At 70.8% G+C, this 115,343-nt stretch carries 92 protein-coding genes, 1 tRNA gene and 2 pseudogenes (2 of these 95 cut by a window edge); 51 read left to right on the top strand and 44 right to left on the bottom strand.

Annotated features, from left to right (window positions below; translation table 11 throughout):
* Together LQ326_RS05355 and cseB are read right to left on the bottom strand one after the other, a co-directional pair.
* On the bottom strand, positions 1-1,008 hold the 5' portion of the coding sequence (locus tag LQ326_RS05355) for a sensor histidine kinase (RefSeq protein WP_234533168.1). It extends 210 nt beyond the left edge of the window; only the first 1,008 of its 1,218 coding nucleotides appear in the window; its start codon is at positions 1,006-1,008; its stop codon lies off the left edge, out of view.
* A gap of 1 nt (position 1,009) precedes the next feature.
* The gene (gene cseB, locus LQ326_RS05350) at positions 1,010-1,696 is read right to left on the bottom strand and encodes a two-component system response regulator CseB (protein ID WP_234533166.1); all 687 of its coding nucleotides are present in this window, start codon (positions 1,694-1,696) and stop codon (positions 1,010-1,012) included.
* 544 nt (positions 1,697-2,240) lie between these two features.
* Between cseB and LQ326_RS05345 the strand changes: the two genes are divergently transcribed.
* From LQ326_RS05345 to LQ326_RS05335, 3 genes are all read left to right on the top strand, one after another.
* The gene (locus tag LQ326_RS05345; protein ID WP_234533163.1) at positions 2,241-3,878 is read left to right on the top strand and encodes a trypsin-like serine protease; all 1,638 of its coding nucleotides are present in this window, start codon (positions 2,241-2,243) and stop codon (positions 3,876-3,878) included.
* A 214-nt stretch (positions 3,879-4,092) separates the two neighbouring features.
* Complete coding sequence (locus LQ326_RS05340; protein ID WP_234533162.1) at positions 4,093-4,659, top strand: Uma2 family endonuclease; 567 nt, start codon at positions 4,093-4,095, stop codon at positions 4,657-4,659.
* 64 nt (positions 4,660-4,723) lie between these two features.
* Positions 4,724-4,865 (top strand) — tRNA-Ser (locus tag LQ326_RS05335).
* Between the two features lie 68 nt (positions 4,866-4,933).
* Here the strand turns inward: LQ326_RS05335 and LQ326_RS05330 are convergent.
* Together LQ326_RS05330 and LQ326_RS05325 are read right to left on the bottom strand one after the other, a co-directional pair.
* Positions 4,934-5,244: pseudogene (locus LQ326_RS05330) on the bottom strand (tyrosine-type recombinase/integrase); the annotation flags it as partial.
* 680 nt (positions 5,245-5,924) lie between these two features.
* Positions 5,925-6,149 (bottom strand): hypothetical protein, encoded by a 225-nt coding sequence (locus LQ326_RS05325; protein ID WP_234533160.1) that lies wholly within the window; start codon positions 6,147-6,149, stop codon positions 5,925-5,927.
* A 392-nt stretch (positions 6,150-6,541) separates the two neighbouring features.
* Here LQ326_RS05325 and LQ326_RS05320 point away from each other — a divergent pair, with 392 nt between their 5' ends.
* A complete protein-coding gene (locus LQ326_RS05320; RefSeq protein ID WP_234533157.1) occupies positions 6,542-7,108 on the top strand; it encodes a DinB family protein in 567 nt (188 codons plus the stop codon).
* Between the two features lie 198 nt (positions 7,109-7,306).
* On the opposite strand, the gene LQ326_RS05315 is transcribed toward LQ326_RS05320, so the two are convergent.
* The 11 genes from LQ326_RS05315 to LQ326_RS05265 all read right to left on the bottom strand — a co-directional run bounded on the left by LQ326_RS05315 (position 7,307) and on the right by LQ326_RS05265 (position 20,030).
* Complete coding sequence (locus tag LQ326_RS05315) at positions 7,307-7,513, bottom strand: hypothetical protein (RefSeq protein ID WP_234533155.1); 207 nt, start codon at positions 7,511-7,513, stop codon at positions 7,307-7,309.
* A gap of 640 nt (positions 7,514-8,153) precedes the next feature.
* Complete coding sequence (locus LQ326_RS05310) at positions 8,154-9,581, bottom strand: glucoamylase family protein (protein ID WP_234533154.1); 1,428 nt, start codon at positions 9,579-9,581, stop codon at positions 8,154-8,156.
* A 113-nt stretch (positions 9,582-9,694) separates the two neighbouring features.
* Entirely contained in the window at positions 9,695-10,897 is a 1,203-nt protein-coding gene (locus tag LQ326_RS05305; protein WP_234533142.1) for a glycoside hydrolase family 1 protein, read from the bottom strand.
* A gap of 148 nt (positions 10,898-11,045) precedes the next feature.
* Positions 11,046-11,930 (bottom strand): carbohydrate ABC transporter permease, encoded by an 885-nt coding sequence (locus tag LQ326_RS05300; protein ID WP_234533140.1) that lies wholly within the window; start codon positions 11,928-11,930, stop codon positions 11,046-11,048.
* Complete coding sequence (locus LQ326_RS05295; RefSeq protein WP_234533137.1) at positions 11,927-12,919, bottom strand: carbohydrate ABC transporter permease; 993 nt, start codon at positions 12,917-12,919, stop codon at positions 11,927-11,929. Before LQ326_RS05295 ends, LQ326_RS05300 begins: the two co-directional genes overlap by 4 nt.
* A 5-nt stretch (positions 12,920-12,924) precedes the next feature.
* Positions 12,925-14,169, bottom strand: a complete 1,245-nt coding sequence (locus tag LQ326_RS05290) for a sugar ABC transporter substrate-binding protein (RefSeq protein WP_234533135.1) — start codon at positions 14,167-14,169, stop codon at positions 12,925-12,927.
* Positions 14,170-14,558: 389 nt separating this feature from the next.
* The gene (locus LQ326_RS05285) at positions 14,559-15,614 is read right to left on the bottom strand and encodes a LacI family DNA-binding transcriptional regulator (RefSeq protein WP_234533134.1); all 1,056 of its coding nucleotides are present in this window, start codon (positions 15,612-15,614) and stop codon (positions 14,559-14,561) included.
* 284 nt (positions 15,615-15,898) lie between these two features.
* Positions 15,899-17,278, bottom strand: a complete 1,380-nt coding sequence (locus LQ326_RS48250; RefSeq protein ID WP_234533132.1) for an RICIN domain-containing protein — start codon at positions 17,276-17,278, stop codon at positions 15,899-15,901.
* A 618-nt stretch (positions 17,279-17,896) separates the two neighbouring features.
* Positions 17,897-18,307 carry a hypothetical protein gene (locus LQ326_RS05275; protein WP_234533122.1) on the bottom strand — a complete coding sequence of 137 codons (411 nt, stop codon included), beginning with the start codon at positions 18,305-18,307 and terminating at the stop codon, positions 17,897-17,899.
* 183 nt (positions 18,308-18,490) lie between these two features.
* A complete protein-coding gene (locus LQ326_RS05270) occupies positions 18,491-19,237 on the bottom strand; it encodes an SDR family NAD(P)-dependent oxidoreductase (RefSeq protein ID WP_234533120.1) in 747 nt (248 codons plus the stop codon).
* 31 nt (positions 19,238-19,268) lie between these two features.
* Entirely contained in the window at positions 19,269-20,030 is a 762-nt protein-coding gene (locus LQ326_RS05265) for a VOC family protein (protein ID WP_234533119.1), read from the bottom strand.
* 188 nt (positions 20,031-20,218) lie between these two features.
* Between LQ326_RS05265 and LQ326_RS05260 the strand changes: the two genes are divergently transcribed.
* Positions 20,219-20,791, top strand: a complete 573-nt coding sequence (locus tag LQ326_RS05260) for a TetR/AcrR family transcriptional regulator (RefSeq protein WP_234533117.1) — start codon at positions 20,219-20,221, stop codon at positions 20,789-20,791.
* A 141-nt stretch (positions 20,792-20,932) separates the two neighbouring features.
* Here LQ326_RS05260 and LQ326_RS05255 read toward each other — a convergent pair whose 3' ends face one another.
* From LQ326_RS05255 to LQ326_RS05235, 5 genes are read right to left on the bottom strand one after another with little or no spacing between them, the layout of a single operon-like run.
* The gene (locus tag LQ326_RS05255; RefSeq protein ID WP_234533115.1) at positions 20,933-21,688 is read right to left on the bottom strand and encodes an ABC transporter ATP-binding protein; all 756 of its coding nucleotides are present in this window, start codon (positions 21,686-21,688) and stop codon (positions 20,933-20,935) included.
* Positions 21,689-21,692: 4 nt separating this feature from the next.
* A complete protein-coding gene (mdlC, locus tag LQ326_RS05250) occupies positions 21,693-23,303 on the bottom strand; it encodes a benzoylformate decarboxylase (RefSeq protein WP_234533114.1) in 1,611 nt (536 codons plus the stop codon).
* Positions 23,300-24,514, bottom strand: coding sequence for an ABC transporter permease (locus tag LQ326_RS48245; RefSeq protein WP_308401852.1), 1,215 nt, complete (start codon positions 24,512-24,514; stop codon positions 23,300-23,302). The genes mdlC and LQ326_RS48245 overlap by 4 nt, the downstream gene beginning before the upstream one ends.
* Positions 24,511-25,314 (bottom strand): ABC transporter permease, encoded by an 804-nt coding sequence (locus LQ326_RS05240; RefSeq protein WP_234533104.1) that lies wholly within the window; start codon positions 25,312-25,314, stop codon positions 24,511-24,513. Before LQ326_RS05240 ends, LQ326_RS48245 begins: the two co-directional genes overlap by 4 nt.
* Positions 25,311-26,219 carry an ABC transporter substrate-binding protein gene (locus LQ326_RS05235; protein WP_234533103.1) on the bottom strand — a complete coding sequence of 303 codons (909 nt, stop codon included), beginning with the start codon at positions 26,217-26,219 and terminating at the stop codon, positions 25,311-25,313. Before LQ326_RS05235 ends, LQ326_RS05240 begins: the two co-directional genes overlap by 4 nt.
* Before the next feature lie 513 nt (positions 26,220-26,732).
* Between LQ326_RS05235 and LQ326_RS05230 the strand changes: the two genes are divergently transcribed.
* On the top strand, positions 26,733-27,317 hold the full coding sequence (locus LQ326_RS05230; RefSeq protein WP_234533101.1) for a fasciclin domain-containing protein: 585 nt from the start codon (positions 26,733-26,735) through the stop codon (positions 27,315-27,317).
* A 344-nt stretch (positions 27,318-27,661) separates the two neighbouring features.
* On the opposite strand, the gene LQ326_RS05225 is transcribed toward LQ326_RS05230, so the two are convergent.
* Positions 27,662-28,324: a hypothetical protein gene (locus tag LQ326_RS05225; RefSeq protein ID WP_234533099.1), complete on the bottom strand. Its 663-nt coding sequence runs from the start codon at positions 28,322-28,324 to the stop codon at positions 27,662-27,664.
* A 633-nt stretch (positions 28,325-28,957) separates the two neighbouring features.
* Here LQ326_RS05225 and LQ326_RS05220 point away from each other — a divergent pair.
* The 3 genes from LQ326_RS05220 to LQ326_RS05210 are packed head-to-tail and all read left to right on the top strand — an operon-like array spanning position 28,958 to position 32,038.
* A complete protein-coding gene (locus LQ326_RS05220; protein WP_234533096.1) occupies positions 28,958-29,677 on the top strand; it encodes a hypothetical protein in 720 nt (239 codons plus the stop codon).
* 55 nt (positions 29,678-29,732) lie between these two features.
* On the top strand, positions 29,733-31,343 hold the full coding sequence (locus LQ326_RS05215) for an AbeC-like domain-containing protein (RefSeq protein WP_234533094.1): 1,611 nt from the start codon (positions 29,733-29,735) through the stop codon (positions 31,341-31,343).
* A 2-nt stretch (positions 31,344-31,345) separates the two neighbouring features.
* On the top strand, positions 31,346-32,038 hold the full coding sequence (locus tag LQ326_RS05210) for a TIR domain-containing protein (RefSeq protein ID WP_234533604.1): 693 nt from the start codon (positions 31,346-31,348) through the stop codon (positions 32,036-32,038).
* Positions 32,039-32,107: 69 nt separating this feature from the next.
* On the opposite strand, the gene LQ326_RS05205 is transcribed toward LQ326_RS05210, so the two are convergent.
* Positions 32,108-32,929, bottom strand: coding sequence for a macro domain-containing protein (locus tag LQ326_RS05205; protein ID WP_234533092.1), 822 nt, complete (start codon positions 32,927-32,929; stop codon positions 32,108-32,110).
* A 258-nt stretch (positions 32,930-33,187) separates the two neighbouring features.
* Between LQ326_RS05205 and LQ326_RS05200 the strand changes: the two genes are divergently transcribed.
* The 11 genes from LQ326_RS05200 to LQ326_RS05150 all read left to right on the top strand — a co-directional run bounded on the left by LQ326_RS05200 (position 33,188) and on the right by LQ326_RS05150 (position 42,961).
* Positions 33,188-34,570: an AfsR/SARP family transcriptional regulator gene (locus LQ326_RS05200; protein ID WP_234533090.1), complete on the top strand. Its 1,383-nt coding sequence runs from the start codon at positions 33,188-33,190 to the stop codon at positions 34,568-34,570.
* Positions 34,571-35,367: 797 nt separating this feature from the next.
* Positions 35,368-35,616 (top strand): NfeD C-terminal domain-containing protein, encoded by a 249-nt coding sequence (locus LQ326_RS05195; RefSeq protein WP_234533088.1) that lies wholly within the window; start codon positions 35,368-35,370, stop codon positions 35,614-35,616.
* A gap of 12 nt (positions 35,617-35,628) precedes the next feature.
* Positions 35,629-36,819, top strand: coding sequence for an SPFH domain-containing protein (locus tag LQ326_RS05190; RefSeq protein ID WP_234533087.1), 1,191 nt, complete (start codon positions 35,629-35,631; stop codon positions 36,817-36,819).
* Positions 36,820-37,104: 285 nt separating this feature from the next.
* A complete protein-coding gene (locus LQ326_RS05185) occupies positions 37,105-38,061 on the top strand; it encodes a sigma-70 family RNA polymerase sigma factor (protein WP_308401851.1) in 957 nt (318 codons plus the stop codon).
* A 57-nt stretch (positions 38,062-38,118) separates the two neighbouring features.
* Positions 38,119-38,682: a dihydrofolate reductase family protein gene (locus tag LQ326_RS05180; protein WP_234533074.1), complete on the top strand. Its 564-nt coding sequence runs from the start codon at positions 38,119-38,121 to the stop codon at positions 38,680-38,682.
* Positions 38,679-38,996 (top strand): EthD family reductase, encoded by a 318-nt coding sequence (locus tag LQ326_RS05175; protein ID WP_234533072.1) that lies wholly within the window; start codon positions 38,679-38,681, stop codon positions 38,994-38,996. Before LQ326_RS05180 ends, LQ326_RS05175 begins: the two co-directional genes overlap by 4 nt.
* A gap of 359 nt (positions 38,997-39,355) precedes the next feature.
* Complete coding sequence (locus LQ326_RS05170; protein WP_234533070.1) at positions 39,356-39,577, top strand: DUF8825 domain-containing protein; 222 nt, start codon at positions 39,356-39,358, stop codon at positions 39,575-39,577.
* A 58-nt stretch (positions 39,578-39,635) separates the two neighbouring features.
* Positions 39,636-39,854 (top strand): hypothetical protein, encoded by a 219-nt coding sequence (locus LQ326_RS05165; RefSeq protein ID WP_234533069.1) that lies wholly within the window; start codon positions 39,636-39,638, stop codon positions 39,852-39,854.
* A gap of 433 nt (positions 39,855-40,287) precedes the next feature.
* Positions 40,288-41,223, top strand: coding sequence for a slipin family protein (locus LQ326_RS05160; RefSeq protein WP_234533066.1), 936 nt, complete (start codon positions 40,288-40,290; stop codon positions 41,221-41,223).
* Positions 41,224-41,426: 203 nt separating this feature from the next.
* The gene (locus LQ326_RS05155; protein ID WP_234533064.1) at positions 41,427-41,933 is read left to right on the top strand and encodes a glutathione peroxidase; all 507 of its coding nucleotides are present in this window, start codon (positions 41,427-41,429) and stop codon (positions 41,931-41,933) included.
* A 152-nt stretch (positions 41,934-42,085) separates the two neighbouring features.
* Complete coding sequence (locus LQ326_RS05150; protein ID WP_372496733.1) at positions 42,086-42,961, top strand: MerR family transcriptional regulator; 876 nt, start codon at positions 42,086-42,088, stop codon at positions 42,959-42,961.
* 195 nt (positions 42,962-43,156) lie between these two features.
* Here LQ326_RS05150 and LQ326_RS05145 read toward each other — a convergent pair whose 3' ends face one another.
* From LQ326_RS05145 to LQ326_RS05135, 3 genes are all read right to left on the bottom strand, one after another.
* Positions 43,157-43,348: a DUF397 domain-containing protein gene (locus LQ326_RS05145; protein WP_181808939.1), complete on the bottom strand. Its 192-nt coding sequence runs from the start codon at positions 43,346-43,348 to the stop codon at positions 43,157-43,159.
* A 213-nt stretch (positions 43,349-43,561) separates the two neighbouring features.
* Complete coding sequence (locus LQ326_RS05140) at positions 43,562-44,419, bottom strand: helix-turn-helix domain-containing protein (RefSeq protein ID WP_093501737.1); 858 nt, start codon at positions 44,417-44,419, stop codon at positions 43,562-43,564.
* 295 nt (positions 44,420-44,714) lie between these two features.
* A complete protein-coding gene (locus LQ326_RS05135; RefSeq protein WP_234533063.1) occupies positions 44,715-45,482 on the bottom strand; it encodes a GOLPH3/VPS74 family protein in 768 nt (255 codons plus the stop codon).
* 177 nt (positions 45,483-45,659) lie between these two features.
* On the opposite strand from LQ326_RS05135, the gene LQ326_RS05130 reads away from it, so the two are divergent.
* The 7 genes from LQ326_RS05130 to LQ326_RS05100 all read left to right on the top strand — a co-directional run bounded on the left by LQ326_RS05130 (position 45,660) and on the right by LQ326_RS05100 (position 58,421).
* Positions 45,660-48,356, top strand: a complete 2,697-nt coding sequence (locus tag LQ326_RS05130) for a D-alanyl-D-alanine carboxypeptidase (protein WP_234533061.1) — start codon at positions 45,660-45,662, stop codon at positions 48,354-48,356.
* Between the two features lie 197 nt (positions 48,357-48,553).
* Positions 48,554-50,398 (top strand): DUF8823 domain-containing protein, encoded by a 1,845-nt coding sequence (locus tag LQ326_RS05125; RefSeq protein ID WP_234533059.1) that lies wholly within the window; start codon positions 48,554-48,556, stop codon positions 50,396-50,398.
* 235 nt (positions 50,399-50,633) lie between these two features.
* Positions 50,634-51,968: a nucleotidyltransferase family protein gene (locus tag LQ326_RS05120; RefSeq protein WP_234533057.1), complete on the top strand. Its 1,335-nt coding sequence runs from the start codon at positions 50,634-50,636 to the stop codon at positions 51,966-51,968.
* Between the two features lie 88 nt (positions 51,969-52,056).
* Entirely contained in the window at positions 52,057-52,767 is a 711-nt protein-coding gene (locus LQ326_RS05115; RefSeq protein WP_234533055.1) for an SDR family oxidoreductase, read from the top strand.
* Positions 52,764-55,046, top strand: a complete 2,283-nt coding sequence (gene glgX, locus LQ326_RS05110) for a glycogen debranching protein GlgX (RefSeq protein WP_234533053.1) — start codon at positions 52,764-52,766, stop codon at positions 55,044-55,046. Before LQ326_RS05115 ends, glgX begins: the two co-directional genes overlap by 4 nt.
* Positions 55,043-57,202 carry an AGE family epimerase/isomerase gene (locus LQ326_RS05105; RefSeq protein WP_234533051.1) on the top strand — a complete coding sequence of 720 codons (2,160 nt, stop codon included), beginning with the start codon at positions 55,043-55,045 and terminating at the stop codon, positions 57,200-57,202. Before glgX ends, LQ326_RS05105 begins: the two co-directional genes overlap by 4 nt.
* The gene (locus LQ326_RS05100; protein ID WP_234533042.1) at positions 57,195-58,421 is read left to right on the top strand and encodes an IS701 family transposase; all 1,227 of its coding nucleotides are present in this window, start codon (positions 57,195-57,197) and stop codon (positions 58,419-58,421) included. Before LQ326_RS05105 ends, LQ326_RS05100 begins: the two co-directional genes overlap by 8 nt.
* A 289-nt stretch (positions 58,422-58,710) precedes the next feature.
* On the opposite strand, the gene LQ326_RS05095 is transcribed toward LQ326_RS05100, so the two are convergent.
* Positions 58,711-60,405, bottom strand: a complete 1,695-nt coding sequence (locus tag LQ326_RS05095) for an ABC transporter family substrate-binding protein (RefSeq protein WP_234533040.1) — start codon at positions 60,403-60,405, stop codon at positions 58,711-58,713.
* Between the two features lie 175 nt (positions 60,406-60,580).
* Here LQ326_RS05095 and LQ326_RS05090 point away from each other — a divergent pair, with 175 nt between their 5' ends.
* The 4 genes from LQ326_RS05090 (at position 60,581) to LQ326_RS05075 (ending at position 66,546) form a co-directional block, all read left to right on the top strand.
* Positions 60,581-61,564 (top strand): ABC transporter permease, encoded by a 984-nt coding sequence (locus tag LQ326_RS05090; protein WP_234533038.1) that lies wholly within the window; start codon positions 60,581-60,583, stop codon positions 61,562-61,564.
* Positions 61,561-62,451 (top strand): ABC transporter permease, encoded by an 891-nt coding sequence (locus LQ326_RS05085; protein ID WP_234533036.1) that lies wholly within the window; start codon positions 61,561-61,563, stop codon positions 62,449-62,451. The genes LQ326_RS05090 and LQ326_RS05085 overlap by 4 nt, the downstream gene beginning before the upstream one ends.
* The gene (locus tag LQ326_RS05080; protein ID WP_234533034.1) at positions 62,451-64,694 is read left to right on the top strand and encodes a dipeptide ABC transporter ATP-binding protein; all 2,244 of its coding nucleotides are present in this window, start codon (positions 62,451-62,453) and stop codon (positions 64,692-64,694) included. Before LQ326_RS05085 ends, LQ326_RS05080 begins: the two co-directional genes overlap by 1 nt.
* Before the next feature lie 493 nt (positions 64,695-65,187).
* A complete protein-coding gene (locus LQ326_RS05075) occupies positions 65,188-66,546 on the top strand; it encodes a helix-turn-helix domain-containing protein (RefSeq protein ID WP_234533032.1) in 1,359 nt (452 codons plus the stop codon).
* Between the two features lie 409 nt (positions 66,547-66,955).
* Here the strand turns inward: LQ326_RS05075 and LQ326_RS05065 are convergent, their stop codons facing one another.
* Genes LQ326_RS05065 through LQ326_RS05045 form a run of 5 tightly spaced genes read right to left on the bottom strand, consistent with a single transcriptional unit; the run spans position 66,956 to position 73,582 of the window.
* On the bottom strand, positions 66,956-68,377 hold the full coding sequence (locus LQ326_RS05065; RefSeq protein ID WP_234533030.1) for a maltokinase N-terminal cap-like domain-containing protein: 1,422 nt from the start codon (positions 68,375-68,377) through the stop codon (positions 66,956-66,958).
* Positions 68,374-70,377: an alpha-1,4-glucan--maltose-1-phosphate maltosyltransferase gene (locus LQ326_RS05060; protein WP_268206680.1), complete on the bottom strand. Its 2,004-nt coding sequence runs from the start codon at positions 70,375-70,377 to the stop codon at positions 68,374-68,376. Before LQ326_RS05060 ends, LQ326_RS05065 begins: the two co-directional genes overlap by 4 nt.
* 31 nt (positions 70,378-70,408) lie before the next feature.
* Complete coding sequence (locus LQ326_RS05055; protein WP_234533029.1) at positions 70,409-71,029, bottom strand: DJ-1/PfpI family protein; 621 nt, start codon at positions 71,027-71,029, stop codon at positions 70,409-70,411.
* 5 nt (positions 71,030-71,034) lie between these two features.
* Positions 71,035-72,711: a thiamine pyrophosphate-binding protein gene (locus LQ326_RS05050; protein WP_234533018.1), complete on the bottom strand. Its 1,677-nt coding sequence runs from the start codon at positions 72,709-72,711 to the stop codon at positions 71,035-71,037.
* 34 nt (positions 72,712-72,745) lie between these two features.
* A complete protein-coding gene (locus tag LQ326_RS05045) occupies positions 72,746-73,582 on the bottom strand; it encodes a type 1 glutamine amidotransferase domain-containing protein (RefSeq protein WP_181806438.1) in 837 nt (278 codons plus the stop codon).
* Between the two features lie 332 nt (positions 73,583-73,914).
* Between LQ326_RS05045 and LQ326_RS05040 the strand changes: the two genes are divergently transcribed.
* From LQ326_RS05040 to LQ326_RS05015, 6 genes are read left to right on the top strand one after another with little or no spacing between them, the layout of a single operon-like run.
* On the top strand, positions 73,915-74,328 hold the full coding sequence (locus LQ326_RS05040; RefSeq protein WP_234533016.1) for a hypothetical protein: 414 nt from the start codon (positions 73,915-73,917) through the stop codon (positions 74,326-74,328).
* 24 nt (positions 74,329-74,352) lie between these two features.
* On the top strand, positions 74,353-75,990 hold the full coding sequence (locus LQ326_RS05035; protein ID WP_234533013.1) for a GMC family oxidoreductase: 1,638 nt from the start codon (positions 74,353-74,355) through the stop codon (positions 75,988-75,990).
* Entirely contained in the window at positions 75,977-76,789 is an 813-nt protein-coding gene (locus LQ326_RS05030; protein WP_234533011.1) for an ester cyclase, read from the top strand. The genes LQ326_RS05035 and LQ326_RS05030 overlap by 14 nt, the downstream gene beginning before the upstream one ends.
* 60 nt (positions 76,790-76,849) lie before the next feature.
* A complete protein-coding gene (locus LQ326_RS05025; protein ID WP_234533009.1) occupies positions 76,850-77,221 on the top strand; it encodes a nuclear transport factor 2 family protein in 372 nt (123 codons plus the stop codon).
* 5 nt (positions 77,222-77,226) lie between these two features.
* Positions 77,227-77,676: a VOC family protein gene (locus tag LQ326_RS05020; RefSeq protein ID WP_234533007.1), complete on the top strand. Its 450-nt coding sequence runs from the start codon at positions 77,227-77,229 to the stop codon at positions 77,674-77,676.
* A 17-nt stretch (positions 77,677-77,693) separates the two neighbouring features.
* Entirely contained in the window at positions 77,694-78,527 is an 834-nt protein-coding gene (locus tag LQ326_RS05015; RefSeq protein WP_234533006.1) for an SDR family NAD(P)-dependent oxidoreductase, read from the top strand.
* 96 nt (positions 78,528-78,623) lie between these two features.
* Here LQ326_RS05015 and LQ326_RS05010 read toward each other — a convergent pair whose 3' ends face one another.
* From LQ326_RS05010 to LQ326_RS04990, 5 genes and pseudogenes are all read right to left on the bottom strand, one after another.
* Positions 78,624-80,264, bottom strand: a complete 1,641-nt coding sequence (locus tag LQ326_RS05010; protein ID WP_234533003.1) for an FAD-binding oxidoreductase — start codon at positions 80,262-80,264, stop codon at positions 78,624-78,626.
* Positions 80,265-80,363: 99 nt separating this feature from the next.
* Positions 80,364-80,738 (bottom strand): nuclear transport factor 2 family protein, encoded by a 375-nt coding sequence (locus LQ326_RS05005; protein ID WP_234532992.1) that lies wholly within the window; start codon positions 80,736-80,738, stop codon positions 80,364-80,366.
* Between the two features lie 119 nt (positions 80,739-80,857).
* On the bottom strand, positions 80,858-82,057 hold the full coding sequence (locus LQ326_RS05000) for an MFS transporter (protein WP_234532991.1): 1,200 nt from the start codon (positions 82,055-82,057) through the stop codon (positions 80,858-80,860).
* 183 nt (positions 82,058-82,240) lie between these two features.
* The gene (locus tag LQ326_RS04995) at positions 82,241-83,410 is read right to left on the bottom strand and encodes a low temperature requirement protein A (RefSeq protein WP_234532988.1); all 1,170 of its coding nucleotides are present in this window, start codon (positions 83,408-83,410) and stop codon (positions 82,241-82,243) included.
* Positions 83,411-83,527: 117 nt separating this feature from the next.
* Positions 83,528-83,830, bottom strand: a pseudogene (locus LQ326_RS04990) (hypothetical protein); the annotation flags it as partial.
* A gap of 382 nt (positions 83,831-84,212) precedes the next feature.
* On the opposite strand from LQ326_RS04990, the gene LQ326_RS48240 reads away from it, so the two are divergent.
* The 8 genes from LQ326_RS48240 (at position 84,213) to LQ326_RS04950 (ending at position 93,020) form a co-directional block, all read left to right on the top strand.
* The gene (locus LQ326_RS48240; RefSeq protein ID WP_234532987.1) at positions 84,213-86,165 is read left to right on the top strand and encodes a 5'-methylthioadenosine/S-adenosylhomocysteine nucleosidase family protein; all 1,953 of its coding nucleotides are present in this window, start codon (positions 84,213-84,215) and stop codon (positions 86,163-86,165) included.
* A 70-nt stretch (positions 86,166-86,235) separates the two neighbouring features.
* Positions 86,236-87,129, top strand: coding sequence for an HAD family hydrolase (locus LQ326_RS04980; RefSeq protein WP_234532985.1), 894 nt, complete (start codon positions 86,236-86,238; stop codon positions 87,127-87,129).
* A complete protein-coding gene (locus tag LQ326_RS04975) occupies positions 87,126-88,328 on the top strand; it encodes a YqcI/YcgG family protein (protein WP_234532982.1) in 1,203 nt (400 codons plus the stop codon). Before LQ326_RS04980 ends, LQ326_RS04975 begins: the two co-directional genes overlap by 4 nt.
* Positions 88,329-88,387: 59 nt before the next feature.
* Complete coding sequence (locus LQ326_RS04970; RefSeq protein ID WP_234532980.1) at positions 88,388-89,335, top strand: PfkB family carbohydrate kinase; 948 nt, start codon at positions 88,388-88,390, stop codon at positions 89,333-89,335.
* Positions 89,332-89,997 (top strand): class I SAM-dependent methyltransferase, encoded by a 666-nt coding sequence (locus tag LQ326_RS04965; RefSeq protein ID WP_234532971.1) that lies wholly within the window; start codon positions 89,332-89,334, stop codon positions 89,995-89,997. The genes LQ326_RS04970 and LQ326_RS04965 overlap by 4 nt, the downstream gene beginning before the upstream one ends.
* 5 nt (positions 89,998-90,002) lie before the next feature.
* Positions 90,003-90,221, top strand: a complete 219-nt coding sequence (locus LQ326_RS04960) for a hypothetical protein (RefSeq protein WP_234532969.1) — start codon at positions 90,003-90,005, stop codon at positions 90,219-90,221.
* A 64-nt stretch (positions 90,222-90,285) separates the two neighbouring features.
* On the top strand, positions 90,286-91,143 hold the full coding sequence (locus LQ326_RS04955; protein ID WP_234532968.1) for a hypothetical protein: 858 nt from the start codon (positions 90,286-90,288) through the stop codon (positions 91,141-91,143).
* Positions 91,144-91,358: 215 nt separating this feature from the next.
* Positions 91,359-93,020: an N-6 DNA methylase gene (locus LQ326_RS04950; RefSeq protein WP_234532966.1), complete on the top strand. Its 1,662-nt coding sequence runs from the start codon at positions 91,359-91,361 to the stop codon at positions 93,018-93,020.
* Positions 93,021-93,049: 29 nt separating this feature from the next.
* Here LQ326_RS04950 and LQ326_RS04945 read toward each other — a convergent pair whose 3' ends face one another.
* The 5 genes from LQ326_RS04945 to LQ326_RS04925 all read right to left on the bottom strand — a co-directional run bounded on the left by LQ326_RS04945 (position 93,050) and on the right by LQ326_RS04925 (position 99,290).
* Positions 93,050-95,185 carry a UvrD-helicase domain-containing protein gene (locus tag LQ326_RS04945; protein WP_234532963.1) on the bottom strand — a complete coding sequence of 712 codons (2,136 nt, stop codon included), beginning with the start codon at positions 95,183-95,185 and terminating at the stop codon, positions 93,050-93,052.
* 40 nt (positions 95,186-95,225) lie between these two features.
* Positions 95,226-96,437, bottom strand: a complete 1,212-nt coding sequence (locus LQ326_RS04940) for an McrC family protein (protein WP_234532962.1) — start codon at positions 96,435-96,437, stop codon at positions 95,226-95,228.
* Positions 96,434-98,260, bottom strand: a complete 1,827-nt coding sequence (locus tag LQ326_RS04935; RefSeq protein ID WP_234533597.1) for a DUF4357 domain-containing protein — start codon at positions 98,258-98,260, stop codon at positions 96,434-96,436. The genes LQ326_RS04940 and LQ326_RS04935 overlap by 4 nt, the downstream gene beginning before the upstream one ends.
* Before the next feature lie 194 nt (positions 98,261-98,454).
* Entirely contained in the window at positions 98,455-98,814 is a 360-nt protein-coding gene (locus tag LQ326_RS04930) for a hypothetical protein (RefSeq protein WP_234532960.1), read from the bottom strand.
* The gene (locus LQ326_RS04925; protein ID WP_234532958.1) at positions 98,811-99,290 is read right to left on the bottom strand and encodes a hypothetical protein; all 480 of its coding nucleotides are present in this window, start codon (positions 99,288-99,290) and stop codon (positions 98,811-98,813) included. The genes LQ326_RS04930 and LQ326_RS04925 overlap by 4 nt, the downstream gene beginning before the upstream one ends.
* A gap of 233 nt (positions 99,291-99,523) precedes the next feature.
* Here LQ326_RS04925 and LQ326_RS04920 point away from each other — a divergent pair, with 233 nt between their 5' ends.
* Complete coding sequence (locus tag LQ326_RS04920) at positions 99,524-99,751, top strand: hypothetical protein (protein WP_234532956.1); 228 nt, start codon at positions 99,524-99,526, stop codon at positions 99,749-99,751.
* Between the two features lie 30 nt (positions 99,752-99,781).
* Here LQ326_RS04920 and LQ326_RS04915 read toward each other — a convergent pair whose 3' ends face one another.
* The 3 genes from LQ326_RS04915 to LQ326_RS04905 all read right to left on the bottom strand — a co-directional run bounded on the left by LQ326_RS04915 (position 99,782) and on the right by LQ326_RS04905 (position 101,987).
* A complete protein-coding gene (locus LQ326_RS04915) occupies positions 99,782-100,045 on the bottom strand; it encodes a hypothetical protein (RefSeq protein ID WP_234532954.1) in 264 nt (87 codons plus the stop codon).
* Between the two features lie 64 nt (positions 100,046-100,109).
* On the bottom strand, positions 100,110-101,402 hold the full coding sequence (locus tag LQ326_RS04910) for a PIN-like domain-containing protein (RefSeq protein WP_234532951.1): 1,293 nt from the start codon (positions 101,400-101,402) through the stop codon (positions 100,110-100,112).
* 147 nt (positions 101,403-101,549) lie between these two features.
* Positions 101,550-101,987 carry an ATP-binding protein gene (locus LQ326_RS04905; protein ID WP_234532950.1) on the bottom strand — a complete coding sequence of 146 codons (438 nt, stop codon included), beginning with the start codon at positions 101,985-101,987 and terminating at the stop codon, positions 101,550-101,552.
* A gap of 587 nt (positions 101,988-102,574) precedes the next feature.
* Between LQ326_RS04905 and LQ326_RS04900 the strand changes: the two genes are divergently transcribed.
* The 5 genes from LQ326_RS04900 to LQ326_RS04880 form a co-directional block, all read left to right on the top strand.
* The gene (locus tag LQ326_RS04900; RefSeq protein ID WP_234532948.1) at positions 102,575-109,363 is read left to right on the top strand and encodes a DUF3320 domain-containing protein; all 6,789 of its coding nucleotides are present in this window, start codon (positions 102,575-102,577) and stop codon (positions 109,361-109,363) included.
* A 1,576-nt stretch (positions 109,364-110,939) separates the two neighbouring features.
* Positions 110,940-111,455 carry a hypothetical protein gene (locus LQ326_RS04895; RefSeq protein ID WP_234532945.1) on the top strand — a complete coding sequence of 172 codons (516 nt, stop codon included), beginning with the start codon at positions 110,940-110,942 and terminating at the stop codon, positions 111,453-111,455.
* Positions 111,448-112,059 carry a hypothetical protein gene (locus LQ326_RS04890; protein ID WP_234532944.1) on the top strand — a complete coding sequence of 204 codons (612 nt, stop codon included), beginning with the start codon at positions 111,448-111,450 and terminating at the stop codon, positions 112,057-112,059. Before LQ326_RS04895 ends, LQ326_RS04890 begins: the two co-directional genes overlap by 8 nt.
* Before the next feature lie 521 nt (positions 112,060-112,580).
* Positions 112,581-112,886: a hypothetical protein gene (locus LQ326_RS48235; protein WP_234532943.1), complete on the top strand. Its 306-nt coding sequence runs from the start codon at positions 112,581-112,583 to the stop codon at positions 112,884-112,886.
* Positions 112,887-112,929: 43 nt separating this feature from the next.
* Positions 112,930-115,343, top strand: the 5' portion of a protein-coding gene (locus LQ326_RS04880) for a NucA/NucB deoxyribonuclease domain-containing protein (protein ID WP_234532941.1). Its footprint extends 1,840 nt past the window's final position; only the first 2,414 of its 4,254 coding nucleotides appear in the window; its start codon is at positions 112,930-112,932; its stop codon lies beyond the right edge, outside the window.

Here is a 115,343-nt window from a genome sequence, read left to right as displayed (position 1 = left end):
TACGGTGGCGCCGTCCACCGTCACTGTGACCGGTGCCCGCCCGTGCCGGTGGGCGTTGCCGACCAGGTTCGCGAGGATCCGGTCCAGCCGCCGCGGATCGGTGCGTACTGTCCCGGCACCCGCCGCCGACACCCGCACCGTCAGCCCCGTGCGCCGTACCGAATCCTCCACCAACTCGCCGAGCGGAACGGGCACCGGCTCAGCCTGTTCCGCGCCCGCATCCAGCCTCGACACCTCCAGCAGCTCCTCAACCAGCGTGCGCAGCACCCGGACCCGGTCCCGCACCAGATCGGTCGCCTCGCTCCCGGGCAGCAGTTCCGCCGAGGTGACCAGTCCCATCAGCGGCGTCCGCAGTTCGTGCGCCACGTCGGCGGTGAACCGCTGCTCGCTGCGCAGTCGCCGCTCCAAGCTGCCCGCCATCTGGTCGACGGCCGCCGAGATGTCCGCAATCTCGTCCCTGCCCCACCCTGGGCCGCCGGTCCGTGCATCGAGTTCACCGTCGCTGATGCGGCGCGCGGTGGCGGCGACCCGGCGCAGCCTCCGGACCAGGAACCCGGTAGCCAGCGCCGACAGCGGCAATACCACGGCCAGCGCCGCGATCGCCGCATACACGATGTGCCGGTCGAGTGCCTTACGGCTGAGCCAGTCGAGGTCCATGGCGACGCGGACGCCCGTCCATCGGCCCTTGGACTCCTGGGCGGCCCACATCCAGGGCACATGAGCCACACGTGTGTCGTACCAGGTCTGGGGCCTGCCGTCGGCCTTGCGTACCTTGTCGCGGAGGGTACGGGGCAGTTCGTCGGGGCTCCTGATGACGGGTTCGTACGCGCCGGGCTCTCGCTGCACCGCGTCGGCGAGCTGGGCGAGGGCCTTGGCCCCACCCTCCGCGATCGAGCGCTCGTACGTCGCCGTGTGCACGAGGACACCGATGACCAGGGCGACCACGCAGCAGGCGGTGGCCACCAGAGCGGTGATCTTCCAGCGCAGCGAGGCGAAGGGGGGTGTCATGTCAGCGCACCAGCTTGTAGCCGAAGCCGCGGACCGTCTCGATCCGCTCGGCGCCTATCTTCTTTCGCAGCCGTTGCACGCACAGGTCCACGACCCTGCTGTCGCCGTCCCAGCCGTAGTCCCACACGTTGCGCAGCAACCTCTGCCGCTCCAGCACGATCCCCGGATGCGCGGCAAACTCGAGTAACAGCCGCAGCTCGGTCGGTGTGAGGACCACGGGCTCGCCGGCCACGCGCGCCTCCAGCCCCTCCGTGTCGAGCGTCAGGTTCCCGAAGGTGAGTACCGGGTGGCCGTCGACGATCGGCTCGTCGCGGATGAAGGTGGCTCTGCGCAGCAGCGCGCGTATTCGCGCCACCAGGACCGGGGGCTCGACGGGCTTGACGACGTAGTCGTCCGCGCCTGCCTCCAGTCCCCCGACCACGTCGATCGAGTCGCCGCGCGCAGACATCATCAGGATCGGTACCAAGCTGGACTCCCGCACCCGTCGGCACAGTCCGATGCCGTCAAGGCCCGGCAGCATCACATCCAAGAGAAGCAGATCGTGTCCGCCCGTGCGGAACAGGTCCAGCCCCGCCAGCCCGTCCTCCGCGGATGCCACCGTGTAGCCGTAGCGCTCCAGCACGAGCCCCACGGCCCTGCGGATCACGGTGTCGTCCTCGACGAGGAGCACGTTCACGGACTCGGACACCTGCCTCACCTGCCCTGCTTGTCACCCATTCACGATTCAGCGGAACCAGCAGCCACAAGAGTAAGAAAGTCAACCATCAGAAGCTGACCGAAGCGGGGACCGGGCGGTGATCGCTCCCGGTGCGCGGTAGCGTGCATGCCGCCACGGGCTCGACCCCTTGCGTGAACAACTGGTCCAATCCGCACCACCGGCAGCGCCGCCGGTCAGGTGGAACCGAAGCCCGCGCCGGCCACCTGCTGCGCCGACCGCGTCACCGGGGTCACCGGGGTCAATGTGTCGGGATCGCGGTGACCGTGTATCAGCCACCGCGGAGCCGTGTATCCGTTGCGCATGCCTGCATCCGGCCGCGGCCGCGACCATTCCACGCCGCTCGCCCCAGCGCTGATACACAACTGAGCGGCTGCCCTGACGCGCCTGATACGCGGGCGAGACCGGCCCGAAGACCGCTGGGCCCAGGATCGAGCCGGACGGAACGGCCGGATGCTGTTCCTCCGTACAAGCCCGCCGGAGCGGTGCTCGGCGGGCAACGAAAGGGGAGTCACTCATGCGCAAGTGGATAGGCCCAAGGGCGGCCGCCGTCCTGACGACTGGGGTCGCGGTGACCGCGACCGTGATGGCCGCCCCACCGGCACAGGCCATCGTGGGTGGCACCGAGTCAACCCACGCCTACTCGTTCATGGGCTCGTTCCAGCCGTCCTATCCCGCGCCACCGCGCCCGGACGGACATGGCTGTGGGGTGGAGGTCCTTGCGCCGCAATGGGTACTGACAGCCAGCCACTGTGCCGGCCGGAACCCGACCAACGCGAAGGCGGGTGTCCCAAAGGGCTGGAAGGTCCGGGTCGGGTCGCTGGACACCACGTCCGGAGGCGAGGTCGCCGAGGTCGACCATTACTACCGGCTGGCGACCAGTAAGGACGAGGGGGGCTTCTGGGGCCGCGACATGGCGTTGATGCACCTGCGGACCCCGGTTCGGGCCAAGCCCGTGCGGATCGCCTCGGCCACGCCGGCGGACAACACGCCCGTCCGCATCATGGGCTGGGGCATGACCTGCGACGACAGCACCAACCCGGCGTGTTTCCCCGAGCGGCTGCGGCAGGCTGACACCGTGGTGCAGCCGATCTCGACGTGTCCGTCTCACGCGGCCAGCGGAGAGCTGTGCATCGGTAGCGCCGACGGCAGCGTCGCCGCGTCGAACATGGACTCCGGTGGGCCTGCGCTGGTCCGCGAGAACGGCCAGTGGGCGGTAGCCGGTGTCGTCAGCGGCCCCGACGAAAGCGGCAAGACGCTGTACACCGATGTCACCAGGCACGCCGACTGGATCAACGGCATCATCAGCGGCGCCAACGTGCCCCGCGATGACCAGGTCCCGAACGTGGAAGGCGCGGCGGACCTGGGCGACTGCGTAGGCTCAGTGGTCAGCACCCCGGCCTCCCGGCCGCGGGACCCGGCGTTGTTGCTGACCAACGGTCACTGCGTGCAGGGACAGCGGCCCGCGCCCGGAGTCGCGCTGGTCGACCAGCCGGCCGACCGCGTGGCGCCGATCGCCGACCGTCAGGGCTACCCGCAGACCACCGTCCGTGCGGAACGGCTGCTGTACGCGACGATGACCGGCACCGACATCGCGCTCTACCGCCTGGACAAGACCTACGCGCAGTTGAAGGCCGAGGGCGCGAAAGTCTTCCACCTCGCCTCCACTCCCGTGCGCGCAGGTGACCCGCTGACCATGGCCTACACCGGCGGCCGCCTCAACTGCACCGCCGAGGCCGTGGTCCCGCACCTGCGGGAGGGCGGATACCAGGAGGACGACTCGATCCGCTACGCCACGACCGGCGACTGCGCCCCCTGGCACGGCACATCAGGTTCGGCGCTGCTGGCCCCCGGCGGCGCCACGGTCGTGGGCATCCACAACACCCACAACGACGCGGGCGAGCAGTGCACCGACGACAACCCCTGCGAGGTGGGCTCGGACGGAGCCGTTACCTCCGTGCAGGGCCGTGCCTACGGCCAGCAGGTTTACGTGCTGACAGCCTGCCTGACCGAGGGATCAGAACTGGACCTGTCCCACCAGGGCTGCACCCTCACCAGTGCCACGCCCCGCCCTGATCGCCACGGCAGCCACTCTGGTGACCACAACGGTAACGGCCCTGGTGCCCACAAGCGCTCACCCGATCAACACCACTGAGGTGGACGCCCCGTACGGTCCCTCGACGAAGGCTCGGCTGCCGACCGGGACATTCCGCGGGCCGGCGCTGGTTCCTCCCTTGTCGTGTGCACGCTGGTCGGATGCCGGCCGACGGGGAGGGGGGTGAGCGAGATCAGCATGCCGGGCAGATGGCAGTCAGTATGCTGAATCAAGCGGGATCGGGCCCGCCGCACAGTGGCCAGGAGGCGCTTTCATGACGGCCGAGATGGTGGCCCCGGCGTGGATGCATGAGCAGATCACGGCGGAGGAGTACGACTCCTGGTCCGAGGAGCAGTGCGCCGGCATCGAGATCATGGACGGGATGGTCGTCGTGCGTCCGAGTGCGTCCAAGCGGCACAACCGGCTGGCCCGGAATCTGGCGAACGCCCTGGACACCGCCGCGGGCCCCGAATGGAACGCGGACACGGACCTCGACGTCCGACTCCAGGACGTCCCGCTCACCAATCGGCGACCGGACGTCGTCGTGTACCGCGCAGACACGATCGACATCACCCCCACCCGCCCTGAGCACGTGCTGCTGGTCGCAGAGGTCGTGTCGCCGGGCTCGGAGACCACCGACCGGATCGTAAAAGTCGACCAGTACGCCAAGGCAGGCATCGGCTTCTACTGGCGGATCGAGCAGGCCGCGACAGGTGTCCCTCTCGTGTACACCTACGTTCTCGACCCCGCGACGAAGACCTACCGGGACGGAGACGTGTTCACCGGCGTCCTCAAGGTAGTGGCCCCGTTCCCGGTGGAGATCGACCTCGTTCAGGTCTGACCACGTGCTGCTTAGCAGTCGGCGGCGCGTGAGCGATGCGTGAGCGGACTGCCCGACACAGGGCGGCCCGAGCTGGTTCAAGTGGCTCGCCGCGTGGCTCTGACCAGGGGAAACAGTACCGCGCGGCAGCGCCAGGCACCCCCCGGCAAGGATTAGATCCCGCTCCTGAAGCGGGTGTCGCAGGTTCGAATCCTGCCGGGGCACCAGGCAAAAGGCCACCTACGGAGATCCGTAGGTGGCCTTTGACATCCGCTTCTGACATCAACGCGGGCGGTCACCCGCGATCGGGGCGTCTCTTCCTGAGCAGCCGGTCCATGTGGCTCATGGCCTCGCCCCGCGTGTCCTGGACGACGTGGGTGTAGACGTCCATGGTGATGCTGATCTGAGAGTGGCCGAGGATCTCCATCACGACGCGGGGCGCGACTCCGGCCGCGGTGAGGAGGGTGGCGGTGCCGTGTCGGGCGTCGCGCAGGCGGATCACGCGGAGGCCGGCGGACTCGGCGACGCGGGTGAAGGAGCGGTAGGGGTTGCGCGGCCCGACGGGGCGGCCGGTCCGGGTGGCGAAGACGTAGTCCGCCCCTGCCACCTCTCCCCCGATGCGCGCCCACGTGGCCAGAGCCGGGTCATGAGTCGATCACCGCAGAGAGCGGCCACGGCGAGAACGAGCCTCCGGCGGGGGCGCGGTTCGCGAGTGCCGGCGAGTCGGTGGCGTGCGCGGGGTGCTCCCATCCCGCCTGCCGTCGACCCAGGCAGAGCCGAGCAGACGCGGCCCATGGGCGTCCAGGTCGTTCGTACAGTGGCGCGCTCCACCTGGACGCCATGAACCACGCCCGCTCCACGGTGTGTGGGCCGAGGCAGACGGGATGAGAGCTGGGGTGGATGGTGGGTCGAGGAGGGAAGCGGGTGCGGCTTGGCACGGGCTGTACCAGTGCTTTACGGCACGACCAGGCCGCAGATCACGCCCGTGCAGTAGCCTCCCTTTGGAGGGGTGCCATGTCTGCATGGATCATGTTGGGCTCCGGCTGCTTTGTCGTAGTCCTGGGCGTGTTGACCTTGACCGGCAGCCGAGGAATCGCAGAGTACGCGCGGTCGCCTAGGGCTGGTTGGGGTCGGATAGCGATGGGTGGCGGTTTCGTCCTGGACGGCGGAGCTAAACTTCTCCGTTTCTCTTCCGGAGCGGGGATGGTTGTTTCCACCATTGCCCTGGGGGTCATCGTGCTCGGTGCGGTGCTTCAGCTCCGGGCTGGAATGTTCGCCAAGGCTCGTCATGCTGGCGACGTAGATTGAGCAGTCCCTCTGCTCCCCGGCCAGGCGACCGTCAAGTGAGCCACTGATGGCGGCTGAGTCCACCCCGGGTAGCCGCCGACCTTGCTCTGCTGCGTGGTGGCCACCTCGAAGTAGTCGTAGCCCTGTTCCACCTCCATCACCTCGAACCGCTCCGCGAGCAGCTCGCTGAGATCATCCGGCAGGTCCCAGTTCGGGTACTCCACGGCCGGTGTGGGGGACACCGTGCACGGGCGGGGCAGGTAGTCCTCCTCGACGGTGTGCGGGCGGGGCGGGTCCCCGGCGACGGCGCCTTCGGCTGTCAGCGCTGTGCTGCGCCAGTGCCGCCGGGGGCTGGCAGCGTACTGACCGTCGTGATGGACGAGCGGGCACCACAGAATCTGCAACAGATCGGTGCCAGCGGGAAAGACAGGGCCAGGCCCAAGTTGCTTCGGGACGAAGAGGTCGTGGGTTCAGATCCCGCCACCCCGACAGGTGAATCACCAGGTCAAGCCTCAGCATCCTCATCCCTCCGGTCATTTAGGTCAGGATCTGGCCTCCATGCCTCCTAGCGTCCTTCTGACCCGGCTGAACACGAACCACGGAAGGCAGAGCGACCATGAGCGAGACCACTGTCAACCAACTGGCCACGCACGACTCGGCCCATGAGCCCACCGCCACCGGCGAGCGCGCCGACTTGCTGGAGGCCCTGGCCAAGCATCGGCACTTCTTGCGGTTCACCACCCGTGACCTCACCGATGAGCAGGCCGGGCGCCGGACCACTGTCAGCCAGTTGTGCCTGGGCGGCCTGATCAAACATGTCACTGCGGTCGAGCGGGCCTGGGCGCCGTTCATCCTGGAGGGCCCGTCGGTGATGCCCGACTTCACCACCATGACCGAGGCCGACTGGGCCCGACGGGCCGACGAGTTCCGGATGCTCCCCGGCGAGACGCTGACCGGCGTGCTCGCCGACTACGCCGAGGTGGCCCGCCGAACCGACGAACTGGTCGCCACCCTCCCCGACCTGGACGCCACCCAACCACTACCGAAGGCCCCGTGGTCAGAGCCGGGCGCCCGATGGTCGGCCCGCCGGGTGCTGATGCACATCATCACCGAGACCGCCCAGCACGCCGGCCACGCCGACATCATCCGCGAGTCCCTGGACGGCGCCAAGACCATGGGTTAGTCAGCGGCGTGGCAGGGCGTATCGCCCCCCTGCAAGAGGGCGATACGCCCTGTGACCCCGCGAACATCTTTGCCTCACGATCCGCGGGTCAGGGACGTCAGCGAGGCAGCTGATATCTAGTCCTGACATCGGCGGGCGTGAACGTCGGCGTATGAGAGCAGCTGAGGGCGTACCCACGAAGACTGCGGGCAAGCCCGGTCAGTCCGTGGCGTTGTGGAAGTAGACCGTAAGGCTCGGCCAAAGGCCGTCCCCGGTGACCTCCGTGTGCATGACGAGATCCTGGACCTCGACCGGGCCAAGACCCTCGATGGAGTCTGCGACCCTGCGGAGAAGCGCAGGCACGTCATTCTGACCAACTCCTGCCGGATTGGCCTGGGAGAAGTGCTTGATCGTCCACGATTCCATGGGCCCATGATCGCGTAAGAGCCGGACCGGCGCCGCCGTTACACCGCCTTGCCCAGGCGGACGGGCCCGGAGTGCGGTACAGCAAACGAACTGCGGCAACCCGGGCTTCCGAAGCTCAGGGCTCCGCTCCGGTCTGGTCCGGTCCGCTCCGCTCCGGTCCGGTCCGGTCCGGTCCGGCAGAATGCGCGGGATCGCGGTAGTCCTGGGCGGAGGACGGTTATCGCCAACGGTTCCGCGAGCAGGAGATCACCACGGTCGGCGGGCCGAGCCCGGCGAGCTGGTCAGGGTCCCGCCCCCGGTGCGCGGGCATGCCCTCGCCCGGGTGGCGGCGGACGGCGGTTGTGCCGATCAGTTGTCAGTTCCCCGGCCGCCGGCACGACAGGCCGGCCTGGACGTGCGGCGCGGCCTGACCGGCCCATGGTGGTCGTGCCCTCCCCACGTCGCCCGGTGAAGCCGCGTTGGCCGAGCCGGGCCAAGCCGTCGGCCCGCCAGGAAGACGTGCACGGCATCAACGCGGCTCCCTCTGCCCACGCGGGCGACGGCCCGGCACCCGGCGCTCCGTTCGCGGTGTGCCTGACGCGCCGCGGCGGTGAGCTTCCCCATCCGGCTGACGCACAGCTCAGCACGTCGGCCGGCGGGTTCAGATGCTGAAGCGTTCCTTGCCCAGCAGGGGCCTCACTCGGGAGTGGAAGCCGCCGGTTCGGAAAGGGCGTTGGAGCAGGCCGGGGCGCAGGTGCTGGGCGAGGGCCGCGGTGATCATGCCTTGGTCGAGGGCAAGGGTGAAGTCGCTGACGCGGCCGGTGGTGACGTCGACGGAGTCACGGAAGCCGTATCGGTCGTCGTAGGCGCCGAGGTCCCGGGCCAGGGCGGTGAGGTTGGCGACGGCCTCGGCCGGCGCCTGGGGCAGGGCGAGGAAGGAGGCGTGCGGGGTGACCACTCCGAGGCTGTAGTAACCGTCCTGCTGCATGCCGATCTCGTCGACGCCGTACGCGCTGTAGCCGCCTTCGGGGATGCTGGCGGGCGAGAAGCCCCAGTAGCCGTACTCTGCCTCGATCAGGCCGTATTCGATCTGGCTGCGGACGTACCGCTGGTGGGTGGTGCCCCAGGAGCCGGGGGACCACTCGGGTTCCGGTACGAACAGCGGGACCATCAGCGCCTCGAACATGGAGCCGCCCCAGGTGGGCACGAACTTGCGGTCCCGGTAGGTGTAGTGGCCCTCCCAGACCCGCACGCCGTCGATCACGGCGTACTCGCCCTCTGGCGTCTGTTCCTGCCCCCATTCGGGCAGCATGGTGCGGTAGAGGTGCCAGTAGTGGTCGGTGGGCAGTGAGCCGTCGGCGATGCCGAGGTAACTGGCCATCCGGGGTTCGGTGTTGAGGGCTCCGTAGTGGAAGCCGGTGGCTTCGCCCTTGCCGGGCTTGTCGGGCCAGTATCCGCCGAGCAGCTGGCCGGGGCTGGAGGACGGGCTGGCGGGGTCGTAGGGGGTGTAGAAGTACGACCAGTCGGCGCCGTCGAGCAGTGCGGCGATGCGTGGGCGCAGCCGCGGGTCGGCGTCGGCGGCGATCCGCAGGCCGGTGACCAGCCATGCGTTGTCGACCGTGGACAGGAACGGGCGGACGGTGTCTCCGCTGTCCGGCCAGGTGGTGAGAACCGAGCCGTCGTGGGCGTCGTACCAGTTGAACCAGAAGCCGTGCGCGCGTTCCAGCCGCTCCACGGCGGCGACCGTGCGGGTGAGACGGTCGTGCATGAGGGACGGGGAGATGACACCGAGACCGGCTGCGGCCACCGTGGACCACAGTCCGCAGCCGATGTTGGTCGGCGAGGTCTGGGTGGAGAGGACGGGGTTGCCTGGGCCGCTGACGTCGATCTTGTCGGTGGTCAGGCCGAAGTCCGTGGTCATGGCTGTGATCGAGCGGTAGGTCGCTTCGAACCAGGTGCGCAGCAGCGCGGTGTGCGGGGCAGTTCCCGCACGGGTGGCGGTGGCGGTGGTGGCGAAGGCTGTGGGTCCGGTGGTGAGGGCGGCCGCCGTTCCTGTGGCAGCCGCGGTGAGGAACCGACGTCGGTTCATGGGTGCTCAACTCCTCGCAAGGGTGGTGGGCGGGAGCCGGTGGGTGTCAGGGGCCCACCGGCTCCCGGGCACACGGCCGGACTTGGCGGGGCGGGGGCGCCCGGCCGCGTGTGTCAGGTGGTGGTGCGCGGCAGTTCGCGGACGCGGCCGAGGTTGCCGAGCCAGACGGCGGAGGGCTTGGGGGTGCGCTCGAAGGTGACCGGGTCGACCGCGATGAGGCCGAAGGTGGGCTTGTAGGAGCCCCATTCGTAGTTGTCGAGGGCGCTCCAGGCCAGGTAGCCCTGGATGTTGAGGCCGTCGTCGATCGCCGCGGCGACCGCTGCCAGGGAGCCGGTGTAGTAGTCGACGCGGCGGGTGTCGTCGCTGGTGGCGATGCCGACCTCGGTGACGATCAGCGGCATGCCGCGGCCGATGACGTCGGCGGTGTGGCGCAGGGCGTGGCCCACGGCGGGGGGGTAGTACTCCCACTGGGTCAGGGTGCGCTCGGCGTCCTGGGGGGCGGGGATGGGGCCGTCGGGGCCGATCTTGGTGCGGGTGTAGGACTGGACGCCGATGTAGTCGTCGCCGCGGGCGGCTTCGATGAAGACGTCCTCGCGGGGGTAGCGGTAGGCGGCGGTGACGTCCTCGGCGCCGGGCAGGGCCTGGTAGACCTGGTTGGCGATGCTCCAGCCGACCTGGATGCCGGGGTTGATGGCCCGTACCGCCTTGACGGCGGCGTGGTGGGCGGCGATGACCGCGTGGGTGGTGTCCTCGTCGGGGGTGGGCAGGCCCGCCGGCGGGAAGCCGTGGTCGCCGGCCTTGGCGGCACCCGCCATCACGGCGATCATGTTGGGTTCGTTGATGGTGCACACGTGGCGCACGCCCCCGGCGATGATCGGCGCGCAGTTCTCGACGTAGCGGGCGAACAGGTCCACGGCCCCGTCGGCGGTCCAGCCGCCGCGGTCTTCGAACCACTGCGGCAGGGTGAAGTGGTGCAGGGTGACCAGCGGCCGCAGGCCGCGGGAGAGGGCGCCGTCCACCATGCGGCGGTAGTGCGCGATCTCGGCCCGGGAGAAGGTGCCGGCGACCGGTTCGACGCGGGCCCACTCGACGCTGAAGCGGTAGTCGGTGAAGCCGAGCCCGGCGAGCAGGTCCATGTCCTGCTCCCAGCGGTGGTAGCTGTCGCAGGCGTCCAGGCTGGGTTCCGGGATCTTCGCCGCCGGATCGTGTTCCTTGCGCCACCAGTCGCTGTTGACGTTGTTCCCCTCGATCTGGTGGGCCGCGGTGGAGGCGCCCCACAGGAAGCCGTCGGGAAAATGGAGGGAAGTGTCGGTCATCGTCCGTTTCTGTCTCTGTGAGGGAAGAAGGCGAGGGGAGAAGGTGCAAGCCCTCCGCCGTCTGGCAGGGCAGGTGGTGCGGGGAGCGCAGGCGAAACGCAGGGCGCGCGGGCGGAGGTGGAGCGGGCCGTCGGGTGATGGCGGCGGTCTACTTGAGGCCGGCGGTGGCGATGCCCTGGGTGAAGTGGCGCTGCAGGACGGCGAAGACGACCAGGACGGGCAGCACCACCAGCAGGGAGCCGGCCATCAGCATTCCGTTGCCGCCGACGACGGTGCGGTTGGGGTCGTTGGCGAAGGTCGCGAGGGCCACCGGCAGCGTGTACTTGCCCGGGTCGTTGGTGGCGATCAGCGGCCAGACGAAGTTGTTCCACGAGCCGAGGAACGTGAAGATCGTCAGCGTGGCCAGCGCGGGTCTCACCAGCGGAAGCACGATGCGGAAGAAGATGTACCACTCGCCGGCGCCGTCGATCCGGGCCGCTTCGATCAGCTCGTCCGGCACCGACTGCATGAACTGCCGCATCAGGAAGACCCCGAAGGCGCTCGCGGCGAAGGGCAGCACCAGGCCGGCATAGGTGTCGATGAGATCGAGCCCGCTCATCAGCACGTACAACGGCAGGATCAACAGGTTGCCCGGCACCATCAGGGCCGCGAGCACGACACCGAAGACCTTGGAGCGGCCGGCGAAGTCGAGTTTCGCGAGCGCGTAGCCCAGCATCGAGCAGAACAGCAGGTTGCAGACGGTCACGAGGACCGCCACGACCAGCGAGTTCACGAAGTAGCGGGGCAGGTCCAGCTGGGCGAAGAGCTCATGGAAGCTGCCCAGCGTCCACCGCGAAGGGATCCACACCGGCGGACTGGCCGTCAGGTCACGCTTCGTCTTGAACGCGGACAGCGCCATCCACACGAACGGTGCCGCCATCACCAGCAGGCCCAGCGAGGCGACCGTGTACAGCACGGGCCTGCGGACCATGCCCGCACGGCGCCGGCCGGTCGCAGTGGAGGCGGTCGGGGCGGATGCCGTCGGGGCGCTCATCGGGTGTTGTCCTTCAGCAGTCGGAGCTGGAGCGCCGTGATGCCCGTGATCACCACGAACAGGACGTACGCCATCGCGCTCGCGTAGCCCATGTGGAAGAAGTTGAAGCCCTGCCGGTACATGTCCAGGGACACCGTCAGGGTGGCGTCGGAGGGCCCGCCCTGGGTCATCACGAACGGCTCCTCGAAGACGTTGAGGTAGCCGATGGTGGTGATGACCGTGGCGTAGAGCATGGTCGGCCGCAGCAGCGGCAGGGTGATACGCCGCAGTTCCTGCCAGCCGCCGGCGCCGTCCAGCCGCGCTGCCTCCCGCACCTCGGCGGGGATCGCCTGCAGGCCGGCGATGAACAGCACCATGACCGTGCCCAGGTTGCGCCACACCGCCAGCAGGATCAGTGACGGCATGGCCCAGGTCTCGGAGCCGAGGAGGTCCGGCGCCTTCGTGCCGGCTTCGGCGGCGAGGCCGGCGACGAGGCCGTCCGACGGGTCGAGCACGAAGCGCCAGACGACAGCGACCGCGACGATGGAGGTGACCACCGGAGCGTAGAAGCCGACCCGGAAGAAGGTGCGGGCCCGGTCGATGCCGTTGTTCAGCAACAGCGCGACCAGCAGGCCGAGTGCGATGGTCAGAGGCACGCCGACGATCACGAAGTAGGCGGTGTTGAACAGGGCCGTGCGGAACGTGTCGTCGCCGAACAGTTTCGCGTAGTTGTCCAGGCCGACGAACCGCGCCGACAGGGGCTGCCTGACGTTGCGTACCCCGAACTCGGTGAAGCTCATCCAGAGCGTGGCCACGATCGGGAAAAGCATGAAGACGCCGAAAAGCACCAGGAAGGGCGTCGAGAACAGCCAGCCGTGCAGATTGCGCCGGCCCAGCGAACGGCGCCGGTCGCGCCGCGGCGGCCCCGCGGCCGGCAGCTTCGCGCTGTCGGCCCGCCGGGACTTCGACACGGCCGTGCCCCCGCCGGTCGATCCGGTCACGAGAGACATCCCGGTTACCTCACCAGGCTCTTGATCGCGGACTGCGCCTTGTCCAGCGCTGCCCTGGCCGAGGACTTGCCCTGGGTGTACGAGCCGATGGCGTCGTCGACCTCGGAGGTGATCTCGGTCAGCCTGGGCTGGGCGGGCACCGCCTCGGCGGTCTCCATCTGCGTGCGGAACACCTTCAGGCTCGTGTCGGTGGCAAGCTCACCCGACTGCCACGCCTCGGAGTTGGCCGGCAGGTCCTTGGTGCGCTCGTACCAGTCGGCCTGGCCCTTGGCGTCGGTGAGGTAGGTGATGAATTCCGTCGCGGCGGCCTTGTGCGTGCTGTCCGCGGAGATCGTGAGGCTGGACCCGCCGGCCTCGGACACCGACGCCTTGTCGGCCGGTACCGCGGCCACGGCCCACTTGCCCTTCAGACCCGGGTAGTTGGCGTCCAGCAGGCCGACCATCCAGGGACCGCCGAAGAACATCGGCACGGCTCCGGTGTTGAAGTCCTTCGTGACGTCGTAGCCCGGCCGGAACGTCTTGTCGCTGAGTCCCTTCTGGTAGTAACTGCCGTAGTACTCCAGCACCTTGACAGCCGCAGGGCTGTTGACGACGGGCTTGCCGCCGCTGTCGAGGACCGCTCCGCCCGCCGAGTACAGGAACGGATAGAAGCTCTGCACGGCGTCCAGGCCGCTCGGCTGGATCTGCAGCCCCCACTTGGAGCCGGCCTTGTCCTGGTACGCCTCGGCCGCCTTCTGGAGGTCGGCCATCGTGGCCGGGGCGCCCGTGAGGCCGGCCTTCTTCGCCAGGTCGGTGCGGTAGAAGAGGACCCGGGTGTCGACGTACCAGGGCACACCGTAGGACTTGCCGTCGTAGACGCCCTGGTCCCAGGCGGACGGGAAGAAGTCGCCCTTCTTGAAGACCTTGGCGTCGACCTGCTCCAGAGCACCCATGTCGGCGAACTCGCCCAGGTAGGTCGAGCCCATCTGCATCACGTCGGGGAGCTTGCCCGCGGCGGCCGCGGCGACCAGCTTCTGGTGGGCCACGTCCCAGCCGACCGGGGTCACCTTGACCGTGATGTTGGGGTGCGCCTTCTCGTACACCTTGGCGACGTCGGCGAGCTTCTCCCCTTCCGTTCCCATGGCCCAGACGGTCAGGGTCTGCTTGGAGCCTGCGCTCACATCCCCGCCACCGGAGCCACCGCATGCGGTCAGGGTGAGAGCGGACGCCGCGACGAGGGCGAGCGAGGCGGTTCTGGCGGCGCGATGCATGGGCTGTTCCTCCACGAGCGTGGCCGATGTATGCGCTTTTTGTAAGCGCATACATTACTCTGGATCAGGCGCTCGAAGACTGACAAGAGGGTCGTTGGTCACGCTCTCGTAACGCCTACGACATGAATCAAGGCATACATTGCCCGCATTTGCCCTAGCTGTGACTGACAGGCGAAGGAACGGGCTCACGGCTCGCGCCCCCTGCATCCGCGCCACCGCTCCCGGCGGACGTGGACCACATCCAGCCATACGCCGGGGCAACGGTCCTGCGGGCCGGGCCCGGGCCGCTGGCCGCGGTGGGGCCGGCCGCCGGGCCGCAGAGCCTGCCGGGACGGCACCCGCTCCACTCGCCGCGCCGGGAGCGCGGCTCACCTGCGCGCGGACCGCACCTACCGTCCTTCGCCGCACCCGCAACTGGCGCGGCGCACGACCGCCACGGGAAGCATCAACGACACGGGATCCCCCGCGCGTGTGCCGTTCAGGCGCTCCACGAGCAGTTCCGCGGCCGCCTCCCCCATGCGCAGCATCGGCTGATGCACGGTGGTCAACGAGGGCCGTACCAGACGGCTGAGAGGGATCCCGTCAAAGCCCGTCACCAACACGTCGGCCGGCACCCTGACGCCGCGCCGCTCCAGGGCGTGCAGGGCCCCCACGGCCATCTGGTCATTGGCGAAGACGAAGGCATCGGGCCGCTCACCGGCGCGCTCGCAGAGCACCTCAGCGGCATGCGCGCCCTCCGCCTGCGTCATCATCCCCACGCGCAGAACGGGCCGGTCGCCGACCTCCACTCCCGCGTCGCGGCAGGCTGCCAGGAAACCCTGGAAGCGCGCCTGCACATCAGGAGACTCCTCCGACGAGCCGACGTAGGCCGGGCGGCGCACACCGTGGTCCTCGATGAGGTGACGGGTCAGCTCGCGCTGGCCGTCGAAGTTGGCGACCTCGATGTGGTCCAGGTGATCCGCCGTGTCCGCGCCCTCCCGGGGCCCGGCCAGCATCACCACCGGCTGGCGCTGGGAGATGACGTCCAGCTCCGACGTCGGCACGGTCCGCGCGAGCACCGCGAACCCGTCCACCCGCCCGGCCACCTTGGCCACCAGGCTCTCCGGTCCGCCCTTCAGCGAGGCCGCGATCAACAGCGCGTAGCCATGGCGGCGCGCGGCCCGTTCCATGCCGCGGATGATCTGGTCGGAATACAGCATCGCCGCATCGTCGTCCTCGGTCTCCGCGGCCTCCGCGTCCGAATCGGAGTAGTCGGGAAAGCACAGCCCCAGGACGCCGGTGGAGCGGCTGGCAAGCCCCCGCGCGTTACCGCTGGGCACGTAGCCCAGCTCGCGGGCCGCCGCGAGAACACGCTCCCGGGTGTCTGCCCGTACGGACTCGGCGTTGCGGTAGACCCGGGACACCGTGGCGATGGACACACCGGAGCGTTCGGCCACGTCGTACACCGTGGGTGTGGCGTTCACGATGCGACGCCGTTCATGAGCCGAGGCCCCCGTTCCTGATGCATCAGTGCAGATGAAAGCGCATTCACATTAAGCGTGCGCAGGTCCGTGAGGCAACCGAGGGGACGACGCGGGAAATGTTTCGAACCTTGTACGCCTCGGGCCGGCGCGATCCGGCCGGGAGGGACGGCATCGGGAACGCCCACCGCCTCGACCAGCCGGAGATCACCTCGGCTGCCGCGTGGCGTTGACGGGGCAGCCGAGGTGGGGAAGGGGCGGGGAGGCGGTCAGCTCTTGCCGGCGTAGGTCCACAACTGCGCGGGGTTGGCGGCGTCGCAGCCGGTCACCCTCGCGGAGCCGGCGGGCACCACCTCCATGCACTGCGAGTAGGTGGTGCTCTCCAGCGTGCTGCCCGAGGACTTCGTGCTGCCGATCCGCCAGTACTGGGCGGAGTTCGAGCCACACGCGTCCATGTTGATCCAGCCACTCGCGTTGAAGGCGGTGAGGCAGCTGCCGCTGCCCTTGTTGATCACCTTGAACGTGCCGTTCGGCCCGGCCGAGAAGGTCCACTCGGAGTAGGAGCCGTTCGTCGAGGAACAAGAGCTGCTCACGGCGTACGCGCTGGGGGCGCCACTACTGGTGTCCTGTTCGAGACAGGCGCCGTCGGACGCGTCCTTGATGCGGTACGTACCCGGGGAACCGACCTTGATCGTGCCTCCGCTCGCGCCACTGGACCCGCCGGAGGACGAACCGCCCGAAGACGAACCGCCCGAGGACGTCCCCCCGCCCCCGGAGGTGCCCCCGCTCTTCGTGCCTGAACCGCTGGACCCGCTGGAGCCGCTGGAGGACGAACCGCCGCTCTCGACCGCCGTTCCCGCACCCGACTTCTTCGAGCCCGAGCCCGAGCCCGGCTTCGCGCCCTTCCCGGAGGAGTGCGCCGACGCAGACGCGGACGCCGGACGGCTCGACCGCGCCGGTGACCCGTCGGCGGACGGCGAGGCGGACAGGACGACCGAGGGCGTGTCGGACGACTTCCCGTCGGCGTGCGAGGACGCGTACGGCAGGAGGACGAAGCCGGTGATCCCGCCCACCACCAGGACGACCGGCACGATGACCGGAGGCCTGAGGGCGCGCCGCATGCGCTCCCCCGGCCGGCGCCGGCTCTTCGCTGACTCGCCCCCGGCCGCCGCGGCTTCGGCGGGAGACGGCCCCGCGGCCCCGCCTGCCTGCCCGGCCACCGCCCCGCCTGCCGCGCCCCCGCCCGCCGCGGCAGGCGGGGGAGGGCTCAAGGCCACGGTGGTGTCATCGAGCTCGTCGAGCGCGGGCACATCCGCGGCGAACGCGGCGCGTCGTTCGAGCCGGTCGGCGACCGCCGCGGGCCAGACCGCGCCACCGGGCTCGGGGCCTGCCGCGGCGCGTTCGAGCAGATCCGCCGCGGTGGGCCGGGCGGAAGGGGACTTGTGGAGGCAGGCGGCGACCATGGCCGCCAGGGCCGGATCGAGCTCGTTCAGCAAGGTGAAATCGGGCTCGCTGTGCACGATGCGATAGAGCACGTCGAGGCCGGAGCCCTGACCGAAGGGTGACGCGCCGGTCGCCGCGAAGAAGAGCAGGCTGCCGAGCGCGAACACGTCGGCTGCGGGGGTCAGCCTCGCGCTGCCGGCCGGCACGCTACTGGCATCGGTGTCCCGCTCCCATACCCGATCACGTGGTGAACCCCGTTCGGACGCCGTCACCAGCGAGACCCGCCGCCGCTTCGCCGGGCGGCCGTACGACCATGTCAGCACGTGTTTCCGGGCACCCGAGCCGCCGTGATCACCAGGCTGTTGGCCTGCCGTCGGCCTTCCTCGGCCGAACCGGCCCGATCGGCTGTGCATATGGCGACCGACCCCGGCGAGTACGAGAAGGACATGCCGACCGGGGGGAAGCGGAAATGAGTGGTGGGAGGAGCGTGCCGTTGACAGGCCAGGACCGCGAGGGGGGATGATCCGCTCATGCGCGTACGACGAGAGGTCCGCTGGGGCTTGTGGGGTCTGTGGCTTGCGTGCCTGGTGTTCTCCGTCTGGTTCTTCGCGGAGGTGATCGCGCTGTTCGTGCAAGCCGAGTCCTGGTGACGCCGCGAGGTGTCGTGCCACTCCTGTGCCGGAACGGACGGGGACTCGCGGGGGATCAGGGTTCGCCGGGTACGTGCGGCCCCACGCCTCCACGCCGCCCCAGGGCAGGCAGTGGTCAGGTGACGCCTGTGATCGCCCGGCCCCGCTCCTGAAGCGGTGCTTTCAGCCTCTCGTTCATGTCGGGGGGCGGGAAGCCGGCGGACCGGTCGAGACGGAGGGGGTCGACGTTGCCGGCTGCGGTTCCGCGGAGACCGGCTGTCCCTGCTCCGTGCCGGTTGCCGGCGGGACCGTCCGGAGCTTCGCCTCAAGCCGCACCCAGGACAGGTCCGGGCCCTCGATCTCGACGACAGCACTCCAGACAGGGGGCAACTCGGTGAACTCCCCGACCGGCTGCCGGTGCATGCGGACCACCCGGGCCGGGGCCGTCACGGCTCCCGGCGGGCTGTCCACCGGGAGCACCGAATCGCCGAGGAAGACCCCCCGATCCAGGCTGACGCTGCGGGCGTGGCAGACCACCCGGTGCGCCGAAGGGCGCTCGTAGACGATCACCACGTGCAGCAGGCCCACGGGTCCGGTGCCCATCATCGTGCGGATGCCTCCGTCTGGGGTCTGATGCGGATGCGGCGGCAATGCCGGCTGCGCCGAGGGCCGGGAGCCCTGGCCTCAGCGCCGTCGTCACCCAACCCCGCTCCCGGGGCGGTTGTCCAGCGCACTCACTGACTCCACCCTCGCCAGAACTCCTCGGCGGGCGCTTCGGCGGTGGGGCGGTCACAACTGGGTCTGGCCGCCGTTGACCTCGTAGACAGAGCCGGTGACGAAGGACGCCTCGTCCGACAGCAGGAAGGCCGCGACGGCCGCGACCTCCTCCACGGTGCCGGGGCGCTTCATCGCGGTCTTGTCGGCGATGACCTCGCGCACCTCCGGAGGCAGGGCCCGCGCCGACGGGGCGTCGACCGGGCCGGGCGCGATCGCGTTGACCCGGATGCCCCGCCGGGCGTACTCGACGGCGGCACTGCGGGTCAGACCGATGATCCCGTGTTTGGAGGCCGCGTAGGCGGGGCGTCCCGCATGGGCCATGACACCGGCGGTGGAGGCCATGTTGAGGATGGCGCCGCCGCCGCTCTGGACGAAGTGGGCCAGTTCGGCCTTCATGCAGAAGAACGTGCCGGTCAGGTTGATCCCGATGACGTCCAGCCAGTCCTGCGGGTCGACCTCGTGCGTGTCGGTCAGCGCGGGAGTGATGCCCGCGTTGTTGAAGGCGAGGTCCAGGCGGCCGTAGGTGCGCACCGCGAACGCGACGAGTTCCTCGGCTGCCTGGAAGCTGGAGATGTCCGCCGTGAACGCGGTGGCCTGCCCGCCCGCGGCGGCGATCTCCTTGGTGACTCGTTCGGCGGCGGCGGTGTCGCGGTCCACGACGATGATCTGCGCGCCCTCGCGGGCCAGCCGCTTGGCTCCCGCCTCGCCCAGGCCGGAACCGGCACCGGTGACGATGCCGGCCTTGCCGTTGACGGACATGACGTCCTCCTTGGTGGTGGGTGCCGCCGGGTCAGTGGGGCGCGGGGGCCAGGACGGTGAACACCGCTCCGGTGGGGTCGGCGAGGACGGCGATGACGCCGTGGTCGGTCGCGGTGGCCGGCATCAGCGCGGTGGCACCGAGGCGGACGGCGGCGTCGGCCGTCCGCGCGGCGTCGGCCACCGTGAAGTACGCGTCCCAGTACGGCGGTATCCCGGCCGGCATGGCCGCCGGCCGCGGCAGCAGCACCGAGACGCTCCGGCCGCCGAGCCGCCAGTCCCGGCGGTTCAAGGGGCCGTAGGGCTCGCCGAGCGTCCAGCCGAAGACCTGACCGTAGAACGCCGCGGAAGCGTCGACACCGTCGGTGATCAGCTCACCGCCGTGGAAGGCGCCGGGCTCGTCCGCGACACCGAACCCGTGATGCCCGCCGGCCTCCCACAGCCCGAACCGGGTCCCGGCGTGGTCGGCCACCTCGGCCGATCGCCCCGCCGCCCCCAGTGCCAGGGGCCCGGTCAGCACGCTTCCGCCGGCCGCGGCGATCCTCTCGACGGCCTTTGCGGCGTCGGCCACCTTGACGAACGTGGTCCAGGAACCGAGCTGGGCACCCGGCGTCGCGGTGACGGCGGCGGCCGGTCGCCCAGCCAGCTCGGCCAACTGCGACTGCGGTCGCGCGCCGAGGCCGCCGGCGAAGGTCCAGCCGAACAGCTGCCCGTAGAAACGCGTGCTCACCTCGGGGTCGGGCGTGTTCAGTTCCACCCACGCCGGGGCGTCGTCCTCGTGGAAGTCGATGTCCATCCGAGTCTCCTCTCGTCGCCTGGCAACCATAGGCATAGTTGTCATCGGGTGACAAGCATGTCATTCGGAGGCGATGGAGTGGGGATCAGGGCCCGTCCGGTCGGGCGAGGGCATGGCAGCGACTGACAAACGTGGCGCGTTACGCTGCTGGGATGGCGGACACGGCGGCAACGACGGAACCCGGTGGCATGCGCGACGTCGCACGGCGAGCGGTCCGCGCCGAGATCGCGGCCAAGGCGATGCAGCTGTTCCTTGCTCAGGGTTTCGAGGCGACGACGGTCAAACAGGTCGCGGCCGCGGTCGGCATGTCCGGCCGGAGCCTGTTCCGGTACTTCGACACCAAGGAAGACATGGTGATCGGCGGGCTCGTCGAACTCGGCCACGATGTCGCGGCGGCGTTGGAACTCCGACCGGCCGACGAGGACCCGTGGACCGCGCTACGGCACGCGCTCGAGGTGTGCGTCGACTCGCTGGAAGAGGACGAACTCGGCTTGCGGCGAGCGAAGATGCTCGCCACCACCGCCTCGCTGCGCACGGCCATGCTCGACAAGCATCTGCGCTGGCAGCAGATACTGGTTCCGCACGTCGAGAAGCGCCTACGAGACTCCGGACAGCCGCAGGCCGAGGCCCTGGCGGCGCGCGCGCTGGTCTCGGCAGCCCTGAGCTGTCTCGACGTCGCGGCGGTGGCGTGGACCGAGGCCGAGGGCGCCCGCCCGTTGACGAACCTCGTCGACCAGGCGTTCGCCGCCGTACGTTCGTAGGTCCCGCGCACAGCGAACACCCCGGCCGTGGGGCACCGCCACGGCGGGCACCCTGCGCCGGGCGGCCGTCCGGGGTCGGCCGTGCGGGGTCGGCGCGCGGCGCTTCGCCCTGGTGGCTGCGGCCCTCCCCGCGAAGCGCTCTCACCGCGGAGCGCCTCGCACCGCCCGGCCCACCTCCGTGCGCAGTGACACGAACGTGGCAGAGCCGCGCGTGGTGAGCTGGTCGCGGTCGCGGGGCAGGGGGACCGGGAGGTCACGGATGATGCGGGAGCCCGGGCCCGGGGAGAGGACGACGACGCGGTCGCCGACGTACACGCTCTCGTCGATGTCGTGGGTGACGAAGACGATGGTCGTGTCGTCGGTGCGGTGGACTTCCAGGAGAAGGTCCTCGAGGTCCTCACGGGTGCCCGCGTCCAGAGAACCGAAGGGCTCGTCCATGAGGAGGAGGGACGGCCGGCAGACCAGGGCGCGGGCGATGGCGACGCGTTGCTGCATGCCGCCCGAGAGTTCCCGGGGGTGACGGCGGGCGGCGCCGGGCAGGCCGACCCGTTCGAGGATCGTCTCGGCCTCGGCGCGGCGGGCGGCGCGGGGCAGGCCACGGCGGCGCAGCGGCAGGGCCACGTTGTCGCAGACGGTGAGCCAGGGCAGGAGGGAGCGGCCGTACTCCTGGAAGACGACCGCGAGCCGTTCCGGGACGCCGGTGACCGGGGTGCCGTCGACCGTGACGGCGCCCTGCTGTGCGGGCAGCAGGCCGGCGATGGTGCGCAGCAGGGTGGACTTGCCGCACCCGGAGGGGCCGACCACGCTGAGGAGCTGGCCGTCGGGCACGGTCAGGGTGATGTCGTCCAGGACGTGCTGGTCGCCGAAGTGCCGGCTGACGGAGTCGAGACGCAGCATCTCCTCACCGGGCCCAGGGCTCGTAGAGGGTGTCCGCGCCGTCGGTCATCGCGAGGTGCAGGAGGAAGGGGCCGGCGTCGTCACCGCGGTCCAGGGCGTGGTCCAGGGCGGCAGGCAGTTCCCCGGGGTGCTCCGCGCGGGCCGCGGGGCAGCCGAGGGATTCGGCGAGGGCCGGGAAGTCGATGCCCGCGATGTGCGTGCCGGGGACGGGTGCGACGCCGATGCGGCGGCCCAGCGCGCGGACGGCCGCGTAACCGCCGTTGTCCAGCAGGACGTAGGTGACCGGTGCGGTATGGCGGGCCGCGGTCCACAGCGCCTGCACCGCGTACAGCGCCGAGCCGTCCCCGACCACGCACACCACCCGGCGCCGGTCGGCGAGGGCCCGCCCCACCGCGAGGGGCAGGCCCCAGCCGAGTGCCCCGCTGCCCGTCGTGAGGAAGCCGCCGCTCGACGCGATGGGCACGCGCGCGTGCAGCGTGTCGCGGTGGCTCGGGGCCTCCTCGACGAGGACGCGGTCACGTGGCAGCCGGGTGTGCAGGAGGTCGAAGACCAGTTCCGGGGTGATGTGTCCCGCGGCGCCGGCCGGGGGCGGGGCCGGACGCGGCGGTGGCGGGGCGCGGTGGGGTTCCCGCAGCAGTCCGAGGAGCTGGGTCAGCGCGGGCCGCAGGGTGGTGACGATGCTGGTGCCGGTGGGCAGCCAGGCGGCCTGGGCGGGGTCGCAGTCCAGGTGGAACAGCTCGGTGCCGGGCGCGAGCGGCGGGCCGCCGTCCGCCACGTGGTAGGTGAACAGCGGGGCGCCGAGGGCGACGACCAGGTCGTACGGGGCGAGGCGCTCGGCGAGTTGACGGGCGACCGGTGGCAGGAAGCCCTGGAAGAGGGGGTGCGGCTCGGGGAAGCCGGAACGGCCGGAGAGCGGGCTGATCCACACCCCGGCCCGGATCCGCTCGGCCAGCGCGCGGACCGGTTCCTGGGCGTCCTCGTCGGCCACGCCCGGACCGACGACGAGCGCCGGGCGTGCGCAGTTCTCCAGCCGGGCGGCGAGCGCGGCCAGAGCCGCCGGGGCGGCCGTGAACTCCGAGTACAGCGTGCGGGGCGCGACGGGCTCGGCGGGCCGGTCCCAGTCGTCCTCGGGCACCGACACGAACGCCGGTCCGCGTGGCGGCGTCATCGCCAGCCGGTACGCCTCGGCGAGCACGGCCGGCACGTCCTCGGCCCGCTCCGGCTGGCGCGCGTACTTCACGTACGGGCGCGGGAACAGGGCCGGTTCGTCAGCGCCCAGGAACGGCCGCAGCTGGATCAGCGAGCGTGCCTGCTGACCCGCCACGATCACCAACGGGACCCGGTCGCGGAAGGCGTTGAACACCGCGCCGAGCGCGTGCCCCACGCCGCCGGCCGAGTGCAGGGAGACGAACGCGGCCCGCCGGGTGCCGAGCGCGTGTCCGGCCGCCATGCCGACGGCGACGGACTCCTGCAGACCCAGCACGTAGGTGAAGTCGTCCGGCCAGTCACGGAACATCCGCAGCTCCGTGGAGCCCGGATTGCCGAAGACCGTGGTCATGCCGGTGTCGCGCAGGAATCGTACGACCGCCTCGCGTACCGTCGTGGCGTTCGTCATGCGGTCCTCCCTTTGGTCGACGCCGCGGGCGTTCCCGGGCCGAGGAGCCGTTTCTCGACCGCCAGCAGGCCGGTGTTGAGGAGCCAGCCGAGTACGCCGAGCAGCAGCAGCGCCGACCACACCGTGAGCAGGTCGGAGCGCGTCTGGGCGTCGGTGAGCGTGAACCCGATGCCGTCGGCACTGCCCGGCAGCAGTTCCGAGAACACCATCAGGATCAGGCACAGCGACAGGCTGAGCCTCAGCCCCGCGAAGATCCGCGGCAGCGCCGACGGCAGGATCAGGAACCACAGCCGCTCGGGTGCGGTGAGCCGCAGCACGGCCGCCACCTGGAGCCGGAGCGGGTCGGTGGCACGGGCGCCCTCGGCCGAGTTGACCAGCACCGGCCACACGGCGCCGAACACGATCGACGCCACCTGCATGGGCGTACCGACGTCGAAGACGACGACGAACACCGGCACCAGCGCGGGCGGCGGCACGGCCCGCGCGAATTGGAGCACCGGGTTGCACAGCGCGTACGCCCGGCGTGAACGGCCCACCGCGATTCCGAGGGCGATCCCGGCGACGGCGGCGAGCGTGAACCCGGCCGCCATCCGCCCCAGGCTCGGCAGGATGGTGCCGACGGCGTCCGAGGTGAGGAACAGACGGGTGGCGGGGCCGGAGAACCAGAGGTCGCGGGCGTGCCGGACGATCCGCAGCGGCGGCGGGAAGTACACGCTGTGCCGGGTCCGGGCCCCCAACTCCCAGCAGACGACGGCACCGAGGAACACCACCCAGCGCAGCAGGAAGGGCACGGCCGTGGGGTGGGGCGGGGTGGGGGCGGCGGCTCCGGGATGTCGGCCGGGCGGCTGTGGTTGCGGTTGCTGGTCCGGCTGCGGCTGCGGGGCCGACTGCGGCTGCGGCGGCTGGTCCGGGTCCGGCTGCGGGTCCGGGTCCGGCTGCGGGTCCGGGTCCGGCTGTGTGGCCGACTGCGGCTGGTCCGGGTCCGGCTGCGGGTCCGGGTCCGGGTCCGGCTGTGTGGCCGACTGCGGCTGCGGCGGCTGGTCCGGGTCCGGCTGCGGCTCCGGCTCCGGCTGCAGCTCCGGGGCCGAGTCCGGCTGCGGCTGCGGCTGCGGCTGCGGCTGCGTGGCCGACTGCGGTTGCGGGGCCGGGGCCGGCTGCGGCGGCTTGTTCGGGTGCGGCTCCGGTGGCTGGTTCGGCTGCGGCTGTGTCATGGGCGGCGGCTCCGCTCCGGCTTACCCGCCTGCGCGCGGGGTTCGTGGGCCCAGGCGAACAACCGGCGTTCGGCGCCGACCAGTGCGGCGTTGATCACCAGTCCGAGGCCGCCCGCCCACACCACCCCGGCCAGCACGTCCCGCGTGCCGTCCGTCTCGAACTGGGCCTGGGCGATGAAGATGCCGAGGCCCTGGCCGAAGCCGGCGAGGATCTCCGTCGCGACGGCGAGGATCAGGGCGACCGCGGCCGAGATCCGCACGCCGGCGGCGATGAACGGGGCGGTGGCCGGGAGGTCCACCCGCAGCAGCACCGCGAGCCGGCCGAACCCGAAGGCGCGCAGGGTGTCCCTGGCCAGCGGGTCGGTCTCGCCGAGGCCGTAGACGGTGTTGAACAGCACCGGCCACAGCGAGGCGTACGCGATCAGGGTCACCTCCGTCCGGGTGCCGGACCCGAGCAGCAGGGACACCAGCGGGATCAGCGCGACGGACGGCAGGGGCCGCAGGAACTCGATCACGGCCCGTACGGCGGCCTCCACCACCGGCACCGTGCCCAGCAGCAGCCCCAGCGGCACGGCGAGCGCGCAGGCGAGCCCGAGGCCGAGCGCCCACGCCCGCAGGGTCACCCCGATCCCGTCGAGGAAGGCCGGGTCCCCCGCCAACCGCACGGCGCGGAAGACGACTTCGGACGCGGGCGGCAGATAGCTGCGCCGGACGATCCCGGCCCGGGCCACCCCCTCACAGATCCCGAAGGCCGCCGCCGCGCCGAGCAGCCCCAGCAGCAGCTCCTGACGCCGGGTCATCTCACCAGCAGGGGCGCGGGGTCGAAGTCCTTCGTCAGCAGTCCCTGGGTGCGCATGAGCCGGACGAGCCGGCGCAGGGCGGCCGGATCGGCGGTCGGCGGATAGGCCGGCAGGTGGATCGACGCGGCCTGGTCCGCGGTCACCTTGGCGTACTTGGGCAGTTCGGCGCGTACCGCCGCCGGGTTCCCGGCGGCCAGCTTGGACGCCGCCTCGACGGCACGCCGGAAGCCCGCCGCCGCCTTCGGGTTCTTCTTCACGAAGGCGGCCGTGGTGACGTACCCGCTGGCGGGCAGGCCGTTGGCGGGTCCGGAACCGCCGTCGAGCAGCACCCTCGCGCCCAGTTCGCCCTGGATGGCCGTGTCGAAGGGCTCGACCGCGTGGACGGCGTCCACCTGGCTCCGCTGCAGGGCGGCGCCCATCTGCGGAAACAGGATCTGCCGGTAGACGGGCCGGCCGGCGTGCCGGGCGTCGAGGATCGCGTTCAGGGTCAGGGACTGGACGTTGTTCAGGACGGCGACGGCGACCTTCTTGCCTGCGAGGTCGGCGGGCGACTTCAGGGCGGAGTCCTTGGGCACGAGGACATCCATCATGTGCGGGGCGATCCGCACGCCCTCGGCGAGAATGCGCAGGTCCAGGGTGCCCTTCGCGTACGCCTGGAGGTAGGTGACGTAGTTCGCGCTCGCGATGACGTCCACCTGGCCCTTGAGCAGCGCGGGCAGCGCCTGGATGCTCTGCTGCACGGGCTGGATGCGCACGTCCAGGCCCTCTTTGGCGAACAGCCCGCGGTCCCGGGCGAGATAGAGGGCGGCGGAGTCGGTGAGCGGCAGCGCCGCCACGGTCAGCTGCTGCCGGCCGTCGGCCGGGTGCGGGGTGCCGCCGCTGTCACAGCCCGCCAGCACCAGCACCGCGACGGCGACGATCGCGGTGAGGCGTCCGGTGAGGCGTCGGGCGCCCGGACGTGATCGACGGCTTCCCGAACGTGATCGGCGTAATCGGCGTGGAGGCATGTCGGCATGCTTACCCGGAATTGTCATGATCGCTACACTTTCGAAGTGGGTTTCGGGGTCGTCGGAGAAAGACGGACCGAGCGCGGGGCGCCGCGCGAGCCGGCGGAGGGGCGGACAGCGGGGGCGTGCGGGCGCGTCGGCGTCGCGGCGGCGTGATGGTTCGCCCGCGGGGCACCGCCGAGTGGACAGCGGCAGCACACAGCAGCTCGGGCCGCCACCCGGCAGCCGGCGTTCGCCGCGGCCGGGCTCCCGGATGCGGGTATCGGCTACCGCTGGGTACGCTCGTTGAGTGGCCGGGTGACGATGCCCCGAGACCATGGCGCTGCAGCCGCCCCGTCCTCGTCCCGGAAACGAAGAATTCCGCAGTCCAGACCCCCGCAGTGTTCATACCTCCACGGGAGGAAGGTTGCGATGAACTTCACTCGCATGCGCACGCGCACAGCAAAGGCCACGGCGGCAGCCCTGGTCGCCGTCCCCCTGGCGCTGGGTGGTACAGCGCCGCAGAGCCAGGCACAGGACGCGTCTCCCAGTCCGTCGGGCACCTTCGGTCCCGGCTGTGCGGGGCTCGCCCAGAAGGCCAGCACGATCAGGGACAAGGTCGTGGAGGCCGCGGCCGCGTATCCGCAGCTCAGCAACCTGGTCTCCGCCGCGGTCAGGGCGCAGCTGAACGGCACCCTCGACGGGAAGCGAAACATCACCGTCTTCGCCCCCAACAACAAGGCGTTCCAGGGGATGACCGCGTCGCAGCTGTCGTCGCTCCTCGCCAACCAGGGGCAGTTGAAGAAGGTGCTGACCTACCACGTCGTGGACCAGCGGATCACTCCGAACCAGCTCTCCCACGGCTCCTTCACGACGCTGGAAGGCAGCAAGCTGACCACGTCGGGCTCGGGCACCGACTTCAAGGTCAACGGCAAGGCGAACATCGTCTGCGGCAACATCGAGGCCGCGAACGCCACCGTCTACGTCATCGACGCGGTACTCCAGCCGCCGTCCTGACACTTGGCGCAGCGCGCTCCGGCGGACGGCGGGTCCGCCCCCCCTGCCGGCATCGGCGGCGACGACCGGGCGGTCGTCGCCGCCCCGCCGCGAGATGGCCGGGACGATCCGGAGCGCGCCGCTCGCAGCGCGGCCGCGGGCGGTGGCGGGGCGGGGGACTGCGGTCGGCCGGGCGACGCAGTCACTGCCCGCCGCAAGCACCACCCGCCGCAGACACCGTCCGCCGCAGGCACCGTCCGCCCGCCGCAGGCACCGCCCCGCACAGTCCCTGCCCGTCGGCTGTACCGCCTTCGTCGGTGCTCCGGCGGAGGCGGTACCCGCTCCCGGCGCCCGCGCGGCGGCGGTCAGTCGAGGCCGAGGCGGGTGAGGGCGGTGGTCCAGTCGGTGACGATGGCCTGCTGTGCGGCGGCGAGGGTGACCTTGCCGGCGCAGACCGCGGTGTGCAGCTTCGTCTCCACCGGGTCCTTCTTGTTGTTCACCCCGGCTCCCTTCTTGTGGCCCGGGTCGGCCGGCTCCACCCACAGGTTGCGCGGGTCGTTGGGGTCACCGCCCAGCTGAAGGCTTATCAGGTGGTCGTACTCGGCGTCCGACATGGAGCCGGTGTAGCCGTACGACGCGGCGTCGAGCTTCTTCTCCTTGCCCGTCACGTACGCGGAGGGACGCACGCCGGAGGTGTAGCCGCCCTTGCGGCATATCGTCGACTTCAGGTTCGCCTGCGTCACCGCGGGCGATATCGCGCCCGGCGTGCAGGCGGGGTCCTCCAGCGGCTCCCCGTGCTCGTAGCGGTAGTGGCAGCTGCCCGCGGCCGGCTGCTGCTGTACCACGTAGTGCCGCTGCGGACCCGCGCCCACCGCGATCGCCTTCCCGGAGGCGGGCGCCGCCGATCGCGGCGCCCCCGCCGCCGGGCTCCGGGTCGTGGTGGACGTCGGGGTTCCGAGCGAGGAACAGCCCGACAGCAGCAGGCAGGCGAGCAGGACGGGCGGCACGGCACGATCGACAGAACGCATGATGAACCCTCACAAGGCAGGCGGCGACTGAGCAGATGCTGCCCCACGGCCGCCCGGCCCTACCGCGCGGGGCCCCGCATCCGCCGGCCGCGGCCGGTGCGCGGACGTCGTCGCGGAGCTCTCGACCAGCTGCCCGCCGTCGCCGCACTCCCCCACCGCACCGGAGCCGCTCGCGCACCACCCCCGGTGCCCCGGAGCTCCGGCCGCTCGGGGCCGCCTGGAAACAGCAACGCCGCTCCGGCCGCTCGGGGCCGCCTGGAAACAGCAACGCCGCTCCTGCCGGAAGGACCGGGCCGGCGGACCGGCATCGGCCGGTTCCTGAGCCCTCCCCCTCCCCCGGCCCTCACCGCCCGATGTCCCTGACCTGTCTGTGGTTGCCGTGGCCGGATCCGGTGTTGCCACGGGGGCGGGCGGGGAGTTCTCTCATGTCTGGGGCGCAGGCGGCGGATCCGGCGGCCGGGAGGGCCCTGGAGCGGGCCGGAAGCGGATCGGAAGCAGCTCGGTTCTGGTCACGGAAGCGACGGCGCTGGTCGCATCGGAGGCATCAACCTCACTGCCGCGCCCCGTTGTTCACCGTCCGGCCCCGCGGCCGGGGGCGGGTGCGGTGCACTGCCGTGACCGCTGGAGAACCCCATGACCGACCCAGGGCTGACGCCGCACGCCGAGCGTCCCGACCCGCTGTCCGCCCACCGCGCACCACCCTCCTACCGGGCCCCGGGACTGATACCGCCGAACGGCCCCGCCCGCACCTGGGGGCTCGTGGTCATCGCCACGCCCCTGCTGTTGGCCGTGCTCCTGACCCTGATCGGCGGCCTGACCGGTGGGTCGTCCGGGTCGTCGGGATCGTCGGACTCGTCGGGGTCGGGGTTGTCCGGCTCGGGCCTCTTCGGCTCGGGCAGCACGGGCTCGGACAGCGACGGCACGGCCGACCAGCCGGCGTCCCCGGACCCGACGACCGACTCCGCATGGCCGTACGACAACACCGGCACCCCCGAGGCGACCGCGACCGACGACTACACCTACCCGACGGACACCGCCACCGGCACCCCGGACGCGAGCGCGAGCGGCGGACCGGGCGACGTCGTCACCGCCTACTTCGCGGCGATCTCCGCCCACGACTACCAGACCGCCTGGGACCTCGGCGGCAAGAACCTGGACTCCAGCTACGACAGCTTCGTCTCAGGTTACGCCACCACCGCGCAGGACACCGTCGACATCGTGTCCGTGACCGGCACCGAGGTGCAGGTGACCCTCGATGCCCTGCAGACGGACGGCACGACGCGGACGTACGACGCCACCTACACCGTCCAGGACGGCGTGATCACCAGCGGCACGGCGACCCAGACCGGCTGACACCCACCGGGGCGTGCCGCAGGGTGCGCCCGCACGAGCGGAGCGCTGAACCACCATGGCCACACACGTACTCGACCCCCGTCCGCCCGGCCCGGCACCGCAGGAGCCGCCGGGACAGCGTGCCTACGCGCGGACCAGGGCCACCCGGCTGCTGTCCGCGGGCACCTACCTCGATCCCGGCTACCGGCGCGCCGTCATCCGGGAACTGCTCCACCGGCGTTTCCGGGTCGTCGCGCCCTCCTACGGCTACGACGCCGTGTCGGTCCTCGCCCACGCCCTCGCCGCCCGCCGGCTGCGCCGCATCCAGTGGGGGGCCGCGGCCGGCGTGGACTTCGCGGTCTTCCTGCTTCTCACCAACGGGGTGCTCAATCCGTTCCTCGGTGTCGTCCTGCTGTGCTGGGTGCCGTGGGCGGCGGCGTACCTGCGCCGGATCGCCACCCTGCACATCCTGATGACCCGGGTGCGGGAGACCGGCCCGGACGGTGGCTTCGACGGTGCCTGCCCGTCGCACGCGAAGCTGACCGCCGCACTCGCCCGGAAGATCGACCACGAGCAGGCCGGCCGCAGCGGGCTGGTCTTCTACGGCGGCTACCGGCCCTTCGTCGGCGCGGGCCTGCCGCTGCGCGACTGGTCCAACGCGCAGTTGCTGCTCGGCGCCCCGAAGACCCAGATCATGGCACGCAAGAGCGCGGACGGTTCACCGCCCGACCTCGACACCGTCGAGCGCAGGCAGGTCGTCCCGTTCACCGTGCGCGAGATCACCAGCCAGGTCGCCGCCCGGCTCACCGCCGACCTGCGCGACGAGGCCCGCACCGACGAGCGGATCGAGGGGCTGACCGTCGAGCAGCGCCGCTACACCACCGCGATCCGCACCGACGACCGCTCCAAGGGCGCCGGCTGGTCCCAGCTGCCCAGCGTGGACGACCTGCCCGCCATCCACTGGCGGGAGGACTACGACGCGGCCCGCGAATACCTGTGCGTGCGCGTCGGGTCCTGGAACGAGGAGCTGGTGACCTCGGTCTTCGTGGGGTTCGACATCAAGGGCAACACCCTGCACACCGAGTTCTACACCTATGTGCTCGGGCCGCTCGTGGAGGACTACCACCTCGTGGACCAGCTGCCCGCCGCCGTCGACCGGCGGCTGGCGGTGCGGGTGGCGTGGGACATGGGCACGGCCCTGCTGCGCTGGTGGGTGGCGCTGTGGCTGTGGCCGCTGTGGCTGGTCCCGGAGCGGTTCCTGCCGTCGTGGGCGGTCCGGTGGATCCAGCCCTGGCGGGTCTGGAGGGCCAGGCGGGCCACCGCCGCGGTGCTGAAGTCGGACCGGGCGGCGGACACCAGCGAGTTCCGGCTGGGCCGTTACGTCAACCGCTGGCTCAACTGCGGCGCGCTGGCGAGCGTCAGGGAACTGGCCACCAGCGACACGTACCACCACTTCTTCCAGCAGTCCGACGCGGTGAAGTACATGCAGGTCGTCGAGCGCCGGCTGCTGCACAACATCCGCGCGTTCCTCGACGAGCACGACGTGGACCTCGTCGAGCACGACCGCGCGCAGACCAACATCCTGCTGGGCGACAACAGCCAGAACATCCTCGGCGGCGTGAACAGCGGTTTCGGGTACAACTTCCAGCCGCCAGAGGGCGGTTCCTCAGGAAAGGCGGGACAGTGACCATGAGCCAGGGCCACACCTTCGGCGAGAACAGCCAGAACATCCTCGGCGGCCGGAACAGCGGCTTCGGCTACAACGTCCACAACACCCCGCAGCAGGACCAGCGGTCCGCCGAGCAGGAGGCGGCGCGAGCGGCCCAGGCGCGCGCGGAACACGCCCGCGGGCGCAGCGTCTTCGTGGTGCACGGCCGCGACGAGGAGGTCCGCACGGCCATGTTCGGGCTGCTGCGCCGGCTCGACCTGCGCCCGCTGGAATGGGAGCGGCTGGTACGGGCCACCGGGGGGACCGCGCCGTTCCTCGGCGAGGTCATCGAGAAGGCGCTGTCCCAGGCACAGGCGGCGCTCGTGCTGCTCACCCCGGACGACGTCGCCAAGCTCCATCCGCACCTGCTGGGCGACAACGAACCCTCGTACGAGACCCGGCTGACCGGCCAGCCCCGCCAGAACGTGCTGATCGAGCTCGGCATGGCGCTGATGGCCTATCCGGAGCGGACGATCATCGTGGAGGTCGGCCAGGTGCGGCCGGCCGCGGACCTCGGGGGCCGCAACGTGATCCGCTTCGACGGCTCCGAGACCGCCATCTCGAAGATCGTCGAACGGCTCAAGGGCGCCGAGTGCGACCTCGACGACACCCGGCCGGACTGGCGGGACACCTCGCACTTCGAGAATCTGGCGGCCTACCGCCGACTGGCCTGACGCACATCGAGCAAAGGGCGGAGGCCGAGGGACGGGGCGGTGGCCGACATGTGCATGCATACACATGAGCTACCGCTCCGGGCCCGACGCCAACGCGGCCAGGAACGCGGCCAGTTCGCGCATGTCGACGCCGTCCAGTTCCTCGGGCCTTATGATCACGCGCAGTTCACGGCAGATCGCACCCTCCCGGGAGCGGGCCACGAAGGACATCAGGATCAGCCGGAGCAGGCTGTCCCGGTCGAGGTGGCCGAGCCGTGCCAGCCCCGAGCCGACCAAAGGCATGGCCACCGCCTCCAGTTGGGCGTGCGCGCGCAGCGCGTCCCACAGTCCGCCCAGGCCCCGCCACAGATCCTCCACGCCGGAGGCGGCCACGTAGTCGTTGCCGATCCGGCTGTAGGCCACGCCGAACACCAGCCGCGGCCGGGTGCCCAGCACGGCCACCGTGCCGACCGGGTAACGGTCGAGCTTCCCGAGCGGCTTGTCCGCCCGCTCCTCCCGCGCGACCGGCCCGGCCGCGGCGAGCGCCGCGACCAGCTCCGCGTCCAGCCGGCGCACGTCGCCGCCGTAGCGGCGGTCCAGCAGTTGCGCCTGCACGCTGCCGGCGTTGATGAGCCGGCCGCCGGCCGAGAGGGTGTCGAAGGTGTCGCAGAACCCGACGACGAGATGGGCCGGCTGGTCGAACACGTCGCCCGCCTCGACGACCACCGTCATGTCGGGCCGCCGGAACACCTGCCGTACCCGGGTCACCGGACGGGACCGCAGCAGCCCCCAGCCCAGGCAGGCCCCCACCGACAGCCCGACGACGGCGCCCGAGGCGCTGTGCGGCACGAAGGGGCCGACGACCTGGGAGACGGCGGACAGCCCGCCGAACGCCACCATCGTGTCCCGCACGAAGGCCTGCCGGGCGCGCCGCGCGCCCCGCGGCAGCCGCGGGCGCGGAAGAGGGCACGGAAGACCGCGCTGAAGGGCGCGCAGGACGGGGCGGCGCGGAAGGGGGCGGATGATACCGGGCCGGAAGGTGTCCGGAGGCCGTATCGGGTCCAGACCGGCGGGATCACCCGAACTCATGGACTCCCCAGGGCATCATGATAACCTTTCGGTCACTGGATCTGACGCAGAGTGACGTGGAACCGCCGGGGGGCGACGCGGATGGCCGGTGGGAGAGCACGTATCCGGGTGAAGGTGCTGGGCCCGGTCCAGCTCGAAGTCGACGGGGTTCCGGTCCGGCTGACGCCTCTGACGACACGGCTGCTGGTCCGCCTGGTGGCGGCCGCGGGCGAGGCGGTGCCGGTACGGCAGCTGCGCCGCGACGTGTGGGGACTCGCGGACGAGCCCCGCCACCTGGACCAGCGCAACCGCAACGAGGTCCAGAAACGGGTCCTGGAGCTGCGGCGGGCACTGGCCCCCGGCCAGGACAGCGTGGGCACGCAGGTCCTGTGCACCGAGCAGCAGGTCACCGTGCAGGGCCCGGAGACCGCCTACCGTCTGGTGCTGCGGCCCGAGGAACTGGACAGCGCGAGGTTCACCGCCATCGTCGGCGAGGCCCTGCTCGCACCGCCGGCCACCGCCGCGCACCGGCTGGCCGAGGCGCTGTCCCTGGTGCGCGGCCGACCGCTGGCCGAGGTCAACGGCGAGGGGTTCGCGGTGCCTTTCGTACGCCGCCTGACCACCCTCCTGGACACCGCCCGTCGTGAACTGGTCCGCGCGCAGACCGATCTGGGGCGTCCCGAACTCGCCCTGCCGATCGCCGAGTCGATCGTCCACGAGCATCCGGACGACGCCGAGGCCGCGCGTGTCCTCGACGAGCTGCGCGCGGAGCTGCGCGCCCGGCACGGGGCCGAACTGCTCCGGCACCGGGTGCCGTTGCCCGGCCAGCGGGCGGATGTGGTGCTGGTGCGCGGTGACTTGTTCGACCAGGTGGACGCCAACCTGGTGATCGGGTTCTCCGACACCTTCGACACGGAGTCCGCCGAGGATCTGGTGATCAGCCGCGAGAGCCTGCAGAGCCAGCTCGTCGACCGGCTGTTCGCCGGGCGGCGCCGCCTGCTGGACGACCGGCTGCGGGCGGGGCTGCGCACGGTGAAGGCGGTGGGCACCGAGACCGTACGGACCAAGCCGCTGGGCCGGCGGGTCCGTTACCCGGTGGGCACGACCGTGATGGTGCCGGTCGACGGCCGGCGGGTGTTCGCCACGGCCTATTCGCGACTCGGCAACGACCTGGTGGCCAGGTCCAACCACGCCGACCTGCGGCTGAGCCTGGAGAACCTGTGGGCCTCGGTGGCGGTGCACGGCCTGTTCAAGCCGGTCGCCGTCCCGCTGATCGGCTCCGGGCTGGCCCGGATCACCGACCTGGACCGGGGCCAGCTGGCCGCCCTGATCGTGGACTCGTTCATCGAGGCCTGCCGCCGCCACCCCGCCCTGACCCCCGAGCTCCGGATCGTCATCCTGCCCCAGGAACTGGCCCGGACCGACCTGGCCCCGGTCGAGCAGCGCTTCGCCGACCTGGTGCTCGGGCTGCGCGCGGCGGACTGACGACGGACCGGCCCCCGAACCCGACCAGGAACCCGACGACGGACCGGGCCCCGGACCACCCCCCGGACCCGACCACGGACCGAACCCCAGACCAGCCCCCGAACCCGACCACGGACCGAACCCCAGACCAGACCCCAGACCCCACCGCGAACCCGACGACGGACCGAACCCCGGACCCGACCGCGAACCCGACCACGGACCGAACCCCGAACCCGACCACGAACCCGACGACGAAGGCGAGGCCGGGCGGAGGCCCGGACGTGTCCCCCGGGCCGGCGGGCTGCTCCGCATCTGACTGTTCCCCCTTCGCGGCACCACCCCGCCGACCGCGTCTCGCGCCGCGTCGCCCGGCCTCACCGCCGTCCACGACACCACCCCGCCCGCTTCCGCGGGCACCCGCCAACCGCTTCCGATCCGATTCCGACCTGCTCCCGCAGATGCCCGCAGATGCCCGCCGATACCCCGCCGCCGGCCGCCGATACCGCCGATACCCGCAGGTGAGACGTGACGGCTCCGCCACGTCTCACCTGCGGGTCACTCCATACGGGCAGTGCACCGCGCCCCTCGTGCGAGCAATTACGCATAGCCTGGAGGCATTTACGCCGTATCTGCCTTCATGTCGCCCGGCATCTCGCGGATCGGAGCGGCGCGCCGGGGGACTCCCGCACCGACCGCCTCCCGCGTGGCTCTTTCCGGAACCTCCCGCTCCGCAGGACGGTCCTCCCCGGCCGTTGGGTCCCGCGCGGAACAGGTCTATCGTCGGAATCGTGAGGCCAGGATGAGGAGGACGGCCGGTGATGCCGCAGGACGAGGCCGTGATCGGCCGCACGGGGAAGGTGCTCATCGGAACGCGCGGTGCCCTCGGCCCCGGCGAAGTCCTCGTACGGGTCAGAGGCGGCTCGGAGACGTTCCTCGCCTGGTCGGAGGAGCCCCTGCCCGTCGGCGCGACGGTGCTCGTGATCGAATCACGGGGATGCCGTGAGGTAAGCGTCATCGAGTGGGTGGATCCATTGGACGCGCTCGGCGACAGCGCCGAGGCCGGCTGAGGAGTAACAGGAATGTTCGGATACCGCGTACCCGCTCCCGACGAGGCGATGCTGATCTCGGGGGGCAGGCGGGGACTGGGGGGCGCGCCGTTCCGAGTGGTCACGGGGCACGGGAAGTTCGTGGTGCCGGTCTTCCGGAAGGTCCGGTTCCTCACACTGTCCATGTGTGAGTCCGAGGTCACCGAGACCTGTGTGACCAGGCAGGGCATCGCGCTGCACGTGCGCGCGGTCATCGCCTTCAAGGTCGGCAACGACCAGGAAAGCATCATCAACGCGGGCCAGCGGTTCCTCTCCGACCAGGAGCAGATGTCGGTGCTCACCGGCCGGATCTTCGCCGGGCACCTGCGGGCCATCATCGGCTCGATGACGGTCGAGGAGATCGTCACCGAGCGGCAGAAGCTCGCCGCCGAGGTGCTGGACACCTCAAAGACGGAGATGGCGAAGATCGGCCTGATCGTCGACTCACTGCAGATTCAGTCCATCGACGACGGCGACACCGGCTACATCGACGCGATGTCCGCCCCGCACAAGGCTGCCATCCAGCGGCAGGCCCAGATCGCCCAGGCCCAGGCCACGCAGGCCTCGGTCGAGGCGGAGCAGGCGGCGGCCCGCAAGCAGGCCGAGTACGCCCGCCAGACCGCCATCGTCAAGGCCGAGTACTCGGCCGAGGTGGACCGTGCCCAGGCACAGGCGGCGCAGGCCGGACCGCTGGCACAGGCGCACGCCCAGCAGGAGGTGCTCGACGCCCAGACGGAGCTGGCCCAGCGCCAGGCCAAGCTGCGCCAGCAGCAGCTGGTCGCCGAGGTCGTGAAGCCCGCCGAGGCCGAGGCCGAGCGGGTCAGGATCCTCGCCGCCGCCGAGGCGCAGCGGATGAAGATCCAGGCGGAGGCGGCCGCGTCGTACGACCGGGTGGCGCTCGACCGGATGCTGATCGACCAGCTCCCGCAGATCGTCAAGGAGGCCGCCGGCGGCCTCGCCGGGGCCAACGTCAACGTGCTCAACGGCGCGGACGGACTCGGCGAGATCGCCGCCGGCCTGGTCTCCCAGGGCCTGACGATCCTCGACTCGGTCCGGCAGAACCTGGGCGGCCAGGACTCCGACGGCCGCCGCTCCGGGGAGAGCGAGAGCAACGGCAGCGGCCTGCTCCAGCTGCCCGCCAACAAGGGCCGGAAGTCGGACGACGGTCCGGTGGACGTCGACTAGTCCGGCGCCCCTGAGCACCACCGTCGCCGACCGGCGCGTTCGCCCTTGCGGGGTGGGCGCGCCGGTCGCGTTGTGGCAGGGGTGTGGCCCCCGGTGCCACCGGTGACCTCGGTCGTCAGGTGGCCCCGCGCCCGGCGGAGTGGACGAGGCCGGCGGGCAGCGAGGATGTGCAGTCGGCCCGTCCGGGGATCGATGGACGGCCCAAGCCGGGCCTGTCCTCTGGTGCGGGGTGCTCAGGCCTGGCGGATTCTGTCGAAGCTCCGTCCCGGGTCGCGCGAGGCCGGTGTGCGGCATGATGATCCGGTGGATTTCGAGCCGTACCGGAGTGAGTTGGTGGCGTACTGCTACCGGATGCTGGGCTCGTTCCACGAGGCCGAGGATCTGGTGCAGGAGACTCTGCTGCGCGCCTGGAAAGCCCGCGACCGGTACGACCCGGCGCGCGCCTCGGTGCGGACCTGGCTGTACCGGATCGCGGCCAACGTGTGTCTGACCGCGCTGGAGGGACGCGGACGGCGTCCGCTGCCGTCCGGGCTGGGGGCGCCGAGCGACGATCCCGGAGCGCCGCTGGTACCCGCGCTCGACGTGCCCTGGCTGGAGCCGTTCCCCGACGCGCGGTTCGACGTGGAGGTCAGGGCCGATCTGCGGCTCGCGTGGGTGGCGGCGGTGCAGGTCCTGCCGGCGCGGCAGCGGGCGGTGCTGGTGCTGCGCGAGGTGCTGGCATTCACCGCCGCCGAGGTGGCCGAGCAGTTGGGGACCACGGTCGCGGCGGTCAACAGTGCGCTGCAGCGCGCCCGTGCCGCTCTGGCCGGCGTGGGCGACGCCGGTGCGGTCACCGAGCCGGACGATCCCGAGGTGCGGGCGGTCGTCCAACGGTACATGCAGGCGTTCGAGGCGGCGGACGTACCCGCTTTGGTGCGGCTGCTGGCCGACGACGCGGTGCTGGAGATGCCGCCGGTGCCGCTGTGGTACCGGGGCGGCCGGGACTACGGACGGTTCATGGAGCGGGTGTTCACGATGCGTGGCACGGGCTGGCGCGTGCGGGAGCTGACCGCCAACGGGCAGCCCGCGCTCGCCGCGTACGCGCCGGAACCCGGCGGCGGGCACCGGTTGCACACTCTGCAGGTCTTCACCGTCGCCGACGGCCGTATCGCGCACAACGTGGTGTTCGCCGATCCGCGCGTCTTCGACGCCTTCGAGCTGCCGCGCGGGATTCCCGCAGGCGAGTTCCGCCGGGAGCGATGAGCCGGGGCGGTGCGGCCGGTACGTACCGGTGAGCACCCGACCGAAGGGAATCTCATCGTGAGTGTCATCGTCATCGAGTTCATCACCCTGGACGGGATCGTGTCCGACCCGGACGGATCCGCCGGCACGCCGCTGGGCGGCTGGGCCTTCCGGCACGGCCCGGAGGCCGTCGCCGGGGACAAGTTCCGGCTCGGCCGCGCGCTGGACGACGGCGTGCTGCTGCTCGGGCGTGCCACCTGGCAGCTGTTCTCCCGCCTGTGGCCCGGTCGCGACGACCCGTTCGCCGCACGGATGAACACCGTGCCGAAGCTGGTCGCCTCCCGCACCCTGACACACCCCGACACGCTGGTATGGGGGAACTCCCAGGTCCTTGACGGCGACCTGGTCGATGCCGTCAAGCGTGAGCGGCGGGACGTGGTGGTCACCGGGAGCCTGAGCGTCGTGGACCGGCTGAGGGCCGCGGACCTGGTCGACGAGTACCGGCTGCTGGCCTTCCCCACCGTCCTCGGCACCGGTCGGCGGCTCTTCCCGACCGACGGCCCCCGCGCCGAGCTGGAGTACCTGGCCGTCGAGCAGGTCGGTGCCGCCGTCCTCACCCGCTACCGGAAGGCGGCTCGATGACCGCCCGCTTCATCGCCCTGTACGAGACACCCGCGGACTCCGCGGCATTCGACCGGCACTACCACGACGTCCACATCCCGCTCGTACGCCGCCTGCCGGGGCTGCGCCGCTACACGATCGGCCGCGACCTGGTCGCCGTCCGCGGCGGCGCGCCCTACCACCTGGTCGCCGAGCTGGAGTGGGACACGATGGACGGCCTGCGCGCCGCGTTCGCCTCACCCCAGGGACGCGCCACCGCGGCCGATGCGGCGCACCTGCAGGAACTCGCCCCGGTCCGCAGCATGACCTTCACCGTGGGCGAGAGCGTGCTGTAGGCGACCGCCACCCGTATACGCAACGAACTCGCCGGGCTCAGCCCGCTCGGATCGTCCGCGTCGGCGCCGGCGAAGACGCCCGCTCCCCCGAGCGGTGCGAAGTGACCAGCTACCCGTACTCGGACGAGTCGACGCACCCCGTCAGCTTCGGGGACGAGCCGAGTCCGTATGTGCCGTGGTCACCTCGTGGCCTCGGCCACGGTCTGCTCGGGGAGGAGGGCGAGGAGCTGTTTCGTCTGGCCGGGCAGTGGGGGTGGTTCTGCGCTCACAGACCACCTCGGGGCCGACTGCCGATCGCCGTCACACCATCGCCCCGGCTCGGATGGACTCAAAAATCGAACACATGATTGAATTCGGCCATGCGATCGTTTCCCGCGGACCTGGCCCGGGCGCAGCAGGAGTGGAGCGCCACCTACCGGGAGCTCGCCGAGCGGCCCGGGCGTACCGAGTTGCGCCGGCGGCTGTACCGGCTGTCGGCTGAGGTGTTCTTCCATGCCTACTGGCAGGAACGCCGCCCGGCCCCGGCCGCGTGGTGGGAGCTGCGGGGCCTGGGGCGGCGGTCGGACGGGGCAGGAAGCTGAGGGGGCTCGGATGGCGGGCTGGAGTGCGGGACCGTACGTCCAGGATGATCCTGAAGGCATGTCCGGACCGATACGGGTGATCGTGCATCCGCCGTCGCCGACAGGCGGCCGTCGTGTGCGCGTGGACGGGGAGATCCTCGGGCTCGCGCACAACGTGACCGACGTCGCCGAGTTCCTTCGCCGGGCCGGGTTGGAGATCGACCCGGCGGATGTCGCGGCGGCGCCGTGGATCGACTGGCGGGGCGGCGGGCCGGAGCGGTGGGGGCCGGACGCGTGACGGGAAACGCGCGAGGCCCGTCCGGTGTGGACGGGCCTCGGGATGGAGCGCCGGGCAGGCCTTGCACCTGCATTTCCCCGCAGGAAGCGGGGCGTCTTTCCTTGGACCACCAACGCAGCACCAGCCACCGTCAGTTACGGCGACCAGCTCTGGAATGATCATATCCCATACGGGCGGGGCGGCGCAGCCCGCGCCGGGGCCGGCACCACGGTCGCGCTGCCAGGAACCTCGTCCGGGCGCCACGTCCAGGCGCCGCGTCCAGCGCCACGGTCCCCCGCGTCCGGCGCCGTCCGGCGACCCTGTCCCGGCTCCCCGGGTACTGGTTTTCTTTACGCACTCCTAACGCGGTATCCGCATCCCCGGAGGGCCGGAAAGTGTCCTCATCCTTGTCCGGCTTCTTGTCCGGATCACGTCGAGAATGGAGTGTGTGCCCATGGACGGCGCCGTTGTAGGGGTCGTACTGGCGGTCGTGCTGGTCCTGCTCGTGCTGCGCAGCGGGATGCGGGTGGTCAACCAGGTCGAACGTGGGGTCGTGTTCCGCCTGGGCAAGGCGCTGCCGGACTTCCGGCGGCCGGGGATCACCTTCCTCATCCCCTTCGCCGACCGGATGCGCAAGGTGAACGTCCAGGTGGTCACCATGCCGGTGCCCACGCAGGAGGGCATCACCAAGGACAACGTGTCGGTGAAGGTGGACGCCGTCGTCTACTTCCGGGTCACCGACCCGGTCCGCGCGGCCATCGAGGTGCAGGACTACATCTTCGCCGTCGGCCAGGTCGCCCAGTCCTCGCTCCGTTCCATCATCGGCAAGAGCGACCTGGACGACCTGCTGACCGACCGGGAGCGGCTGCACGAGGGGCTCGCCCTGATGATCGACAGCCCGGCCGCGGAGTGGGGCATCCACATCGACCGCGTCGAGATCAAGGACGTACAGCTCCCGGAGTCGCTGAAGCGGTCCATGTCCCGGCAGGCGGAGGCCGAGCGGGAGCGGCGGGCCCGGGTCATCACGGCAGACGGTGAGTTCCAGGCCGCGCAGCAGCTCGCCAACGCGTCCCGGATCATGGCGGAGACCCCGGAGGCGATGCAGCTGCGCCTCCTGCAGACGGTCGTGGAGGTCGCCGCCGAGAAGAACTCCACCCTCGTCATGCCCTTCCCGGTGGAGCTGCTGCGCTACTTCGAGCGGGCGACCAAGCGGCTCGACCAGGAGGTCGAGAAGAACGAGCGGGAGCTGGACGGGCCGGCCGGGCCGGACGCGCTCAGGGCCGGGATCGAGCAGATCGCCGCCGTCGCCGACAAGTTCGGGCCGACGGCGGAGCTCACGGCGCCGAGGGAACCGGCAGCGGAGCCGTCCGCTCCCGTCGAGCAGCAGTAGCCGGCGTCGGCGTCACGGCGAGTGACGCGAACGCCAGGAGCGTCAGCACGGCGGCGGGCGAGGCGAGTTGGGACACCGAGCCCGCCGGCGTGGCACCCACCCCCTGCGCGACCCTGCCGGTGGCGTGCCACAGGGCCTGGCCTGTGAGGTCGTCGGGGGTGTGGGACACCCGGGCCGCCACCTGACGGAGTTAGCATCCGTCCATGACGACTGCTGAGAACAACAGGTCCGTGCTCGACGTGGAGATCGGTGCGCTGCAGGGCGGCCCGGCCGGCCTGCCGGGCTACGACGGCAAGGCCGTGCTCATTGTCAACGTGGCCTCCAAGTGCGGTCTGACGCCGCAGTACACGGGCCTGGAGAAGCTCCAGGAGCGGTACGCGGCGCAGGGCTTCACCGTGCTCGGGGTGCCGTGCAACCAGTTCATGGGCCAGGAGCCCGGCAGCGCCGAGGAGATCGCCGAGTTCTGCTCGGCGACCTACGGCGTGACCTTCCCGATGACCGAGAAGGTCGAGGTGAACGGGGAGGGGCGGCATCCGCTCTACGACCGTCTGGTCGGATTCGCCGACGGCGAGGGGCACACCGGGGACATCCGCTGGAACTTCGAGAAGTTCCTGATCGGCCGCGACGGGCAGGTCGTCGCCCGGTTCGCGCCGCAGACCGAGCCGGAGTCGGCGGAGGTCGTGGCGGCGGTCGAGGCCGCCCTCGCCTGAGCCGGAGCCCTGAGCCTGAGCCTGAGCCAGGACCGGGCCTGAGCCAGGCCCCGGGCTGCGGCCCCGGGCCCGCTTGACCTTGCCCCTGGGGCAGGGACGAGCCTCCTCGTCGCCGGGTGGAACGGATCCGCCCGGCGACGGAGGATGTGGCCGTGGAGGACGCCGTGGACGAGGAACTGCTCACGATCGGCGCGTTCGCCGCGCGGTCCCGGCTCTCGGCGAAGGCCCTGCGCCGCTACGACCGGCTCGGGCTGCTGGCCCCGGCGCACGTCGACGAGGTGACCGGCTACCGCTACTACCGCGCCGGTCAGACCGAGCGCGCCCGGCTGGTGGCGCTGCTGCGCCAGCTGGACATGCCGCTGGCCCGTATCGCCGAGGTGGTCGAGGCGTCGGAGGCGGCGGACGGTGACACCGCCGCCGGGCTGCTGGCCGCCTACTGGGCGGACGTCGAGGCGCGGGTCGCCGGGCAGCGGACGCTCGCCGCATACCTCCGTGGACGGCTGTCCGGAGGGAGTTCGCAGATGTACGAGACGTTCACGGTGGAGACGGTCGAGGTGCCGGCGCAGGTGGTGATCACCGAGACGCGGCACACGCTGGCGAACGAGCTGCCGGCCTGGATCGGCGCCGCGCTGGGCCGTCTGGAGGCGGCGGCCCGGGAGTGCGGGGGTGTGGCCGGGGCGCCGTTCGTCGTGTACCACGCCGAGGTGTCCGCGGAGAGCGACGGACCGGCCGAGGCCTGTGTGCCGGTGACGGACGAGGCCGCGGCCCGGGCCTGGGCCGAGCGGCACGGGCGGGCCTGGGAGACGGCGGTGCGTGTCGAGCCGGCGCGCACGCTGGCGTACACACGGATCAGCAAGGCGCAGGTGGCGCATCCGCAGATTCTGGCGGCCTTCGAGGCGGTGGAGCGGTGGATCGCCGGGCGGGCGGACCTGGCGTACGACGGGCCGTGCCGTGAGGTCTACTTCGCGGACTGGGACGCGGCCGGGCCGGGGGACCCGGTGTGCGATGTCGCGTTCCCCGTGCGGTGAGGTGCGTCGGGAGTGCGATACGCGTCGGCCGGGGCATGGGCCGGCCAGCCATGGACCGGTGGGCCATGGGCCGGTGGGACGGGCACAAGCCGAGCCCCCTCGGCAAGGACGGCGAGCTGGTCGAGAGGGCTCCGGGTGATGCTTGTGCAGATGTTTTCGTCGGGAGCGTGAAGCGGTGGGTCAGCGAATGCCCCCCTACGCCTTGACGGAGTTCACGAAGGTGTTCCAGGCCTCGGCCGGGAACGCGAGGACCGGGCCCTCCTCGACCTTGGAGTCGCGTACGGCGAGTCCCGCGGTCGTCGGCGACTTGACCTCGACGCACGCCCCGTTCCCTGCGGAATAGGAGGACTTCGTCCACGTCTCCGTGGCGCCCTGAAGCAGTGCCATGTCCACTCCTGTAGCGAGTTGCTGTGGTGCTTGCTGTCGTGCGGATCACGCCAACCTTTCTGACCGGTTGGCGTGATCGACGCTACTAGCCAACTTCCTCGCCTGGAGCACCCGTTCACTCGTCCGGATGGCATATTCCAAAGGTGACTTCCATGGGAGCGCTACGCCGGTGTACGATCTCGCGCTCTCCGTCCGGGAGGGCACCCGGCGGGCTCAGCGGGCGTACTCCTTCGCCGCGTCGGCGATGAACTGCCGGGACTGCTCGACGTTCAGCGACTGGGCGCGCAGGTGCTCGTACATCACGGCGTACTTCTGGACGTCGTGGGCCTTCTCCAGGTAGAGGTCGCTGGTCACGCCCTCCAGGTAGACGACGCTGGAGTCGGCCGCGTCGGCGAACTCCAGGATGGCGTACTGGCCGTTGAGGCCGGGATGGGCGCCGCACTCGAAGGGCAGCACCTGGACGGTGATGTGCGGCTGCTGGGACATCTCGATGAGGTATTCCAGCTGCTCGCGCATGACGAGCCTGCTGCCGACGAGCCGGCGCAGCGCGGCCTCGTCGAGCACCACCCACAGCCGAAGGGGGTTGTGTTCGGCGGTGATGCGTTCCTGTCGCCGCATCCGGACCTGCACCCGCTTCTCGATGTCGGCGGCGGAGGTCTCCGGCAACGCGCCCTGCACCAGGGCCTCGGCGTACGCCCGGGTCTGCAGCAGTCCGGTGACCAGCTGGGGCTCGTACACCCGCAGCGACTCGGCGTCCGTCTCCAGGCCGATGTAGACGCTGTACGGAATGTCGCCGAACGCATGCCACCAGCCTTGCTGACGCGAATCCCTGGCCATCTCCATCAGGGACTCGACGACCCGCTGGTCCTCGACCTCGTACACCCCGCACAGGTCGCGGACATCGCGCTGGCTGATGCTCCGGCGCCCGTTCTCCAGCCGGCTGATCTTCGACTGGGAAACGAGCAACCGCTCCGCCACCTCCTCCGCTGTCATGCCCTTGAGCTCGCGGAGCCTGCGCAGCTCCTGGCCCAGCCGGCGTCGCCTGACGGTGGGATTGACATTGGACGCCACGGGACGTGCACCTCCGGCTGCCTGCGTACAACTACCACTTTGCGTATCTGCTGTTGAGCAGATTGCCACCAAGGGGCTTTCTACCGCTGGAAAACAGCGGATATGCAGCGCGTACGCGCCAGTTCGGGCGCGTTCCGGATGCGGCGGGGCGCAGGGGGACGAACACAGCCGAGCGGGGTGGCGAGGCGCGTACCGTGCGCCTCGCCACCCCGCTCGGACCAGCGGCTCCCGAACCGGGTCTCAGAGGTCCTGCGTTGCCGGCTGCCGCCGGCTCCCGCCGCCGTGGAACTGCGGCTCAGTGCACGACGGCACGCGCCATCGCGCCCGCGCCTCGGCGCGGTTGCATCGGAACACCGCGAGCGGGTTCCGGTGCGGCGGCCCTGGCGCCTGGTCCGGCCTGCCGGCCGGCCGGGGCGGCCGGGTTGCGGCGTGGCTGTGCGGCCGCGCCGTTCTGCACGTCCATGACGGCGTGGGCCACGAGCCCGCCCATCGGGTCGTGCCGGATCAGGTCCCGCAGCCGGGAACGCGAGGAGCGGCCCTCGTTCCCCGGGTACAGATGCTTGCCGAGACCGACCGCGTGGGCCAGGGCGGCGAGCGCCGCGGTCCGCGGGTCCGGCGGTACGCCGGTGCGGATCGCCGAGTCCAGCCGGCCACGGATCTCCCGGGTGACGGAGTTGTCCGTCGCCTGGTAGCGAGTGGTCGGCAGCACCCCGCACATCTGACCGGCGACGGCGGCGACCATGCCGCACCGTTCCAGATGCGCGAGATAGATCTGGCGAAGGCCGAGACGCGGCCCGCCGATCCAGTGAACAGCCCGTACGGGAGCGCCGCGCCTTCGCAGCAACTCCAACGCACAGTCCAAAGTCGGATCTCCAGTCGGCCGTGGCTGCACCACGGCGATACGATCCCCGTCTGGGGCTATCCGTCCGGCCAGCGCCAGCTCTACTAGCTGTGCTCCGGCCAGACCGAGGTCGAGCGACTGCGGCTGTGCAGTGGTACCCGTGGCCGGGTCCAGTGCCAGCAGCAGAAGCTCCTCCGGAAGTGTTCTGCGGCTCCTGCCCATCCATGCCTCCCCGCGTGGATGAATGACAGGGTGACCCCTCTCACATTGGTCTGTCGAGGGTGCGTGACCGGTTCGTAAGGGAACCGGTAGGTATGTCGTTCTCGTCTACCGCAGGGGCTAAGCCCGCACACAGGACACTGGTACATGGTTCGGACAGCGCACGGCAACGTGCGAAGCGTGGAGGAGGCATCGGTGGCGGGCGAGTCCCCCGACAGGTCGAAGCAGCGCGAGTCGTCGGCAGAACCGACGTCGGGGAAAGCGGGAACGGTTCCCGAAACACGCGACCCGCGACTGGCGGTGGCCGCCGACAAGGAGACCGCCGGCGGCGTGGACACCGCGACCCGGGTCTTCTCGGTACGGGACCTGAACACGGCCGACGAGCCCGACAAGGGCGACGAGACCGACAAGGACGGCAAGGGTGACACGGGGCTCCGCGACGCGGCGGCGACGTGGGTCCGCACGGGTGACGACGCCGGGGAGGCCGCCCAGGCGGCCTCCGACGCGGCCACGGAGGCCGAGGAGGGCCCTGAGGCGCCCGCGGACGCCAAGGACCGCCAGGAGGCCCCGGAGAAGCCCGCCAAGCCCGTTACGACGCCTGAGGCAACGACCGGGACCGAGGACACCCCGGCGGCCCCCAAGGCCCCTGCCGAGCCCGAAGGCGTCGCCCCCCAGGGCGAGTCGGCGACCGCCGACGAACCCCAGGACGCCAAGCCGAAGGCGACGGCCGAACCCGAGGACGCCAAGCCCGCGGCCAAGCCGGCCACCACCGACGAACCCGAGGAAGCCAGGCCCGGCAGCGAGTCGAAGGCCGCCGCCAAGAGTCAAGGCGCCGCGCCCGACAGCGAATCGGCGACCGCCGACGAACCCGAGGACGCCAAGCCGGAGACGGCGGGTGAGCCCGAGGACGCCAAGCCCGGCAGCGAGTCGAAGGCCGCCACCGAGGCTCAAGGCGCCGCACCCGAGGGCGAATCGGCGACCGCCGACGAACCCGAGGACGCCAAGCCGGAGGCGGCTGATCCCGAAGATGCCAAGCCGGAGACGGCAGCCGAACCCGAAGACGCCAAACCCAACCCGGCAGCCACGCCCGAGGACGCCAAGCCGGAGACGGCGGGTGAGCCCGAGGACGCCAAGCCCGGTGGTAAGCCGAAGTGGGCGGTCGCGGGGCGGGACGCCAAGTCGGGGGCGGACGGCGGGGGTTCTGGATCCGGCGACGACGGTGGCGCGGACGCCGACGGCGAGGAGGCACCGAAGGGGCCACCCGCGGCTGACAACGATGGCCGCACGGGTGGTGCGGGTGGGAAACCGGACGGCGGCGAAGGCGAAGCCGAGGCGGCCGTCGACCAGCCCACCACCATGCTCAAGGCCCCCCGCCCCCCACAGGTCGACCAGCCCACCACCACGCTCAAGCTGGGCCCGAAGACCCCGAAGTCCCCGAAGACCCCGGCGGCCGACGCCGAGCGCACCAGCAGGTTCGTCGCGCTCAAGTCGGACATAAAGCAGGGTCCGAAGCCCGAAACCGCCTCCACCACCCGCACCACCGTCCTCCCGCAGGTCGGCCCCGAGCGCACCACCCAGCAGCCGCTTCCCCCGAAGCCCCCGCTGGACCTGCTCGCCGAGCTGACCAACACGCCCCCGCCGCCGGAGACCCCGGTCAGGACCCTCTTCCGCCGGGTCAAGATCTGGACGCCGCTCGTCATCGTCCTGCTGATCGTCTTTGCGGTCGTACAGACTCTGCGCCCGCTCCCCCAGCCCACCCTCGACCTCACCGCGAAGGACACGTACACCTTCGGCGGCGGCAAGGTGGACATCCCCTGGCCGGCCGACGGCCAGGCCGCCCTCGACGTGCAGGGCATCGGCACGTTCGGCTCCTCCGGTGCCCGGAAGGCGGTGCCGATCGCGAGCGTCGCCAAGGTGATGACCGCGTACATCATCCTGCGCGACCATCCCCTGAAGAGCGGCGCCGCCGGTCCGAAGATCAAGATCGACCAGGCGGCCCAGGACCAGGCGAACGCCGGCCAGGAGTCGACCGTCGACGTGACGGCCGGTGACTCGATCACCCAGCGCGAGGCCCTGGAGTCCATCCTGATCGCCTCGGCCAACAACGTGGCCCGCCTGCTGGCCCGGTGGGACGCCGGCTCCGAGAAGTCGTTCGTGGCGAAGATGAACGCCACCGCGAAGAAGCTCGGCATGACCGACACGACGTACACGGACCCGTCGGGGCTCACGAACTCCACGGTGTCCACCGCCGTGGACCAGGTGAAGCTGGCGAAGGCCGCCATGGCGAGCGAGCCGGCCTTCCGCGAGGTCGCCGCGATGATGTCGTACGACGACTACAAGGGCGTCAACCACGGCAACTGGAACCAGCTGGTCGGTCACAACAACGTCGTCGGCATCAAGACCGGCACCACCACCTCCGCCCTGGGCAACCTGGTCTTCGCCGCGAAGAAGACGGTCGGCGGCCAGACCCGCACGATCATCGGCGCGGTGCTGCGGCAGCCGGCCAGCGCCGCCTCGGACAACAGCATCCTCACCGCCGCCCTCAACGGCGGCGACAAGCTGATCCGGGCCGCCCAGGGCGCGCTGGTGTCGGCGACGATCTACAAGAAGGGCGACGTCGTCGGGTACGTGGACGACGGGCTCGGCGGCCGTACCCCGGTGGTGGCGACCGAGGACGTCACCGCCGCCGGCTGGTCCGGGCTGAAGGTGAAGCTGTCCTTCCAGGCGGACGACGTGCCGCACACCGCGAAGGCGGGCACCAAGGTCGGCACCCTCACCGTGGGTGACGGTTCCGGTTCCGCCGTCCGGGTTCCGGTCGCCCTGCAGAAGGACCTGGCCGAGCCCGGGTTCACGAGCAGGCTGACCCGCCTCGGCTGACCCATAACCGGCATTCCGTCACCGCACCCCGCTGATGGCGCCCCACCCAGGGGCCCCGCGGCGGGGTGCGTGCTAGCGTCACGAATCGGGGCAGGTCGCCGGTCGCCGGGACACGGCCGCGAACTGGACGGAAAGCGGCCGCCAACACCGTGGAACACGGCCGAGAACAGAAGACGGGACACGGGGAGTGCCTTCAGGTGGCCACAGCGGAGCCGACACGCGCCGACGACGCCGAACCGGGGCCGGTAGCCGGCCCGCGAATAGCCGTGCCGCCGGCGGACGCGGACCATACGGAGGGTAAGGCCGGCAGCAGGCTGCTGCGGGCCGCCGAGCCGTTGCGCCGGCGGCTGCTGCGCCACCCGGTGCTGTCGGTCACCGCCCTCGCCGGCATCCTGCACGTCATCTGGTTCTTCACGTTCGCGAACAGCGGCGGCGATCTGGCGGCGCAGGACGCCTGGGCGGAGTTCGTCGGCCGGCACCCGGACTCGGCGTACAACCTCGCCTGGTACGGCGGTATGCACCCGGTGTCGTACAGCGTGGTGTCGCCGTATCTGATGTCGCTGATCGGCGTCCGTACCACGCTGATGCTGGCCGGCACCGTCTCGGCCGGCCTGCTGACCCTGCTCCTCATCCGCAGCCGGGCGGTGCGGAACCCCCTGTGGGCCGCGCTCGCCGGGGTGTTCGCACTGCTGTGCAACGCCATCTCCGGGCGGGTCACCTTCGCGCTCGGCACGATGTTCGCGCTGGCCGCGGTCGGGGCGGTGTTCTGCTGGCCGTACCGATGGCGGCACAAACGGTGGGCGAAGGCGCTGGTCGCGGCCCCGCTCGCGGCACTGGCCACCATGTCGTCCCCGGTCGCCGGGCTCTTCGTCGGTCTGGTCGCGGTCGCGCTGTTCCTGCAGAAGCGGCGGCCGGGCGCCTGGGCGCTGGGCCTGGCGCCCGCGGCCGTGGTGGCGGTCTCCGCCTGGCTCTTCCCGTTCTCCGGCACCCAGCCGATGGGCTTCGGCTCGGTGATCATGCCCCTGTCGTACGGCCTGCTCTGCCTCTTCCTCGTGCCGGAGGAGTGGAAGACGGTCCGGCTGACGGCGGCCGTGTACAGCCTCGGTGTGGTGCTGGTGTGGCTGGTCAGTTCGCAGATCGGCTCGAACATCTCGCGGCTGCCGATGCTGTTCGCGGGCGCGACCCTGATCGTGGCTCTCCCGTACACGGTCCCGCGCTCGCGCAAGTACTACGTCACGGTCCTCGCCTTCCTCGGCTTCGTCGGCTGGATCGGCTTCAAGTCGGTCGACGACATCATCCACACGACCCCGGCCGCGTCCTGGGCCCGCGAGCTCGCCCCGCTCGTCCACCAGCTCCAGCAGGTGGGCGCCGAGAAGGGCCGCGTCGAGGTAGTCCCGGCCCGCTCGCACCGCGAGGCCTCCGCGCTCGCGCCGTACGTCAACCTGGCCCGCGGCTGGAACCGCCAGGCCGACATGGAGCGCAACCCGCTCTTCTACGACGACACCCTGAACTCCGCGAACTACCACGAGTGGCTGCAGCGCTGGGCCGTGCACTTCGTCGTGCTGCCCAAGGACGAGCCGGACGGCGACGGCGGGGAGCGCGAGCGGGCGCTGGTGCAGCGCGGGATGCCGTATCTGAAGCAGATCTGGGGCGACGCCAACTGGCAGCTGTTCCGGGTGACCGATCCGGTGCCGCTGGCCGAGCCCGACGCGGTGGTGGACAGCGCCGAGCAGGGCGAGCTGACCCTTGAGGTCCGCAAGGCCGGCCGGATCCTGATCCGGATCCCGTACTCGCCCTGGCTGAGCATCGTCGACGCGGACGGCAAGAGCCTGAAGGCACCCCAGGAGACCAAGGCCTCCAAGCACCGGCCCGACGGCGCGACGAAGACGTACACCAACGTCAACGGCTGCCTGAGGGAGACGGCGGAGGACGCCAAGGGCGACAAGTGGACCATGCTGCTGGCCCCCAGGGCGGGGACGTACCGGCTGGCGGCGCCGTACCAGCTGCCGCGGGGCACACCCTGCCCCGACGAGCTGAAGTGACCGGCCCGCGTCAGCGACATGACAGCGCAGTTGACGGATGGATTTAACACGTTGACTGGCCGGGTTAATCCGGAGCCGGGCTCGTATAGATCCTGCTCATAGCCATGATCTAAAAGGTCGAGGGACCGCTTCGCGGCCCCCGTCTGCGCATTTTTTTTACATTTTACTTGACTCTCAATGACAGGCTCAGTTGACTGAAAGGCATTGATTCGTCAGCCGAGGAGGCAGCGCAGTCATGGGGGACGAGACATCAGGGATCATCCTGGCCGGAGGCCGGGGCGAACGCGCCAAACCGCTCACCCTCGCCTCGTCGGACTACATCCGCAGCAAGGCGCTCATCCCGTTCGCCGGCCGCTCCGTCATCGAATGGCTCGTCCAGAACTGCCGGGACCAGGGCATCCGCCGCTTCCACGTGATCGCCCAGGGCGCCGAGAACCACAGCCAGATCAAGCTCGTCCTCGGCCACGGCGAGCGGTTCGGCGTCGAGATCCACTACTCCCGGGCCCGGCTCGACCGCTACAACGTCGGCTCGGGCGCGGCCACCCTGCACAACCTCGAACGGTGGGACCTGACCGGCCGCGCCCTGGTCATGCCGGTCGACTCCGTCTTCGAGTTCTCGCTGCCCCTGCTGACCGACGCGCACGACGCCGCCGACGCCGTCGTGACCGTCGCCTCCGTCGCCCGTACGGCCGAGGAGATCGCCGGCAAGTACGGCGTGATGCAGACGGACGCGGACGGCACCGTCTCGGGCTTCCTGGAGAAACCCGGCCTCGACCTCGTCCACCGCCTCTTCCCCGAGACATCGTTGCCGGGCACCGGCTTCACCCTGCCGACCAACGCCGGCATGTACCTGGTCGACTGCGGGCGGCTGCGGCTGGCGGCCCGTACCCCCGAGATGATCCGGCTGGCCCAGCAGAACCTCGACTGGGGCGGCGACCTGCTGCCCTGGCTGGTCCGGCGGGGCCTGCCGGTCGCGGCCGCGCCCATCGACCGGCTCGGCGACCTGGGCAGCATCCCGGACTACCTGGCCACCCTCGGGGACGTGCTGCGCGGCCGCTACCCCTGGATGGGCCGGGCCATGGGCGCCCCGGTGAGCACCGATCCGCGGTACTGGATCCACGAGTCGAGCCTGCGCACCAAGGACAGCGTGCAGGGCACCACCCTCGCCCAGAAGATCTCCGAGGGCAGCGTGGTGGTCGGCCCCGCCGTACGCATCGGACGCAACGCCGAGATCGGCCCCGGCGTGAAACTGCGCTACACGGACGTCGGCGACGATGTCGACATCGACGAAGGGGCCCGGCTGAGCCGGACGGCGATCGGCGACGGCGCCGTCGTCGGGCCGTACGCCCGCATCACCGACTCGTACGTGGGGCCCATGGCGCAGGTGCGCTCCGTACGCGACAACCCCGTCCGGCTCGTCCACTCGGCGATCGGCGAGGCCGCCGACCTGCGCCCCGGCACCCGGCTGTCGGGGGTGAGCGTCTATCCGCGGCTGCGGGTCCCCGCCGTCACCGGCCTGCCCTCCGGCACCCACCTGACCAGCTCCGACGACATCCTGCGCTGGATCTGACCGGATCCTGCCGCGTCCTCGCGCCTCCACCTGCTCCTTCCCGCACGCCATTCGTCCGGCTCGGCTACCGCCCTGGGGAGTTTTCTCGATGGACAGCCCGATCGCAGTCATAGGAGGGACCGGCCGCGTCGGCCGGCTCGTCACCCGGCAGTTGCTGGCCCGGGGCGAGACCGTCCGGGTCATCGGCCGCAGCACCCAGCGCGCCCGGCGGCACATGCCCGCGCAGGCGCAGTACTTCACGGCCGACGTCCGCGACCCCGGCACGCTCCGCACCCCCCTGCACGGGTGCGCCGCCGTCGTCTACGCCGTGGAACCGGGCACCGACGCCGCCGGCCCGGACAGCCCGGAGTCGACCCTGCACGGCGGCGTCCGCCACGTCCTCGACACCCTGGGCGCCGCCGGTGCCGACCGGCACTTCGTGCTCGTCAGCCAGCGCCATGTCACCCGCCGCGACCACCCCATGAACGCCTACGGCAGGATGCTGGACTGGCGGCTGGCCGGCGAGGACGCGGTCCGCTCCTCGGGCCTGCCCTACACGGTGATCCGGCCGGGCTGGCTGACCGACGAGCCCGGCCACGGCGTGCTGCACCTGGAGCAGGGCGACGCCGGCGACGGATTCGTGGCCCGCGCGTACGTCGCCGAGGCCTGCGTCCGGGCGCTCGGCTCGCCCGCCGCGCGGGGCGTGACGTTCGAGATGCGCAGCGAGCCCGGCCCGGCCTCCGGTCCCGTGCCCTGGGAAGAGCTCTTCGCCGGGCTGCGCGCCGACGTCCCGGCCGGAACCCGGGCGGTGTTCGCATGAGCGCCCCGGCCGAGGCCCAGGACCACCCGACCGGACCCGCCACCACGACCACGACCACGACCACGGCCACAACCATGACCACGCCCACGCCCACGCCCACGCCCACGCCCACGCCCACGGATGCCACGAACGAGTTCATGACGCTGCCCGCCGACCAGGCCCCCGACACCCTCGACGTCCCCCAGCCCGGGGTCACCCCGGGCCGCCCGCAGCCGCTGGGCAGCACCGTGGACGCCGACGGGGTCAACTTCTCGGTCTTCTCCGAACACGCCACCCGCGTCGACCTGCTGCTGTTCGAGCACTGCGACAGCCCCCAGCCCTACCGGACCATCCGGCTGCGCCCCGAGCAGCACCGCAGCTTCCACTTCTGGCACTGCCATGTGCGGGGGCTCGGCGCCGGCCAGGTCTACGCCTACCGCATGGACGGGCCGCGCGACCCCGTCGCCGGGGGCAGCCGCTTCGACCACCGCAAGGTACTGCTCGACCCCTACGCCCGGGCCAACGTCAACAGCCGCTGGGAGCGGACCCGCGCGATCGGTCCCGGGGACAACGTCGAGTACTCCATGCGCAGCCTGGTGGTCGACCTGGACGACTACGACTGGGAGGGCGACACCCCGCTGCGCACCCCCATGGCCGACACCGTCATCTACGAGATGCACGTCCGCGGCTTCACCGCCTCACCGACCTCCGGGGCCGCCCACCCGGGCACCTTCTCGGCCGTCATCGACAAGATCCCGCACCTTCGGGAACTCGGCGTCACCGCCGTGGAGCTGCTGCCGGTCTTCGACTTCGACGAGACCCAGGTGCTGCGGACCGGCCCCGACGGGACACCGCTGCGCAACTACTGGGGCTACGACCCGTACGGGTTCTTCGCCCCGCACACCGGCTACTGCGCGAGTCCCCATCTCGCCACCCACATCACCGAGTTCCGCGACATGGTGAAGGCCTTCCACAAGGCGGGCATCGAGGTCATCCTCGACGTGGTCTTCAACCACACCAGCGAGGGCAACGAGTTCGGGCCGACGATCAGTTTCCGGGGCGCGGCGAACGAGGCCTACTACCACCTGTGGCCGCAGGACCGCTCCCACTACATGGACTTCACCGGGTGCGGCAACGCGGTCAACGCCAACCACCCCATCGTCACCAAGTTCATCCTGGAGTCCCTCGAGTACTGGGTGTCCGAGCATCACGTCGACGGCTTCCGTTTCGACCTCGCCTCGGAGCTCTCGCGCGGCCCGATGGGCTACGAGATGGCGGTGCCGCCCGCACTGTGGGCGATAGAGCTGTCCCAGGTCCTGGCCGAGACCAAGATCATCGCGGAGCCCTGGGACGGCGGCGGGCTGTACCAGGTGGGCCGGTTCCCCGGAAAGCGCTGGGCGCAGTGGAACGGCCCGTTCCGCGACGACGTGCGGCGGTTCGTGCGCGGTGACGCGGGCATCGCCGGCGAGGTCGCCTCCCGGCTCGGCGGCTCGGCCGACCTGTTCGCCCCGCAGGAGGAACTGCCCACCAACAGCATCAACTTCGTGACCTGTCACGACGGCTTCACCCTCAACGACCTGGTCAGCTACAACACCAAGCACAACCACGCCAACGGCGAGGCGGACGCCGACGGGACGAACGAGAACTACAGCTGGAACTGCGGGGCCGAGGGCCCGACGGACGACCCGGAGGTCGAGGGGCTGCGGCTGCGGCAGATCAAGAACCTGCTGTCGATCCTCATGCTCAGCCGCGGCGTCCCGATGCTGCTGGCCGGGGACGAGTTCCGCAACAGCCAGAACGGCAACAACAACGGCTACTGCCAGGACGGCCCGCTCTCCTGGCTCGACTGGGACCAGGCCGCCGCGGAGCAGGAGACGCTCGGGTTCACCCGCGGTGTCATCGGGCTGCGGGGGCGCTACCGCACCTTCCGTGAGCCGCGGTTCTTCTCCGAGCGGCTCAACCCCCGCCACCAGCCGGACATCACCTGGCACGGCACACGGCTGCACCAGCCGGGCTGGGAGAACCCCGATGCCCATGTGCTGGCCTGTACGTACGGCGGTTTCGACGGTGACCCGGACCTGCACCTGGTCCTCAACATGTACCACCTGGGCCTCGACTTCGAGCTGCCCGTCATCCCCGGCCACCGCTGGCACCGCGTCCTGGACACGGCCCGGCCGGCCCCGCACGAGATCCTCCCGCCCGGAGCGGAGGAGCCGGTCGACGGTCCCACCTATCACGCCCAGGGCCGCAGCGTAGCGCTGCTGGCGGCCCTGCCTGACGAGAAGGACACGCGACGATGAGCGCACTCTCCCAACGACGTATCTCCTCCGACACCCTGGCGGGTTACGTCACCCACTACAGCCCCACAAGGCGGATGTTCGGCCTGCGCAGCCCGGACGGGCGTGAGTTCACGGTCCACCTGACCCACAACGCCGTCTCCCGCATCGTCCGCAACCTCGGCGACCCCTACCACGACACCACCGCCCGCACCGTCGACATGCTGGCCGAGGGCCGGTTCCTGTTCGCGTACGGGATCCTCTACGAGTGGGAGGGCGGCGCCCGCTTCGACGCCAAGGAGATCACCTTCCCGGAGGAGAGCCGCGGCCAGTACGTCTTCGAGCACCCCGACTGGTGGGTGCGGCAGGCCGCCGCCATCGCCGACTTCTACCTGCGCGGCCAGTTCCCGGACGGGAACTACGACTGGCGGAACTTCCGCACCCAGCTCACCCTCGGCGGCACCCACTTACCGGACTTCCACGGCCAGGACGTGCGCCAGGAGACCGACACCATCTCCCGGCTGGTGTACGGGCTGGCCACGGCCTACCTGCTGACCGGCGAGGACCGCTTCCTGGAGGCGGCGCAGTCCGGTACCGAGTACCTGCGCGAGCACATGCGGGTGGACGACCAGGCGGACGGGATCACCTACTGGTACCACGGCATCGACATCACGCCCGGCGGCCACCGGCCGGTCTTCGCCTCGGAGTTCGGCGACGACTACGACGCGATCCCGATGTACGAGCAGATCTACGCGCTGGCCGGCCCCACCCAGACCTTCCGGATCACCGGCGACCCGAAGATCCTGAACGACATCGACCGCACGGTCGCCCTGTTCCAGAAGTACTTCCGCGACCCGGTCCACGGCGGGTTCTTCTCGCACCTGGACCCGATCTCCCTGGACCCGGGTGCCGACTCCCTGGGCCGCAACCGGTCCCGCAAGAACTGGAACTCCGTCGGCGACCACGCCCCGGCGTACCTGATCAACGCGTATCTGGCGACCGGCCGTCCGGACTTCGCCGCGCTCCTGGAGGAGACCGCGGACACGATCGTCCAGCGGTTCCCGGACGAGCCCGGCTCCCCCTTCGTGCAGGAACGGTTCCACGCCGACTGGAGCCCGGACCGCACCTGGGGCTGGCAGCAGGACCGCGCGGTGGTCGGCCACAACCTCAAGATCACCTGGAACCTGACCCGCATCAAGGCCCTGCACGACAAGCCCGAGTACCTCGCCACGGCGGAGCGGATCGCCGAGCTGATGCCCGCGGTGGGCAGCGACGGCCTGCGCAGCGGCTGGTACGACGTGGTGGAGCGGCAGCCCGACCCGGACAGCGGCATCCACCGCATGGTCTGGCACGACCGCAAGGCCTGGTGGCAGCAGGAGCAGGCGATCCTCGCCTACCTCATCCTGGCCGGCACCACCGACGACCCCGAGCACCTGCGGCTGGCCCGGGAGGCGGCGTCGTTCTACAACGCGTACTTCCTCGACTACGAGGACGGCGGCGTCTACTTCAACGTCCTGGCCAACGGCATCCCGTACCTGCTGGGCACCGAGCGGCTCAAGGGCAGCCACGCGATGGCGGGCTACCACGCGCTGGAGCTGTGCTACCTGGCGGCCACCTACACCGGCCTGCTGCTCGGCAACGACCCGGTGACCCTGCACTTCCGGCCGCGTCCGGACGACCTCCCGGAGCGGCTGCTGCGGGTGGCGCCGGACCTGCTGCCGGCCGGCTCGGCGGAGCTGACCCGGGTGTGGGTGGACGGGCAGCCGTACCAGAACTTCGACGCCAAGGACCTGACCGTACGGCTGCCCGAGGGCACCGAACCGGTGCGGGTGCGGGTGGAGCTGGAGCCCGCCCAGATGCGGCTGCGGATGCGCAGCGAGTTCGACGGCGGCACCGCCCACATCAGCTGCCGCGGCGTGATCGACGCCGCCGAGCTGGGCAAGTTCCGCAGGATCCTCGGCGAGGTGATGGCGGCCGCCCCCCAGCGCGTGGAGTTCCACCTCTGCGAGACCAGCGAGATGTGCCGGTCCGCCATCAACGAGCTGCTGTTCCAGCGCACCAAGGCGGGGCTCGACGTCGACTTCGTGATCGTGGGCTGCACGCTGCCCGAGGTCGCCGACGCGCTGCTGGCGACGGACGCCTTCCTGCTGGAGGGGGGTGACGACTGCAGCCATGAGTGATCTCGCGACCATCGCACTCCCGTTACCGTCCGTCCGTACCCCGGGCGCCCCGCCCGGTGCCCTCGACCTGCCGGCCTACTGCGGCGAGCTGTTCGGCCAGTTCACCCGGGCCGACCAGCGGCGCTGGGGCGAGGTGTACCTGCGCGGTCTGCTGGCCGTGCCCGGCCGCAAGACGCCGGCCCGGATCACCGAACAGGTGCTGGGGCGGCGGGCGGTGCAGCAGATCCAGCAGTTCGTGAACCAGAGCCCCTGGGCGTCCGCGCCGGTGCGCGGCCGGCTGGCCGGGCAGATGGTCCGGGCCTTCCGGGCCGAGGCCTGGTCGGTCGACGAGGTCGTCTTCGCCAAGAACGGCGACCGGTCGGTCGGCGTGGCCCGGCAGTACGCGGCCTCCCAGGAACGCACCGTCAACTGCCAGCTGGCGCTGGCGACCTCGCTGGTGGGACACGCCGGCGGGGTCCCGGTGAACTGGCGGCTGGTGCTGCCCAGCCGGTGGGACCGCGACGAGGGGCTGCGCGGCCAGGCGCACCTGCCGGAGCACGAGCGCTGCCGCCCCCGGTGGAGCTACGTCCTGGAGTCGCTCGACGAGATGCTCGACGAGTGGTCCCTGGAACCGCTGCCGGTGCTGGCCGACTGGCGCGGCGACGGGGACCCGGACCCCCTGTTACGGGGCCTGGAGGCACGCGGTCTCGGCTATGTGGTCCAGGCATCGCCGCACACGCCGGTCCTCCTCCCCCGCGGCCGGGCCGCCGTGCGGGGCGCCGGCGGCACGCTGGCCGACCTCGCCGCGCACGCCGTCCGGCACACCGAGCGGACGTCGGTGACCTGGCACGACCCGGTGACCGAGCGCATGTGCCACTCGGAGTTCCTGACCGTGCCCGTGCTGCTGCGGGCCGAGCGCTCTCCCGAGGGCTGCGCGGGTGGCGCGCCTCGGGCGCGGATGCTCCTCGCGGACTGGCCCTACGGCCGCCCGCAGCCGCGCGCCTACTGGCTGACGAACCTGCCGGTCCGCCGGCTCGCGGAGATCGTCCTGCTGGCCCGGCTGCGCAGGTTCGCCGGGGAGGCGCTGGGCCGGATGCACGAGGAGTTCGGCCTCGGCGACTTCGAGGGCCGCTCCTTCCGCGGCTGGCACCACCATGTGACGCTGGCCTCGGCCGCGCTCGGCTTCGACATGGTCCGCCAGCAGGCCGACGAGAGAGCCCTGAGCACACCGCATGGCTGAACGGCACCCCCAGGACGGCCGTGGCGGCCCCGAGCGGACACCCCCGCCCGGGGCCGCCCCACGCGCGCCCCGCGCCGAGACCGCCATCTGCCCACTCCACCCGGGTCCAGCCACCTGCCCACCCCGGCCGGGGACCGTCGCACGCTCGCTCCCGCCCGAAGCCGCCGCACGCTCCTTCCGGCCGGGGGCCATCACCCGTTCGCCCCGGCCGGAGGCTACGCCGCAGCCGCCTCTGCCCCACGCCTCCGCAGGCTCGTATTCGCCCGGCGCCCCCGCCTCCGGGCCGGGCTCACTTCTCCCAGCCGGTCTTCGTGAAGTCGAGGTCGCCGAGGCCGGGGACGCCGTAGTTGGCGAGGCCCTTGCGGACGGCGAGGATCTGGGGGCGCTGGTAGAGCTCGATGTCGTGGCCGAGGCGCCAGATCCGGGCGTCCGCCGCGTTGTAGAGCTGTCGCGCGGTCCGGGGGTCGAGGGTGCCGACGGCCTTGTCGAGCAGTTCGTCCACCTGGGCCGAACCGACCCGGCCGTAGTTCTCGAAGACCTGGCCGCCGGCCGGGCGCCGGTAGACGGCGTAGGCGGAGCTCGGGTACGTCAGGCCGGTGAACCGGAAGATCGCGAGGTCGAAGTTGCCCTTGTCCAGGTACTGGGGGCCGTAGGCGGTGGCGGGGACCTTCTCGATCTCGACGCGGACGCCGGCCCGGGCCAGCATCTGCTGGACGAGCTGGGCCAGGTCCTCGCCGAGCCGGTTGGTGCCCTCGCTCAGCACCAGGCGCAGGGTGAGGCTGCGGCCGTTCCTGACCCTCGGTCTGCCCGCTCCCCGGCTGCGCCAGCCCGCCCGGTCCAGGGCGCTCTCGGCCGCCTTGAGGTCGAAACGGCCGTAGCGGCCGGAGTCGTCGGCGTAGCCGGGCTGGTTGGTCATGTAGAAGTGGTTGCCGAGCAGCGGCACCTTCACCGGCAGGCCCGCCGCGGCGACCTCGGCCAGCGCCGGTCGGTCCACGGCCTGCTGGAGCGCGTTGCGCACCGCCCGGTCGGCCAGCGGCCCGCTGGCGCCGTTCAGCGTGATGTGCACCTCGTCCCAGGCCGAGCCGATCCGGACGGCGGTGTCCTTCGCCTTCGCCAGCTGGGCGTAGGCCTCGCTGGTGGCCGCGTTGACGGCGTCGACCTCCCCGTTGAGGAAGGCCTGCAGGGCGGCGTCGGGGTCGAGGACGCGGAAGACGATCCGGTCGAGCCGGGGCCGGGCGCCCCACCAGGCGGCGTCGGGGACGAGGGTGAGGGTCTGCGCCGTACGGTCGACGGAGGCGAGCCGGAAGGGGCCGGCGGTGACCGGGAGCCGGCCCTGCCAGTCCGCGTCGAAGCGCTGCGGGGTGTCGTAGGCGGCGGCCGGGAAGAGCGGGGTGAAGAGCCGGCGCCAGTCGGCGTACGGCTTCCTGAAGGTGACCCGGACCTCGTGCGCGTCGGCGCCCTGGCGGACGTCGGCGATCCGGTCGTAGCCGCTCGGGTCGGCGACCAGGTACCGGTCGTCGCCGCCGCCGACCGCGTGCCACTGGGCGGCGAAGTCCCGCCAGCTCAGGGCCCTGCCGTCGGACCAGCGGGCCTTCGGGGCGAGCCGGTAGGTGACGACCTGGCGCGAGCCGGCGGTGGTGACGGTGGCGGAGGTCAGGTAGTCCCGCACGATCCGCGGGACACCCTCGGCGTCCCGGGTGAACAGCCGCGGCTCCGTCATCGTGTCGATGGTCCACACGTCGTCCAGGGCGCCGTCGACGTGGTTGAAGTTGAACTGCGTGATCATCTGCGAGATCGGCAGCGTCAGGGTCCCGCCGGAGCGCAGGTCCCCGGACGGCAGCGCGTTGGTGTCGTAGGTGCCGTACGTCGGCAGCGCCTGGTGCCGCGAACCGTCGTGCCCGCCGGACCCGGAGCATCCGGTCGCCGTGAGGACGATGAGCGCCCAGACGGCCATCCACGCGGGCCAGCCCCGTAATCGCTCCACCTGTCAGCCTCTCCGGCGTCGCGTAACCGCCAACTACCCCAATTGCCATGGGAATTGCGGCGTCGGAGCCTAACATCACGATGTTTCCCCCGAATGAAGAGAAGACAGACTTCGTCCCCGGCGAAGGCCCGCGCACCGGCCGGGCCGTCACCCTCCGTGCCCCGTCAGGAGTGCCGTGTCCGTCCTGATCGCCAGGCGCCTGGCCCGCTGCGTGGTCCTGTTCCTCGTCTCCCTGGTGCTGTCCTACGCGCTCGCCTCGACCGCGCTCGATCCCCGCGCGTACTTCGAGGACCGCAGGCCACCGCCGCCGACGCGGGTCGTCGACGCCGAGCTGGCCCGGCTCGGCATGGACGACCGCGCCCCGCTGCCGGTGCGCTTCGCGCACTGGGCGGACGGCGCCGTCCACGGCGATCTGGGCCGCACCATCGACGGCGAGTCCGTGCGCGCCGAGTTCGGCCGCCGGATCGGCGTGTCGGTCCGGCTGCTGCTCGTGGGCACGCTGGCCGGCACGGCCGTCGGCACCCTGGCCGGGGTGTGGTCGGCGGTCCGGCGCGGCGGGTTCGGCGACCGGGCGCTGGCCGGGTTCTCCTTCGCGGTGCTGTGCGTGCCCACGTTCGTCCTGGCCCTGCTGCTGAAGACCGGGGCGCTCGCGGTCAACCGGGCCGCGGGCACCGGCGTCGTCAAGTACACGGGCGAGCACACCCCCGGGCTGCAGGGCGACTGGAGCGTCCACCTCCGGGACACCGCGGCCCACCTGGCGCTCCCGGCGCTCTGTGTGGCGCTCGCGGCGATCGCCCTGTACAGCCGCTACCAGCGCGCCGCCACCCTGGACGTGCTCGGCGCGGACCATCTGCGCACCGCCCGCGCCAAGGGGCTCACCCCGGGCCGCGCGCTGCTGCGGCACGGGCTGCGGATCTCGCTCGTGCCGATGACGGTCTTCTTCTCCTTCGGTGTCCTCACCCTGGTCACCGGCGCCGTGTTCACCGAGCGGGTCTTCGGCTGGCCCGGCATGGGCAGCTGGCTGATCGACTCGGTGGAGAAGGGCGACGTGAACTCGGTGGTGGCGGTCAACGGCTTCGCCGCGGCCGTCGTCCTGCTGGCGGGGCTGGTCGCGGACGTCCTGCACGCGCTGCTCGATCCCCGGGTGCGGCAGCCGTGAGAGCGGGACGGCGGGGGCGGGCCGTGCTCGGCCGGCTGGCCCGGCACCCGGGGGCGCTGTGCGGGCTCGCGCTGCTGCTGGCCCTGGTGGCGCTCGCGGTCCTCGGGCCGTACGCGTGCCGGTGGTCCTTCACGGACGTCGACTACACGGCGCTGCGGCAGCCGCCGGACGCACGTCACTGGATGGGCACCAACCGGATCGGGCAGGACGTGTTCGCCCAGGTCGCGCACGGGCTGCGGAAGTCGCTGCTGATCGGGGCGGTGGTGGCCGCGGTCGCCACCGGGCTGGCGGCGGCGGTGGGCGCCTCGGCGGGCTACTTCGGCGGCTGGACGGACCGGTCGCTGATGTTCGTGGCGGACCTGCTGCTGGTGCTGCCCGGCTTCCTCGTCCTCGTGGTGCTCGCCCCGCGGCTGCGGCAGTGGGGCTGGCTCGCGCTGGCCGGGCTGCTCGCCCTGCTGGGCTGGATGGTCACCGCGCGGGCGGTGCGCGGCATGACCCGTTCCCTGAAGGAGCGTCAGTTCGTGGTGGCGGCACGGCTGATGGGGGTGGGACCGGTGCGGATCATCTGGCGGCACATCCTGCCGCACCTGGCCTCGTTCCTGATCACCGACGCGACGGTCACGGTGGCCGGTGCGGTGGTCAGCGAGGCCGGGCTGTCCTATTTCGGCTTCGGCGTCCAGCCGCCCGACGTCTCCCTGGGCACGCTGATCGCGGACGGGTCCGACGTGGCCCTGGTGTATCCGTGGATGTTCTTCTTCCCGGCGGGCCTGCTCACCGCGTTCGTGCTGGCCGTCAGCCTCCTCGGCAACGCCCTGCGCGACGCCCTGGACCCCACGACGGTACGGCCCGCCGGGCCGCCCCGCGGTGCCGTGTCGGGGCTCGCGTGATGAGCACGGGCCCGGCCGCGCGCGGCCCGGCGGCCCCGGTCCTTCAGGTGCGCGGTCTGACGGTCGCCTTCGGGGCCGGACGGCGGCGGCCGGCCGTCCCCGTGGTGCGTGGCGTGGACCTCGTGCTGCGCCGCGGTGAAGTGCTGGGCCTGGTGGGCGAGTCCGGCGCGGGCAAGTCGCTCACCGCGCTGTCCCTGCTCGGTCTGGCCCCGCCCGGCGCTCAGGTGGGCGGTTCGGTACGGCTGCTGGGCGAGGAGGTGCTGGGGCGGCCCGAGCGGGAGCTGGCCGCCCTGAGGGGCAGCCGGATCGCCATGGTCTTCCAGGATCCGCTGCACGCCTTCACCCCGGTGCTGCGCGTCGGCGACCAGATCGCGGAGGCCCTGCGCATCCACGAACGCCCGCGCCCGCGACGGGAGACGGCGCTGCGGCGGGCCGTGGAGCTCCTGGACTTCGTCGGGGTGCCGCAGCCGTCCCGGGCGGCCCGCGCCCTTCCCCACCAGCTCTCCGGCGGCATGCTCCAGCGGGCCATGATCGCGATGGCGGTGGCGAACCGGCCCGCCGTCCTCGTCGCGGACGAGCCGACCAGCGCGCTGGACGTCACTGTGCAGGCCCAGGTCCTTGAGGCGCTCGCGGCCGCCCGGCGGGAGACGGGGGCGGCGCTGCTCCTGGTCACCCACGACCTCGGCGTGGTCGCGGGCGCCGCGGACCGGGTCGCGGTGCTGTACGCGGGGCGGGTGGTGGAGACGGGGCCGGCGGAAGGGGTGCTCTGCCGCCCCCGCATGCCCTACACGCTCGGCCTCGTCGGCTCCGTGCCCCGCCTCGACACCCGGACACCGCCCACCCCGGTTCCGGGCACCGCGCCCGCCCCGGGCACCATCGGCCCGGGCTGCCCCTTCGCCGCCCGCTGCCCGCTGGCCGAACCGGAGTGCCGGGCGGCCGAGCCCCCGCTCACCGGGGTGGACAGCCTGTCCCGGGCCGGCACTTCGGCACCCGACGCCCACACGGCGGCCTGCCGAAGGATCCCGGAGGTCCGGCGCTGGAGCGCGGCGGACCTGTTCGGGCGCCCCCCGGCGGACACACCGGAACTCGATGTCACGGGCACGGAGCCGCCCGCGCACCCGTCGACCACACCGGGCGCCGCCCCGGCCGGACCATGGCAGCGGGCCACCGGGGCATTCGCGCACGCCGGCTCCCCGAACACGGCCGGGGGCACAGCCGAGGGCACCGTCCCCGGCGCGGGCTCGGTCGGCGAGGTCGTGCTGTCGGTGTCCGGGCTCGGGCGGTCGTACCGGCTGCCGGGGTTCAGGCAGCGGCGTGCGCCCGTGGTGCGGGCCGTCGAGTACGTCGATCTGGAGGTGCGGCGCGGGCAGACGCTGGCGCTGGTCGGGGAGTCCGGGGCCGGGAAGAGCACGACGCTGCGGGAGATCGCCTCGCTGGCGGCTCCGCAGGCCGGCCGGGTGGAGGTGCTCGGGCAGGACACCGCGCTGCTCTCCCGGCGGGCGGCGCGCGAGCTGCGTACGGCGGTGCAACTGGTGCCGCAGGACCCGGCGTCGAGCCTCGATCCGCGGATGCCGGTGGGTGACATCGTCGCCGAGCCGCTGCACGCCGCGCGGGTGCCGCCGGCCGTCGTGGCGGCGCGGGTGCCCCGGCTGTTGACCCAGGTGGGACTGCGCCCCGTGGACGCGGACGGCTACCCGCACGAGTTCTCCGGCGGGCAGCGCCAGCGCGTCGCCATCGCCCGGGCCCTGGCGGTCGGCCCCGCGCTGCTGCTGCTCGACGAGCCGGTGTCCGCGCTGGACGTGTCCGTGCAGGCCGGGATCCTGGACCTGCTGCTCCGGCTCAAACGCGCGCTGGGCCCGGCGTATCTGCTGGTCTCGCACGACCTCGCGGTGGTACGGCAGCTCGCCGACCGGGTGTCGGTCATGTACGCGGGCCGGACGGTGGAGACGGGCGGCGTCGCCGAGGTGTTCGGCCGGCCGCGCCATCCCTACACCCGGGCCCTGCTCTCGGCCGTCCCGCTGCCGGATCCGGTCGCCGAGCGCTCCCGGCGCCGGATCGTGCTGCCCGCCGGCCCCGGGCCGGGCCCGCGCGCCGTCTCCGGGTGCGCCTTCCGGGCCCGCTGTCCCGTCCAGGCCCTGCTCCCGGCCGCCGAGCGGCGGCGCTGCGCGGAGGAGACACCCCGCGCGCGGTCGGCCGGGGAGGCCGCCGGCCACACCGTCTCCTGCCATTTCCCGCACCGCTGACCGCACGGCCGGCGCGCGACCCGCACGACGAAGGACCGGGTCCGTGCGAAACGCGTGTGTGCTCAGCAGCAACCACCGCTCCCGCCGCTGGACGCGGCCATTCCTTCGTGCTGCGGACGGTTACCCGGACCGGAATCGCTCAGCCACAGTCCCCCCGACACAAGACCACTGACCAGGACGACGATCGCGAAGAGCGCGATTATTTTATTGCTCACGAAAATCCCCTCCCCTGAACAATAGAAGGCTGCGCTTTGACAATTACAGTCAACATTGAATGACTAGATCAGTCAAGTAGTTCCTATAAAAATTAATCATTTCCAAACGGAATATCCCACGTAACACAAGGCAACCGTCGGCGCGATCAGGGAAACCACCTGTAAAACGCACCGGAGAACGGCTAAAAGATCACCAGAGACCGCATTGGGCAGATATCAACTTACTGGTAACATCAATCTGTCATCCCGACAGTCAAGTACGGCACCGAGGAGTTCACATGGATCCACTCGGCAACGCGACGGCCGCAGGACTGGGCGAGCGCATCAGGGTGTTGCGCGGCAAACGTGGACTCAAGCAGCAGGACCTGGCGTCCGGCGAGATTTCGGCGAGCTACATCTCCCTGATCGAGTCGGGGAAGCGCGGCGCGCCGTCGGACGCGGTGCTCGCCGCGCTCGCCGAGCGCCTGGGGTGCTCCGTGGAGTACCTGCGCACCGGCCGCGACGACCACGAGCTGGAGGAGACCCGGCTGCGCCTGGCCTTCGGTGAGATGGCCCTGCGCAACGGCAGCAACGGCGAGGCGCTCCAGACGTTGAGCGACCTCCTCGCGAAGCCGTCCCTGCTGGACCCGCCGATGATCCGGCGCGCGCGCATCGCGCAGGCCTCCGCCCTGGAGAAGCTCGACCGGATCGAGGCGGCCATCACGATCCTCGAGGACCTCCAGCGCGACCCCGAACTGCCGCCCGGTTCCGCCGACTGGTGCACGGTGTCGGTCGCCCTGTGCCGCTGCTACCGCAACGCCGGCGACATCACGACGAGCATCGAGATCGGCGAGCGGGCCATGTCCCGGCTCGACGCGCTCGGCCTGGACGTCACGGTCGACCACGTCCAGCTCGGCGCCACGGTCATGGCGTCGTACCACATGCGCGGTGACCTCACCCGGGCCCAGCTTCTCGGCGTCCGGCTCCTCGACGCCGCCGAGAAGCAGGGGGCACGGGCCGCGCGCGGTGCCGTCTTCTGGAACGCGGGACTCGTGGCCCGCTCCCGCGGCCAGCTGAACGAGGCCCTCGCGCTGGTGGAGCGGGCGCTGGCGCTGATGTCCGAGGACGACAACATCCGCCACCTCGCCATGCTCAAGATGAACTGCGGCTCGCTGCTCCTCCAGGTCGACGAGCCCGAACCGACGCGCGCCAAGCAGCTTCTGGAGGAGGCCCAGCAACTGCTGGCGGAGGTCGGCAACGCGCCCGAACTCGCCCAGTGCGAGATCGGTCTGGCCGACGCGGACGCGATGCTCGGCAACCTGGACGAGGCCGCGGCCCACGCGGAGCGGGCCCTCGGCCTCACCGGTCCGGAGTCCCGCATCCAGGCCGTCGGCGCGCGCGCCACGCTCGCCGAGATCCATCTGCTGCGCGGCGACCACGAGCAGGCGGCCCAGTGCCTCCAGGCCGCCACCCGGCAGCTGCGCCAGTTCCCGCCGTCCCACCAGACCGCGCTCAACTGGCGGTACGTGGGCGACCTGTGGCGCCGCCAGGGCAACAGCACGGCGGCCCTTCAGGCGTACGACCACGCGCTGTCGTCGGCCGGTCTGGCCCCGAACCGCGACCCGAGCACGACCCTCACCGAGCAGGGCCGCGCCTGATCTGCTCCGCACCACCCGATTTCCCCTCCCGGAACCGCCGCGAATTACCCGATCGGCACGGAGAAAAGAAAGCCCGCCGAGCCCTGATTTCCTTTTGCCGATTCCGGCCCGTTCCGCACCTGCCTCGATGCCGTCCCGACGCCGGACCGAAGCCGGACCGGACACGGGGTCCGACACCGGGCCGGACACCGGGTTCGACGCCGGGCCGGACGCCCGGTTCAACACCAGGCCGGACACCAGGTTCGACACCGGGTTCGGCGCCGGGCCGGACGCCCGGTTCGACGCCTCGTCGGATGCCGAGCAGGCCGCCCGGCCGGGCACCCGGTTCGGCGCCGGGGCGGGCGCCCGGTCGCACAACCGGTTCGGCGTCGGGACGCATGCCCGTGGCGTGGTTTCGGACATGTCGGGGTCAGTGGGACGTAGCGGCCAGGCGGTGCAGGGCGGCGAGCGGGATCGGTAGTCGGTCGGGGCGCAGGCGGGACTCGTACACGGCCTCGTAGACGGCCTTGTCCGCCTCGAACGCCCGGAGGAGCACCGGGTGGCAGTCCGGGTCCTCGTGGCCGGCGGACGCGTACCCCGCGATGAAGGCCCGCCGGTTGCGCACCGCCCACGCGGACGCGCGCCGGCGGCGGCGCAGTCGTACCGCCGGCGAGGACTCGGCCCCGCCCTCGTCGTCGTCGGCGGCGGCAAGGCCGGTGCGGGCGGCGTAGTCGAAGGAGCGCAGCATGCCGGCGACGTCCTTGAGCACCGGCTCCGGGCGGGCGCGTTCGGCGGCGGACCTGGCCGGTTCGCCCTCGAAGTCCACGATCCGCCAGCCGTCGTGGGCCCGCAGCGCCTGCCCCAGGTGCAGGTCGCCGTGGGTGCGCTGGACGAAGAGCGGGCAGCCGCGCCCGGCCACCCGCGCGCAGTCGTCGAAGAGGGCGCCGAGCCGTGCGGTGTACCGGGTGAGCGCCGGGACCTCCTCGGCGGCCTCCTTGAGACGCATGGTCATCCGGGCCGTCTCCTCGGCCACGTCCGCCACGGTCAGCCGGGTCCGCCCGAACGCCTCGCCCAGCGCCCCGTGCACGTCGGCGACGGCCCGGCCCAGCGCGGACGCGTCCGCGGTGAAACCTCCGCCGGCCGGGTTGCCGGGGCCGGTGCCGGCCACCGCGCCGGCCGCCTGCCGTACCGCCTCCTCCCAGCCGTCCCGGGCGTCCGGCAGGAACTCCTCGACGAGACCGAGCACCAGGCCCTCCGCGCCGGGCGCGTCGCTGTGCACCGCCCCGTAGAGGTGGGGGGTGCGGGCGCAGTCCCGGCCGGTGAGCGCCCGCAGCGCCTCGACCTCGGTGTGCGGTCCCGGCTCCGGTCGGCGGAAGAGCTTCAGCAGGACCCGGTCACCGTAGGCCACGGACGTGTTGCTCTGCTCCACCTGGAGCGGCCGGGGCACCAGGCCGACCGGCAGCGGATAGCGGGAGCTGCGTTCCAGACGCGGTCCGGGCCCGGCGCCGCCGCCCGCCAGGGTGCGCAGCAGCAGGGCGAGCAGGGTGCCGTCGGCCAGCGCGTCGTAGACCCGCCAGCCCTGCCAGGGGCCGGCCGGCACGGTGGTGATGGCGGCGGGGGCCAGCCGGGCCGGCAGCTCCGGGCGCAGGCCCAGCAGGAGCTGGAAGCGCAGCGGTCCGGCGGTGCCGTCCGCCGAGACCACGGCGTGCAGCAGCAGCGGGGGTTCGTCCCCGACCACCGACGCCGCCTCGGCGGTCAGCGGGGCCCCGGCGTAGCGCGCGTCGAACCAGCGCCGGCCGGTCAGCCACGGCCCGAGCGCGGGCAGCAGCGGCTGCAGGATCTCCGTCCTCATGACGCCTCCTCGGTCGTCAGTACGTGCGCGACCTGGTGGGCCGGGTCGAGGCGCACATAGGTGGACTCGCGCCAGCCGTAGACGGCTCCGGTGAGCTCGTCGCGGAGCTTGAGCGTGCCGTCGGCGGGCAGGCCGAGGGCCGCCAGGTCGCAGGTGACGGTCGCCTCCTGGACCCGGTGCGGATCCAGGTTGACGACGACCAGCACCACGTCGGTGCCGCCCTCGGGCAGGCCCACGTGTTTGGAGTAGGCGAGGATCTGGTCGTTGTCGGTGTGCTGGAGCCGCAGGTTGCGCAGTTCGCGGAGGGCCGGACGGGTCCGGCGGAGCCGGTTGAGCAGGGTGATCAGCGGGGCGATGGTCCGCCCCCCGGCCTCGGCGGCCGCCCAGTCGCGGGGCCGCAGCTGGTACTTCTCCGAGTCGAGGTAGTCCTCGGTGCCCTCGGCGAGCGGGGTGTTCTCGCACAGCTCGTACCCGGCGTACATCCCCCAGCTGGGCGCGGCGGTCGCCGCCAGCACGGCCCGTACCTCGAAGGCGGGCCGGCCGCCGTGCTGAAGGTAGGCGTGCAGGATGTCCGGGGTGTTCACGAACAGGTTGGGACGCAGGAAGTCGGCGCTGTCGCGGGTGAGTTCGGGCAGGTACTCGGTCAGCTCCCGCTTGGTGTTCTTCCAGGTGAAGTAGGTGTACGACTGCTGGAAGCCGGCCTGGGCCAGGGCGTGCACCATGGCCCGGCGGGTGAACGCCTCGGCCAGGAACACCACGTCCGGGTCGGTCGCGTTCACCTCGCCGAGCAGCCGCTCCCAGAAGTGCACCGGCTTGGTGTGCGGGTTGTCGACGCGGAAGATCCGTACGCCCTGCGCCATCCAGTGCCGCAGGACGCGCAGCGCCTCGGCGTACAGGCCCTCGAAGTCGGTGTCGAAGTCGAGGGGGTGGATGTCCTCGTAGGTCTTGGGCGGGTTCTCGGCGTAGGCGACCGAGCCGTCCACCCGGTGGTGGAACCACTCGGGGTGCCCGGTCACCCAGGGGTGGTCCGGTGAGCACTGGAGGGCGAAGTCGATCGCCACCTCCAGGCCGAGGCCCCGGGCGGTGGTGACGAAGTACCGGAAGTCCGCCAGGGTGCCGAGGTCGGGGTGGACCGCGTCGTGGCCGCCCTGCGGGGAGCCGATGGCCCAGGGCGAGCCGACGTCGTCCGGGCCCGCGACGAGCGAGTTGTTCCGGCCCTTGCGGTGGGTGGTGCCGATGGGGTGGACGGGCGGCAGGTACACCACGTCGAAGCCCATCGCCGCGACGGCGGGCAGCCGGGCGGCGGCGGTCCGCAGGGTGCCGCTCACGGTCCGCCCGTCCGCCGTCACGACCGCGCCCTCCGAGCGCGGGAACAGCTCGTACCAGGATCCGGCCAGGGCGCGCCGACGCTCCACCCGCAGCGGCAGCGGCCGGGAGGAGGTGACCAGTTCGCGCAGTGCGTAGCGGCCGAGGGCGGCCGTCACCCGGGGGGTGGTGACGGCCGCCAGCCGGGCCGGGGCCGGGGCCGGGGCGAGGGTGTCGCGGAGCGCGGCGATCGCGGCCCGGACCTCCTCCCGGCGGTCCCGGCCGGTGATGTCGTTCTCGCCGTGTGCCGCCCGTTCGTGCAGCAGCACGCCCTCGTGCAGGGTGAGTTCGGTGTCGACGCCGGCCTCGGTCTTCAGCCCGGCGTCCCGGCGCCAGGTGGCCAGCGGGTCGGCCCAGGCCTCGACCCGGAAGGTCCACAGGCCCTCGGCGCCGGCGACCACGGTGGCGCTCCAGCGGTCGGCGTCGGGATCGATCAGGGTCATCGGCACCCGCTGGGCGGGGGTGCCCCCGGGGCCGCGCAGGACCACGTCCGCGGCGATCACGCCGTTGCCCTCGCGGAAGACGGTGGCCGTGATGTCGAGGTGTTCGCCGGTCACGGCCTTGGCGGGCAGTTCCCCGTCGCGCACCCGGGGGCGGACGTCGAGGACGGGGATGCGCCCGGTCACCGGTGTCATGATGATCGCTCCTCTCCCCGTTCGCGTCCCGTCAGCCCCGCCCCGCCTGCCCGGCCTGTGCGGCCGGGGCGGGCTCGGCGGGCCGGCGGTCGGCGAGCAGGTCGATGATGGTGCGGGCGAAGACGTGGCAGTGGTTGCCGGTACGGCCGGTGACCAGGTCGTCGTGGACGACGACGTCCTGGTCGACGTACTCGCCGCCCATGTTGCGCAGGTCGCCCAGCAGGTTGTTGTGCACCACCGCGCGCCGCCCGCGCATCAGGCCCGGGACCGGCGCGGCGAGCCACATGCCGTGGCAGATGATGCCCTTGAGGATCGCCGGGTCGGCGAACGCGCGGCGCAGGAACTGCGAGGCGGGCGGCAGCCGGTCGGGGTCGTCGGTGTAGCGGAGCCGGTCGGCGACCATCCCGGAGGGGACGATCACCGCCGAGTACTCCTTCAGCGCGAACTCGTCGAGGTCCTCGAAGGACTCGTTCACGTCGAAGGGCATGCGGTGCTCGTGCCCGTGGAAGGTCATGGCCTCGTTGCCCCAGAGCCGGGTCAGGAAGTGGACCTCGGCGCCCTCCTCGGGGAAGCGGTAGCGGTAGTAGAGGATCTCGGGCTCGTAGAAGTCGCTCTCCATCAGGACGGCGATCTTGTGTCCGTTCAGTCGCACGGTCCTCACCCCTTTCCCTTGGCCGTCACCAGGTCGACGAGGAACGGCCCGTGGTGGGCGAGCGCCTGTGCCACCGCGCCCTCGGCCTGACCGGGCTTCTCCACCCGTACGGCGGCCACCCCGAGGGAGCGGGCGAGGCCGACGAAGTCGATGGCCGGGCGGGAGAGGTCGAACATGCCGGGCTGTTCGTGGGCCGGTATGCCCGTCTCCCGCCAGTACTCCTCGATGTTGTCCTCCAGCAGCCGGTAGCCGCCGTTGTTGCAGATCACGAACTTGGTGGGCAGGGCGTGGCGGACGGCCGTCCACAGGGCCTGGAAGGTGTACATGCTGCCGCCGTCGCCGGTGAAGCCGACCACGGTGCGGTCGGGGTGGGCGAGCTGGGCGCCGAGCGCGCCGGGGATGCCGACGCCGAGGGAGCCGCCCCGGGTCTGCATCCACTGGCCGGGCACGGTGGCCGGCAGGTGCCGGAAGAGCGTCGGGGACGCGGTCAGCGCCTCGTCGAACAGGATGGCGTCGGAGGGCAGTCGGCGGGCGAGTTCGCGGGCGAAGGCGGCGGTGGGCACGGTCTGCGCCTCGCCGTCGGCCAGGTCCCGGTCCCGGGCGCCGGCCAGGGCGCCGGCCCGTTCGGCGGCCCGCACCCGCAGCCGCTCGGCCGCCGCCGCCCGCCGCTCGTCGCCCATCTCCCCGTGCAGCGCGTCGGCGAGCAGCCCGAGGGTGGCCTTCGGGTCGGCCACGATGCCGAGGTCGACCGGGAAGTTCTTGGCGATGGCGTCGGTGTCGAGGTCCACGTGGACCACCGGGGTGCCCTCGGCGAAGACGTCGTACCGGGCCGGGAACACCTCGGGCAGTGCGTAGGTGCCGACGATCAGGACGCCGTCGGCGGCGGCGGTGATCCGCCGGCTCTGCTCGCCGAACATGTGCCCCAACTGGCCCGCGTACGCCGGGTGCTGGACAGAGAGGTTGACCTCCGCCCAGTCGGCGCCGTACACGTCGGCGCCCCACACCTCGGCGAGGCGGCCCAGTTCGGCCTGTGCGCCCGCGAAGTGCACGCCGTCGCCGGCCACGACCAGCGGGCGGCGGGCCCCGGCGAGCAGGGCCGCGGCGCGGGTGACGGTGTCCGGGGCGGGCCGGCTGTGGGTGTCCGGGTAGCTGACCGGGACGACCGCCTCCCGGGTGCCGGCGTCCATCACGTCGGCCGGCAGCACCACCAGGACCGGCCCGTACGGCGGGGTCCCGGCCACCTTGAAGGCGCGGCGCAGCACGCGCAGCGTGGAGTCGGGGTCGAGCACCCGGGTCGCCCACTTGGTGACCGGTTCCGCCATACCGACCAGGTCGGCCGCCATCTGGGCGTCCAGTCCGGCGTACCGCAGCCCGGCCTCGCCGACCAGGGTGACGATCGGGGCGTGGCCGCGCATGGCCTGGTAGAGCATGCCGATGCCGTTGCCGAGGCCGACCCCGGAGTGCAGTTGCAGGACCGCCGGGGTGCGGGTGGCGCGGGCGTAGCCGTCCGCCATGCCGACGGCTGTGGCCTCCTGCAGGGCCAGGATGTACTGGATCGAGGGGAAGGAGCGCAGTTCGTCGAGGAACCCCTGCTCGACCGTGCCGGGGTTGCCGAACATGTACCGGACGCCTTCGGCCTCCAGTTGCTCCAGGAGCGCGACGCGCGCGGGCCTGCTGTCCATGCTGGTCACCTCTCGCGGGACGGATGTCAGGACGTCAGGAGGTCCTGAACCCCCACTGCCGCAGGCCCTGTTCGAGGACCTCGACGGTCTTCTGGCCGGTCAGGTAGGAGTCCGGGGTCGAACGGCCCGTGATGAACGGGTAGTCGACGATGACCGAGGTCTCCTTGCCGAAGTTGCCGTGGTAGGCGCCACCGGGCGCGGTGGCGTCGCGCAGGATGTACTCCAGCGGGTACGGCGGCGGGCCCATCACGAAGTCGGTGCCGAGGAACCCGGTGCCGTCCTTGTAGTCGTACTCGATGCAGTGCCCGGTGACGTGCTTGCCGCGGATGATGGACTCGCGGGTCTCCTGGTCGCGGGCGAAGGCCAGGCAGGCGACGCCGTAGCACTCGGCGGCGATCGGCCGGTCCAGGGCGCGGAAGGCGAGGATCAGGTCGTGCACCCGCCAGTTGTTGGCGAGGTCGACGATGGGTCCGCTGCCGCCGACGATCAGCAGCGCGTCGTAGCGGTCGGCGATCTGGTGGCGGATCTGCTCCAGGCGGCTGTGGTAGGCCTCCCAGTCGCGCAGGAAGTACGGCCGGGAGCGGTAGGGCCGGTCGGGCAGCCAGGACGCCAGGTCGAGGGGGTTGTCGAGGCGGTCCGACTCCTCGACGGCCCGTACCTTCGCCGCCATCTGGGGCGTGGTGACGGACCGGCCGAGCGGCGGGTCGACGTACTCGGGGTCCATGCTCGGCGGCAGCGCCTGGGGCCGCTTGCCGGTGGGGGTGGCGAAGGTGAGGTGGTAGCCGGCCTGGTCGAAGGTCTCCAGGGGGCCGATCAACTCCTCGCCCCAGTAACCGTGTTCGGACAGGACGACGAGAATGCGCCTGCTCATGGGATTCCTCCCGGATCGGCGGGACGGTGCCAAGTGGCGGATTCCTGTCTACGGCGGGGCACTTCGTCCGGACCATCGCCGCCGCCCGTGCTCATGGCACATGCACAAGTGGCCGAATGCACTACGGCATGTCGTGGCCAATGCCTGCGGGTGGCTCGCCACCGGGCGGTTCGGCGTTCGCGAATCGGCGAGTTGCCCGAGCCTGAGCTGCGACTTCGCACAGTGCGGCCGGTGTCCGGGCGCGGGCCGCACGGGGCGTCCGGGGTGTGGGGTCATCGGACGTGTATCGCTCCCGGTCGCCGGGAGCGGGACCCCGATGAGCGGAGACATCCATGTCCACCGAACAGACCGGCTCCGACCGGGAGATCGAGGAGTTCGTGCAGCGCTGGTTCGGCCTGCTCAACGTGCACGCCCCGGTCGCCGAACTGCTGCCCTTCGTCGCCGACGAGGGCCTGGAGATGGCCTTCCCGGAGCGCACCCTGCACAGCCACGCGGACTTCGTCGACTGGTACGCGGCGGTCGGTGAGGCCTACAGCGAGCAGGACCACACCGTGGAGAAGCTCGTCCACCAGGAGGACGGACCGCGGATCGGCATCGACCTGACCGTCGTGTGGACGGCGAAGTCCACCGCCGACGGCACCGTGTCCTCGTTCCGGATCAACCAGCAGTGGCGGCTCGAACGCCCCGCGCCGGGCGCCGCCCCGCTGATCGTCGACTACCAGGTCGGCGAGCCGGCCGCCCTCTGACCCCGTCACCGTTTGGAGGCTGTCATGCCGTCGAGTCCGACTCCCCCGGTGCCACCGGCCGCCGACTACGTGGTGGTCGGCGCGGGTTCAGCCGGCTGCGCCGTCGCCGCCCGGCTCAGCGCCGACCCGTCCGTGACCGTGACCCTGCTGGAGGCCGGCGGCCCGGACGAACGTCCGGAGATCCACCACGCCGACGCCGCCTCGGTCCTCTCCCTGCTCACCGCCGACTGGCGCGGCGAGATCGACTGGGGCTACGTCACCGAACCCGAGGCCGGCATGGACGGCCGCCGCGTCCCGGTGGCCCGCGGCAAGGTCCTCGGCGGGTGCAGTTCCGTCAACGCCCTGATGTGGGTGCGCGGCAGCCGCCACGACTACGACCGCTGGGTCACCGAGGGCGCGGCCGGCTGGTCCTACGACGAGGTCCTGCCGTACTTCCGGGCCGCCGAGAGCTACTCCGGCGGCGGCTCCGGGCTGCGCGGCGCCGACGGTCCGGTGCGGGTACGGCAGCTGGACACCCCGTCCCCGCTGGCCCGCGCCTTCGTGGCGGCCGCCGGTGAACTCGGCCACGACGCCGAGAGCGACGGCGACTACAACGGCGCCCGGCAGGACGGGTTCGGCTTCCTGTACCAGACCAACCGCGACGACGCGGGCGGGCGGTGCAGCGCCGCCGACGCCTATCTGCGCCCGGCCCTCGGCCGGCCCAACCTGACCGTGGTGACCGGCGCCCGGACCACCCGGCTGCTGCTCGCCGGGGACCGGGTCACCGGCGTCGAGTACGTCCGCGACGGCGCACCCGCGCGGATCCGCGCCGAACGTGAGGTCATCGTGTCCGCGGGCGCGTTCGAGTCGCCGAAGCTCCTGATGCTGTCCGGCATCGGACCGGCCGACCACCTCAGGGCGCACGGCATCCACTGCGTGCGGGACCTGCCGGGCGTGGGCGCCGGACTCCAGGACCACCTCTTCACCCCGGTCTGCTACCAGTCCCTGCAGGAGCACCCGCCCGGCGCCCTGCTCTCCGAGGCCGGGCTGTTCACCCACACCCCGGCCGCCGACCCGGCCGGGCCGCCCGACCTGCAGTTCACCTTCGGCCCGGTCAAGTTCCTGCCGGCCGGCGCGCCCGCCGACCAGTGGGAGGGCCCCGGCCTCACCTTCGCGCCGATCGCCGTGCTCCCGCACAGCCGGGGCCGGGTACGGCTGCGCGACGCCGACCCCGAGTCCAACGCGGTCGTCAGCGCCGGCTACCTCACCTCGGCGGCCGACCTCGACGTGCTGGCGCACGGCGTCGAACTGGCCCGCGAACTCGCCGCCACCCGCGCCTTCGACGCCTTCCGCGGCGACGAACTCGGCCCCGGCAAGGACGTGTCGGGCCCGGCCGAGCTGCGCGCCTACGTCGCCGCCAACGCCACCACCCTGTGGCACCCGGCCGGCACCTGCCGGATGGGCACAGGACCGGACGCCGTCACCGACCCCGAGCTGCGCGTCCACGGCATCCAGGGCCTCCGGGTCGCGGACGCCTCGGTCATGCCGTCCATCGTGGCCGGCAACACCCACGCACCCAGCGTCATGATCGGCGAGCGCGCGGCGGCGTTCGCCCTCGGCACCTCCCGGCCGCTGTCCTCCGCCGCCCGACCGAACGAGGGGATGCAGCATGTCCACCCGTGACCAGCAGGACATCCGGAAGCTCTACGGGAGCTTCCTCGACGCGCTGAACGCCGGCGACCTGCAAGGGGTCCGCGCCGTCCTCAGCCCGGACTTCACCGACCACCACCCCGGCTTCGACATCACCGGCATCGACTCCTACCTGGACGCGGTGCGCGGCGCGCACGAGACGCTCGACCTCAAGGGCGAGCTGGAGGAGGGCGTGCCGCTCGGCGACGACCGGTTCGTCACCCGGGTGAAGCTCACCGGCACCCACCTCGGCGACGTGCTCGGCTTCCCGGCCACCGGCCGCAAGGTCGAGTGGTCCACCACCGAGATCTGGCGGGCCGAGAACGGCCTGTTCACCGAGCGGTGGGCCCAGGACGACCTGCTCGGCCTGCGCGCCCAGGTGTCCTCGGACGACCTGAACTACACCGTGGTCCGGCAGGTCAGCGACGCCGTCAACGAGCGCCGCTACGACGACCTCGACGAGCTGTTCGGGCCCACGTTCAGGGACAACAACCCGGCCTGGAGCGTCGAGAGCCTCGACGAGCTCAAGGGGATCATCAAGGCCGCGCACGACGCGCTGGACATGGCCGTGCACCTCGACGCCCTGTACCCGGCCGCCCCCGACAAGGTGATCATGCACATCACCTTCCACGGCCGGCACATCGGCCCCTTCCTCGGCCAGGAGCCGACCGGCAAGGAGGTCTCCTGGACCAGCCTGGAGGTCTACCGCCTGGAGGACGGCCGGGTGGTGGAGCGCTGGGTGCAGGCCGACACCACGGGCCTGATGCGCCAGCTCGGCGTCCCCCTCCCCTGACCCCCCGTCCCGGACGGCACAGACAGACCGGAAAGCAGGCAGACAGGAAAGGACGGGCGCATGAGCACCCGAGAAGTGGTCGACACGTACTACCGGCTGGCCAACGAGGGCGACTGGGACGCCTGGTGCGACCTGTTCGCGGCCGACCAGACCATGGATGAGCAACTGGCCGGACACGTGGAGGGACGCGAGACGCTCCGCGAGATGATGAAGGGCTTCCCGCAGATGTACGCCTCCTTCGCCAACGTGCCCCGGCACGTCGTCGTGGACGGCGAGCAGGCCGCGGTGGTCTCCGACATCACCGCCCGCACCCCGGACGGCATCACGGTCGAGGCCGCGGTGTGCAACTACTTCCGGGTCCGGGGCGGGCTGATCACCTACCTGACGAACGTCCACGACACCGTGCCGTTCGCCCCGGTCACCGGGAAGTGACGGCCATGACGACCGCCGCCCCGCACGGCCCGCGCTGGGCGCACGTGGGCCTCAACTGCCGTGACCAGAAGGCCACCGAGAACTTCTACACCCGGCACTTCGGCTTCCGCCGGGCCCGGGTGGTGGAGGCCGACGGCGTCCGCGTGGTGTTCCTGCGCAACGGCCCGGTCTGCCTGGAGCTGTTCGCGACCGACGCGGAGCCGCTCGTGACCGCCGGCAAGGACGGCCCGGCCGGCCCCGGCACCGCCCGCCACCTCGCCTTCCAGGTCGACGACGTGGACGCGTTCCTCGCCGCGGCCCGGGGCGAGCTGGAGCCGACGCTCGGCCCGCTGACGTTCGACGAGTTCATCCCCGGCTGGAAGACGGTGTGGGTGTCCGACCCGGACGGCATCGTGGTGGAGGTCAGCCAGGGATACACCGACCAGTCCACCGAAGAACTGGCAACGTACGCCTGACAGGAGAGTTCGCCACGATGAAGGCCGTTCCCGAGCAGACCATTCTCATCACCGGCGCGACCGACGGTCTCGGCCGCGCGGTCGCCCGTGAACTCGCCGCGCAGGGCGCGTCGCTGATCCTGCACGGCCGCAGTGCGGCCAAGGGCGCGGACCTGCTGGCCGAGCTGCGCGCGGCCGGCGCCACCGGCCGGCTGAGCTACGAGCTGGCCGACTTCTCCGCACTGGAGGACATCGGCAAGCTCGCCGAGCGGATCCTCACCACGTACGACCGGCTGGACGTACTGGTGAACAACGCGGGCATCGGGGTCGAGCTGGCCCGGCAGGAGAGCCAGGACGGGCTGGAGCTCACCTTCCAGGTCGACTACCTGGCCGCGTACGTCCTCAGCTGCCGGCTCGCCCCGCTGCTGGTGGCCTCGGCGCCCGCCCGGATCATCAACGTCAGCTCCGCGGGCCAGGCCCCGATCGACTTCCGGGACGTGATGCTGGAGCGCCACTGGGACGGCGTGCAGGCCTACTGCCAGGCCAAGCTCGCCCAGATCGCGCTCACCTTCGACCTGGCCGAGCGGCTGCGCGGCACCGGGGTCACCGCCAACGCGCTGCACCCGGCGTCGTACATGCCGACCAAGATGGTGGTGAACCTGTTCACCCCGCAGAGCACGGTCGCGGACGGCATGCGCAACACCCTGCGGCTGATCACCGACCCGGCGCTGGAGGACGTGTCGGGCGTCTACTTCAACCGCTCGACGCGGGCCCGGGCCGGCGCCCAGGCGTACGACGAGACGTCCCGCGCCCGGCTCCGGGAGCTGAGCGAGTCCCTGACCGGAGTGGCGTTCCCGGCGAGCTTCGGCTGACCGGCGCCGCTCCCCGAACGGGACGGGCCCCCGCCTCACCGCAGCGAGGCGGGGGCCCGTCCATGTCCACGGACCGGTGGTCCGGTGTCCCCGGGGCTAGGACGCGGTGACGGACAGCCGGTGGTGGAAGACGTCGTGCGGGTCCCAGGCCGCTTTCACGGCCCGCAGCCGGGCCAGGTTGTCCTTGAAGTAGAGGCTCTGCCAGGACACCCCCGAGGTGTTCCAGGCCGGGTCGGTGAGGTCGGTGTCCGGGTAGTTGATGTACGAGCCGTCGTTGGTGTCGTTCGGCACCGGCACCCCGCCGGTGTCCGCGTACAGGTCCCGGTAGAGGTTGCGCATCCAGGTGACGTGCCGGTCGTCGGAGGCCGCGTCCGGCCAGTACGTCGTGAAGTTGGCCTTCAGGACCGAGTCCCGCTGGGCCAGCGCGGTGGCCGAGGACGCGACGGTGTTGACCTTGCCGCCGTAGGAGTAGAGCAGGATCCCGGCGTGGCCGTCGTAGCCGGCGTCGGAGAGGTGGCCGTAGAGGGTCGCGGCCTGTGCGGCGGACCAGCCCTTGCGCAGATAGGCGCCCTTGGACTTGGTCCGGTTGTAAAGGCCGGTGTCGTAGGGGTCCTTGAGCGTCGTCTTCAGCCACGGCCAGGAGGAGCGGACCTCGGTGTACGGCGCCCCGATACCGCCGGCCACCGCCGTGACGTACCCGTCCAGCAGCGCGGACGCGTCCGGGAGCGTGCCGTCGATCTGGGAGCTGAGCACGACGGCGCCCTGGACGCGGTTGTAGAGGATGAGCACGCTGTGCAGGCTGTCGTAGGCGGACCCGGCCACACTGTTGCGGGCGTGCCAGGTGCCGTGGTCCGCGACGAGGGCGGTGAAGGCCGCCTCGGTCAGGTCGCTCCACTTGACGGTGACCGTGGACTTCAGAAGCGTCTTCGGGGGCCGGGGCAGCAGGGTGGACGGATCGGTGCCGGTGGCGTCCGGGGAGCGGAACCAGTAGCGGGTGACGATCCCGAAGGTGCCGCCGCCCCCGCCGGTGTGCGCCCACCACAGCTCGCGGTGCGGGTCGTCGGCCTCCCGGGTGGCGACCACCGCGCGGGCGGTGCCGGAGGCGTCGACGGTGACCACCTCCACGGCGTACAGGTGGTCCACGACGGCGCCGTGCTGCCGGCACATCGCGCCGTATCCGCCGCCGCTGACGTGCCCGCCGACCCCGACGGTCGGGCAGGTGCCGCCCGGCAGGGCCACGCCCCACTCCAGGTACAGGGTCCGGTAGACGTGGCCGAGGGTGGCGCCGCCCTCGACGAGGAAGGCCCGGCGGGCGGGGTCGTAGCGGACCGCGTCCATCCCGGACATGTCGACAAGTATCCGTACGTCCGGGTCGTCGACGAGCCCGTCCAGGCAGTGCCCGCCGCCGCGCACCGCGACGCGTTTTCCGCCGCGCACCGCCTCCTGGACGACGGCCACCACCTGGTCGGTGCTGTGCACCAGCCGCACGGAGTCGGGGGCGGCGGTGAATCTCGCGTTGTAGCCGCGCGAGGTGAGGTCGAGATAGCGGGCGTCGGAGGCGTCGACGGTGACCGCGGCGGGGGCGGCCGTCGTGGTCGCGGTGGCCGTCTCGTCGGCGGCGCGGGCGGGGGCCGGGAGCAGGGCCGCGCCGGCCCCGGCGGCGGCCGCCGAGCCGATCAGTCCGCGCCGGGTGAGACCGGCGGCCGGCCGCCGGGCCGGCTGCTGCTGTCGTGTCACAGGTGTCTCCTGTCTCTCGGGCGTTTCAGGTGGGAAACGGCCGCCGCCCGGGAGGCGCGGAGCCTCCCGGGCGGCAGGGGGGAGCCGCGGACGGCGCGGTCAGACGACCTCGTGTCCGCTGACGGTGGTCTCCGGGATCTCGTCGCGGACGTCCCAGTGCTCGACGATCAGTCCCTCGTCGATCCGGAAGACCTCCACGACGACCATGCCGCGGTCGTCCGGGTCGCCGCGGAAGCGGGTGTGCACGAACACCAGGTCGCCCGATCCGGCCGCGCGCCGGATCTCGAACCGCGCCCGCGGGTACTGCTTGTGGAAGCCGTCGACGAACTCGACCAGCGGGGCCCGTCCGTCGGGCAGGTTCGGGTTGTGCTGGATGAGGTCCTCGGCCAGGTACTTGTCGGCCAGCTCGGTCCGTCCCTGGTTCCAGACGGTCTCGATGTACTCGCGAACGAAGTTCACCTGGTGGCTGCTCATGGGTTCTCCTTGACTGACTGGGACTGGCTGGGAAGGGCTCGGGCAGCGCCCCGTAGGGGCGCGGGGAACTGCGCGACCAGCCACGACGGCGCCGCAGACGACCGACGCGGCATCGGCGCTCAGCCCGTGTGTACGGGGCTCGCGGACCGCTCCGCACCGGCCGCCGCCGCGGCGACCTGCCGGACCGAGGACAGGTGCGCCAGTCCGGCGAGGACGAGGACACCCAGGGCCGCCCACGGGATCGGGCCGGCGCCCAGGTCCGGCAGCAGGGAGCTGCCGATGAAGCTGCCGAGGCTCATCCCGAGGTAGAGCGCGGCGGCGTTCAGGGCGAGGATCAGACCGGGCTGCAGCGGCACCAGCTCCACCAGCCGGGCCTGCTGCGGCGCCTGGTACATCTGGCTGAAGAACGCCCAGAACGCGAAGAAGACGACCCCGGGCGCGGAGTGCGGGGCGACCAGCAGCAGCGCGAAACCCAGCGCGAGGCCGAGCACGGCGACGCTCACCGTGCGCCCGCCGCCCAGCCGCTCGGCGATCCGCGGCGCGCAGGCGTTTCCCGCCACCCCGATGACGCCGAAGGCGAGCAGGGTCAGCGAGATGAGCCCGGAGGACGCGCCGAAGCGGTCCTTCAGATAGGCGCCCGCGATGCCGTAGACGGTGAACTGGGCCGCCATGAACAGCAGGGTGGTGGTGACCGTGGCGGCGGTGGCCGGGGTGCGCATCGCCTCCCGGTAGGCGCCGGCCGTCGGCGGTTCGCCGGACGGGATCTCGGGGACGAACACCAGCACCGCCACGAAGCCGAGCGCCGACAGCGCGGCCACGCCGAGCAGGGCCGGCCGCCAGCCCAGCGAGCCGCCGAGGAACGAGGCCAGTGGCACACCGAGCACCGCCGCGGCCGTCATGCCGCCGAACACCGTGGCCAGGGCCCGCTGCCGGCGCTCGGGCGGCACGATCAGCGCCCCGGCCGCCGAGGCACCGGGACCGAAGACGGCGGCTCCCATCGCGCCGAGCACCCGGGTGGCCGTGAGGAAGCCGTAGTCGGGCGCGACGGCGCCGAGGGCCGCGCCGACGGTGAGCAGGCCGATGCCCACGAGCAGCACCCGCTTGCGGTTCCACCGGCGCAGCATGATGGGGGCGGTGGGCGCGCAGACCGCGAAGGTCAGCGCGAAGACGGTGACCAGGATGCCCACCGTGGCCGGCTGGACGTGCAGGTCGTCGCCGATGGGGCCGTTCAGGCCGACGACCGCCAGCGAGATCGTCCCCAGACTGAAGTAGCCCAGCGACAGGGAGAGCAGGGCGGGTAAGGCGCTGCGGGACGGCATCAAGCCACCTCCTGTTCCTCTTCGTCGGCGGTACCGGAATGGGTGCCGGGATGGGTGCCGGGATGGCGGGGGCCGGAAAGTTCCATACGGCGAACCTAGGAACGCTCCGCGTCCCGCCGGGGCCGCCTCAGGAGGGCGTCCGGCACTGCCCCAGATCGGCCGGCCTACTACGTCAGGTCGCCGTCAGCTCGTACCGAACGCCCGGTTGTGCAGGACCAGCGGCACCTGCCGCCCGGAGCTGATCAGCCAGTGCTCCACCGCGTTGACCAGCAGGAGCAGCGCGGTGGTGACGGCGAGGGTCGCCACGCCCGGCAGCCGCCACACCGGCAGGGCGAGGGCGAGCAGGGCGAGACCGCAGTAGAAGCGGGTGGCGGACGCGGCGCCGAACATGCGGCGCCGGGTGTAACAGAACGCCAGCATGAAGAGGGCGGCGCCGGACGGCAGCAGGGCGGCGCTCAGCCCGTCCGGCGTGTGCAGGGGGGAACGGACGGTGCGGGTGGCGCCGACCGAGACCAGCAACAGCCCGACGACCAGCACCAGATGGCCGTAGCTGAGCACGTCGCGGACGACGACGGACGGAGTCGGGTGGGTGCGCAGGGCGTGTGCGACGGCCGAGGCCACCAGGTGGAAGTAGAGCCACCACAGGGCGCAGCCGACCAGGAAGGCGAGGACGAGGGCGGTCAGTTCGGCCGGCGCGAACGGGCCGGTGGCGGCGCCGGCGCCGACGGCGAAGACGTTCTCCCCGAGGGCGATCATGACGAACAGGCCGAACCGCTCGGGCAGATGGTTGACGCCGAACGCCAACTGGCGCAGGTGGCCGCTGAGTACGACGGGGGCGACGATCTCGGCGACCACGGCGCAGGCCCAGCAGACCTCACGCCAGGGCGACGGGACGGTGGCGCTGGCGAACAGGACCAGGGCGAAGGCGAGTCCGGCCCGGTAGGGGTGGATCGTGTAGAGGGCGCACTCCCGGCGGATCGCCTCCCCGATCAGCAGGCGCAGGGCGAGATAGCTTCCGGAGTACAGCAGCGCCGCCTGCCGGTCCTCCAGGGCGAGCGGGGCGGCCACCGCCATGCCGTAGACGGTGAGCGCGGTCAGCAGCAGGAACACCCGTTGCAGGTTGGTCTCGTGCACGGCGTTCATCGCCATGACCACGTCCACCCAGGCCCACCAGAGCGGGACCAGCACGAGCAGGCATTCGCCCAGCACCGGCCAGCTCGGGTGCGCGGCGACCGGGTGGGCGACCTGGCTCACACCGAACGCGAGGACCAGGTCGAAGAAGAGTTCCGCCCAGGTGGTGCGGTCACGCGCCGAGGCGGCGGGAGGGATCGTCGCTGCGGTTGCGTCGGTCATCCCTGTATGGGGACACGGCCCCCGCCCGCCGCCGGCACGCCGTGGAAGTGCGGCGCGTACTGCGGGAAGTCCCGGACCCGGATGTCCGAACTCGGCCACCTGAACGGCCGGTTCACGTCACCTGGCGCGGCGCGGCTCCGCGACGTGGCGGTCGGTGCCCGGCACGGTCGGTACGAACGGCGCCACCAGCTCCACCCGGCTCAGCCCCGAGGCGGCGACGTCCTCGTCCAGGCCGGTGAAGCGCGCCTCCCAGCAGTCCCTCGGGTCGACCTGCAGGAACCACAGCAGGGTCAGCCGGGTGTCGACCCCCTCCACCTGCTTCACGTACGTCATCCGGTCCCCGGGCAGCGGGGTCGGCCGGAAGACGGTCACCATGGCGGCCGGCGAACCGGCCAGCCTCTTAACGAGGGCGGTCATCCGCGCGGTGGCGCTGCAGGAAACCGATCAGGAAAATGACACGCGAAGACGACCCATGTTCGTGATCAAAGGATTCGAGAGCCTTAATCATCAGGGGTCGTGTCTCTCATTGCTGAACCGGGCGAAGGTACCACGGCGCATACGCAGCCGCCCCGCTCATCTTCCCCTGTCGAGAACGCATCAGCCCTGGCCCTCGGGTGTCGGGACAACGGCACGGGGGAATAGTGCTCTGGCAGATCCGTTCTGACGGCAGGCCGCGACGGCGGAGGGGGCGAAGCCATGATCGGGGAATGTTGTCCGCATGTCTTAATGACTCGCTTGAGGTCACGCGTGACGGGTGAGAAAACAGGGCAGATCTCCTGCGGCCGGCAACCGGTAGCCTAAAGTGTTCATTCACTTTCTGCACGAGCAACTGCTGAGACTGTACGACGTGAAGAGCCGGATCCGTCCGCATCGCGACATGGTCCGTCTGCTGCGCGAGGCACTCTGGCTGGCCACGTTCGTGTCACCCGACGTCCTGGTGATGCCTAGTACTGACCTCGTCCAATCCTCAGTAGTGCCAGGGCTGTTGAGTGACTTGCAGCTGATGGCCGAGAGCGAGGTCCTGTCCCTGGTGGGCTCCACGATGGATGTCGATCAGTTACTGGAGGGAAAGCGGGCTCACCTCACCGACACGTCCTTCGAGGGACTGCTGGAATATCCCGCCTCGAGACGCCGGTTGCGTTCCCTCCACCCCGTTCTGCAGGCGAGGAACATCGACACCACGGCCGACGTCAAGTCACGGTGGTCCCTGGACGTCGAGGTACTCGGGGGCGGAGCGTCCACAGATGGAGCGCTCGCGTCGTTCCCCGTGCGAGAACTGCACAACGCCTATCACTCCATTTCATCTGCAACATCACCCAGCGCATACGAGCGGGCGCTGCAGGCAGTGCCCGAGAGGCTGGGCAGCCACGCATTCCTGTGGCGCGTGGTGGAGGACTTGAAGATCTTCGACCTGGATCTGAACCCCCAAGCCCGTAGACGCATGGAGTTGGCCCTCGGCTGGAACTGGGCCATGGGATACCTGACCGAGTACCGGACGACGATCGTGGGACGGCTGCCCCGCATCGGAATCGTCGACTGCGGTGTCCGCAGTACACATCCTGAGCTGGTCGTCGATCTGGTGGCATACCGCCGCGCACTCAAAATGATCGGATTACTGGATGCCTTCGGGCACTTGCCGTTGGAGGAGCTCATCGCCCTCAGAGACGACCCGGGCGTCATCCTTCTGCGGGATGGCCTTCTGAAGAGCGTCTACGACCATCTGGCTCAGCCATCTCCCGAAAGAGCCGGAAAACTGCCAGCCCTGACCAGTTTCTGCGCGGAGGCGTGTGATGCCGCGCAAGACGGCAACACTCCGCGCGCTGCTGTGGAGAGCGTCGCACGACTGGCCGTGGAGCACAGCACCCGATCGACCCGCGCGCATTCGACCCCACGGCCGGCGCCGGAGGACGACCCTGCAACCGTGCTCGTAGTCCTCGCCCTGGCCGAGGAAACGGCCATGGTTCTTGAGTGCGCGAAGGAGACACTGGGGCCGCTGACCGTACTGGAGGACGCCCGCACCGGCCAGGTCTCCTACGAGGTGCGCTGGCAGACCGGGCGCGGCCAACTCCTGCGCATGCTCTTCACCATGATCGGAAAGGGCCAGGAGCAGGCGGCGGCCACCTCTGCCGGCATGCTGGCCGACTTCCCGCCCCGCATCGTGGCCAATGTAGGGATCGCCGGGTCGCTGTCACCCGACCTGAGGCCAGGGGACGTTCTGCTGGCCGATCAGCTCCTCTCCTACCTGGACAACGCTCGGGCCGAATCCGATGGCCAGGGCAGCTTCCGGCTGCGGATCGCGGGCATGGGTGTACGGCCGGACGAGTATTTGACGCACCGCGCCCAGCAGTTGCCCTTCGTGGCTGAGGAAGATCTGACACAGGCCAGGGCGCGGCTGGCCCGGCGGTTCCCTGGCGATCCGATGGTTTCCTCGGGCCGCCCGCTGGTGGTCGGCCCACTGGCCTGCGGGCCAGTAGTGGGCGCCAGCGAGGCGTTCACGTCCTGGCTGCAGGAGCACAAACGGGACCTCGCGGCAATTGACATGGAGTCCTCCGGCATCGCTGCGGCAACCACTGCTTCCGGAATGCTGAAGCGTGTACGCTTCGTGGCTCTGCGCGGCATCTCGGATGCTGCCGACGAAGACAAGAGCGACCTCGAACGTCGGACCGGCGGTTCGATCCGCCGCGTGGCGGTGGCCACCGCGTTCGAAATGCTGATCGTTCTGCTGAACTCGCTGCCTCGGGAGGCTTTCAGATGAACCTACGTACCTTATCAGGATTATCCGGTCCGGCCCTCTTCACGTGTCCAACCGGAGCAGAATGAGACGCATGCCTAGCCACTCGCCCATCCTGATCACCGATCTCGACAATACCCTGTACGACTGGATCGATTACTTCGGCCCATGTTTTCGCGCCATGGTGGAAGAGCTGAGCTCTGCCACCGGCGTCGATCCGGATGAATTGCACCACCAGTTCCAGGCCGTCTACAGTCGACATCAAGCTCCGGAATATCGCTGGGCGATCAGGGAGTTGGAGTTCCTGCGCTCCCGACAGCCGGCTGAAGTCGACAGACTGGTTTGGTCCGGTTTCTCGGCCTTCGTGCGGAGCCGACGTGAACACCTGCGGCTCTATCCTGGCGTCAGGGATACCTTGGAGACACTGCGTGCGCGAGGTTTCACGGTCATCGGAGTGAGCAACGCGCCGATCCGCGAAGTCTTGCGTCGAGTGCGCTGTCTGCGGTTGCAGGAGCAGCTGGACGCCCTTGTCGCATGGGAGGGTTCACATACTGGAGACCGCCATCTGGCACATCGGACGGCGCCCACCGGTCTAGCTCTCCGAACATTCACCGATGCGAAACAGAAGCCGAGTACACGCCCTTACAGGGAAGCTCTCAGATATTTCGCCCCCGAAGATCACGGCAAGGTTATTGTCATCGGGGACAGTGTGGCGAACGACCTGGTGCCTGGCCGTAACATCGGAGCTGTGACCGTATGGGCTCGCTACGGTTCGGGGTATGCTCCCGAGAATTACGCGACGGTCCGGCGTCTTTCTTTCTGGAAGCCGGAAAAGCTGAAGGATGTCTATGACTCCGGTGTCATGGAACCCGACGAAGTGATCGACGACTTCACCCAACTGCTCCACATCGCGGAGTCACACGCCCCTATGTCGGATGCAAACACAAGGAGGCGACAGTGGGAGGCCGTCCCCGCCGGACCAGCATGAGCCAGACGCAGGCGGCGGTCCACGAGATGATCCAGTCCGTCGGCGGGTACTGGAGTCCGCACGCCGGCGTGGTGCGACTTTTGGAAGAGGTAGGTGAATTCAGTCAGGAGTTGACTGCCGCCTCTGTTTCACACTCGTCGAATGTGGGAGCTGAACTCGCCGACCTGTGGATCATCTCGACCTGTACTGCCAATCAGTTCGTCGTGCCTGTGTCCGATCCGCCCCAGGACACATCCCATTCGGTGGAAATCGCGAAGGAGTGGGAGAAGCAGGTTCCGCATCTGCTGGACGAGCTCCTCGACCTCCTGCACTGGGCTGGCCAGATCGGCAGAGCCGTCAATTATTATGACGGCCCCAAGACACCGCGCAGTCTGGACGACTGGGTGCCACTGCGAACGTCGGTGCCACAGATGCACAAGGCCCTGTATCGGCTCTCCGTGAACTGTGGAATCTCGCTCGCGGACGAACTCGACAGCAAACTCGATCACGTAGTCGTACGTGACAAGGGCCGGTTCGTCAGAGGGTACGACCCCAGTACGGCCCACGCACTCCAGGATTTCGCCAAGTTGCAGGCCAACTCGCCATGTCTGTTCTCCGGGGCGGCCCGGCTATGGGGTGCTCCCGACTGGGATGTCCACAGGTCGCTGGCAGACAACGCAGCCGAACTGGCGCCGCATCTGACGAGGTTTGCGAAAGCGGCACCCCACGAACACCTCGACGGGTTCGTCATCTCAGTGCCAGGAGTCGCCGGCCGTGCAACGGGCGCGGCGACCATGTCGGACCTTGCGCGCTGGTTCCGCCAGCTGCTCCACGTCCTGACCGAACTGGACGAGTTGCCCAACGACTCGTTGAACGAAGACGTTCGGCGTCCGGGTTGGCAGTTCCTTTTCCATCGCCAACGGATGTTCGTCTCGGTGTTCTCACCCCTTTACGAGGCCTCCCATTCCCGCAACAGCAGCGATCACACGTTCGTCATGTTCCAGCCGGAGCAGTCTTTCACCCATCACGGCGTGGGGTCCGGCCAAAAATCCTCTTCGCGGCTAAAAGAGCGGATCAGGGAGAACTTCGCCCAGACGGGCGTCTCCTACTCGGCTGAGGTGGTGGATCGCAGGATCGAGGCGGATCTCTACCTCCCGGAGCGATTCACCGGTGACACAGAGGCCCACTGGTGGTCGGTCGACGACCGTGATGTCTGTTGACCCTTTCCCCTTCGACTGCCGAAGCCTGGCTTTCCACGTTGCAACAGAGGCTGACAGGCGTGCACGAGTCCGCTGACCTGCAACCAGCCACTCTTCGCGTCGCCGTCATCGGAGATCTCAGGCTCGACGTGCGCACAGCTGTCCCTGTATCACTCGCCGACGTACGCGAAGACATATATTCCCTCGCGCCTGTACGTATGGTCCTCGCCGGTACGGCTGTCTCCATGGCGCGGGCCGCCACCCGCCATTTCGCGGCTGTCGACGCCCTGGTGAAGACTGGCGACGACCCCTCGACGGATCACATCCTGCGCACACTGGAGGACGAACCAAAGGTCGACTGGTGCATTCGTCAGCAACGCGGCCTCGCCAACGGCTACGTCGTTGTCCTCCGCGACGGACTGGACTCGCCCGGCGCAGACCGTCGCACCCTCGTGGCAAGCTCCCCTGCCCCATTGGAAGAGCTGTCAGTGGAAGACATCGAAGCATTCCGGACCGCGATCGAGGCTGCGGATGTGTTGTTCGTCGATGGTTATCCGCTGCTTTTCCCGCGCTCTCGTCGTGCCGTGTTCCACGCCCTTGCGACAGCGGCCCAGGCGGAGACTCCAGTCTGCTTCGACGTGGTACCTCACGACATCGACACCCGACTGCCGTCGGATCTCCTGACCCACGTCATGACCCGCTGCCAGGTGGTCATGTCCAGCGCACGCACCATGGCCAGGCTCAGGAACCTGCCGGCTCCCACCCCTTACGGGCTGGACCACACCCGGGAGCTGGCAGCCAGTCTTCGGGAATTCGACGCGAACGCACCCGGTGTGTGGATCCTCCGCTTCGGTGAGGGAGACATGGAAGAGGCCGCGCTGTGTCGGGCAGGAGAGGTGTGCTGCGTCTATCGAACCGGATACAGCGATTGCGTCGATCGCGCCGGATTCGGCGACACGGTCGCCGCGGCGGAACTCGCCGCGTTGCTGGAGAGCGGTTGGACCCGTTCAAGGAGGCCTGCGGCGTGAACAGTGAACCCGTCCATCACTGGGACCGTGTCTACCGTAGCTTGGGGAGCGGCCCAGCGCCGTGGGAAATCCCGGAGACACCCGCTGAGATTCTACGCTGGATCGCTTGCGCCCCGGCCCCTGCCCGAGTGATCGACCTCGGATGCGGCAGGGGCCACAACACGTGCGCGCTGGCGATGTCAGAGCACGACATGGTCGGCATCGACTTCAGTTCGTCGGCCATCGGTGTGGCACGCCAGGTTGCGGCGCAACTGGGCTTGGACAATGTCTCGTTCGAGGTTGCCGACATCCTGCGCTTCCGAGCGCGCCAAGCGTTCGACCTGGCGATCGACTACAGCGTGTTCCACCACATCCACCCCGGAGACCGGGGCAAGTATCGGGACACGGTCGCCGCTCTGGTGCGTCCGGACGGCCTGTTCGGGATGGTCTGCTATTCGGACCAGGACCCTTCGGCCCAGGGAGGGCCCGACAGAGTCGGCTCTCTGGGCAACACCATTCACCACCCGACCGCTGACGAGGTCGTCTCCCTGTTCTCCGGAGATTTCTCCCTGAAGGAACACGGCGAGACCAGACTGGGACAGCGACGCCACCATCTGGCTCACCGATTCCTGTTCCGCCGCCGGACAGACGTCCTTTCCGTCGACGTTCGGCAGGGTCCCTGATCCGCGTGGCTCGACGCCACGACACCGTCATCCACTGTTCCCGGCCAGCCGCCACAACCCGCTTCTGGGCCGTCGGCCAGGACCGCCCCCAGCTCCAGGCCGAGGCCGACGCCGACCAACTGGCCGAGGACCACACGGCGAGGTGGCGGTGGGTGATGCTGACGACCGGCTTCGACGACGCGCTCGTGGCTTGGCCCGCACATCCGGCCGAAGCTGATTACTGAGCCTCGGGCGAAAGTCATGGGCGCCTCTCTCCCAATCTGATGCCCAGTCAGATAAACCGAAGTCATGACAGACGACGCGACGCACGCAGACGAAACCCGCAGCCACCTGTACGCCGAACTGGCAGCCGTCGGTCCCTACGGAGCCGACCTCGGGCACGCCCTCATCACCATGGTCGAGCCACACCCCGGCCGGGAGCGCGAGTACAACCGCTGGTACGAAGACGACCACTACATCGCCGGCGCGATGGCCATGCCCTGGATGTACGCGGGCCGCCGCTGGGTCGCCACCCGCGACCTGCAACTCCTGCGCTACCCGGAGAAGTCGGCCGTCGCCCAGCCGGTGACCGCCGGCTGCTACATCTCCACGTACTGGATCACGGCCGGCCGCTACGCCGACCACATGCGGTGGACCGTCGGCATCAACAAGCGCCTCAACCGCGACCACCGGGTCTTCCAGGACCGTACGCACGTCTTCACCGCGTTCCAGGACCACGCGGCGACGGTCTACCGCGACGGCGACGAGGGCCCGCGCGACATCCACGCCCTCGACCACCCCTACGCCGGGCTCGTCGTCCAGGTCATCGACGCGGACTCCCCCGTCACGCGCAAGGAACTGCTCGCCTGGCTGCGCGACGACCATCTCCCCAAACGACTGGCAGGCTCACCCGCGGCGATGGTGACCGTCTTCGCGCCGACCCCGCTGCCCTTGGACCGGATGACCTACGTCAAACAGGTCGAGGGGGTCGGGACCCGGCTGACCCTGCTGTGGTTCCTCCAGGACGACCCCCGCGACACCTGGCACGAGCACTTCGCGGACCTGGACACAGCCGTGGCGGCTTCGGGACTCGGCGCCGTGCAGCTCGTCGCACCCTTCATCCCCACGGTGCCAGGAACGGACCGCTACGTGGACGAGTTGCGATAGGCCCGTCGAATGCCGTCCGGGGCGTGCGCACAACCCCGCGTCGGACTCGAGCCACACCGAAGCGCCCTGGGACACGTGAAGCCCCGGCCGGGTCCGGAGACATCGCTTGCACCGCCCTCATTCTCAAACTAAATGTAGGCGACAAACAATCCGTGTACATCGTCAACATGTCACATCAATTGATGGAGTCGCGGCGTCCGTGTACGGTGATGTTCATGGCAGACCGCCCCGCCCCGCCAGCAGACGGACCGCTTGTCACCGGCTCCGAGATCGCCCGGCTCGCCGGCGTTACGCGTGCCGCGGTCTCCAACTGGAGGCGGCGGTACGCGGACTTCCCCGCACCCGCAGGCGGGGGTGCGAACAGTCCGCTGTTCGACCTGGCCGCGGTGCAGACGTGGCTGGACAAGCAGCGCAAGGGCCAGGACGTCTCGGAAGAGGTGCAGCTGTGGCAGGCCCTCCGAGGGGCCTACGGCGACGAGATGATCGGCGGGCTCGCCGATGTCGCCCGGTTGCTCGCCGGTGTCGATGCCGAGGCCCCGCAAGCGCTGCCGACGGATGCCGTACGACTGGCCGGACAACTCGGTGAGAGTGGATCACCGGGTGACGTGGTGAACGCGCTCACCGAACGCTTCACCGACTCCGTACGCCGGGCGGGGTCCGACCAGGTCACCTCGCCACGTGTCGTCCAGGCGGTGCGGCACTTCGCCAGCGAGGTGCCCGCTGATGCGACCCTCTTCGACCCGGCGTGCGGTATCGGAACGCTCCTGTTGACCGTCGGACCCGAACGAGGGCCGACACGGTGTGGTCAGGAGGCCGACGCCCGCAGTGCTCGATTCGCGCAGCTGCGAGCCGATCTCACGGGACGCTCCGGCGTCGACGTCCGCATCGGTGATTCCCTGCGCGACGACCACTGGCCGGACCTCAAGGCCGATCTCGTCGTCTGTGATCCGCCCGTCGGTACCACCGACTGGGGACGCGAGGACCTGCTCCTCGATCCCCGGTGGGAGCTCGGTACGCCTTCGCGTGCCGAAGGCGAACTCGCCTGGCTGCAGCACGCCTACGCACACACCGCGCCGGGCGGCCGCGTCCTCATGGTCATGCCTGCCTCCGTCGCCTACCGCAAGGCCGGTCGCCGTATCCGGGCCGAGCTGGTGCGACGCGGCATCCTCACAGACGTCATCGCCCTCCCACCCGGGACCGCTGCCTCGCATGCGCTTCCCGTGCTTCTCTGGCGTCTGCGTCGCCCGCAGTCCCCGGACGATGCCGTGGCCAAGGTGCGCATGGTGGATCTGACGGCGAACGATCCGGACGGCCCGCTGGAGCCGGGGCCCGACCAGACGGCGGACGTACCTCTGATCGAACTGCTCGACGACGCCGTGGATCTCACTCCCGGCCGTCACGTCGAGGAGTCCCACCGCGACTACACGACGGAGTACCAGGCTCTGCGGCAGGAGTTGGCGGAGCAGGTGCGGCTGCTGGCCGACCTGTTGCCCGCTTTGACGGCGGGCGCCGGTGCAAGTGCCCTGGACGGTCCGTCCGTCAGTGTCGCCGACCTCGCGCGAGCCGGGCTGATCGAGTACGGCGCTCCCGAGCCGGTCTCGGTGAGCGATCAGCTCGACACCGATTACCTCCAGGGCTTTCTGCGCAGCGCGGCGAACACCCGGCGGTCCACGAGCGCCAGCGGAACCTACCGGCTCGACGGCAAGGGCGCCCGCATCCCACAGATGGACATCGCCGAGCAACGCCGCTACGGGGCGGCGTTCCGAGCCCTGCAGGAGTTCGAGGAGCGGGCGCGGAGGGTGGCCGAACTCAGCAAGCAGGCGGCCGCACTCGCCAGGGACGGGCTCGGCAACGGGGCCCTCTCACCCGAAGAGTGATTTTCCGTCGTATCACCAGGACAGCGCTGTCACTGCGGCTGCGGAACGAACGGACTGGCTGTCCCGCTCCACGACACCGCCAACGCCTCCCGCGCCCGTGTGCACGCCACGAACAGCAGGCATCGCTCCCGGAGCAGGTCCGAGTCGTGCTGCAGCGCGTCCACGGCGGCCGGCGTCACTTCGCGGGCGAAGGGAAGTGCGCTCGCCGTCGCACCAAGGACGGCGACGCAGCGGAACTCCAGCCCCTTCATGGCGTGCATGGTGGCCAGCCGTACGCCGTCCGTACCCGGCCCCGGACTGTCTCTGACCCGGACCACCGGTACCCGGGCCGCGGCCAGCCTGTCGTAGGCCTTGTCGAGCAGCACGTTGAAGCGGGCACACACGCCGATCTCCGACGGCCGGATGCCCTGCGCGATCCAGTTCTCGATGCGCTCGACGAGCGCCGCGATCTCCGCCTGCTCCGACCCGTACCCGTCCACGTGCGGCCTGCGTCCGTGCAGCAGCGAGCGGTAGCCCGCCAGGGTGTCGCTGCCCTCGCCGCCCAGGTCGTCGACCGACACCGGAGCGAGGATGTCCGTCGACCAGACGAGGATCTCCTCCGTACTGCGGTAGTTGATGCGCAGGCGATGCGTGCGCCCGGCCACCGATATGCCGAGCGAACCGAGTGAGACCTTCGAGTCGTAGATCCGCTGGTGCGGGTCGCCGGTGATGAACAGGTCGTCGCTGCCGGGCGCCACCGCGCCGCGCAGGACGCGCCACTGGGCCGGGTGCAGGTCCTGTGCCTCGTCGACCACGACGTGGTCGTGCGTGGGTGAGGACGCGGCCAGGAGCTCGGCCGCACGGGCGCACACCTTGAGGTGGGTGGTGGCCTTCTGGTCGCGCAGCAGGGACTCGAACAGCTCGACGGCCGGCCACAGCTGCTCCCGCCTGGTCGGCGGCAGCGCGCTGCCGCGACCGCGCCGGGAGGCCGCGCGGTAGTCGTCCAGGGTGCGCAGGTCCTGGGCGAGGACGACGTGGCGGTACTCCTGGGCCAGGAACTGCTCCGTCCACGGCAGGCCGAGCTTCTTGACGATCCGCTGCCAGACCTGTCGTTCCTCCCGGTCGCCGATCGGGGAGGGCGCCCGGCCGTCGAGGCGGGTCACGATGGCGTGTGCGTAGGCGTTGACCGTGGTCACCTCGACGCGGGCGAGCAGCGTCTCGTCGTCGTCCAGCAGGACGGACAGGTTCTCCCGCAGCGACGCGGCCAGGGCGTTGGTGAAGGTGGTGAGCAGGACGCGGGTGTCCGGGGAGCGGGTGAGCAGGTGCTTGACCCTGTGCAGTGCCGCGACCGTCTTGCCGGTCCCGGGGCCGCCGGTGACCTGTACCGGGCCGCCGTACGACACACGGTAGGCGACGCGGCGCTGCGAGGGGTGCAGGAACACCCGCCAGGCCGCGAACGGCTTCTCCAGGATGTCGGCGAGTTCCTCGGGGCCGGTGACCAGGGTGATGCGGCTCGTGGTGTTGGCGATGACGGCGGCCAGGCTCTCGTCCGGGTCGGGCCCCGCGTCCACGGGCCGCCGGACGGCGACCACGTCCCGGTACACCTCTTCGGGGCTGAACCCCTCGGCCAGGTACTGCAGCACCTCGCACTGGTCCTCCGGCAGCAGCGTCTCGAAGGCCCTCAGCTGCGCCTTGTCGACGATGGTCCGCACCGCCCTCAGCACCTGGTCGTCGATGCCGAGTTCGCGCAGCACCGTGTCGGAGTACTTCGCGAACAGCAGTGAGTCGGCGGCCGCGGCGGCTTTCTCCAGGGCCGGGGTCAGCTGCTCGATCGCCGCGACGTTGCGGACCTCCAGGGCCCGCGTCGCGGAGTTCGTCGTGTACAGCCGCTTCGCGGCCCAGGTGTAGGCGTCGTCGTGCGGGACGACGTTGACGAGCAGGAAGACGTCGCTGCCGTCGTCAGGGGCGAGGACGACGCCTCGCCAGAAGTCGTTGATGCGGATGGTCCGCATGCGACGGTCGCGGGCGTTCTCCACGGACTCCAGGTGCAGGCCCTTGTCCGCCTGCAGTTCGGGGACCGTGAGCTGCTGGAACTTCTGCATCGCCTTTCGCACGCCGGCTTTGACGGGCCGCTCCAGGACGTCGTAGCTCTCCCAGAAGCTGTTCGCGAACGCGAGCTGCGGCACGAGGCGCCCTCCCCACCCTGAACGGACACTCGGCAGTCGATCATACGCGCTGAGTGTTCACCAGCCGGGCGGCCACCTTCTCCACGTCCGAGAGCAGCCCGGAGGGTTCCTGGTCGAGGTCGAGGGCGTGCTGGTGGATGACGATGCCCGCGTGCCGCACCGTGTGGGCCGCGTGCGGCGCGTTGCCCTTGGCGTACACCAGGTGGCCTTCGCGCAGGCCCAGGGCGGTGCAGTAGGCCAGCATCTGGTAGAGGTCGGCGTCCGGGAAACCGTCCCGTTTCTCGGCCTTGTATTTGGCGTCCACCACGGCGCACGGGGCACCGCCGGGCTCGTACAGCACGAAATCGGGCCTCATTCGGATCGCGGCCGCCTCGTCGAGGTGATGCGGATCCTGGAGCCGCGCCGAGTGCCCGAGACCACGGCATGCCTCCCGCAGCGCCACCGTCAGGAAGTCCTCGAAGAGCTTGTTCATGTCGAACAGGAACCCGTCGACGTGCAGCCCGCCGGGCGCGTGCTCGACGGAGGCGTTCTCCAGGACGGCTCGGGCGAGACGCAGGGCGTGCTGGTAGCGCGCGTTGAGGCGGTTCGGCTGCCAGGCGGGCAGCGGCCGACCGCGCACGATCACCGTGACATCGGCCAGGCGGGCGCGCTGGTGGAGCAGTCCGCGACGCACGTCGTGGGGTACGCCGGGCAACCGCAGGAGGCGCTCGACGGCGGCGCGCAGCAGGCGGTTCTCCGCGATGTCGGTGGTGAACTCGTCGTACTCCACCTCCACCGGCAGCGTCGCCCCGAACCGCCGCCGTATCTGCTCGGCTTCCCGGATGCGGCCCCGGACGACCAGGGACGTCTCCTTGGTCACCCGGTACCCCTGGAGGAGCCCCTGCCGCAGGGCCCGGTCGATCTGCCGTTCCACGGCATGGGCGAGCGCGGGCACCAGATCGCGATGCTCGGTGACATCTACCTCCCCGTCTCGCCATCCGCCCTTCGGGGCGAGGCTGTACCCGAGCAGGAAGAACAGCCGGGCGATGGGGACCTTGGGGGCGACGCGTACGGTCACCGGCCCGTCGCCGCCCGGTACCGCGACCGCCACGGCACCGACCTTGCTGCCGGCCCGCAGGGACCAGTGCCCCGGGACGTACGGATCGGGGGCCGCGTCCACGATGTCCCCGGCCGCCAGTGCCCGTCCGACCGCGTCCGGCAGCGGGACGCCCACGGCCGGTGCGTGCTCGACGAGTTCGATGACGTGCGTCACCCGAGCGAGTCCCGCAGAGCCGCGAGACCGTACCGCTTCTCGATGTCCACGCCCTCCCCGTAGTGGTATTCCTCCAGCAGCGGAAGGATCTTGGTCCGCCACGTCCGCTCCAGGCCGCCTTCCCGATAGACACCGGCCTTCATCAGATACGAGGGCCCGATACGGAAGTCGGCATCGTCGATACGGGAGTTGAGCCGGTCGAGCAGGTTGGCCGGCTCGGCGTCGCGGCCCTCGCGCGCGAGCCAGCGGCGCAGCAGCCCGCTCGTCGGCTCGGTGCGCGGGGACAGTTCGACGAAGGCGAAGCGGCGGCGCATCGCCGCGTCGACGAGGGCGATCGACCGGTCGGCGGTGTTCATGGTGCCGATCACGAAGAGATTGGGCGGCAGCGCGAAGTCGTCGCCGGAGTACGTCAGCCGGACCGACTTGTTGCGGTACTCCAGCAGGAAGTACAGCTCGCCGAAGACCTTCGCCAGGTTGGCGCGGTTGATCTCGTCGATGATCAGGAAGTGCGGGATGTGCCGGTTGCCCTCACGCGAGGCCAGATCGGCGAGTTCACGCAGCGGGCCGGCGGTGAGCCGGAAGGCGACCTCCCGGCTCTGCGGGTCCTCCTGCGGCCGGAAGCCCTCGAAGAAGTCCTCGTACGCGTACGAGGGGTGGAACTGCACGAGCTTGACCTGCTCGGGCCCACCGCCGAGGAACTCGGCCAGCTTCAGGGCGAGATACGTCTTGCCGGTCCCGGGCGGGCCGTACAGCACCAACTGCCGTTCGTCCCATAGCAGATCACGCACCTCGCGCAGCCAGGCGGTGTCGTGCACGAGGAGTTCGCGGGCCAACTCGTCCGTGGGCTCGGGCAGCTCCAGTTCGCGCCGGGCGGTGAGCGCGGGGATCTCCACGCTCGGGTCGCGATCGGCGGCCTCGGCCTCCTCGATCAGGTCCTCGTCGCTCATCCCCAGACCGTCGATGAGATCCTTCACCGCGGTCAGATCGACGACGTCATGCTGTGCGGAGAGCTTCTGCTGGAGCGCCTCGGGCAGGTCCTCGTACGCGTGCCCGTCCTCCGCCCAGTCCACTGCCCTTTGCAGATCCGACGGGCCGTCCTCGGGAGTGAGCTGCGCGGCGTCTCCGGTGATCTTGCCGATGTACAGCCGGCCGCCCGAGATGGTGCACATGGTGTCGCCGGGCCGCATCCGGGACAGGAACATGTGCAGTTCCTCGACCAGCTGCACCTTCTGGTTGTACGTCGCGGTGGAGGCGTAGTCCTCCTCGACGGCGGCGCGCAGCCGGTCCTTGCTGATGCCCTGCTCGACACCCTGTCGCAGGTGACGTGCTCGCAGGGTCACCAGCCCCTCGGGCAGCCACACACGCCGGACGAGATCGAGGCCGGAGACATTGGAGCCGCGTACCAGCCAGGCACGGTTGGGTCCCCACCACACCTGGTCGAGATAGTCGGAGAGCGGATGGCCGTCGGCGGTCTTCCACTCCAGCCATCCGTTGGCACTGCGACCGACCAGGATCTCGGCGGCGGCCGACGGCGAGTTGCACTCGACGTCCCGCGTCGTCTCCAGCCAGCCGGGCCAGTCGGCAGATTCCGCCAGGACCCCTTCGTCGATCAGTCGCTGCCTCAGCCGGTAGGACGACGGCATGCGCACGGGGAACGAGGGCACCACCTCGGACCGGCCGGGAGAGCCGGCCAGGACGACGAACTTCTGGCTCCCGTTCGTCCCCTTCTCGGTCAACAGCCGTCCCCGGGCTTCGGGGCCGCCGTTGGGTAGCCTCAGCCGGAACTCCGGGTACGGCGTGCCGTCGTCGGCCATGGTCACCATTTCCCCCATTCGTGCACAGTGCGTTCAGTGAGAACGATAGGGGGCACCGCTGACAATGGGTGCCCCGAGCGGAGTACGTACCGGGACGCGGCACGCGCCCTCAGGCGTCCCCCGTCGACGTGACGGAAGTCGTGCCCGGCCTCCCGCGCAGGGCGACGAGGAGTGAGTGTTCCGCCCTACCCGGCTGTCCCGGGTCAGCGCTGGTCTGTGGCTCGCGGGTGCCCCGTACCTGCGAAGGTGATCCAGCAGGTCTCCCGGGCCGTGTCGAGGAGGTACCAGATGCGGCCGCCGCCGGTCACCTCGATCTGCCACTGCTCGCAGGTCTGCCCGCGGTGGGTGCCATGCGCGAGGCCGCCCTTGAGGCGGTGGTGCCGGGGAGTCTCGGTGGCCGGCCTGGGGGCCGTGCGCATGGTGGTCCAGGCGCGGTAGGTGTTCTCGCGGGCCTGCTGGGCCAGGTTCTCCCAACCCTTGGCCGAGGCCGCGTCGGCGAACCGGACTTCCCAGTGGCCCTCTGGTGCCGGAGGTGCGGCGCGGTCACCGCGACCCGCGGTCATGCCACGTCCTGAGGGTCTGGTACCGGGCCGTAGTCTTCGCTGTGATCCCTGGTCAGCGCGGCCAGCAGTTCGGGGTCGGAGTAGACCTCGGCGGTGTGCTGCCAGGCGATGAGCAACTGGGCGACGGACGCGCTGTTGCCGAGGGAGTCGGCGGCGCGCATGGTGTCGACCAGTTCGACGGCGAAGGCGTGGAGATCGGGCTCGGGCAGGAATCGGACCCACGGGAATGCGTCCGGCAGTATGTCGAGGAGCAGTTCCATGCTGCCCGGCTCCCGGCGAGCCATCGCGACCAGCATCCGGGTGGCCGCCGACACCACGGTCTGGTCCTGCTCGGCCCGCGACGCGGTGGTGAGGACAAGATCCTCGCCGTCTCTGCGGTGCAGGAGCAGTCTCGGCGATTCCTGGAGCCGGGCAAGCGTCTGCTTGTTCTTGTTCACCAGCTCGGAGAAGTTCACGGCTGCACTCTCGGCACTCATGACTTTGAAACTACTTCGAAACTCGACCTGGCGCTATCACCCAGAAGAGGGGCGCGGGGCGGTGGACCGGTTACCCGCCTCGCGAACGGTCGGCCGCAGGCAGCCGGTCCCGGGTTCTCTCGCCGCTGTCGAGCATCGCAGCGGGTCGATTTCCGCTTCCGAGCTGCTCCGGCCGCCTGGGGCCCTGCCGCCGTGTGCCATGCTGTGGCGGATTTTCGGAAGGGGAGGGTGAGATGACCGAGAAGCCGTTGACGCACAAGCAGGCGCTCGCCGCGGTGATCCAGGCACTGGGAGGCAGCTGGGACACCGAACGTGCCGTACTGGCTCTACGAGTCGCCGGGTACCGGCCGGCGGACGACGATGCCGCGGGCAAGGAGGCCCGCCGCAACCTGCGCGAGCTCGCCCAGGACGGCGTGATCGTGAGGCCGGACCCGGGCCAGGCCGTCTATCGGCCGGCGTAGTCGCCGCCGCAGGGCTCCGGCACTGATCCGTCAAGGGACAGCGGGCTCCTGGAAGCCGTTCGTGGTGATGTGGGCGATGGCTGACGGGTGGCTCGTCAGCCACTCGCCGCACACCCTCCAGCGGGGAGAGGTGCCGTCGCTGAACTCGGGTCGCACTTCCGCGACGAGCTTGTGGTCGCAGTCGCCTCGTGAGGCCATGGAGCAGATCACATCGCCCTGTTGCTCAACGGCCGGTACGTACGGGTGGATCGACAGGATCGGGGAGCGCATCTCCCGCGCTGCTGCATGAGGCATGACGCGGAGGGTAACAACGCGGCTTCGCCGACTTCCTACGTGCCGGGAGATACCCGGTCGGCGGTCACGATTCGTCCTCGTCTCCCAGCTCGTTGACGAGCGGTACGAGGAGGGGGTGGACGGAGAAGCCGGACGCGCGGCCGGGGCCCGCGTCGTATTCGGCCTTCAGGACCTGGACGGCCGACTCCGGGATCTTGCCCAGGTTGCGCAGCAGGCCGGTGATGCGGGTGACCGGCTTGGTGAAGCCTTTGAGGGAGCGGCCATCGGGGTAGTGGCAGATGTCGTAGACGCTCTTGGCGTCCGCGACGCCGTCCATCTCGGCGGCGTACTTGATGACGGCGACCCGGTCAGCGTAGTTCTCGTACGTCAGCCGGTCGAAGAGTTCCTGGAGCGCGTCGGTCGTCCAGCCCCCGTAGGTCCCGTCCTCCGTCCCGATCCGCTCGACGCGTTCGATGTCCTCGACGGATCCCTCCCGGAGACCGAACTCCAGGATCGGCGCGGCGATCTCCAGGAACTGCTTGGGCGTGAGCATGAAAAGCCGGCCGCCACCCCGGGTCCTCAGCTCCTCGGTCAGTTCAGGCCGGGGGCCGCGGTTGAAACCCTGCTCCTTGCGCCACCAGTCCTCTTTGACATCCGCTGTCACGAACAGCACGTCGCACTGGCGGCGGCCGGCCTCCCGGAGGATCTGCTCCCACACGAGATAGTCGGCGGCGGCTCCCACGCCTTCCTTGGTCTTGTCCATGTAGCCCGGAGGCAGCCGCTTCTCGACGCGGCGCATGCCCTCCGCGATCGCCTTGTCGTGGTCCCGCGGATCCAGTGGAGCACCGACCCGGCCGTCGAGCGCGGGCTCCAGTTCCGCGATGACCGGATCGGAGCTCGTGTCGTGGGTGATGTTCTGCCACTCACCCTCGCCGACCTTGACGATCGCCTCCTGCACGTCGTCGAAGACCTCGTTCAGCTGGCTGCGCAGGCGGTCGGTCTCCTCCTCCGGCAGGGCCACGCGATTGGCCCAGGTACGCAGGGTGCGCTCCGCCTGGTCCGCGTGACCGGCCATGTCCTCGGCGGCCTGCGCACCGGACGACCGCGCGTCGCTGAGGGTGCTCTCGCGGTTCCGCCAGAACTCCACGAGGACCTGGTGAGGCACCCACAGCCGGTCCTCCACGGCGCCGAGAGCGCGCAGCAGGTCGCCGCGCGCCTGCTCGGTGTAGCGGTACAGGTTCAACAGGACGTTGGCGTCGGGGGCGACCAGACCGTGGGTCAGTACGGAGGTGAAGTCGTCGGTGGTCGGGGTCCGGAAGGCGCCGAAGTCGTCGAAGAGACCTCGGTTGTCCGCCCCGGCCGTCGTGTCCTCTGCCACTGCGCCCCCGTCATCGCCGTATGCCACGTCCGAGAGGCGTACCGTCCCGTCCCCTCGCGTTCGCCTGCCGGGACCGTAGCGTGCCGAAGAGGGCCATCGGGAGTGAACGGGCAACTCTCGCAGCTCCGTTGGCGGGAACGTCGCGTGTCAGCCGGGCCGGTGGCGCACCTCCGCCCAAACGGTCTTGCCGCCCGGCGGATGCGGTTCGGTGCCCCAGCGGTCGGCCAGCGCGCCGACCATGAGCAGACCGCGGCCCGTCTCCCTGTCCGTCGCCGAGTCGGGTGGTACGACGGGGAGTTGCCCGCCCTTGGCGTCGGTGACCGCGATGCGGAGGAGGCCGGTCGTGGTGTCGAGAGTGAGGGCGAGCCGGAAGTCTCGGCCCTGGACACGGCCGTGCAGGGCCGCGTTGGCGGCGAGTTCGGCGACGATCTGCTCGGCTCGCTCGCTCACGTCGGGTGACAGGTCCCAGGCGCGGAGCTGGGTGGCGGCGAGGAGGCGGGCGAGGCGGGCGCCACGGCGGGTGGAGGACAGGAGCTGGACGAACGTCGCCATGGTGCCGGTCGGTTGGGGAAGGGTTGCGCTCATGGGACCACCGTGGCGGGCGCGTGGGGGCGCGTTCCAGGGGCGAGACCCGTACGGTGCGTCAGCGTACGGACACAATCGATGGACGGTACGCGGGGTCTTCCGTCACACTGGGTGAGTTGATCGCGGGGAACGGCACGCGTACGTACCTGGAGGTGGCCACGTACGACGAACCGTGTCGGCGAGAATGACGGCGACGACTGCCTGACGAGCCGTGAGGCGGAGCGGGAGCCCGATTCGTCCGACAGTCTGCGGACATTCGGCGTCGTCGTCCAGGCCCTGCGGGAGCATGCCGTGGACCGGGCGACGGAGTGGGTGGTGCTCCCTTCGTTGTTCCTGTCGCTGTTCCTGAAGGACCTGCGCGCCGGGCCTACCGAGGTTTCGTGAGCGCTGGGAAAACCGTTCGTAGGTAACGCTTCACGCATTGGTGCGCTGACCGTAGAATTCCGCATCCAGGGGGGATCAGCGGGACTTGTGCGGCCACCAGGACAGTACGGACGTCTGTGGCCGCGCTTTGCGTTGGCGGCAGGGGGCATTGCCGTCGAGGCCTGTGCTCCGTTGGCCCGGAGGCGACGACATCAGGGACCAGCGTGACGAACTCGGGTGACTTCGGGGGCAGCCAGGAGCTCGACCGCCTCAAGGCGATGCTTGAACACTGGCGCACCTCTCTGGTGGACCTGAGCGGCCGCAACCGGCTGCTCAATTTCCGCCACACCAAGTCGGCGACATTGGAGATCTCGGCCCCGTCCGCGCGGGAGCTCGTCGAAGGCCTGGGCCGGGGCTGGGACTTCGCGCCGCTCCCCGACGAGGAGCCCGCGGCTGGGGAGGGCGTGGGACCCGGCGACGTGGTGCTGGCGAAGAAGGGCGACCGGACCGACGGAATCGTCACCCAGAAGACCACCGCGCCGTCTCTCCTGCGCGCGTTGAACAGCTTGCGCACCAAGGCGACGCAGGTCTTCAACGACTACGGCCTGTGGACCCTCAGCCTCGGCGTCGGCATGCTCCGCTGGTGTGAGGACGGAGCCGAGACGGGCAGCGACGCCCCCCTGGTCCTGATCCCGGCGGTCATCGAGCGCACGCGCAACGGCCGGATCCGCCTCAGGGCGAGCGACGACGAGGAACCACGTCTCAACCCGGCCCTGAGAGTGAAGCTGCAGCAGTTCCACATCGACTGGACGCCGGTCGCCGAACAGGACCCTTCGGACCTGCAGGCGGTGCTCTCCGCCGCGGCCCGCGCGGTGGCGGGCAAGCCGGGATGGCAGATCTCCGACCGCGTCGTACTCGCGCTCTTCGCCTCCCACAAGGAGTCGATGTACCAGGACCTGCTGGACAACGAGGGCCGGGTCCTCGGCAGCGACCTCGTACGGGCGATGGCGCTCGGCCCGCGTTCCGGACTCGCCTCCGACCGTTTCGACTTCGAGGAGATCGAGCTCGACCGGATCGACGAACTGAGCCCGCCCGAGGACAGCCCGCTGGTGCTCGACGCCGACGCCTCGCAGCGGCAGGCCGTCGCCGCGGCCGTGGCCGGACGGTCGTTCGTCCTCGACGGCCCGCCCGGCACCGGGAAGAGCCAGACGATCACGAACATGATCGCCGGTCTGATGCACGCGGGCCGCAGTGTGCTGTTCGTCAGTGAGAAGGCGGCGGCCCTCGACGTCGTCCTCGACCGGCTGAAGTCGGTCGGACTCGACTCGTACGCTCTGGCCCTCCACAGTCACAACACCAGCCGCAAAGCGGTGGCCCAGGAACTGGGCCGGGCGCTCGGGGAGGAGCCGCGCGCACCCCAACTGTCACAGCAGACCCTGGCGCAGGCCAGAGAACTGCGCCTCGCGCTCAGTGCCTACGCCGAGGCGATGAACGAGGTCCGCGACCCGCTGGGACGGACCCTGCACGACGTGCTCGGTCGGGTCGGCCGGCTGTCCGAGGCGCCGGTGGCCTACCTGAGCCATGGTGACGACACCCCTACGGGTGCGCGGGCGACGTTTCGCGCCGAGACGCTCAGCGGCGAGGACCTGCGCCTGATCGTCGAGGCGACGAAAGCCATCTCCGACGCCTGGGAGGCGGTCGCCGATCCGGCGTTCCCCTGGCGTGGCCTGCGGGCCGGCCTGCCGCATCCCCGCCCCGCGCTGGAGCAGGCCCAGGCGGCGCGGGACGCACTCGCGACGGCGGTCGGCCGGTACCGGGATCTCGCACCCGAAGGAGTACCCGTCACGGACCAGAGCGGAATCGACCGTCTGATCGGGCTCCTACGGCTGCTCGACGTGCGGCGTCCCGTGCCGGAAGCGTGGCTGACCACGGATGCCTTCGCCGACGAGGTGGACGACCGGGTCGACGCCTTCCTGGCGGAACTGCGCAAGGCACAGCGCACCCGCACCGCCGTCCGAGCGACGGTGGGCGAGCGCTGGCAGGAGCTGTCCACCAGGCTGACGGCTGAGCCGGGAGAGGCCGAGAAGGCGCTCTCGACGATGGCGCCGCGCGGCCTCGACCTCTCCGGACTCACGGAAGAGCGAGCGCGACAGCTCGCCGGGGAGTTCGACGAGACCGCTGGTGTGCTGGAGCGGACTCTGCGGAGCCTCACCCGCGTCAGCCACCTCACCGGGCTCACGCATCCCGGCAGCCCCGCGGAAGCACGTCATCTGTGTGACGTGGTCGCCGTGGCCGCCACCGAACACCGCCCTCTTGAGCAGTGGCTGGTCCCCGACGGCCCCGCGCGCGCGGAGGAGGCGGCGGTCGGGGCCATCGCCGACGCACTCGCTGACTTCTTCACCCGACGGGACCAGGTGCTTTCCGCCCAGGCCCTCGCCACGGACCACGCGGGCCCCGGATGGGCCGAACTGCGTCCGGAAGTGAGTGCGGAGCGACCGGCCAACGAGCAGGCCCTCGCCGCACTGGAACCGCCCGGCGCCGACATCGCGGCGCTGACCGGCCGGGAGGCCGCGGAGCTGGCGGAGCGGTTCGACACGCTCGCCGGCACCCTTGAGACGGCCGCCGGGCACGCCGACTCGGTGGCCGACCGCCTCGGGTGCACTCGGCCGAAAGCAATGTCCGAGGCCGAGGACCTGGCCACGCTCGTGGAACTGGCCACCGCCTCGGACCGCACGCTCGACGCCTGGCTCGACCCCCGGGCGCTACCCGGGGTCCAGGCAGCCGTCGCGGAGATCTCCTCGGCCGCCGAGGAACTGGCCGCTGCGGCTGAGGCGGCACACGGGACCTTCCTGCCCGAGGTCGTCTCCACACCCGAACTGCCCGAAGCCGTCCACCGGCTCATGGCGGGCCGCCAGGGACTCGCCGGCATGCTCTCCAGCGGCATCCGGGCCGACCGGAAGCTGGTGGCCCGTCTGACTCACGGCGGCTCATGGCGTGCCGAGTTGTACGACAAACTGCCCCTGGCCGACGCCTGGTACACCGCGCACCAGAAACTACGGTCGCTGTCCTCGACCCACGCCGAGCTGCTCGGACGCCATCGGGGCACGGCTCTGCCCGACGTCCCGGCCCTGCGCAGGGCACTCGCGCACGCCGAATCGGTCCACGCACTCGCGCCGGAAACCGTCGCCGACCCCCACCACCGGAGCCTGCTGGCAGCTCATCTGGCCGACGGCCGAGAGCCGCAACCCGCACTCGTCGAGCAGGGCACGGCGCTGCGCGGTGAACTCGCCACGTGGCGAGCGCACTTGGACAGTCCATCGCCGGCACCGCAGGCGGCCGACCTCGCCAAGCTGCCACTCGACGCCGCCGCCCGCTGGCTGCGCGCCCACCTCGCCCCGTTGCGACAGGCCGTCGCGCTGCTGGACACCGTGGCCTCGGTCGGCCGCCGCGACAACGGCCCCGGTTCCGAACACACCCTCGCCGCCGCGCGCGCCGCGGTCACGGCCGCGCACGCGGCCCAGAAGGAGACAGCCGCGTTCGACGCCCAGGCCGTATCCGACCGCGGCCTTCTCGGCCCGTGGTACGGGGGACTCGACACGCAGGCGGACGACCTGCGCGAAGAGGCGCCCGACGGCGTAACGGGATACGAACCTGTGGGAGAACTCCTGCGCCGCGGTCTGGACCTGACACGACAGCGACCGGGACCGTACGCGACGGAGCAGCAACGCGAGCTGCTGGGCCGCTACGTTCCGCAAGGGCGCCCCGACACCGAGGCCCTGCGGGCCGCCTTGGACTCCGCCCGGCTGACCGCCCGCCTCGCGCCCGACGCGCTCACCGACCCCGCGCGCCGGAGCAGCCTCGTCGACGTACTGGCCGACGGCAGGCCCGAACCACGCGAACTCCTCGCACAGACCGATCAGATCCGCCGTGACCTGGACCTCTGGCAGGAGTACACCCGGCAGCCGCAGATGGCCGCGGTCGGCACCGTACTCGCCGGTGGCCCGCTCGACCGGGCGGCGAGCTGGCTCCGGGCACACGTGGAGCCCTTCGAGGACGCGGCCGACCTCATCCGTTCCACCGCCCGCGCCATGGAGGGGGACGAGGGGCTGACCCTGTCCCGGGCCAGGGAAGCGGTGGCCGCCGTCGTCTCCGCCCGTGCCGCCGAGTCCGGTTTCGCCGAGAACGACGCCGCGAACCGGAGCCTTCTCGGCGCCCTCTACCGGGGTGTCGACACGGACCGTGACGCGGTCCGGGACGCTCTGGACTGGTCCCAGAAGGTCCGCCGTGCCGCACACGGCGGTCACTCGGCGTCCCTGCCGCAGGCAGCGGCCCGGCTGATGCTGACCGCCCCCGCCGACCCATCGGTCGCGGGCCGCGCCGACGACTGGAGCCGCCAGCGCGAGGCACTCGCCCAGTACTTCGAGCCCGAGCGCGCGGAGGAGCTGCGACGCGAACTCGCCGGTTCCCTCTCCGCGGCCGAGTCCGTCCTGACCCGCCTGGACCGCGACCCCTTCGGCCCGGAGGCGTGGATCAGCCGCACCGACGCACTGGCCTTGCTGCGCCGCTACCACCTCGACGGGCTGCCCGACCAGCTCGCACGCCGAGAGGTCTCCGCCGAGGACTTCCCCGCCGCGATGGAGCGTGCGGTGCTCACTGCCTGGGTCGAGCACCAACTGGGCACGGACCAGAGGCTGAAGCCGATGCGGGCGGTGGAACGGGACCAGCTGGTGGAACGGTTCCAGAGGGCGGACCAGGACCTGGTGGCAGCGGCGCACGCCGAGGTCATCGCAGCCTGCAACGCCCGCCGTCCGCGCCGGACGTCGGTGGGGCAGGCCGCGGTGATCCGCCGCGAGGCGGAGAAACAGCGCCGCCACATGCCCGTACGGCATCTGTTGACGCAGACCCGCGACGTCGTACGGCTGGTCAAGCCCTGCTTCATGATGAGCCCGTTGACGGTCAGCCAGTTCCTGCCGCCGGACTTCGAGTTCGATGTCGTCGTCTTCGACGAGGCGTCCCAGGTGCTGCCCCAGGACGCGGTGAACTCCGTCTACCGGGGCAAGGCCCTCATCGTGGCGGGCGACCAGAAGCAGCTGCCGCCGACCTCGTTCTTCGCCGCGGCCGGCGACGGCGACGACGGCGACGAGTGGGACGAGGACGCCACCGACGGCTTCGAGTCCATCCTCGACATGTGCAAGGCCAGCGGAGTCCTGCGCGGACTGCCCCTGCGCTGGCACTACCGCAGCCGGCACGAGAACCTGATCGCCTTCAGCAACCACGACTTCTACGACAACTCCATGGTCACGTTCCCGGGCGCGCTGGAACAGGGCCCGGACATCGGCGTGGAGTTCATCAAGGCGGACGGCGTCTACGACCGCGGCGGTAACAGCGACAACCCCCTTGAGGCCGCCAAGGTCGCCCAGCGGGTCATCCACCACTTCGACACCCGCCCCGCGCACACCCTCGGCGTCGTCGCGCTGTCGAAGGCACAGGCGGAGGCGATCGAGGAGGCGGTGCAGAAGGCGAGGGCGGCGCGCCCGGACCTCGACCACCACTTCACGGAGGGCCGGCTCGACGGTTTCTTCGTCAAGAACCTCGAAACCGTCCAGGGCGACGAGCGCGACGTCATCATCCTCTCCATCGGCTACGGTCCCGACCACCGCGGCAAGCTGCTGTCGACGTTCGGCCCCATCAACAGGGAGGGCGGCTGGCGGCGCCTCAACGTCGCCGTGACCCGTGCCCGGCGCCGCATGGAAGTCGTCGCCTCCTTCCACGGAGGCGACCTGCCGGACAGCGCCAACAAGAGCGTGCAGCACCTCAAGCGGTACCTGCAGTACGCCCAGCTGGGTCCCGCGATCCTTCAGACGCAGGCCGCCGATCCGGACGCGGCTCCGGAGAGCCCCTTCGAGGAGGAGGTCGTCGACGTCCTGCGCGGCTGGGGGTACGACGTCCAGCCGCAGGTGGGGGTCGCCGGTTTCCGCATCGACATGGCGGTACGGCATCCGGGCGCGCCCGGCACGTACGCGCTGGGCATCGAGTGCGACGGCGCCATGTACCACTCCTCGCGGGCGGCTCGCGACCGCGACCGGCTCCGGGAAGCGGTCCTGCGCGACCTGGGCTGGCGGCTGCACCGGATCTGGGGTACGGACTGGTACCGCAACCGCCGGGACGCGATGGCGCGGCTGCGGGCCGCGGTGGAGGCGGCGTGTGCGGAGGACCCGCACGCGGTGCGGGTGACGCCACCCGTGGGGCCGGACGACAGCGGCGGCGACCGCGGCACCGGTGGCAGTGATGGTGGCCGTACGGCGGAGGTCGCGGAAAGCTCCACGCGCGCGGGGGCCGGAGAACCGGCAGAAGCGACTGAAGCGGCAGGCAGTCCGGTGGCCCCGCGAGTGGAGTTCGTGACGGTCGACGCCGGCCCCGCGCCGTGGAGCCGCCCCTACCAGGAGGTCTCCCCCCGCCTGCTGGCAGAGGTACGTGACAGGTCCAGCAGTCGGCTGGGCCTGTGGGGCCTGGAGTTGCAGGACCCGGACGCCCTCGACGTGGTGGCGGACGTGGCGCTGTGCGTGGTGGAGGTGGAAGGTCCCGTCGAGAAGGAGGTGATCTACACCCGGGTCCGGCTCGCGTGGGGCATCGGACGAGCCGGCCAGGTGGTTCGCGACCGCATCGACCGGGCTCTTCGCCGTCTGCTCAAGCAGGGCAGGATCGTCCACGTCGGTACGGCCTACGACATGCCGGGCCACGAGACGGAGTTCGCCCGCACGCCGACGGAGTGGTGCGCCCGACGGGTGGCGGAGGTTCCCGCGGCAGAGCGGCGGTTCGTGCTCTGGAACGTGGTCGACGAAGGCCCCGGCGTGCACCGCGAGGACCTGCTGCGGGAAGCCGCCCGCTTCTTCGGGTGGGCGCGGCTCGGAGCCGACATCCGGGACGCGCTGACCGCCGACATCGACGCGCTGACCGCCGCCGGGGACCTGATCGAGTCGGAGGGCGGTCTGATACCGGCGGAGGGTTCTTGATCCGTTGCGGTGGGCTCTTCGCGAACCTGTTCTCGTAAGAGCACGGGCTGCGGCCGCGCTCCACGGTCGTACCCCATGAAATGGCGGTGGGGGGACGGGGGCTTAGCGGTTGGAGTCCGGCTTGGGGCCTACAGCCAGTGTCAGCAGTCTCACAATCACCGGCCGGCTACGGAGGATGCCGGCCGGGCCGTGACGGGGCTGTCAGGCGCGGTCCTGGAGGATGAGCGCTCCGATGTGCCCGGCTTTCGGGGCATCCGCAGGGGCTGATGCGCGGGCCCTGATCGGTAAGGTCATCGGCGCCCTGAGCTGACCCCGGCCGTGCAGAGGCCCCCAGACGGCCCGCCACAGCTTGTGTGTACTGGGGCATTTGTGTCAGGCCGCGGGTATCTGGCAACGGGTTTCAGGAAGCCGCGAAAACCTTGCGGCTGTCGGTGTGGACGATGAGGCCGGACTGGCTGGCGGCGGCCGAATCCTCAGGAGACGCCGCGTTCGGAGCCGGGGGCCCTTCTCTTCTCTTCCAGCCAAACCTTGGGTACGCGTCCGGGCCGCGCCGGTGCAGTGGAGGCCGGGTTCGCCCGCCTCGGCAATTTCGTCGAGCAGGCTGATCTCCTCGGCGGCGTCGTTCACCGAGCTGCACAACCGCGGCCAAGGGCGGAAACGCGACGAAGACCCAGCTGGTGTCCGAGGACAAGCACGGCAGGAAGCGGATGGCGCCCCTGGGAGCCGCCTACGATGCCGAGCCCGCGCCATACACGGTCTACGACCTCATTGTCGCCCCTGACCGGGACGACGCCGCCCACAGCTCGGCGCCCGAGCACCGCCAGGGGCCGAAGACCAGGTCGCGCTGCTGCCTTCGCGGTGTTCTCACGCAGCGCATCGGGCCTTATCACCACGCCCTTGCTGTCCACCGGCAAGATCAGCGGTGTGGCGTCGGCGCAGGAGCGGGCACGAGGGCGTCGTTGAACGCGTCGATGTCCGCTCCGACACCGACAGCGAGTTCCTGGACCCGCCGATTCCCGATACCGGCGCCGGTGACGGCGCTAATCCACCCACGGGCGTCGTGCGTCCGTCTGCGTCAGGGAGCAGCGCACCGGGTGCGAGTGAACTCCGCGCCGCGAGCCACCGTTGCGTGCTGGGACATCGTGGGTTCAAGGGCCCCTTTGGGGCTCCTGTTTTCAGTCGTCCTCTTGAGGTGTGGTCCGTGTCGCATTACTGGATGAAGGTCGTTGATACGCAACCGATCAGCCTCATCTTACGGTCACTTGACTACCCCTTTGGCTATAGATTGCTCATGTGCGGTTTATATGCTGCCTCTCGACTTTCCCTTGACGTTTTCTTTAGTCGATGGCTTTCGGTCATGCGGTCGTCGGCTCACGGTTAATCTCTGTGAAAAGTTCCACGCCGTGACTACCTTGGCGTCGGCGTTCCGAACGTGTGAGCGGATCGGTGGGGCGATGGCCCTTCTACCGGCACTCCGCAACCGGCTTGGATCGCGCTGCCAGCGGTGGGGGGAGTTCGTGCTGGAACGGCGCCATCTACCCACCTGTGACGTGCTTTTCCAAGGGGGGTTTCACACATGTCGAAGCTGAGAGCAAGCCTGCGTGCTGTCACGGCTGCTGCGGTCCTGACCTTAGGCGCGATGGCCGCGCCGCAGGCGGTGGCCGTCGGCCAACCCGCCGTTTCGGTCTCACAGAGAGCCGACGCGGCCACACGGGCCCTTGTCCAGGCCGACCCACAAGCCGCAGTCGCGGCAGCTACCGTCTGCGGATCCGGTTACACGTTGTTCCGAGCTGTTGCCCTTCCTCAGGATGTGGACCCCAGCCTGCGGCTGGCAACGCTGTACTCCTACGAGAACGCCGGCAAGGGGTGCGCCATCCTCGACAACAATGTCGGGAAGTCGCAGTACATGTACCTGCACGTGTGCAAGGTGGACGGCACCGGTTGCGACACGGACTCCGGGAGCTTCAGCGAGTACGCCGGCCCCGTCAACGTCGCCAGCTCTGTCTGTGCGACCGTGACAGCGAAAATGGGCCAGAGCTCCAGCAGTTTGTACATCAACTTCACGTCCGAGTATATGTTCAGCTGTGACTGACCACCTGCCCGGAAAGAACCGGGCCTCCGCGCACCTTCTGTTAATTGCCTTGGTAGTGGCACCACTTGCTCTGACTGCCTGCGGCACCCAGACGAGCCGTCAGCCCGACGGCTCCTCCTCGCTGCGGTCCTCGGTAGCTGCCGGGGCAGCACCCAAGCCGTCGGAAACGGCTGACAACCTCAGCAAGGCAGCGCAGAAGGCAGTGGCCCAGCGCGCGGCCGCCGCCCCCAGCGGGGATCCCGTCAGCCCGACGAACTCCGCTGTCCCGGGCCCCGGTGACTACGGGTTCGGCAAGGCCGCGGCCGCGGCAGCGGGGGGCGAGGTCATCGCGTACACGCCGCGCTTGGAGTCGGGGAAGGTCGTTGTACCGCTGACCATTCAGAACACCGGTGACAAACGGATGACTTACACAGTCACCGTGACAGTCGTGGGTGGCCAGCGGACATCTCCCTTCTCTGTGACCGCGAAGGCTGACGGTGTTTGGCCGGGAACCACGTGGCCGACCAAGGCGGACATCACGGCTTCCGGCCTCAAGGAGGCGGCGAAGGGTTCGAAGATCAGCTTGAAAGTCGTCAAGGACGACCCGTTCGGCAACGCCCAATGACTTGTCATGCACGCCTCGCGCCTGGCGCGGGCTGCCACGAGCACTCCACCCCTTTGTAGCTCCGCGCCCGGTAGCGGAACCCATGCAGCCGAGTGCGTCATTGCCCTCGGCTGCATCCAGGCAACCGTCGCAGGCGCCGGAGCCGACAGTCTCGTTCTCGCAGCACGGTAAGACCAGGGTCCTGTACTACGGCAAGACGGAAGTGGATGCCATGCCCGTGGGCGGCGGCGTGTTCACGACCGTCACGGTCTTCAACGGCGCTGGCGGCCTGTCCATTACGACATCGATGTCAGCATCGGCGACGGTGTCGACTGGGGCGCCTCAGACAAGTTTTCGCATCGAAGGCATGCCCACCCGCGGCGTCAAGAGCCAGGCCAGTACTGCAGGCGGACCACAACTCGGACCCATTCCGCAGCAATCGAAGATCTACATAGGCGCGCTGGATACCTACTCAAGGTGCGGGCGAGGGCTTCTTCGGGCTCGGATCGGCCGCAGGGACGCCCGGCTCGCACGCCGGACGGGTGGCAGTGGACGCACGGCGCCGTGACCACCGGTCCATTCCGCTGAGGCCAACAACTGCAACAGCTGTACTGACCACTTACTGGAAGGACAAACCGGTAGATCATGCGCTCTCCATCACAGAGAAGAAGGAGGAGGGGACAGTCATCCGCACTGGTTATCGCCGCAGCAACCGCGTTGATCGCTTCCACCTTCACCACGAGCGCCGCACAGGCGGCGATACCGAACCCGCCGAAGAAGTCGGCGCAGAAACAGGCCGTCACACCAGAGAAGGGGTCCGTGTCGGCGGTCCCCCTGAAGGATCGTGACACCGTTCTCGGAAGGGGCTGGAAAACCTCCGCGGACCGGGCCGTGACCGCCGTCGCCGACAGCGACGGGCTCCATCTCCTGGTTGCCGACAGCAGGAACGGCTACAGCTGGAAGACGGCTGCCGTGCTGAGTGAACCCCAACTGCCGGCCGACACCTGGATCGGTAACAGTTGCGTCATGGACGACCACCACGCGGCCGTCGTCTACGCGCCCCGCACCTTCACCAACAAGCCCGACCTGATGATGGGCGGCGCGTTCACCGCGATCGTCGACCTGGACGACGGCAGCGTCACCAAACTGCCGTTCACCGCATCCCTGGCCTACTTCGACCCCACGTGCAACCCGGCCACGCACACCGCCGTCTTCACCGCACTGCGCGACACCAGGACGCGCCTGGTCACGGTGAACACGAAGGGCGCCACGATCGCGGACACCACCGCCAAGGGCGAGATAACCTCCGCCGTCCCCACCAGGGACGGTGTAGTCGCCGCCGCCGGGAACCAGCTCGTGCACGTCGACCGCAAGGGCAGGACAGCACAGCTCGCCACCACGAAACACGCTCCGTACGACATCCATGTGGCCGGTGACGGCACGGTCAACTACATCGACCGCACCGGCGACACCGACGCCAACGTACAGACCTACGTGCACGGCGAGAAGACGACCGTCGCGAGCGGCAAGCTCACCGCGATGAACCTGCGCCAGGGCACCGACGGCACGGTCTACCTCATCGGAAAGGCCCGCCACGGCAAGAACTACGCGGCCGGCGGCATCAAGGCACTGAACGTCTCACCCGACGCGGAACTCTCCACCCGCGGGCGCCTCGCCGTCGACCCGGTCGTCTCCCCGGCCGTGCGGGCGGGTGTCGACAACGTCAAGAACGCCGGTCGCGACTTCACCGGCACCGCGACCAGGGAACCCTCGGCCGAGACGACGACAGGCCACAGCAGCCATGCGCTGACCGTCACGGGCACGGTTGCGGGCACGGGCCGGCACACGAAACAGCAGATCGCCGAACCCGGGGCCACCGCAGGTGGTAGGCCGTCGCCGGCCCTGACCGGCTCCCCGAAGCCGCAGATATCGACAATGAGCATGCTGACCCCGGCCGACGACGACGCCAGGGCACACGACCCCGTCGACACCGATGCCTGGTGCTCCGTGCCCCGCAATGACGTCAAGACCCAGGCCCTCCAGCCGACACCGAACCAGGTCGAATGGGCCGTGGACATGGCAGTCCGGAACGATCTGCGCTCCGGCTACCTCACCCAGGGCGGCTGGCGTTCGCAGACGGGGCTCTCCACCATCGATCCCCAGGGCCTGTTTCCCGCTCCTACGCTGAACACCGGCAGCGGACAGCGCATACCCGCCCAGGTCGAACTGGGCGTCCTCGCGCAGGAGTCCAACCTGTGGCAGGCCGAATCCGGTGCCATTCCAGGCCAGACGGGCAGCCCGCTCGCGGCCGTCGACGGCTACTACGGCCATCAGACCGGCGGATCCCTCGACGACTTCTGGACCATCCACTGGGACAAGTCCGACTGCGGCTACGGTGTCGGCCAGGTCACCGACGGCATGCGCAAGGCCGGATACGAGAAGCCGGGCGAGACCTCCCGCCCGGTAAGCACGCAGCGCGCGATCGCCATCGACTACACCACCAACATCGCGGCCTCCCTCTATATCCTCGCCGACAAGTGGAACGAGGTGCACCAGTCCGGCCAGACGATCGCCGTCAACAACGACGACCCGGCCAAGCCCGAGAACTGGTTCACCGCCGTGTGGAACTACAACCTCGGCTTCAACAAGAAGGCGGACGCCGGAACCAACGGCAACTGGGGCCTGGGCTGGTACAACAACCCCGCCAACCCCGTCTACCCCGCATCCCGGCTGGCCTTCCTGAACACCGACCTCGACCCGCTGGCCGCCAGGGACGCCGCGCATCCCCAGAACTGGCCGTACGAGGAGAAGGTGATGGGGTGGGCCGCCTGGTCGCAGGACACCGGCCACTCCTACGCCACCTCGGGTCGCCAGGACTGGCCCGGCGAGTCCGGCTTCTCCTCCGCCGGCTTCTACCCCGCCACCTGGAACGGCACCACCGGGACCGTCATCGACCCGGCCAGCGGGAAATACCGCCGGGCACACATCTCGCCGCCGCTCGACGCGTTCTGCAACACCAAGAACAACTGCGACGCGGCCAACCCGCCGGACTGCCCCGACGCGGCCTGCTACGCCCAGTACTGGTGGCACGAGTCCAACGTCACATGGAAGTCCGACTGCGTCACCAGCTGCGGCTTCGAGCACATCAAGTATCAGACTCTGGTCAGTGAGCCCGGCCGCGGCTACCGCCTGCAGTACGGTACGCCCGTGTGCTCCGGCGCCCCATCGGGGGCGAAGGTCGTCGAGTCCGTTCCGGCGGGAACCGACACCTGGAGCGACTGCGGAACGACGGCGACGGACGGCTC

Source organism: Streptomyces shenzhenensis (genome assembly GCF_021462265.1).
GTDB lineage: Bacteria > Actinomycetota > Actinomycetes > Streptomycetales > Streptomycetaceae > Streptomyces > Streptomyces shenzhenensis.
Note: the sequence above shows the minus strand (reverse complement) of the source record. Positions and strands in the feature narration are given on the sequence as shown.

Excerpts from the sequence above, each read along its gene's own strand:
- LQ326_RS05345 (WP_234533163.1), top strand. The coding sequence starts at position 2,241 with ATGCGCAAGTGGATAGGCCCAAGGGCGGCCGCCGTCCTGACGACTGGG.
- LQ326_RS05340 (WP_234533162.1), top strand. The coding sequence starts at position 4,093 with ATGACGGCCGAGATGGTGGCCCCGGCGTGGATGCATGAGCAGATCACG.
- LQ326_RS05320 (WP_234533157.1), top strand. The coding sequence starts at position 6,542 with ATGAGCGAGACCACTGTCAACCAACTGGCCACGCACGACTCGGCCCAT.
- LQ326_RS05315 (WP_234533155.1), bottom strand. The coding sequence starts at position 7,513 with ATGGAATCGTGGACGATCAAGCACTTCTCCCAGGCCAATCCGGCAGGA.
- LQ326_RS05310 (WP_234533154.1), bottom strand. The coding sequence starts at position 9,581 with ATGAACCGACGTCGGTTCCTCACCGCGGCTGCCACAGGAACGGCGGCC.
- LQ326_RS05305 (WP_234533142.1), bottom strand. The coding sequence starts at position 10,897 with ATGACCGACACTTCCCTCCATTTTCCCGACGGCTTCCTGTGGGGCGCC.
- LQ326_RS05300 (WP_234533140.1), bottom strand. The coding sequence starts at position 11,930 with ATGAGCGCCCCGACGGCATCCGCCCCGACCGCCTCCACTGCGACCGGC.
- LQ326_RS05295 (WP_234533137.1), bottom strand. The coding sequence starts at position 12,919 with ATGTCTCTCGTGACCGGATCGACCGGCGGGGGCACGGCCGTGTCGAAG.
- LQ326_RS05290 (WP_234533135.1), bottom strand. The coding sequence starts at position 14,169 with ATGCATCGCGCCGCCAGAACCGCCTCGCTCGCCCTCGTCGCGGCGTCC.
- LQ326_RS05275 (WP_234533122.1), bottom strand. The coding sequence starts at position 18,307 with ATGATGGGCACCGGACCCGTGGGCCTGCTGCACGTGGTGATCGTCTAC.
- LQ326_RS05270 (WP_234533120.1), bottom strand. The coding sequence starts at position 19,237 with ATGTCCGTCAACGGCAAGGCCGGCATCGTCACCGGTGCCGGTTCCGGC.
- LQ326_RS05265 (WP_234533119.1), bottom strand. The coding sequence starts at position 20,030 with ATGGACATCGACTTCCACGAGGACGACGCCCCGGCGTGGGTGGAACTG.
- LQ326_RS05260 (WP_234533117.1), top strand. The coding sequence starts at position 20,219 with ATGCGCGACGTCGCACGGCGAGCGGTCCGCGCCGAGATCGCGGCCAAG.
- LQ326_RS05255 (WP_234533115.1), bottom strand. The coding sequence starts at position 21,688 with ATGCTGCGTCTCGACTCCGTCAGCCGGCACTTCGGCGACCAGCACGTC.
- mdlC (WP_234533114.1), bottom strand. The coding sequence starts at position 23,303 with ATGACGAACGCCACGACGGTACGCGAGGCGGTCGTACGATTCCTGCGC.
- LQ326_RS48245 (WP_308401852.1), bottom strand. The coding sequence starts at position 24,514 with ATGACACAGCCGCAGCCGAACCAGCCACCGGAGCCGCACCCGAACAAG.
- LQ326_RS05240 (WP_234533104.1), bottom strand. The coding sequence starts at position 25,314 with ATGACCCGGCGTCAGGAGCTGCTGCTGGGGCTGCTCGGCGCGGCGGCG.
- LQ326_RS05230 (WP_234533101.1), top strand. The coding sequence starts at position 26,733 with ATGAACTTCACTCGCATGCGCACGCGCACAGCAAAGGCCACGGCGGCA.
- LQ326_RS05225 (WP_234533099.1), bottom strand. The coding sequence starts at position 28,324 with ATGCGTTCTGTCGATCGTGCCGTGCCGCCCGTCCTGCTCGCCTGCCTG.
- LQ326_RS05220 (WP_234533096.1), top strand. The coding sequence starts at position 28,958 with ATGACCGACCCAGGGCTGACGCCGCACGCCGAGCGTCCCGACCCGCTG.
- LQ326_RS05215 (WP_234533094.1), top strand. The coding sequence starts at position 29,733 with ATGGCCACACACGTACTCGACCCCCGTCCGCCCGGCCCGGCACCGCAG.
- LQ326_RS05210 (WP_234533604.1), top strand. The coding sequence starts at position 31,346 with ATGAGCCAGGGCCACACCTTCGGCGAGAACAGCCAGAACATCCTCGGC.
- LQ326_RS05200 (WP_234533090.1), top strand. The coding sequence starts at position 33,188 with ATGGCCGGTGGGAGAGCACGTATCCGGGTGAAGGTGCTGGGCCCGGTC.
- LQ326_RS05195 (WP_234533088.1), top strand. The coding sequence starts at position 35,368 with ATGCCGCAGGACGAGGCCGTGATCGGCCGCACGGGGAAGGTGCTCATC.
- LQ326_RS05190 (WP_234533087.1), top strand. The coding sequence starts at position 35,629 with ATGTTCGGATACCGCGTACCCGCTCCCGACGAGGCGATGCTGATCTCG.
- LQ326_RS05175 (WP_234533072.1), top strand. The coding sequence starts at position 38,679 with ATGACCGCCCGCTTCATCGCCCTGTACGAGACACCCGCGGACTCCGCG.
- LQ326_RS05170 (WP_234533070.1), top strand. The coding sequence starts at position 39,356 with ATGCGATCGTTTCCCGCGGACCTGGCCCGGGCGCAGCAGGAGTGGAGC.
- LQ326_RS05165 (WP_234533069.1), top strand. The coding sequence starts at position 39,636 with ATGTCCGGACCGATACGGGTGATCGTGCATCCGCCGTCGCCGACAGGC.
- LQ326_RS05160 (WP_234533066.1), top strand. The coding sequence starts at position 40,288 with ATGGACGGCGCCGTTGTAGGGGTCGTACTGGCGGTCGTGCTGGTCCTG.
- LQ326_RS05155 (WP_234533064.1), top strand. The coding sequence starts at position 41,427 with ATGACGACTGCTGAGAACAACAGGTCCGTGCTCGACGTGGAGATCGGT.
- LQ326_RS05145 (WP_181808939.1), bottom strand. The coding sequence starts at position 43,348 with ATGGCACTGCTTCAGGGCGCCACGGAGACGTGGACGAAGTCCTCCTAT.
- LQ326_RS05135 (WP_234533063.1), bottom strand. The coding sequence starts at position 45,482 with ATGGGCAGGAGCCGCAGAACACTTCCGGAGGAGCTTCTGCTGCTGGCA.
- LQ326_RS05120 (WP_234533057.1), top strand. The coding sequence starts at position 50,634 with ATGGGGGACGAGACATCAGGGATCATCCTGGCCGGAGGCCGGGGCGAA.
- LQ326_RS05115 (WP_234533055.1), top strand. The coding sequence starts at position 52,057 with ATGGACAGCCCGATCGCAGTCATAGGAGGGACCGGCCGCGTCGGCCGG.
- glgX (WP_234533053.1), top strand. The coding sequence starts at position 52,764 with ATGAGCGCCCCGGCCGAGGCCCAGGACCACCCGACCGGACCCGCCACC.
- LQ326_RS05105 (WP_234533051.1), top strand. The coding sequence starts at position 55,043 with ATGAGCGCACTCTCCCAACGACGTATCTCCTCCGACACCCTGGCGGGT.
- LQ326_RS05100 (WP_234533042.1), top strand. The coding sequence starts at position 57,195 with ATGAGTGATCTCGCGACCATCGCACTCCCGTTACCGTCCGTCCGTACC.
- LQ326_RS05080 (WP_234533034.1), top strand. The coding sequence starts at position 62,451 with ATGAGCACGGGCCCGGCCGCGCGCGGCCCGGCGGCCCCGGTCCTTCAG.
- LQ326_RS05075 (WP_234533032.1), top strand. The coding sequence starts at position 65,188 with ATGGATCCACTCGGCAACGCGACGGCCGCAGGACTGGGCGAGCGCATC.
- LQ326_RS05065 (WP_234533030.1), bottom strand. The coding sequence starts at position 68,377 with ATGAGGACGGAGATCCTGCAGCCGCTGCTGCCCGCGCTCGGGCCGTGG.
- LQ326_RS05060 (WP_268206680.1), bottom strand. The coding sequence starts at position 70,377 with ATGACACCGGTGACCGGGCGCATCCCCGTCCTCGACGTCCGCCCCCGG.
- LQ326_RS05050 (WP_234533018.1), bottom strand. The coding sequence starts at position 72,711 with ATGGACAGCAGGCCCGCGCGCGTCGCGCTCCTGGAGCAACTGGAGGCC.
- LQ326_RS05045 (WP_181806438.1), bottom strand. The coding sequence starts at position 73,582 with ATGAGCAGGCGCATTCTCGTCGTCCTGTCCGAACACGGTTACTGGGGC.
- LQ326_RS05040 (WP_234533016.1), top strand. The coding sequence starts at position 73,915 with ATGTCCACCGAACAGACCGGCTCCGACCGGGAGATCGAGGAGTTCGTG.
- LQ326_RS05035 (WP_234533013.1), top strand. The coding sequence starts at position 74,353 with ATGCCGTCGAGTCCGACTCCCCCGGTGCCACCGGCCGCCGACTACGTG.
- LQ326_RS05030 (WP_234533011.1), top strand. The coding sequence starts at position 75,977 with ATGTCCACCCGTGACCAGCAGGACATCCGGAAGCTCTACGGGAGCTTC.
- LQ326_RS05025 (WP_234533009.1), top strand. The coding sequence starts at position 76,850 with ATGAGCACCCGAGAAGTGGTCGACACGTACTACCGGCTGGCCAACGAG.
- LQ326_RS05020 (WP_234533007.1), top strand. The coding sequence starts at position 77,227 with ATGACGACCGCCGCCCCGCACGGCCCGCGCTGGGCGCACGTGGGCCTC.
- LQ326_RS05015 (WP_234533006.1), top strand. The coding sequence starts at position 77,694 with ATGAAGGCCGTTCCCGAGCAGACCATTCTCATCACCGGCGCGACCGAC.
- LQ326_RS05005 (WP_234532992.1), bottom strand. The coding sequence starts at position 80,738 with ATGAGCAGCCACCAGGTGAACTTCGTTCGCGAGTACATCGAGACCGTC.
- LQ326_RS05000 (WP_234532991.1), bottom strand. The coding sequence starts at position 82,057 with ATGCCGTCCCGCAGCGCCTTACCCGCCCTGCTCTCCCTGTCGCTGGGC.
- LQ326_RS04995 (WP_234532988.1), bottom strand. The coding sequence starts at position 83,410 with ATGACCGACGCAACCGCAGCGACGATCCCTCCCGCCGCCTCGGCGCGT.
- LQ326_RS04980 (WP_234532985.1), top strand. The coding sequence starts at position 86,236 with ATGCCTAGCCACTCGCCCATCCTGATCACCGATCTCGACAATACCCTG.
- LQ326_RS04975 (WP_234532982.1), top strand. The coding sequence starts at position 87,126 with ATGAGCCAGACGCAGGCGGCGGTCCACGAGATGATCCAGTCCGTCGGC.
- LQ326_RS04955 (WP_234532968.1), top strand. The coding sequence starts at position 90,286 with ATGACAGACGACGCGACGCACGCAGACGAAACCCGCAGCCACCTGTAC.
- LQ326_RS04950 (WP_234532966.1), top strand. The coding sequence starts at position 91,359 with ATGGCAGACCGCCCCGCCCCGCCAGCAGACGGACCGCTTGTCACCGGC.
- LQ326_RS04935 (WP_234533597.1), bottom strand. The coding sequence starts at position 98,260 with ATGGTGACCATGGCCGACGACGGCACGCCGTACCCGGAGTTCCGGCTG.
- LQ326_RS04930 (WP_234532960.1), bottom strand. The coding sequence starts at position 98,814 with ATGACCGCGGGTCGCGGTGACCGCGCCGCACCTCCGGCACCAGAGGGC.
- LQ326_RS04925 (WP_234532958.1), bottom strand. The coding sequence starts at position 99,290 with ATGAGTGCCGAGAGTGCAGCCGTGAACTTCTCCGAGCTGGTGAACAAG.
- LQ326_RS04920 (WP_234532956.1), top strand. The coding sequence starts at position 99,524 with ATGACCGAGAAGCCGTTGACGCACAAGCAGGCGCTCGCCGCGGTGATC.
- LQ326_RS04915 (WP_234532954.1), bottom strand. The coding sequence starts at position 100,045 with ATGCCTCATGCAGCAGCGCGGGAGATGCGCTCCCCGATCCTGTCGATC.
- LQ326_RS04905 (WP_234532950.1), bottom strand. The coding sequence starts at position 101,987 with ATGAGCGCAACCCTTCCCCAACCGACCGGCACCATGGCGACGTTCGTC.
- LQ326_RS04895 (WP_234532945.1), top strand. The coding sequence starts at position 110,940 with ATGTCGAAGCTGAGAGCAAGCCTGCGTGCTGTCACGGCTGCTGCGGTC.